This is a genomic window from Streptomyces sp. NPDC053750, from assembly GCF_044544295.1.
In the GTDB taxonomy this organism is placed as follows: domain Bacteria; phylum Actinomycetota; class Actinomycetes; order Streptomycetales; family Streptomycetaceae; genus Streptomyces.
Genome location: NZ_JBITXB010000001.1, coordinates 1 through 115,343, shown reverse-complemented (window position 1 = coordinate 115,343; position 115,343 = coordinate 1). Strand labels below are relative to the sequence as shown.

The window sequence follows — 115,343 nt, the reverse complement described above, 5'->3', positions numbered from 1 at the left end:
CAGGAGGGCGGCGGCTTCGGAGGGGAGGCGAGGGCGTGAGCACCGCTTCCGGCCGGCGGCCCGACGGCGACCACGGGGCCGGGCTCGCCCCCGACGACGAGGACGAGGCGGAGCAGGAGCTCGCCCCGCCCTCCCCGGCCGCGACCGGGCGGCGGGTCACCTGGCAGAAGCTGACCGTCCTGCCCGCGGTCCTGGTCGTCGTACTGCTGGCCACCTGGCTCTGGTTCGAGCAGGCCGAACTGGACGCGCTGAGCCAGAACGCCCTGTCCGACGGCCAGGTCACGAAGGCCCTGTGGCAGCACATCCAGCTGACGGTGATCTCCACCTTCTTCGTGCTGATCATCGCCATCCCGCTGGGCATCCTGCTCACCCGCCGGACGTTCCGGAAGGCCACGCCGGTGGCGATGGCGTTCGCCAACATGGGTCAGGCGACCCCGGCGATCGGTCTGCTGGCGCTGCTGGTGATCTGGCTGGGCATCGGCCGCCGGTCCGCGCTGATCGGCATCATCATCTACGCCATCCTGCCGGTGCTCTCCAACACCATCGCGGGCCTGAGGGCGAACGACCCGACGCTGCTGGAGGCGGCCCGCGGCATCGGCATGTCCCCGATGGGCGTCCTCACGCGCGTGGAGCTGCCGCTGGCCGTCCCGCTGATCCTGGCCGGCGTGCGCACGGCCCTGGTGCTGAACGTCGGTACGGCGACCCTGGCGACCTTCGGCGGGGGCGGCGGCCTGGGCGTACTGATCACCACCGGCATCACCAGCCAGCGCATGCCGGTGCTGGTGCTGGGCTCGATCCTCACCGTCGCCCTCGCGCTGCTGGTGGACTGGCTGGCCTCGCTCGCCGAGCTGCTGCTGCGCCCGCGCGGACTGGAGGCGGGGACATGAGACGGCGTACGCGTGTGCTGCTGGCCGCCTCCCTCCTGCTGGCCTCGGCCGGCTGCGGCCTCACCAGCGGCTCCCCCATGGTCGACGACGTCGAACCCGGCTCGATCGGGAAGGGCCGGCCGCTGGAGGGTGCCGATCTCACGGTCACCTCCAAGGAGTTCACCGAGCAGCTGGTCCTCGGCGCGATCATGGGCATCGCCTTCCAGGCGGCCGGCGCCGAGGTGCTCGACCGCACCGGCATCCAGGGCTCCGTCGGCACCCGCGCGGCGGTCGAGAACGGCGACGCGGACGCCACGTACGAGTACACGGGCACCGCCTGGATCACGTACCTGGGCAACAGCCGGCCGATTCCCGACCCGCAGCAGCAATGGGCGGCGGTGAAGGCGGCCGACGCGAAGAAGGGGCTGACCTGGCTGCCGCCGGCGCCGATGAACAACACGTACGCGCTGGCGATGAACCAGGCCAACTTCAAGAAGTACCGCACGAAGACGCTGTCGGAGGTCGCCGCGCTGTCGAAGTCGGATCCGGGCGCGGTGACGCTGTGCGTGGAGGGCGAGTTCGCCAACCGCGCGGACGGGCTGCCGGGGCTGGAGAAGGCGTACGGGATGGACATCCCCGCCCGGAACGTCACGCAGATGGACACCGGGATCATCTACACCCAGGCCGCGAAGGGCGCCTGCACGTACGGCGAGGTGTTCACCACCGACGGGCGGATCAAGTCGATGAACCTGGTGGTGATGGAGGACGACCGGGCGTTCTTCCCGAACTACAACGCGGCGCCCATGGTCAGGACCGCCACCCTCAAGGAGTGGCCGGCGATCGCGTCCGTCCTCGACCCGGTCACCAAGGCGCTGACCAACGACGTCGCACGGACGCTGAACGCCAAGGTCGACGTGGACGGGGAGGACCCGCACCAGGTGGCGCTGGACTGGATGGTGGAGAAGGGCTTCGTGAAGGAGAACTGAGCGCTGTGCGTGTGCTCAGCAGGCGGGGACGTCGCCCTTCCCGCTCTCCAACGCCTCGAGCGAGTCGACCGCGCCCTTGAGCGTGGTGACCGGGATCAGCCGGAGCCCCTTCGGCAGCTCGGCCTGCGCGTCCGAGCACTCCGCCTTCGGCACCAGGAAGACGGTGGCCCCGTCCCGCCGGGCGGCCTGCGTCTTCAGCGGCACACCGCCGACCGCGCCGACCTTGCCACCGGGGGTGATCGTGCCGGTCCCGGCGATGACCTTGCCGCCGGTGAGGTCGCCGGCGCCGAGCTTGTCGATGATGCCGAGGGAGAACAGCAGCCCGGCGCTGGGGCCGCCGACGTCCTCCAGCCGGAGCTGGACGTCGACGTCCTTCGCGTCGAGCCGCAGGTGGTTCAGGGCCGCCGCGGTCGCCGCGTCCTGGGACTCCTTCATCTGCTCCTCGTTGTACTCCTCGATCTCGCTCACGTCGTCGCCGCTCGGGTAGACGGCGTCGCGCGGCATCACGGCCCGGTCGGTGTCGAACCAGTTGCCGAGCACGTCACCGAGGTGGACGCTCGCCTCCGGGCCGGTCGCCTCGATCGTGGTCATCCGCAGCTGCCCGCTCGTGTCGTGCGTCGGTGCCCCCTCGATCGTGATCACCTGGGCGCCCTGCTTCTCCCCGAGCACGTCGGCCGTCAGACCGGGCCGCGCCACGGAGAACGGCAGCGGCGCGAACACGGCGGTGGCGAGCAGGCCCACGACGGGCAGGCCGCAGACGGCGAGGAACTGGGGACGCGTGAGACGAGAGAGCACGGAGCCAATCTAACGCGCGGTGGCGCTGGGCAGCATGATCCAGCGGGAGACCACGAAGGTCACCGGGATCGCCGCCGCGGAGGCGAGCAGGGGCGCGAACCGGCTCCCGGCCTGCAGCACGTCGACGATCACATACACACCGACCGTGGTGATCACGAAATTGGCGGCGTTCGTCAACGGGAACAGCAGGAATTTCCGCAGGGTCGGCCGGGTCCGGTAGGTGAAGCGCGCATTCAGGAAGAAGGACCCGACCATACTGAGCAGGAAGGCGAGAACATGCGCGAGAAGATAGGGCAGACGCATGAGGAACAACAGGTAAAGGCCGTAATACATGCCGGTGTTGACGACGCCGACCACGGCGAAGGTCGCCATCTGTCTCGTCATCGGACGGGTCATCGCGTCAAGCATCAGGGAATGAGATCTTTCGTCCGTTCCACGTTGGTCGCCTTCACCAGGAAGTGCGGGCGCCCCTTGACCTCGTAGTAGATCCGGCCGGTGTACTCCCCGATGACGCCCAGCATCACCATCTGCACCCCCGCGAGCGCGGTGACGACGGTGATGATGGTGACATACCCGGGTGTCTCCACGCCGTTGACGAGGGCGGCGCCCACGATCCACGCCGTGTAGAGCCCGGCACACGCCAGCAGGGCCACGCCGAGGTGGAGGGCGGCGCGCAGCGGCCTGTTGTTGAACGACAGCAGCCCGTCGAGCCCGTAGTTGAGCAGGGACTTCAGGGACCAGGAGCTGCTGCCGTGCTCGCGCACGGCGTTCTCGTACTCGAAGGTGGTGCTGGGGAAGCCGACCCAGGCGAACAGGCCCTTGGAGAAGCGGTTGTACTCGGTCAGGCCCAGCACCGCGTCCACCACGCGCCGCGACAGCAGCCGGAAGTCACCGACGCCGTCGACGAGTTCGACGTCGACGAGCCGGTTGACCAGCCGGTAGTACAGGCGGGCGGTGAGGGTGCGGGTGAACCGGTCGCCGCGCCGGCTGCGCCGGGCGAGGACCTGGTCGTATCCCTCGCCGCGCAGCTCGACCATGCGCGCGATCAGCTCCGGCGGGTGCTGGAGGTCGGCGTCCATGACCACCACCGAGTCGCCGGTGGCGTGGCGCAGACCGGCGAGGAGGGCGGCCTCCTTGCCGAAGTTGCGGCTGAAGGAGACGTAGCGGACGCGCGGGTCGCGCTCGGCGAGCTGTTCCAGGAGGGTGAGCGTCCGGTCGCGGCTGCCGTCGTCGACGTAGACGAACTCCATGTCGTGGCCGAGCGGCAGCAGGTCGTCGGCGACCTTCTGCACGGCGGCGTGGAAGCGTTCGATGACGTCTTCCTCGTTGTAGCAGGGGGCGACGATCGAGATGAGCATGGTTCCTCTCCGGGGTGCGGTCAGAGGGCGCTGGTGGCGCGCTCGCGCGGTCGTGTGGCGGTGCGGAGCGCGGGGCGGGGTGCGGCCCGCCGTCGGCGGACGGCGGTGAGGGTGCCGAGCAGGACGAGGGTCAGGAGCGAGCCGCCCCCGACGGCCGCGCCGAGGCGCAGGCCGGGCGGGTGAAATGTGCAGGTGACGGTGGTCGCGGAGCCGTCCAGGGGCACGGCGATCAGCCCGTAGTACGTCTCGGCGGGCTGGGCCTCGCCTCCGCCCGCGGCGCACCTCCAACCGGCGATCCGGGGGGCGGCGAGCACGGCGGTGCCCTTGCTGCCGGCCGGGAGCTCGGCCCGGACGGTGCCGTCGGAGACGGTCACCTCGGTGGCGCCGGTGGCCTTGAGCCCCTGGACGGCGGTGTGCAGACGGGCGGTGTCCAGACAGCCGACCGCGCCGTCCGGGACGGTGCCGGCCCGGGTGGGCGACAGCTCGATCCGGACCCGGCCGGACTGCGGGGCCGTGCCGAGCCGCTGCATCGCGGCGATCTTGGCGGCGTCGGAGGTGAACCGGCCGGTCAGCGGCTTGGCCGGGGTGTCGGTGAGGCGGGCGGTGCCCGAGTAGTGCGGGGCCCAGAGGTAGACCTCGCTGCCGGCCGGGCACTGGGCCGCGAGCGTCGGGCGTGCCTGGGTGGCCTTCGTGCGGGGGGCCTTCTTGCGGGGGACCTCGATCACCGCGCCCGCTCGGTCGCCGGACGCCCGGTCGGGCTCCCCGCCGTCGGCGGTGCGCACGGTCAGCGGGGGCACGGTGTAGACCCGGGAGCCCAGCAGCAGTTCCTGGTTGCGGTAGGGCGACGGCCCGAAGGCGGAGACGCCGGTGCGGTCGGTGGACGCGACGGACGGCCGGACGGTGACCAGGGACGGTACGTCCTGCCGGGACACGGTCACCGGGCTGCGGTCGCGGGGGTTCCACCTCTGGTGCTGGTCCGGCGGGGAGTGCACCCGGGCGCCCACGGAGAAGATCGCGTCGGTGACGGCGTTGTCCAGGCTCTGCACGTTCCGGCCGCGCGAGGTCCAGCCGTCGCCGAGGGCCGTGAGGGTACGGCTGAGGACGTCCGCGGTGAGGCTGCTGTAGTACTGGGCGCCCTGGCCGCCCACCATCATCGGGTCGTTGCCCACGGTCTGCTCCCGGCCGGGGTCGGTGCGGTACGCGGGCCAGCCGTCGGCCTCGGACACGGCCTCCGCCTGACGCTCCTGCCGGCTCCCCCAGGACGCGTAGTCGTCCAGGTGGTTCAGCCGCAGCCGGGTGGCCACGGCGGAGGTGGCGGCGGCCTCGCCGAGCTGGGCGCCGACCAGGAGAGCGGCGGCGAGCCCGACGAGCGCGGTACGGCGGCGCGCGCCCGCACCGCCGGGTGCGGCGCCCGCCTCGGCGGCGGTGGCACCTTCCCCTGCACCTTCCCCTGCGACGGTGCCGCTCTCGGCGTCGGCGGCCGGGGGCGCGGCGGGCCGGACGGCTTCCGCGCGGCGCAGCAGGAGCAGTCCCCCGAGCGCTACGGCGACGGCCGGGAGCAGCACCGGCCAGGCGTAGGAGTGCACCAGGCCGCTCCGGCTCGCGACGGCGGCGATGAGCGCGAGCAGCGCGGTGGCCGCGCCCAGCGCGCGCCGGGCGGGCACGCCGTAGGACAGCGTGTGCCAGGCCGCGATCACCAGCAGCGCGCACAGCACGAACGTCTGGCGGTACGGGCTGCCGTTGGGGGTGGCGAAGGCGTGCCAGGCCAGATGGGTGGGCGTCCACTGCATCGACAGCGTGACGGCGGCCACCAGCAGGCTCCACCCGGCGCGCACCCGTACGGGGGCCGCCCGGTGGAAGGGCAGGGCGAGCGCCAGCAGCAGCGCGGTGGTGCCGACGAAGAGCGCCGGGCTGCCGAATCCGTAGGTCGTCGGCAGCAGCCGGGCCAGCAGGTCCTCGGTGGCGACCGGGGAGAAGTGCATGACCCGCCCCGGGTAGGCGTGCGTGGTGCCGAAGTAGATGACCGTGACCAGCGGTGCGGCCAGGCCGACGCCCAGGGCGACGGTGACCGTGGCGCGGCCGGCCGCCGCCAGGGCCCGGCGGCGCGGGAGACCGGAGAGCCACAGCCGGAGCAGCAGGACGAGGCCGGCGCCGATGGTGGCCATGTACGCGGTGTAGAAGTTGGCGATCCAGGCGAGCGCCACGATCAGCACGCCGAGCAGCCGATGCCGTCCGGTGAGCGCCCATTCGCCGACCAGGCACAGCAGGGGCAGGGCGATGAGGCCGTCGACCCACATCGGGTTGTACGAGGCGTCGGCGAGCGACCAGCCGCACAGCGCGTAGGCGGCACCGAGCAGCCCCGCCGCCCACCAGCGGCCGGGGCGCAGTCTGAGCAGCAGCCATGCCATGGCGGCGGCGGCGCACGCCGTCTTCAGGACGGTCACCACATAGACGGCGAGGTCGATCTCGTCCCTCGGGAACAGGGCCACGAGCAGAGCGAACGGGCTGCTCAGATACGTCCCGAGGTCGGGCAGGAAGCTGGAGCCGAACCCGGACTGCCAGTTGACGAACAGGCCGCCGTCGGACCGGCCGTGCAGCAGGTCCCACAAGTGGGCGTGGAACGGCACGTACTGGTTGCCCAGGTCGTTGACCGCTCGGGTGCGCGGGCCGAAGGGATAGCTGCGGGCGACGGCGTCGGCCGCGCAGAACGCGGTGACGGTGATGGCCGCGGCGAGCAGCGCGGCAGCCTGCCGCGGTCTGCCGCGCAGGGTTGAGCGATCCATTCTCGGTCGGCCCCCAGCACATTCGTTGCGTCCAGCGCCTCTTGCGGGGGCGTCAGTCACTCCCAGCGCGCTTGTTCGATCGATTAGACCGGGGCTAATTCACCATGGTTGTGTCATGGCCGGTGAACGGTGAACGAATGGCGAGTGAAGAAATGCAATCGATGCACGCAGAAACAATTCGAGAAGCACTCCGCCGACCGAAAGGAAAACGGAATGCGTCCCCGGAATGATGCGGCGGTTAAATTTCGATCTTCCGTGCCGGCCCGCGCGCCCCCGAGATCACCGACGAACCGACGCGCCGCAGGGTGCAGCAGTGCGCGGTCCCGAGACGCGCCGAGGAGGCCAAACGGCCGCCCGGCAGGTCCAGTTCAGCACGGATCGTCCTGCCGGGCAGGGCGACGCCCTGCGAGACGCGGTCGATCACGTCCCAGCGGTCGGCGAGCACGTCGACCAGGAGCAGGCCCCGGCCGGTCTCGCCCAGCGGTGCCGGGCCCGGCGCTTCTCCGCGTGCGGGAGGCCCCAGGCGTGCAGCTGGGCGGCGGAGAGATGCCGGGCGAGACGGGCGCCGAGCGGAGTGGAACTGAACCGCTGCGTGAACACACGTACGGTGACCGACAATTGACAGGCCCAGGGTGGGGTCGTGGGGCCACGGTGGCGCCGGGCGGGGGTACTTCACCAGGTCAGCCACTCGCACGCACAGCCGGCGTACGAGTACGGAAAGTGGACAGCGTCCGTGGCTGACTCTAACCCTGGGTGAATTGGGGCTGCCCGTTGAGTCGTCGCTCAGTGCCCTCGCGTACGTAGCGTCCCAAGCTTCGCCCCATTACACCTGGAAGATGGGGATAAAACCGGGGGACCGCCCAAAGACCCGAGGAGCCGAGCCCTTGTACGCATACAGAGATCGCGACGCCAACGGCGCCCGAGCGCCGTTAGCACGTCCGCCCCGGACCACAGCCAGAGCCACCGCCGGCCCGTTCCTCTCCCTGTCGGACATGCAGAGTCAGGCGGGCAACGCCGCGACGGTGGCCTTCCTGTCCGGTGCTGCACCCGTACAGCGCGCGCACCTTCCCGTGCAGCGCGTCGACAGCGGCAGGAAGCGGGGCCGGTCGGACCTGACGGAGGACGAGCTGCACGAGCTGGCGCTTGCAAGGGAAGCCAGGGCGCACGCGCGAGCCAGGGCACGCCGGGAGCGGGAGGACCATGAGGACCTGCCCTTCGGTCCGATGGACGATCCGTTCGGCGGGCACACTCTCAAGAAGGGCTACAGGGGCGACAAGGGTCCGCTCGCCGTGACGAACAAAGACCAGCACCCCGGCAGCGACAAATTTGGCGACAGGTACTGGGAAGATCGCCCTGGCAAGCCCGCAGGCTTTATGTCCCACCTGACCAACGACGATCTCGGGGTCGCTCTGGACGTCCTGGAGAACAACCCGCCGGACCAGGACGCCATTGACAGCATGGGCCCCACCCGGCGCCGCGCCAGCTCCACACTCTACGGCGCCTCGTACTCGGAGGATAAGCGCCGCGAGGGTTCGAACAAGGCGTTGCGTTCCGCGCTGAGGCGCCAAAAAAGCGGCAAAACCCTCCGTAAGGATTTCAAGGATGATTTCCCCATGGCCGGGTCTGTCAAGCACGATGGGCCCCGCTACGGCGCGCAGGCCTACCCCAAGGCACAGTCCGGCAAGGTGAAGCTCTCCACGGGGGCACGGGACACCCTGCTGGAGATGTCGGAGTCCTCCGACGACGACCGGGGACGGCCCCCCTTGCGCGAGCCGGAGATCGTGGACGTCAGACCGCCGCGCCGCTCGACGTCGGTCGGACCCCGCTCGTACTCGGGTCGCGAGGAGCCGGCAGACCACGGTTCACGGCGCTACCCGCCGCTGTCGAACCAGGGGTACTACCCACCGCCGTCCTCGCGCTCGGGGCAGATTCCGGGCGGGTCGTCGCAGCCGTTCATCGTGGACGCCGAGCCACCGCGTGAGCCGCGCCGTTCGTCGTCCCGGCACCGTCGGTCCCGCTCGTCGTCGCGCCCGCCGGAGCGGCAGTCGCTTCCGCTGCGTCCGGCGCCCGTGCCGTACCCGCCCTCGTACGGAGGCGGCCCACCGGCGCCCATGCCATACCCACCCTCGTACGGAGGCCGCCCACCGGCGCCCATGCCGTACCCACCCTCGTACGGAGGCCGCCCACCGGCGCCCATGCCGTACCCACCCTCGTACGGAGGCGGCCCGCCGGCACCCATGCCGTACCCACCCTCATACGGAGGCGGCCCACCGGCGCCCATGCCGTACCCGCCCTCGCACCGCGAGGTCGAGCCGCCGCGTTCGGAGACCGTGTACATGGTCGACGGCCTACGCTGCGTCCGCCGCAACGGCCAGTACATCCCGATCGAGTGAAGCGCTCCCTCAGCAGCGCGCCTGACACCGCATCACGCCCGTAGCCTGCCGGGCGGCCCCGCACGGGACCGCCCGGCACAGCCCCACCAGCGCGGCCACGACCGAGCGTGGGGTCCTCGTACGCACAGTCGGACGGTCCCATGCAGTTGCTGGAGACGCCCGAGACTCGGTGGTTCGGCTACAACGAGGGGCAGCGTGGCGGCCTGTTCCCGTACAGCAGCGGCGGAGACGGTGACTGCGTCGAGGTTGCCGCGTGCCCCACCACGGTCCCCGTGCGGGATTCCAAGGACAAGCGCGGCCCGCAGCTCGCCCTCTCCCCCGGAGCGTGGCACGACTTCGTCTCGTACGCCGCGACGCCCCGCACCGCTTGAACGAACTCGGTGCGGGGCCTCCAGGTTCACCCGCGGAGCGTCACCGCAGCGCCTCCGCCACCTCCCGGGCCGCGTCCATCACCCGCTCCCCCACCCGCTCCGGCACCACGTCGGACAGCATCACCACACCGACGCTGCCCTCCACCCCCGTCACCCCGAGCAGCGGCGCGGCCGCCCCGCAGGCGCCGGCTTCCAGCTCGCCGTGGGTCAGGGTGTAGCCGGGGTCGTCCGCGGCCCTGCCATGGGGCCGGCCCTGCTGCGGCAACTGGCGGGCGGACAGGATCGCCTTGCCCGCGGCGCCCCGCTCCAGCGGGTGCCGGAATCCGGCCCGATAGGCCACGTGATAGTCCGTCCAGGTCGGCTCGACGACGGCCACGGCCAGGGCTTCCGCCCCGTCCACCAGCGTCAGGTGGGCCGTCGCCCCGATGTCCTCGGCCAGGGACCGCAGCGCGGGCATCGCCGCCTCGCGCACCAGGGGGTGCACCTGGCGGCCCAGTCCCAGCACCCCGAGTCCGACCCGGGCGCGTCCGCCCAGGTCACGGCGTACGAGTGCGTGCTGCTCCAGCGTGGCGAGCAACCGGTAGACGACAGTCCGGTTGACGCCCAGTTTGTGGGACAGCTCGGTGACGGTCAGCCCGTGGTCCGTATCGGCCAGCAGCTTGAGGACCCGCAGTCCCCGGTCGAGCGTCTGAGAGGTCTCCGCGGTCACGACGCCCACTCCTTAGTGGTGAGGTCGGCGGCCCCCTCGCGGCGGATGCGTCACCGAGTCCCGTCAGTGACGCGCTTCAGAGGCCGCCGATCGGCTGACGGCCCGGCCTTGTGCCCGGGGCCAGTCGCTTCACGGCTGCGCTCCGCGGCGGCGCTGCCACGGGGCGTGTGCGTAGCGGGACAGTAGCGACCAGGTTCGCTCAGCGGAAGGCTCCGTCCAGAATCCGGGCGGTGAGCGGTAAGGGCTATCTGTGTTTGTCCGGATACGTACAGCGCTCGCGCGGTGACCTCACGCCCCGCCGGTCACTTCATCCGCGTCGCCCACTCCTGCACCTTGGCGATGCGCTGGCGCAGTTGTCCACCGGTGGCCTCGGCGCTCGGCGGGCCGCCGCAGACCCGGCGCAGCTCGGTGTGGATCACGCCGTGCGGCTTGCCGCTCTGGTGGACGTAGGCGCCGACCATGGTGTTGAGCTGCTTGCGCAGCTCCATCAGCTCCTTGTGGGAGACGACCGGGCGGCGCTCGGCGGGGAGTTCGAGCAGGTCTGCCTCTTCGTCGGGCTTCTTGCGGCTGTGCGCGATCTGCCGGGCCTGCCGCTTCTGGAGCAGCAGCTGCACCTGGTCGGGCTCCAGCAGCCCCGGGATGCCGAGGTAGTCCTGCTCCTCCTCGCTGCCCGGGTGGGCCTGCATGCCGAACTCGGCGCCGTTGTACATGACCCGGTCGAAGACGGCGTCGGACTCCAGCGCCTCGAAGGGCAGCATGTCCTGCTCGCCGGTGTCCTCGTCCTGCTCCCGGTTCGCCTCGTCCATCTCCTTCTCGGACTCGGCGTACGGGTCCTCCTCGCCCTCCTTCTTGGGCTTGTCGAGGACGTGGTCGCGCTCGCGCTCCATCTCGTTGGCGAAGGTGAGCAGGTCGGGCACGGTGGGGAGGAAGACGGAGGCGGTCTCGCCCCGGCGCCGGGACCGTACGAAGCGGCCGACGGCCTGCGCGAAGAAGAGGGGGGTGGAGATGGTGGTCGCGTAGACGCCGACCGCGAGGCGGGGGACGTCGACGCCCTCGGACACCATGCGGACGGCGACCATCCACCGGTCGGTGCCTTGACTGAACGTGTCGATGTTCTTGGAGGCGCCGGTGTCGTCGGAGAGCACGACGGTGGCCTTGCTGCCGGTGATCTCGCGGATCAGCTTGGCGTAGGCGCGGGCGGAGTCCTGGTCGGCGGCGATGACGAGGGCGCCGGCGTCCGGGATGGCCTTGCGGACCTCGGTGAGCCGCTGGTCGGCGGCGCGCAGCACGGCCGGCATCCACTCGCCGCGCGGGTCGAGCGCGGTGCGCCAGGCCTGGCTGACGGCGTCCTTGGTCATGGGCTCGCCGAGCCGGGCCGCGATCTCGTCGCCCGCCTTCGTCCGCCAGCGCATGTTGCCGCTGTAGCTCATGAAGATGACGGGGCGGACGACGCCGTCGGCGAGCGCGGAGCCGTATCCGTACGTGTAGTCGGCGGCGGAGCGGCGGATGCCGTCGTTGCCCTCCTCGTACGTGACGAAGGGGATCGGGTTGGTGTCCGAGCGGAACGGCGTGCCGGTGAGCGCGAGGCGCCGCGTGGCCGGCTCGAAGGCCTCCAGGCAGGCCTCGCCCCAGGACTTGGAGTCACCGGCGTGGTGGATCTCGTCGAGGATGACGAGGGTCTTGCGCTGCTCGACGCGGTTGCGGTGCAGCATGGGGCGCACGCCGACACCGGCGTAGGTGATGGCGATGCCCTGGTACTCGCGGCTGAGCGGCCCGGCGCTGTACTCGGGGTCCAGCTTGATCCCTATCCGGGCCGCGGCCTCGGCCCACTGCTTCTTCAGGTGCTCGGTCGGCGCGACGACGGTCACCTGCTGGACGACGTGGTGGTGCAGCAACCAGGACGCCAGCGTCAGCGCGAAGGTGGTCTTTCCGGCGCCGGGGGTGGCGACCGCGAGGAAGTCCCGGGGCTGCTCCTGGAGGTACTTCTCCATGGCCCCCTGCTGCCAGGCCCGCAGCTTGCTGGCGGTGCCCCAGGGGGCGCGGCCGGGGAAGGCCGGGGAGAGATGGTGCGAGGTGCTGGAGCTGGCGGTGGTAGTCACGGTCTCCGAAGGGGGTAGAACGGCTCGGCCACGTATGACAACCGGGCCACCCTACCGGCGGGCCGGCACGATCAGCGCGCGCACGGGGGCGGGTCACCCCCGGGTGGGACGGACGTCACAGCCGCCCCGCCCGTCGCCCCGGCCGCCTCCCGGCTCACCGCTCCCGCACCCGCGTCGCCACCCACGCGCCCACCAGCGCCACCCCCGCCATCGGCAGGAACACCGCCGCGAAGGCGGCCGGGTGGGAACCGGTGGCTTCCGTGGCCGCGTGGCTGACCGTGCCGCCGCCGAGGGCGGCGAAGGCGGCTCCGCCGATCGACAGCAGGATGACATTGGAGAGGCCGTCGGAGATCTGGAGGGCGGCGGAGTTGGTGCCGGCCTCCGCGGGGGCGGAGAGCTTGAGCAGGAGGACGCTGGTGGAGGAGATCACCAGGCCCATGCCGAAGCAGCCGAAGCCCCAGGCGACGGCCACCGTCCAGGCGGGGACGGCGTCGATCAGCACGCTGGGTGCCGTGGCGATGGCCGCCGCCACCAGGGCCATCCCGAGGGTCATCAGGCGCTCGCGGTGGGGTTCCAGGCGCGGCCGGGACTGGATCCAGGAGCCCGCCGCCCAGGTCGCGCCGCCCGCCGCCAGCGAGAGACCGGCCAGCGTGGGGCTCAGCCCCCGCTGCGTGACCAGCATCAGCGGGACGAAGGACTCGGCGGCGATGAAGGACCCGGCGGCGACGCCGCGCAGCAGGACCACGGAGGGCAGGCCGCGCACCGCCCGGTAGGTGCCGCGCGGCAGCAGCCCGAGGACGGCCGGGACGAGCAGCGCCACGCCCACCGCGCCGGGCAGCAGGGAGGGCCAGCGCAGGTCCTGCGCGGCGTACTGGAGCAGTCCGGCGCCGAGCGAGATGGCGAGGGCGAGACGGATGCGGCGGCGGTCGAAGGAGCCCGGGGCGTCCGCACCGCCGCCCACGGGGCCGGAGGCGCGGCTGCGTATCTGCGGCAGCGCGAGCGCCAGCGGGAGGACGACCAGCACCGGGATGCCGACGAACACCCAGCGCCAGCCCAGGTGCTCGGTCACCGCGCCGGACGCGAGCGGCCCGACGATCGACGGGACGACCCAGCCCGCCGCGAACGCCGCCATGATCGCGGGCCGCAGCCGCTCCGGATAGGCCCGCCCCACGACGACGTACAGCGCGACGATCACCAGTCCGCCGCCGAGCCCTTGCACGGCCCGCCCGAGGATGAACAGCCACATCGCACCGGCCGTCCCGGACAGCACCAGCCCGGCCGCGAAGGCGGAGATACCGGTGGTCAGCGGCGCCAGCGGGCCCCGCCGGTCCGACCACTGCCCCGAGAGCACCATCCCGAACAGGCTCGTCGTGAAGTACCCCGAGAACGCGAACGCGTACAGCGACACCCCGTCCAGCTCCCGCGCCGCCACCGGCATCGCGGTCCCGACCGCCGTCGCCTCGAAGGCGATCAGTACGACGACGGAGACGATGCCGATGCTCAGCGCACGGTAGGTGCGGCTCAGCACGGTGTCGTCGGGAGGGGTGGGACCTGCGGCGGTCACGTCGGGGACGGCGACTTCGGTGTCGCGGGGCTCAGGGACGGTCATGCTCGCCAGCGTAAGGGCCGAAGCCCGCGTTGACCCCTGTCGGGAGGCGGGACGGAACCGGGACCTTGGTCGTACGACCGCCGCCCCCGCGCCCGTTCATGAACGGCGCATGGCAGTCGTGTTGCGGCCTCCCCGGATTCCTTGAGCCCCTCTCCCGCCCGCTCTACCGTCGAGTCACCGAGTCACAGACCCGGCCGTGTGCCCGAGTGGCCCAGGGGCTCGCCTGCAAAGCGAGTTACACGGGTTCGAATCCCGTCACGGCCTCCAGCGCGGCTGCGCGACGCAGCAGCCACAGTGTGAAGACGAGCGTCGAGACGTCCGGGGTGAGCGGGCGCAGGCTCGCACCGGACGGGTGCCAGGTCAGGACCGTGCCGGTCGGGCCGTCCACGACCACGTCGCTGCCGTCGGGCAGCCGGCCCAGCCGGACGAGGTGGCCGGCCGCCTCGCCGAGGACCCCGTCGCCGTAGTACTCCGCCAGGGTCGGCAGCGGTATCCCGTCGTCGTCCGTGCGGAGCGGGAACGCGTTCTCCGGCAGGCCCGTCTCGCTCAGGAAGCGGCGGGTGGGCTCGTGGGTGAGGGCCGGCGGGAAGTCGATGTCCTCGTAGCGGGCCACTCGGCCCCGGCCGAACTCGCCGACCAGCAGGCGGTAGGACAGGTCCAGGGCGAGACCGGACACCGTACGGCGGCCCGCGGACATGAACAGGCAGCCGATCAGCGCCGCCGACGTCCAGAACGGCGGCACCCGCACCGGTGTTCGCGTCGCCGCGTCCGTCGTGACTCCGTGCATCGTCTCCCCCGGGTGTGCGTGCGCGCGCTCCGTACGGGGGCGCCGGCCGTCCCCCACTGCTTCGCAGCCTAGGGGGCACCACTGACAATGCCCCGGCCCACCGGCCGCGTCCGTCCCTTGTACAGACGCGCCGCGCACCCCGCCCGTTGCCTCACGCGCGCGGGCGGCTCAGTTGCCGGTCGCCACCGCGGCCTGCGGGCGGATCGGGAGGCGGTTCACCGGGCGTCCCGTGGCCGCGCGTACGGCCGAGGCGACGGCCGCCGGGGAGGCCACCACCGGCACCGCGCTGACCGCCTTCGCGCCGAAGGGGGCGACCACGTCGCGTTCCTCGACGAGCTTGACGATCCGGATGTCGGGGGCGTCGAGGGCCGTCGGGAGGGCGTAGCCGGTCAGGTCCGGGTGGCGGACCAGGCCGCGCGGGGTGCGGAGGTTCTCCGTCAGCGCGATGCCCACGCCCTGGGTGACGCCCGCCTCGATCCGGGCGGCGAGCTGCGCCGGGTTCAGTACGCGGCCCACGTCCTGGGCGACGGCCAGCTCCACGACCCGTACCGAGCCGATCTCGATGTCGACGTCCACCACCGCGCGGATCGCGCAGAAGGCCATGCCGACGAACGCGTCGCCCTGCCCCGCCTCGTCCAGCGGCTCGGTCGGGTGCGGACGGCACTGGGCGGTGGCCCACAGTTCCTTGCCGTCCAGGGCCTCGGTGACCGTGGTCGACAGCACGCCGTCGTACGAGGTGATCTTGCCGTCGGCGATCTGGAGCAGCTCGGTCGACATCCCGAACTGGTGCGCCAAGGGCTGGAGGAGCTGGGTGCGGACCATCTTGGCGGCCCGTTCCACCGCGCCGCCCGACACCCAGGTGTGGCGGCCCCGGCAGCCCGCGCCGGCCGGCGGCTGGTCGGTGTCGACGGGCGCCACGTGGACCTCGTCGACGCCGAGCGTCTCCTGCACGATCTGCCGGGCGAGGGTGGTGAAGCCCTGGCCGGTCTCGACGGCCGCGCACAGCACCGTCGCCACGCCGTCCTGGACCTTCACGGTGGCCGTGGAGACCTCGTCCGCGCCCTCGGCGCCGAGCATGTGCACCATGCCGATGCCGTAGCCGACGCCCCGGCGCACCGCGCCCGGTTCGCCCGCGCCCTCGGGGCCGCCGGGCAGCAGCCACTCGTCCTCGGGCGTGTCCTTGGGCAGCGTGGGCAGCGGGAAGTCGCGCACCGCCTCGAGGAGTTCGGCGACCGGTGCCGGGCACGTGACCGTCTGGCCGGTGGGGAGCACGTCGCCGGTGGCCATCACGTTGCGCAGCCGCACCTCGGCCGGGTCCAGGCCGAGCTTCTTGGCGACCTTGTCCATCTGCGCCTCGTACGCGGCGCACACCTGCATGGCGCCCTCGCCGCGCACATGGCCGGAGGGCGGGTTGTTGGTGCGCACGGCCCAGCCCTCGATGAAGGCGTTGGGGACGACGTACGGGCCGCAGGCGAACGCCACCGCGGCGGCCAGGGCCTCGGAGGAGGTGTCGGCGTAGGCGCCCGCGTCGAGCAGGATCTGCGCCTCGACCTTCACCACCCGGCCCTCGGTGTCCGCGTGGTGGCGGTAGCGCAGCAGGGTGGGGTGGCGGTGGACGTGGCCGAGGAAGGACTCCTCGCGCGTGGCGGTCAGTTTCACCGGGCAGCCGGTCTTCAGCGCCAGCAGGCCGAGTGGCAGCTGGAAGCCCTGGTCCTCGCGGTCGGCGGTGGCGCCGGGCACCCCGGTGACGACGATCTTCACCTGTTCGGGTGGCAGGCCGTAGCAGGACGCGGCCGTGTCGCGGTCGCCGTGCGGGTCGGTGGAGGCCAGGTACAGCTCCACGCCGCCGTCCGGACGCGGTACGGCCAGGCCCGCCTCGGCCCCTATGGGCGCCGGGTCCTGGCGGCCGATGCGGTACAGGCCCTCGACGACGACCTCGCCGACCGCCTCCGGGTCGCCGTGCCGCAGCGGGATGTGCCGGATCAGGTTGCCGTCGGGGTGCAGCGGCTCGGCCTCGAAGGCCTGCTCGGGGTCGGTCACCGGGTCGAGCACCTCGTACTCGACGATGACGGCGGCGGCGGCCATCCGCGCGGTGTCCGGATGGTCGGCGGCGACGGCGGCGATGGGCTCGCCGTGGTGGCGTACGACCTCGGAGGCGAAGACGGGACGGTCGGCCCGGCCGCGTCCGTGCAGGGGCGCGCCGGGTACGTCCTCGTGGGTGACGACCGCGTGGACGCCGGGCATCCCACGCGCGTGGGTGGTGTCGATGGACACGATGCGCGCGTGCGGGTGCGGTGAGCGCAGGACGGCCGCCCACAGCAGGCCCTCGGCCCACAGGTCGGCGGCGTACGGGAAGGTGCCCTCCGTCTTGGCGCGGGCGTCGGCGGGCGGCAGGGACGCGCCGAGGCCGTGCGGGACCGGCTCGGGAACCGGGGGCGCCTCGACGGTGCCCGCGGCCTCCGCAGTCGCGGCGTCGTTGCTCACGCGTGGCCTCCGTCCTGGCCGTGGGGCTGGTCGCCGTGTGGCTGGTCACCATAGGGCCGGTCGGGCGGCCCCGGGGACTCGAAGGGGGTCTCGAACGCCGACGGGTTGACGCCGCCCGCGCCCGGGCCCGCCTGGTGCGGGATACGGAGCTCGTCGGCGTCCGCCTCGGGCGTGTCGGTGGCGGCGTGCGCCTCGCGCTCGGCGACGACCTCCTGGACCGCCTCCAGGACGCCCCGGTAGCCGGAGCAGCGGCAGAGGTTGCCGCACAGGGCCTGCCGCGCCTCCAGCTCGGTCGGCGCCGGGTTGCCCTCCAGCAGGTTGTGCACGGTCATCGCCATGCCGGGGACGCAGAAGCCGCACTGGACCGCGCCGCGCCGGGCGAGCGCCCGCTGCACGTCCGACGGCTGCCCGTCGGCGGCCAGGCCCTCGACCGTACGCACCTCGCTGCCGGCACTGGTCACGGCCGGGACCAGGCAGGAGGCAACCAGGCGTCCGTCGACCTGCACGTTGCAGGCGCCGCACTCGCCCTGCGAGCAGCCGTCCTTGGCGCCCGCGAGGCCGAGCCGTTCGCGCAGCACGTAGAGCAGCGACTCGCCGATCCAGGCGTCGGTGACGGGCCGGTCGGTGCCGTTGACGCGCAGCACGTACGAGGCGAGGGGGTGCTCCTCGTGGGGGCCGGCGGGGGGTTGCTCCTGCGCGTCGGCGGCCGGGGCGGCGGCGTCGGTCTCGGGGGCTGTCCCGGGGGCCGCCTCGGGAACTGCTTCGAGGTCGGTCCGGGGCTCGGCGTCCGGCTCCGGGTCCTGCGGTCCGGGCTCCTCCTCGACGACCGGTGCGGGGCCCGCCAGGGGCTCCTCCGGGGCCTGGGGGGCGGCTTCCGCCTCCACGTCCTCGGCGGCGTCCGCCGGAGCCTCTGCGGGGCCCTCAGGGGCCTCCTCGGCCCCCTGGAGCTCGCCGGTCACCGCGCCCTCGGCCGTCGGCGCGGCGGACCCGGCCTCCACGGCGGGTTCGGCGGGTTCCGCGGGCGCCTCCGGGTACGGACCGGCGTCCGGTACGGCATTCGGTCCGACGCCCGGGACGGACTCCGCCTCGCGGTCGCCCCACGGCTGTCCGGCCGACTGGGTCGCCCAGGGGGCGGGGGCGCCGCCCGGCAGGGTGGCCGGTGCGGTACCGCCCCACTGCTCGGCCAGCGACGACGTGGTGAACTCGCCCGACTCGTCGGGCAGATCACCGTCGGCGACGGGGATGGACCACTGCCCGGTGACGTCCTGGCCGGGCGCGCGGCCCGCGTCCTCCGCGCCTGCGGCTGCCTCGGAGAAGTCCCACTGTCCAGTGGCGCCGGGCCGGTAGGTGAACCGGTCGTCCTGCGCGGGATCGCCCTGGCCGGCGTGCGCGTCGTACGGCGCCGCCCCGCCGAAGGTGTCCTGCTGCGGGTACGCGGCGTACCCCTGGTGGGCGGCCTGCTCCTGGCCCGTCTCCGGAACGTGCCACTGGGTTCCGTCGACGGGTGCGGACGGCATCGCCCAGGTGCCGGTGGCCGCCGGGTCGGTGCCGGTGGCGGGCGCGACGGTGATCTGCGGCGGCACGTAGCCGTGTCCGGGCGCGGCGAGCGGGCTGTCCGCGGAGGCGAACAGCGCGTCCACTCCGCCCTCGGGCAGCTTGACGAAGGCGGTGGCGCCGTCGTCGTAGTCGCCCTGGGGCAACGGGTCCCAGCGGCCGCCGCTCGGGGGCGTGCCCTCTCCTTGCTGGTCGCCGTGCTGGTCGTCGGTCACGACAGCGCCCTCCCCAGTGCTCGTCGGGCCAGCGCGGCGACGGTGCGCCGCAGGTGCAGTACGGCCGGCGGGAGTTGCGGTACGGAACCGTCCTCGGCCGGGGCCTCCTCGGGGATGCAGGCGGCGGCGACGTACTCGCCGAAGGCGTGCAGGGCCTCCGGGACGATCGCGCGGCCGTTGTCCCAGTCGATGAGCCGGGCGACCCACTCCTCGGCCTCCAGGGGCCGCAGCGGCATCGGCGCGATGGCACCGACGGCGCACCGCACACCGCGCCGGGCGGGGTCGAGGACCAGCGCCACGGAGGCCGTCGCGCGGCCGGGGCCGGTCCGGCCGGTCGCTTTCAGGAAGACCTGGGGCGCGTGGAGCAGCGGCACGCGCACGTAGCCGATGAGCTCGCCCGCGCGGAGCATCTCCATGCCGGCCAGCAGGTGCGAGACCGGCACCTCCCGGCGGGCCCCGTCCGGGCCCGCGATGATCAGCGTCGCCTCCAGGGCGGCCAGCACCGGCAGCGCGTCCCCGGTGGGGGCGGCCGAGGCGATGTTGCCGCCCAGGGTGCCCGCGTTGCGGATCTGCGGCGGCCCGGCGGCACGCGCGGCGGCGGCGAGCGCCGGGATGAGGGCGGCGAAGTCGGGGCGGCCCATGCGGGCGTGTGTGAGTCCGGCGCCGAGCAGCGCGTGGCCGTCCTGGTACTGCCAGCCGCGGATCTCGCTGATCCGGCCGAGACCGACCAGCGCGGCCGGCCTGAGCTGCCCGGAGTTGACGGCGGCCATCAGGTCGGTGCCGCCCGCGACCGGCACGGCGGCGGGCATGGCGGCGAGTGCCGCCACCGCCTCGTCCAGTGTCGTGGGCAGCGTGACGGCCTGCCCCGCCTGCGGTGCGTGCGTGGTCAACCCGACTGCCCCTTCCCGCTGTCCCACCTGGTCCCGCCCGTGTGGCCGTACCGTACGGCCTGACAGGGCGGACGTGGCAACTCTGGCACATCTTCGCAGCACCCGAACGCGGGGGTCCGCTAGGAGGCATTCACCCACCTCACCGGTGACATGGGCCGTTTTCGCACGGGATATCCGATGACCGGTGGTAGGCGTGATGCACGCGAGTTGCCACGCTTCAGTGGCGTTTCGGGGCGTACTCCTTACTCGTTCGAAGGCGTTCCTTGCCCGGTACTTGTTCGGCGGCGTTACTTGTTCGGCGGCGGGCCGTCGATCGGCCGGCCGAGCACGCCGGGCCGTTGCTGCCAGGGCAGGGGGCCGCCGGGCGGGCGGTAGGCGACGCCCAGGGCGTCGAGCCGCCGGTAGTGGGCGGCCATCCGCCGCTCGAAACCGGCGAAGTCCCGCTCGGCCGGGGCGGGCAGGGCGCTCCAGGCGACCTCGGCGAAGGCGGCGAGCCTCGGGAACGTCTGGTAGTCCACGCGCGCCTGGTTCTCCATCACCTCGGTCCACACGTTCGCCTGGGTGCCGAGCACGTGTGCGGACTCCTCCGGCGTCAACTCCGCCGGAACCGGCTCGAACCGGTAGACGTCCTCCAGGGTGCGCACGAAGCCGATCGGCACGGGTTCGTCCTCGCCCCCGTGCTGCCGGTGGTCCAGGTACACCTGCTGCTCGGGGCACATGACGACGTCGTGTCCCGCGCGCGCGGCGGCGACCCCGCCCGCGTACCCGCGCCAGGAGGACACGGCCGCACCCTTGGCCAGTCCGCCCTCCAGGATCTCGTCCCAGCCGATGAGCCGGCGCCCGCGTGCGGCGAGCCAGGTGTCGAAGTGCTGGACGAACCAGGACTGGAGTTCGTCCTCGTCGGCGAGTGCGAGTTCCTTGATGCGCGCCTGCACGGTGGCCGAGCGCCGCCACTGCTCCTTGGGGCATTCGTCGCCGCCGATGTGGATGAACTCCGAGGGGAAAAGCCCGAGCAGTTCCTCGAACACGCCCTCGTAGAAGCGCAGGGTGTTGTCGGTCGGGGCGAGTACGTTCTCGGAGACGCCCCAGGTGTCCCAGACGGTGAGGGAGGCGGTGTCGACGACGTCGGTGTTGCCGAGTTCCGGATACGCGGCGATCGCGGCCTGCGAGTGTCCGGGTACGTCGATTTCGGGGACGACGGTGATGTGCCGCTCGGCGGCGTAGGCGACGATCTCCCGGATGTCGTCCTGGGTGTAGTAACCGCCGTGGGGTTTGTCCTCCCAGAGCGGCGAGGCACGGTGGCCGTATTTGGTGCGGGCCCGCCAGGAGCCTGTCTCGGTGAGCTTCGGATGCCGTTTGATCTCGACGCGCCAGCCCTGGTCGTCAGTCAGATGGAAGTGCAGGACGTTGAGTTTGTGGGCCGCCATCAGGTCCAGGTAGCGCAGGACGCCTTCCTTGGGCATGAAGTGCCGGGCGACGTCCAGCATCAGACCGCGCCAGCGGAAGCGGGGCGCGTCCTGCACCCGGCCGAGCGGCAGCCGCCACCGGGTACCGGGCAGCGGCGCGCGCCGGAAGGCCTCCGGCCCGAGCAGTTGCCGCAGCGTCTGAGCGCCCCAGAACAGACCGGCCGGACCGCCGCCCGCGAGGTGCACTCCGGTCGGGGTGACGTCGAGGCGGTAGCCCTCCGCGCCCAGTGCACCGTCGAGGGACAGACGGATGACGTCGTCGCCCCCCGCCCCGGGCGCGAGGGCGAGGCCGGTCGCCGCGCCCAGCGTGGCGCGCAGCCAGCGTTCGGTGCCCTCCGTGCCCGCGCCCGCCACCACCTTGGTGTCCGGGCCCAGCTCGAGGAAACCGTCCTCGTGGGCCGTCGCCCGCTGCGGCTGAGGAATCACATCGGTCACGTCCGTCATGTCAGTCCTTCACCGCTCCGCCGAGGCCGGAGACGAGTCGTCGTTGCACGAGTACGAAGAAGACCAGCACCGGAATCGTCATCACCGTGGACGCGGCCATCACGCCGCCCCAGTCGGGATCGTCCGGTTTGTAGAAGACCAGCAGCGCCATGGGCAGCGTCGACTGGGAAGTGTCGCTGATGATGAACGACTTGGCGAAGAGGAAGTCGTTCCAGGTCGAGATGAAGGAGAAGACGCTGGTGGCCACCAGCCCCGGGAAGACCAGCGGGAAAAGGATCTGCCACAGAAAGCGCGCCCGGCTCGCCCCGTCGATGTAGGCGGCCTCCTCCAGGGCCTCCGGCACGGCTTTCACAAAGCCCCGCAGCATCCAGATCGCGAACGGCAGCGAGAAGGCGATGTGGGGCAGGATCAGCGAGCCCAGCGTGTTCAGCTGGCCGAAGTCCCGCATGAGGAAGAACAGCGGGATCGTGAGCGCCTCCACGGGCACCATCTGGGCCACCAGGAACATGATCAGCAGGGTGGTCCGGAATCGGAACCGGAATCGCGTCACCGCGGTCGCCGCGAGGAACGCGATCAGCGCCGAGGCGATCACGACGGTGCCCGCCACGACCAGGCTGTTGACGAAATACCGGCCGAATTCCTGCTGCCCGAAGACCCGCCGGAACGAGTCCAGCGAGGGCGCCAGGGTCCAGGGTCGCGGCTCGGTCGACTCGATCTCCCCGGCCGGTTTGAAGGCGCTCAGCACCATCCAGTACAGCGGGAAGGCCACCACGACCGCGATCACCAGCGCCGAGGCCTCGGCCGCGAGCCGCCACGGACGGCGCACCCGCGCGCGCGGAAGACGCAGCGGAAGATTCACAGTTCCTCCCCCTGGCGGCGCAGCAGCCGCAGGTAGACCAGCGTCACGGCGAGCAGGATCAGCAGCATCACGACGCCGATCGCGGAGCCGAGGCTGTACTGCGAGGACGCAAACGCCTTCTGGTAGGCGTAGACGTTGAGGACGAGGTTCTGGCCGGCGATGCCGCCGCCGCCCGTCATGACGTAGATCTGGGTGAAGACCTTGAAGTCCCAGATGACCGACTGGATGGTGACGACGACCAGGATGGGCCGCAGCATGGGCGCCAGCACCGACCGCCAGATCCGCCACTGCGAGGCGCCGTCGAGCGCGGCGGCCTCCAGCACCTCGCCCGGCACGGCGCGGATACCGGCGTAGACGGTCACCATGACGAACGGGAAGGAGCACCAGACCACTTCGAGCAGGACGAGGGCGAACGCGCTGTACCGCCCGTACGTCCAGGAGTGGTCGCCGAGGCCCAGCATCCGGTTGACCGGCCCGAAGTCCGGGTCGAACAGCAGCAGCCAGACCGTCGACCCGGTGACCGCAGGGGTGGCCCAGGCACCGAGCGCGGCCAGCATCAACGCAAGCCGCGGCACGGCCCGCACCCGGGTGAGCAACACGGCGAGCGCACACCCGACGGCCAACGTGGACACGACACAGGCGGCAGCGAACACGACAGTGGCGAACAGCACCCGCCAGAACTCACTGTCCCCGAAGAGCTCGGCATAGTTCCCGAACCCCTGGAAGGTGGTCGGTTCGCCACCACTGACTTGCGCCTGCGTGTACTCCAGAAAGGAGATCAGCCCGAGCTGGTACACGGGGTAGACGAGCAGCCCACCGAGGACAACGAGAGCAGGCGCGAGATAGATCCAGGGGGTGCCGGCAACGCCCCGATAGGGGCGCGGGGAACTGCGCGACAAGCCACGACTCACCGTCACCCGCCCACGCACCGCACCCCCCGAGCTGGAAGGCGACACACTCATCCGGCGGAGCCAAACGCCTCGTCCATCTTCCGAGCCGCATCCCCAGCGGCAGCACTGACGCCCTTCTTGCCGCTCACCACCTCCTGGAACATCGTCGGCAGCACCAGCGACGAGTCGATCGTCGCCCACGCCGGCGAGGCCGGCACGAACTTCGTCCCCGCGGCGAGCGTGTCGACGAACGGCTTCACGAACGGCTCCTTCGCGGCGACCTGCTGCCGCACGTCCGTGAAGGTCGGCAGGAAGCCCATCGCGTCGAACAGCTCGCCCTGCGCCTCCTTCGACGCCAGCCGCTTCATCAGGTCGACGGCGAGCGTGCGGTGCGACGTGCTCTTCAGCACGCCGATGTTGTTGCCGCCCGCGAAGGCCGGTGCTGTCGAGCCGGGTTCCACGCCCGGCAGCGGCACGACCGCGTACTTGCCCTTCACCTGGCCGGCCTCCACGGCCTGGTGGCTGAAGTCGCCGCCGATCGCCATGGCCGCCTTGCCCGAGGCGAAGGCGGTGACGGTGTCGTTGCCGCCCATGCCCGCGCACTTGGCGGCGGGGCAGTTGTCGTCGCCGAAGAGGGACGTGTACGCCTTGATGCCCTTCTGCGCGGCGGCGCTGTCGATCGCCGAGGCGTACGAACCGCCCTTGCCGGTGGCGAGTTCGCCGCCGGCCGCCCAGATGAACGGCATGGCGCCGTAGGTGTAGGCGCCGCCGACGGCGATGCCGTAGAGGTCGGGCTTCGCGGCCCGGACCTGCTTCGCGGTGGCCGCCAGCTCGTCCATCGACTTGGGTGCCTTCAGGCCCAGTTCCTCGAAGACGTCGGTCCGGTAGTACAGGGCGCGGACGCCGACGAAGTAGGGCGCGCCGTAGACCTTGCCGTCCACGGTGACCGACTGCCGGGCGGTGGAGTCGGTGTCCTTGGCCTCGTCCCAGGCCCCGAAGTCCTGGGTGACGTCCTCGAGTCCGCCGTCCTTCACGTAGCCGGCGGTGTCGGTGTTGCCGTACTCGATGACGTCGGGGGCGCTCTTCGGGTCGTTGAAGGCGGCCTTGATGCGCTGGGCGCGGGTCTCGACGGGTATGTACTCGACGCTGACCTCCGTGCCCTCGTGCGCCTTCTCGAAGTCGGCGAGGACCGCGTCGACGACCCGTTCCTTCGGCTTGTTGTTGACCTCCTGGAAGAGCCAGACCCGCAGGGTGCCGCTCTTCTCGTCCTTGCCGGAGGAGGAGTTGTCGGACGTCTGGGGGGCACAGGCGGCGGTGGCGAGGGTGAGGACGGCCAGGGAGACGGCCAGTCGGGGGGAGAGCTTCATGGAGAGATCCTCCGGACGTGCGTTGCAACATATGCAATGACGGTTTCGCTCTGCACAACACCCAGGAGGTTATGGAGTACATGAACATGTCCACAAGAGGTCTCAACCACTTCGTGACAACACGAAGGCCCCCGGAGTGCGCGCGGGCACACTCCGGGGGCCTTCGGGAGGTCTGAGCGGGCGGGGCGGCTACTTCTTGCCGCCGTCCTTGCCCTCGTCCCCGCCGCCGCTCATGGACTCGTAGATCTCCTTGCACATGGGGCAGACCGGGTACTTCTTCGGGTCACGGCCCGGTACCCAGACCTTGCCGCACAGCGCCACGACGGGGGTGCCGTCGAGGGCGCTCGCCATGATCTTGTCCTTCTGGACGTAATGGGCGAAGCGCTCGTGGTCGCCGTCGCCGTGGGACACCTGTGGCGTCGGCTCTACGAGGGTCCCCGTACCAGTCCCGCGCTCGGGCTCGAGAGTGCTCATAACCGCCAAGGGTACTGAAGCTCACCCGCTTCAGTTGAGCGACGGGTCGTCCGGGTACGTCGCCACCATCGCCAGCTCGTTGCGCTGGCGGCGCAGGACCTCGCGCCACAGTCTCTCCGGGAACGGCGAGGACACGTCGCCGGGCTCCGACTCGACCACGTACCAGGCGCCCTCCGTCAGCTCGTCCTCCAGCTGGCCCGGGCCCCATCCGGCGTATCCGGCGAAGATCCGCAGGGCGCCCACCGCGGGGGCCAGCAGCTCCGGCGGCGCCTCCAGGTCCACCAGGCCGATCGCGCCGTGCACCCGGCGCCAGCCCAGCGGAGCCCGCTCACCGGCCGCCCCGCCGGGGACGACGGCGACGCCCAGGGCCGAGTCCAGCGACACGGGACCACCCTGGAAGACGACGCCGGGTTCGCCGGCCAGGTCCGCCCAGTCCTCCAGGATGTCGCCCACGTCGACCGGCGTGGGACGGTTGAGGACGACACCGAGGGAGCCCTCCTCGTCGTGGTCGAGAAGGAGCACCACCGCACGCTCGAAGTTCGGGTCCGCCAGGGCGGGCGTTGCCACGAGCAGCCGCCCTGTGAGCGAGGACACCTCGGTCATGCCAGACATGATCCCGCATGTTCCCCTCCCGTGGGGAGGCAATCGGGGGCACGAGGGTGAACACGCACCCCGCGCACGCCCCACCGCCGTGACCCCCCGTACGCGCCGGGGAACGCCTCGTGATGTGACGAATCCATGAGGTTGGCTCGATCGTGCACGGGCTTACGGAAGGGGGGTACAAGGCGACTACCCTTTCCCTCCTGGCCCCTGCCCAACCCCACGGAACGCGAGATTCATGACCGTCAACGGCGCTGATGACGTACTGCTTGTCCACGGCGGAACCCCGCTGGAGGGCGAGCTCCGGGTCCGCGGTGCGAAGAACCTCGTGCCGAAGGCCATGGTCGCGGCCCTGCTGGGCAGTGCTCCGAGCCGGCTGCGCAACGTGCCGGACATCCGCGACGTGCGCGTCGTACGCGGACTGCTGCAGCTGCACGGGGTGACGGTCCGTCCGGGCGAGGAGCCCGGCGAGCTGGTGCTCGACCCGACCCACGTGGAGAGCGCGAACGTCGCCGACATCGATGCCCACGCGGGCTCGTCGCGCATCCCCATCCTGTTCTGCGGTCCCCTGCTGCACCGCCTCGGGCACGCCTTCATCCCCGGCCTCGGCGGCTGCGACATCGGCGGCCGGCCGATCGACTTCCACTTCGACGTGCTGCGGCAGTTCGGCGCGAAGATCGAGAAGCGGGCGGACGGCCAGTACCTGGAGGCCCCGCAGCGGCTGCGCGGCACGAAGATCCGGCTGCCGTACCCGTCCGTCGGCGCGACCGAGCAGGTGCTGCTGACGGCCGTGCTCGCCGAGGGCGTCACGGAGCTGTCCAACGCGGCCGTGGAGCCGGAGATCGAGGACCTGATCTGCGTCCTGCAGAAAATGGGCGCGATCATCGCGATGGACACCGACCGCACCATCCGCATCACCGGCGTGGAGGAGCTCGGCGGCTACACCCACCGCGCCCTCTCGGACCGCCTGGAGGCCGCCTCCTGGGCGTCCGCGGCGCTGGCGACCGAGGGCAACGTCTACGTGCGCGGCGCCCAGCAGCGCTCGATGATGACGTTCCTGAACACCTTCCGGAAGGTGGGCGGCGCCTTCGAGATCGACGACGAGGGCATCCGCTTCTGGCACCCGGGCGGGCAGCTGAAGTCCATCGCCCTGGAGACGGACGTGCACCCCGGCTTCCAGACGGACTGGCAGCAGCCCCTGGTGGTCGCCCTGACGCAGGCCACGGGCCTGTCCATCGTCCACGAGACGGTCTACGAGTCCCGTCTCGGCTTCACCTCCGCGCTCAACCAGATGGGCGCCCACATACAGCTCTACCGCGAGTGCCTCGGCGGCTCGCACTGCCGCTTCGGCCAGCGCAACTTCCTGCACTCGGCCGTGGTCTCCGGCCCGACCAAGCTGGAGGGCGCCGACCTGGTCATCCCCGACCTGCGCGGCGGCTTCTCCTACCTCATCGCGGCCCTCGCCGCCCAGGGCACGTCCCGGGTCCACGGCATCGACCTGATCAACCGGGGCTACGAGAACTTCATGGAGAAGCTCGTGGAACTCGGCGCGAAGGTCGAACTGCCGGGCAAGGCGCTGGGCTAGCACCCCTCCACAGATACGCCGATGGGGCGGTCACCCGGACTCGGGTGACCGCCCCATCGGCGTGTGGAGAAGCGCCCCCCAAGGGGGCGCGGGGCTGTATCGACTTGCGGCTCCGCCGCGCGGGCGCGACCAGCCACAAGTGACCTGCAGGCCGCACGACGGCCCGCAGTCACCCGGCGCTCGAAGCGGAGCGCTTACTTGCCCTTGGCGGCTTCCTTGAGCTTGGAGCCCGCGGAGACCTTGACGCTGTAGCCGGCCGGGATCTGGATCGGCTCGCCGGTCTGCGGGTTGCGGGCGGTGCGAGCGGCACGGTGGGTGCGCTCGAAGGTCAGGAAGCCGGGGATGGTGACCTTCTCGTCGCCCTTGGAGACGATGTCGCCGACGACGTCGGCGAACGCGGCCAGCACGGCGTCGGCGTCCTTGCGGGTCACCTCGGCGCGGTCGGCCAGCGCGGCCACCAGCTCACTGCGGTTCATGTTGTTACTCCCGTGTTCTTCTTGCCGTTGAGGCGTGCCACGCGGCGGAGCCGCATGATGGGCACAGCGATGCCGATGCTGCCAGGGGCCTCGGACACTCCCCGGACCCGGGTCGGTCGTCAGACCCTCGCGCCCAGGGAGGCATCCTGCCTCCACCTGCGGCGGTAAAGCCAATCCGGCACCCCCAGGAGTCGTGAGAACACCCTTGGGAGTCACACGAAGGAGAGGGCCTGAGCCTTGCGCCACCCTAGAGGGCGATGCAAGGCCCGCCTTCCCGCGACGCGCCGGTACGGCGGCCCGCCGTGGCGATCCTCACAACCGCTCCACGGACCGCCACGGACGCCGTGTTCCGCCCCGGAGCCCGGGGCGGCCTGTCCTAGGACGCCGCCGCGGCGGACTTCGCCGCTTCCCGTACGGCGCCCGCGACGGCGCCGGCGACCTTGTCGTTGAAGACGCTGGGGATGATGTAGTTCGGGTTGATCTCGTCCTCGGTCACCACGTCCGCGAGGGCCTGCGCGGCGGCCAGCATCATCTCGGTGTTGACCGTGCGGGACTGCGCGTCCAGCAGACCGCGGAACACGCCCGGGAAGACCAGGACGTTGTTGATCTGGTTCGGGAAGTCGGAGCGGCCGGTGGCGACGACCGCCGCGGTCTCGCGGGCGACGGCCGGGTCCACCTCGGGGTCCGGGTTCGCGAGCGCGAACACGATCGCGCCGTCCGCCATGGCCGCCACGTCGTCCCCGTCCAGGACGTTGGGGGCCGAGACGCCGATGAAGACGTCCGCGCCGTGCACGGCCTCCTTGAGGGTGCCGGTGAGGCCCTCGGGGTTGGTGTTGTCGGCGATCCAGCGCAGCGCCGACTCGGGCGCGGCGTCGACCAGGTCGGCGCGGCCGGAGTGGACGACGCCGTGGATGTCGGCGACGACGGCGTTCTTCACGCCCGCGGCCAGCAGCAGCTTGAGGATGGCCGTACCGGCGGCGCCGGCCCCGGACATGACGACCCGTACGTTCTCGATCGGCTTGTCCACCACGCGCAGGGCGTTGGTCAGGGCGGCGAGGACGACGATGGCCGTGCCGTGCTGGTCGTCGTGGAAGACGGGGATGTCGAGGGCCTCGCGCAGCCGGGCCTCGATCTCGAAGCAGCGGGGCGCGGAGATGTCCTCGAGGTTGATGCCGGCGAAGCCCGGGGCGATGGCCTTGACGATCTCGACGATCGCGTCGGTGTCCTGGGTGTCCAGGCAGATCGGCCAGGCATCGATGCCGGCGAACCGCTTGAACAGGGCCGCCTTGCCCTCCATCACCGGCAGCGCGGCCTTCGGGCCGATGTTGCCGAGGCCCAGCACCGCGGAGCCGTCCGTCACGACCGCAACGGAATTGCGCTTGATGGTCAGGCGGCGGGCGTCCTCGGGGTTCTCGGCGATCGCCATGCAGACGCGGGCCACGCCGGGCGTGTAGACCATGGACAGGTCGTCACGGTTGCGGATGGGGTGCTTCGACGCCATCTCGATCTTGCCACCGAGGTGCATGAGGAAGGTTCGGTCGGAGACCTTGCCCAGGCTCACGCCCTCGATGCCGCGCAGCTTCTCGACGATCTCGTCGGCGTGCGAGGTCGAGCCGGCCGCGATGGTGACGTCGATCCGGAGCTTGTCGTGGCCGGAAGCCGTGACGTCGAGGCCCGTGACGGAGCCTCCGGCGGACTCCACCGCGGTGGTGAGCTGCGAGACGGCGGTTCCGCCCGCGGGCACCTCCAGTCGGACCGTCATCGAGTAGGAGACGCTGGGCGCCGTTGCCATGGCCGACTTCCTCTGCTTTCACCGTGTAGCTGTGTTGTGCCGTCCGATCGTCGCACCTACCACCGAGTACGTGGTAGCCGCCCCGGATTGCGAACCTTTTGTTCGCGTGCCGTCCAACCGAAGGAATGGCATTTTCGGAAAACGACTTCCACCATACGAGAAGTAGCGCGCCGACGGAAGGGGCGCGCCGGCCCGGAAACGAACCCCGGGTACGGGAATTGTCTTGCGGGAATCGTTTGTTACCGTGGACGTGGCACCGGCTCGATCCAAGCCCCCGGGCCCAACCATCGTCGCTACGAGCGACCACTTGCCGCGAGGCGAGCATGGCGGGTCGGTGCCACCTAAACGCATACGAGAGGCCCGCGCCGTCCCACGGCGCGGGCCTCTCGCACATGCGGGCGCCCCGGTCCGGCGCCTTTGGTGCCTCAGTCGCGGAGCAGGTCCGGCACCCCCGCGGCGTCCGGCTCGTCCCGCTCGCACGAGACGACCGTCAGCTGCTGGGTCGCCCGGGTCAGGGCGACGTACAGCACCCGCAGCCCGGCGGGCGACTCGTCGGCGATCTCGGCGGGCGAGACGACGACCGTGGCGTCGTACTCCAGACCCTTGGCCTCCAGGCTGCCGAGCGCCACCACCCGGTCACCGAGCCCGGTCAGCCAGCGCCGGGCCTCCTCGCGGCGGTTCATGGCGACGACGACGCCGACGGTGCCGTCGACCAGCTCCAGCAGCCGGGCCGCCTCCGCCCGGACCGTCTCGGCGAGGGAGTCCCGTAGCACCGCGAAGCGCGGCTCCACTCCCGTCGAGCGGACGGCCCTCGGGGAGGCGGAGCCCGGCATGGCGAGGGCGAGGACCTTGGCCGCCAGGTCGGCGATCTCGGCCGGGTTGCGGTAGTTCACGGTCAGCTCGAAACGGCGGCGCGGGCGGGTGCCCAGGGCCTCGTCGCGGGCCTCGGCCGCCTCGTCGGGGTCGGACCAGGAGGACTGGGCCGGGTCGCCGACGACGGTCCAGGTGGTGTGCCGGCCGCGGCGACCGACCATCCGCCACTGCATGGGGGTGAGGTCCTGGGCCTCGTCGACGATGACGTGGGCGTACTCGGTGCGCTCCTGGGCGAGGCGCTCGGCGCGCTCCCGCTGGGTCTCCTCGCGCTGCGGCATCAGCTCCTCGAGGCCGGTGAGCTGGTCCAGCGGGTCCAGCTCACGCCGCTTGCGGGGGCGGGCCGGGGTGCCGACGATCGCCTGGAGCTCGTCGAGCAGGGCGATGTCGTGCACGGAGTGCCCCTCGCGCCGCAGCGAACGGGCCACCTTGCGGACCTCGCCGGGGTTGAGGATGCGCCGGGCCCAGCGGCCCAGACGCCGCTCGTCCGCCATGGCCGCCAGCACGGCGCCCGGGGTGAGCTCCGGCCACCAGGCGTCGAGGAAGCCGGTGAAGGAGTCCTCGGAGCTGACGTCCTCGTCGAAGGAGGCCCGCAGCTCGGCGGCCAGCTCGGGGTCGGAGTGGCGGGTGCCGGCGCCGGACTTGGCCCACAGGGCGTCCAGGAGCAGCCTGCGGGCACGCGGGCGCAGCAGGTTCACCGGCGCCGTGCCTCCGAGGGCGTTGCGCCGGACGGCCGCCAGCTCCTGGCCCTCCAGTTCGAGGCGGCGGCCGAAGGCGACGACCCGCAGCAGCGTCGGCGAGTCCTGCGGCTCCAGGGCCCCGCGCGCGGCCTTGCGCAGCACCTTGAGCATGCGGGAGGAGCCCTTGGCGCGGGCGGTGGACGGGGAGTCGTACAGCGTGGCCTCGGCGCCGTCGACCAGCGAGCCGATGGCGCGGATGGCGACCTGGCCCTCCTCGCCGAGGGAGGGCAGCACGCCCTCGGTGTACGCCACCAGCAGCGGGGTCGGCGAGACGATGAGGATGCCGCCCGCGTACCGGCGCCGGTCCTGGTAGAGCAGGTACGCCGCCCGGTGGAGGGCGACCGCGGTCTTGCCGGTGCCGGGGCCGCCCTCGACGTACGTCACGGAGGCGGCGGGGGCGCGGATCACCAGGTCCTGCTCGGCCTGGATGGAGGCCACGATGTCCCGCATGGAGTGGGTACGGGCCTGGCCGAGGGCCGCCATCAGGGCGCCGTCGCCGACGACGGCCAGGTCGTCGCCGTTCAGCCGCGCCTTGATCTCGGGCCGCATGAGGTCGTCCTCGACGCCGAGGACGCGCCGCCCCTTGGAGCGGATCACCCGGCGCCGCACGACCCGGCCCGGGTCGACCGGCGTGGACCGGTAGAAGGGGGCCGCGGCGGGGGCCCGCCAGTCGATGACCAGCGGGGCGTAGTCCTCGTCCAGGACGCCGATGCGGCCGATGTGCAGGGTCTCGGCGATGTCGGCGGTGTGGTCGGGCCGCAGGGCGCCCTCGGCGGGCTCGACCGCCGTGTACGCGCCGTCCGGGCCCTTCTTGCCGTCCTTGCCGAGCAGCAGGTCGATCCGGCCGAAGAGGAAGTCCTCGAACTCGTTGTTCAGGCGGCTGAGGTGGATGCCGGCCCGGAAGACCTGCGCGTCGCGCTCGGCCAGGGCGCCGGGCGTGCCGACGTGGCCGCGCTGTGCGGCGTCGTGCATGAGGAACTCCGCCTCGTGGATCTTCTCCTCGAGGCGGCGGTACACCCGGTCCAGGTGTGCCTGTTCCACGCTGATCTCTCGGTCCCGTACGGAGTCCTCCCGTGCGGAGTCCTGCCGTACGGCGTCGTGCGCGTCCTGCGCCGAGTCGACCGCTGAATCCTGTTGCGCCTGTGCGGCCACCGGGCCCCCTTCTGACGTGCTGGGCAGCCGTCAAAGGTACGCGAAGGGGGCGCCGGAAGCTACGGCGCTCCTACGCGTCCACCTCCACCAGCCGCTCGCCGTCGAAGGTCATCACCTCGAAGTGATCGATCTGGTTGGGCTCGAAGGCGGCGCCGCCGAGCACGTAGAGCGGCTTCTTGGCCTTCTCGGTGGTGGCGTCCGGGATGCCGTACCCCCAGTCCGGGACCGTCCAGGAGCTGAGGGTCTCCCGCTCGCCGTTCTTGCCGACGGCGATCAGGGAGCACTTCTGGGGCCCCTTGACGTTCTTGAGCTCCAGGACCGCCTCGGTGCCCCAGGCCTTCTTCTCCAGGGCCACGGTCGCGCTGACCCGGGTGGCGGGGTCGGTCGCCGTGACCCGGTCGGGCATCCTGGCGAAGGCGGACTCCGCCGGGTTGGCGACCTGCTGGGACAAGTCGGTCTTCCGCCCGCCGCCGTCGTCGCCGCCGTCGCCGCTCGTGGTCGCCACGGCGGCGAACGGACCGCCGATGATCAGTGCGGCGGCGGTGCCCACCAGGTAGAAGTTGCGCCGGCGCTTGCTCGCGCGGCGCTCGGCGACCTCGTCGACGAGCTTCTCCGCCAGCCGCGGGCTCGGTTTGACGGTCAGCGACTCGGCGATCGCGGGCGTACCGGCACCGGGCAGGTCCGCGAGCGCGGCCATCATCGGTTCCATCCCGGCCAGCTCGTCGAGCTGTTGGGCGCACCACTCGCAGGTGGCGAGGTGCGCCTCGAAAGCGGTTGCTTCGGCGTCGTCGAGAATCCCGAGGGCGTAGGCGCCGACGGTCTCGTGCTCGTTCGGCGCCGGTGATCCCTGCATGGGGGCAGAACTACCCGAATCACCTGCGCCGAATCCCCCGCCGATCCCGCCGCCGACTCCCCCGCCGTATCCCTGAGATCCCCCGTACCCGCTCATCACGCCGTCACCCCCCGCTCCTCCAGTGCCAGCTTCATCGAACGCAGGGCGTAGAACACCCGGGAGCGAACGGTGCCGCTGGGTATGCCCAGTGTCTGCGCCGCCTCATTGACGGTACGCCCTTTGAAGTACGTCTCGACGAGGACCTCCCGGTGGGCCGGGGTCAGGTCGTCGAGCGCGTCCGACAGCGTCATCAGCCACAGCGCCTTGTCGATCTCGTCCTCCGCGGGGATGACCTCCAGCGGCGACGGATCGACCTCCTGCGGCCGGGCCTGCCGGCTGCGGTGGCCGTCGATGACGATGCGCCGGGCGACCGTCACCAGCCAGGGGCGTACCGATCCGGTCGCACGGTTGAGCTGACCGGCGTTCTTCCAGGCACGGATGAGCGTCTCCTGGACGACGTCCTCGGCGCGCTGCCGGTCCCCCGCGACCAGGCGCAGCACATAGGCCAGCAAGGGGCCGGCGTGCTCCCGGTACAGGGCGCGCATCAGCTCCTCGTCGGGTTCCGAGGACGACGGGGACATGCGATGTCGGGCCCTCGCACCACGTTCACCGGCCACGACGGAATCCTTGCGCACGCCCACCTCCGATGTCCGGGGGTCCCCCCAGTCGGTCGCTCGCCCATTCGGTACGGACGGGGAGGGCGGGGTGTTCAAAGGGAGGGGACAGTTTTCTCGCGGGGGCGTGACGAACGGGGGCACAGCCGGACCTACCGGGCGGCCGGACGTACCGGGCGGCCGGCTCTACCGGGCGAGCGCGGCGCGCCTGCGGTGCCGGGCGACGCGCTCGCGGTTGCCGCAGACCTCGCTGGAGCACCAGCGCCTGCGGTGCCCGCGGGAGGTGTCGACGTACACGATCGGGCAGTTGTCGCCCGCGCACTGGCGCAGGCTCGCCCGCGCGACCGGGTCGGTCAGCAGTTCCACGGCGTCCCGGGCGAGGGCGCCGAGCAGCGCCGCGCAGTCCGGGGGTCCGGTCAACTCCCGTACGAGCGTGCCGTCCTCGCCGTGCACCGCGCGCGGGGCCGGGGGCGCGGCACGCGCGAGGTCGTTGACGCGGGCGAGCGCGAGGTCGTACGGGCCGGTGCCGGGTGCGGGTCGGCCACGCACCAACCGCGCGGTCTCGCGGCGCAGTTCACGGAAGGCGGCCAGCCAGGAGGCGTCGGCGTGGGTCAGCGGGGTGCCGGGCGGGACGAGTCCGGCGCCGGTGATCCAGGCGCGCAGCACCTCGACGGAGCCGAGACGTTCCACGGGGTGGGTGGTGGCGATGAGGTCCAGACAGATCCGCCCGGTGTCGAACCGCAGCTCGTACGGGTCGGTGGCCGTACCCAATGCCATGTTCCTGTCACCGCCTAGGGATGGCCCGGTGGGGCGGGCTGAAAGGGGAGCAGGTGGACCGCTCCCTCTACAGTGCCTGCCCGCTCCCCCGCCCGGAACCCCTCGTGCCGCTGCCCCGTCCAGCAGCCCGTGACACGGCGCGGCGGTCACGCGCCGCCGATGGAGCACCGACCACGGCACCGCTCACCGCGGACCTGACCTCCGCGAGACACCAAACGCCCCGCCCCCTTCGGCCCACCACCGCCCCACGCCTCACGGCCCCTCCCCGTCACACGCGGCCCCACCCCGGACCGCACCACCGCCCTGCCCGCTCCACCGCCCTGCCCGGCTCCGGACCACGCCCCGTCCTCCCCGCGCGGCCACCGTGCCGTCAGGCGTCCGCGTACTTGGTGTCCGTGGCCGGGTCCAGGGCCAGGCGGTAGCCGCGTTTGACCACCGTCTGGATCAGCTTCGGGGCGCCCAGGGCCGTGCGGAGGCGGGCCATGGCCGTTTCGACGGCGTGTTCGTCGCGCCCGGCGCCCGGCAGGGCCCGCAGGAGGTCCGCGCGGGGCACGACCCAGCCGGGCCGCCGGGACAGCGCGCGCAGCAGGGCCATGCCCGCGGGCGGTACGGCCCTGAGCTCCCCGTCCACGAGCACCGCGTGCCCGCGGATCTCCAGCCGGTACCCGGCGACCGGCAGGGCACGGGCGCGGGCCGGGAGTTCCCGGCACAGGAGCTGGACGAGCGGTCCGAGCCGGAAGCGTTCGGGCTGGACCGTGTCGACGCCGTACGTTTGGAGCGGCACCGCCGTGACCGGGCCGACGCAGGCCGGCAGCACGTCGTGGCCGAGGGCGGCGAGCAGCTCGGGCAGCAGTCCGCGTTCCTCGGCGCGGGCGAGCAGCGACGCGGCGGCCGGCGCGCTGGTGAACGTCACCGCGTCCACGCCCCGGGAGACGGTGGCGTCCAGCAGCCGGTCGACGGGCCCGAGGTCCTCCGGCGGCAGCCACCGGTACACCGGCACGCCGACGACCTCGGCGCCGCCTTCCCGCAGCGCCTCCACGAACCCCGGCAGCGGCTCACCGTGCAGCTGTACGACGACCCGGCGGCCGTCGACGCCCTCCTCCAGGAGCCGGTCCAGCACCTCGGCCATGGACTCGGAGGCCGGCGACCACCGCTCCGTCAGCCCGGCGGCCCGGACCGCGCCCTTGACCTTGGGCCCGCGCGCGAGCAGCTCCACCTCGCGCAGCCGCGCCAGCAGGGCGTCGCCCAGCCCCCAGCCGTCGGCGGCCTCGACCCACCCTCGGAACCCGATGGCGGTGGTGGCCACGACGACGTCCGGCGCCTGGTCGATGAGCTGCTTGGTCGCGGCCAGCAGCTCGCTGTCGTCGGCGAGCGGCACGATCCGCAGCGCCGGGGCGTGCAGGACGGCGGCACCGCGCCGCTGGAGCAGCGCGCCCAGCTCGTCGGCCCGGCGGGCGGCGGTCACGCCCACGGTGAAACCGGCCAGGGGGCCGTGCTCAGGTCGCTGCAGTTCGTCGTCGTCCATGGCTCGCCGCGCTCCGATCGTTCACACCCACGTGTCTGGTCACGTGCCGACCGAGCCTGTCAACGCTGCGTGACAGGCTCGGTTCCGCTTCATGTCACCAGTGTTACGTCACACCTGGGCGTAGCTGAGCTGGGCCTTCGCCTCCGCCGGGCCCGCCGGACCACCGGGCGTGCGGACCGCGGGGCGGCGAAGGTATACCGCCCAGGTGACGGCGAAACAGACGGCGTAGTAGGCGAGGAAGGCGACGAAGGCGCCGGTGCCCGAGCCGACGGAGAGGAACGACTGCCGGAAGGCGAGGTTGATGGCGACACCGCCGAGCGCCCCCACCGCGCCGATGAGCCCCATGGAGGCGCCGGAGAGCCGCCGCCCGTACGCCACGGCGTCCTCCCCCGTCAGCCCCTTGCCCAGCGCCTTGTTCTGGAAGATGCCGGGGATCATCTTGAACGTCGACCCGTTGCCGAGCCCGCTGAGCACGAACAGCACCACGAACACGGCGACGAACAGCGCGAGCGACTTGGCCATGCTGGCCGCGACGAGGGCGGCGGTGGCGGCGGCCATGGCCACGAAGTTCCACAGCGTGATCTTCGCGCCGCCGTACCGGTCGGCGAGCCTGCCGCCCAGCGGCCGGATCAGCGAGCCGAGCAGCGGACCGATGAAGGTGAGGTACGCCGCCTGCAGCGGGGTCCGCCCGAACTGGGTCTGCAGCACCTGCCCGAAGGCGAAGCTGTAGCCGATGAACGACCCGAAGGTGCCGATGTACAGCACGGCCATGATCCAGGTGTGGGCGTCCCGGGCGGCGTCCTTGGCGGCGCCGGTGTCGTTCTTCACGGAGGCCAGGTTGTCCATGAAGCAGGCGGCGAGGACGGCGGCCACCAGGATCAGCGGGATGTAGATGCCGAGCAGCACCCGCGGCCCGCCGCTCGCCCCGATGATCGCGAGCGCGGCGAGCTGGATGACCGGCACGCCGATGTTCCCGCCCCCGGCGTTGAGGCCGAGCGCCCAGCCCTTCTTCCTGAGCGGGAAGAAGGCGTTGATGTTGGTCATGGAGGAGGCGAAGTTGCCACCACCGATGCCGGCCAGCATGCCGACCAGGAGGAAGGTCGAGAAGGACGTCCCCGGCTCCATGACCATGAAGGCCGCGACGGACGGGACGAGCAGCAGCCCGGCGGAGACGATGGTCCAGTTCCGCCCGCCGAAGATCGCGACCGCGAAGGTGTAGGGCACCCGCACGACGGCTCCGACGAGCGTGACAACGGACGTCAGCAGGAACTTGTCGGCCGGTGTCAGCCCGTACTCCGGCCCCATGAAGAGCACCAGCACGGACCACAGTGTCCAGATCGAGAACCCGATGTGCTCGGAGAGGACGGAGAAGTACAGGTTCCGCCGTGCGACCCTCTCCCCCGTCTCCTTCCAGAAGGTCTCGTCCTCGGGATCCCAGTGCTGGATCCAGCGGCCGCCAGGGACTGTCATGACGCCTCCACGATGCTCCACAGCTCGATCGCACCGAAGGTAGGCAGGACGCGTTTCGGCCCGGTGGGGCTGTGGATGACCGCGAGGGAACGTTGCTCTCACCCCACCGGAGGGCCGGGTGAGAGGTCGCTGTCAGCCCTGCGGGGGCCCGGGCTGCCAGTGGGGGTTCTGCTGCGGGTGCGCCTGGGGCGGGTACGACTGCCCGTACGCCTGCGGCTGGGGCTGCGGCTGTCCGTACGCCTGGGGCTGCCCGTACGGCTGCTGAGCCTGCGGCTGTCCGTACGCCTGGGGCTGCCCGTACGGCTGCTGAGCCTGCGGCTGTCCGTACGGCTGCTGGGGCTGGGGCTGCCCGTAGGCACCCTGGGCGGCGGCCGCGTAGGGCTGCGGCGGGGCGTACGGGCCGGGCGCGGGCTGTCCGTAACCCCCGGGCGCTGCGGGAGCACCCCCGAACGGGTTCCCGTGCCCGGGCAGTTGCGCCCCCGGCGCCAGGTACCGCACGCGCCCCGTCTCGTCGGTCACCGGCAGGAACCCGGCGGCCCGCAGCCGGGCCGCGAACTTGGCGTTGCGCTTGCGGGTGACGAGCAGGCCGACACCCAGGAGCGCCAGAACACCCACCCAGATGATCGCGGCCATGACGAAGTCGTCGGAGCTGCCGCCGGCCCGGAAGCCGAGGACCGCGCACGCGACGGTGACGCCGAGCGCGCCGTACCCCATCCGCTTCTCGGCGCTCTTGCCGGTGAGGTCGAAGTTGATGCGGGCCTTGAGCAGTTCGAAGGCGTCCGGCACGAGCGGCGGCACCGACACCCCGTCGCCGGCGTTCGGGTACTGCGCCCAGTTCTGCGCGGCCCGCGCCCGTGCCTGCGGGCTGGGATCGGGCACGATCAGCATCTTCAGCTGGCTGTTGTTCCCGCCGCCCTGTCGCACGTCGGCGTACTCGTACCCGAACTGCTGGGCGACGAAGGCGAGTCGGGCCAGCTTCTTCACGGACGCCATCGCACTGGTGAGCTCGACCGGCTCCCCGCTCGCCATCAGCCGCAGCATCTTCTGCATCTGCCGCTTGCTCATCCCACCTGTCCCCCTGCCCGGCTCACGCCACCCCGTTCACGTCCGCAACCGGGGCAGTCTCGCACGACCGTCCGACGCCCGTCAGCCCCGGTGGGCGGCCCTCGCCCCGGACCTCCGGCCGGCGGAGCGCTTCGTGCCGTTCGGCCACAGGCGGGGTTTCCGCTTCGCGGCCAGGTCCTCGACCCAGCCGACCGCCAGGACCATCAGGCCGATGAGGGGCCAGACCAGGGCGAACATCCAGATCGTGTACGCGCCGTCGAGGGCACCGACCGCGCGCTCGCTCTGCATGAACGGGAGCTTGTAGGCCAGGTCGACGATCGGGACCGTCGCCATGATCAGCAGGTTGTGCCACAGGTAGATGGTGACCGCGCGGTTGTTGGAGAGGGTGACCAGCTTGTCCCACTTGGCCAGTCGGCCCGGGAGTTCCTGCCAGGACGGGGAGTACTGGAGCAGGATCACGACGAAGCCGAACGACCAGGTGGCCTGGGCCAGCGGGATGTCGTTGAGGTCCCAGCCGTCCGGGCCCAGGTGGTTCGAGGCCCACCACAGGCCGAAGGCCATGATCAGGGACGCGGCGGAGACCGAGACGTACCGCGGGATCTTCTTCAGCAGCCCCTCGTGGTGGGCGAAGCCGAGGACCCAGCAGCCGCCGTAGACCGCGAAGTCGGTGACCGCGTTGCCCGTCTCGCCGGGGATCTTCACCAGGCCCGTGCCGACGATCGCCGTCAGGCCGAGCGGCGCGAGCAGCGTCGGCCAGGGGGCCTTGCGGAACAGCCACAGCAGCAGCGGGGAGGCGATGACGAACCACAGGTAGGCGCGCAGGTACCACAGGGGCCCCGCGGCCTGTACCGCCCAGGTGTCCTCCAGGAGGCCGGACTGGGAGCCGACGTGCCAGGGGTAGGGCGGGGCGCCGATCGGGACGATGTAGTTGAACAGCTCGATCAGGCCCCAGGTGCCGCCGCGGTCCGGGTCGTCGGCCGGGTTCCAGCCGTTCGCGAACATCATCGCGAGCACGACCACCGCGAACGCCCACATCGGCGGCAGGAGGCGTCGCACGCGCCCGCGGATCACGCTCAGCGCCGGACGCTTCAGCGAACGCGCCATCAGCGAGCCCGCCAGCGCGAACATCACGCCCATCGACGGGAACAGCACCGACAGCCAGGCCCAGCCGAAGAGGTGGTACACCACGACGCGGACCAGCGCGATGGAGCGCAGCAGGTCCAGATAGCGGTCGCGGCCCGGCTTCTTCGCGGCCGGGGCGGGGGGAACCGGAGCGGGATCGGGGTCCGTCGCACGCTGCTGCGGGACGGCGGCGTACGGCATTCCCGCGGCCCCGTTCGAACCCCCCGCGTACGGGGTGCCGTACGGGCCGGCCGGCTCCGGGCTCGTCCCCGTGCCGGTCGTGTATCCGTGGGTCATGCCACGGGCCTCCGATCATCGCTGCTCTGCGAGCGCTGGTGCGGCACGGAGCCGCCGGGCGCGCCGACGACACCGGTGCGCCGCAGCTTCTGCCAGCGCAGGCGGCCGCCGGTGAGCGCGGTGATCCAGGACTGGAGCAGCACGACGTACATGAGCTGGCGGTAGAGGATCTGCTGCAGCGGCAGCGAGATCAGATGGGTCATGCGTTCGCGGTCGAGGCGGAAGGCGTACGCCGCGCAGACGGCCTGGATGGCCAGGACGCCCAGCCACGCCACGATCGTCTTCTCGGTCGGGCCGAAGACGATGCCGTAGAGCAGGAAGACGTCGATCAGCGGGGCCAGCAGCGGGGCCAGGACCATGAACAGGGAGACGAAGGGCAGGCCCACGCGGCCGAAGCGGCCCGAGGGACCCTTCTCGATCACCGCGCGGCGGTGCTTCCAGATGGCCTGCATGGTGCCGTACGACCAGCGGTAGCGCTGGGACCACAGCTGCTGCACGGTCTCCGGCGCCTCGGTCCAGGCGCGGGCGTTCTCGGCGTAGACCACGCGCCAGCCGGCGCGGTGCAGCGCCATGGTGACGTCGGTGTCCTCGGCGAGGGTGTCGTCGCTCATGCCGCCGAAGGGTTCGAGGGCGGAGCGGCGGAAGGCACCCACGGCGCCGGGGATGGTCGGCATGCAGCGCAGCACGTCGTACATGCGGCGGTCCAGGTTGAAGCCCATCACGTACTCGATGTGCTGCCAGGCGCCGATGAGGCTGTCCTTGTTGCCGACCTTCGCGTTGCCGGCCACGGCGCCGACCTTCGGGTCGCCGAAGGGCTGGACGAGCTCGCGGACGGTGGACGGCTCGAAGACCGTGTCGCCGTCCATCATGACGACGATGTCGTGACTGGCGTTCGCCAGGCCCCGGTTGAGCGCCGCCGGCTTGCCCGCGTTGAGCTGGCGGATCACCCGGACGCCCGGCAGCCCCATCGCCTCGACGATGCGTGCCGTGCCGTCGCTGGAACCGTCGTCGATGACGATGACCTCGACCGGATGGTCACTGGCCATCAGGGACAGGACGGTGTTCTCGATGCACTTGGCCTCGTTGTACGCCGGGACCAGCACCGTGACCGGTTCGGTGACCGGCGGGCCCCAGCGGAAGTCCTTGCGCCGGACCCGGCGGGCGTGGATGCCGGACAGGAGCAGCATCAGCACGAACCGGCCGATGACCAGGGTGCCGATGACCGCCAGGCCGGCCACCAGGCCGTCGGTGATCTTCTCCGACGCCTGGACCAGGAAGACCCAGGCCTTGCCCTTCCAGAGTTCGGCACCGGTCACCGGGCTCATCGCGCTGGGCACGTCCAGGGCCTCGGTGAGGTTGTCGAACTCGTAGCCCTTCTTCTGCAGGTCGGGCAGGAACCTGTCCAGCGCCGCGACGGTCTGGCTGCGGTCGCCGCCGGAGTCGTGCATCAGGACGATGGCGCCCTTGCCGTCCTTGGGCGTGGCGCGGCGGATGATCTCGTCGACGCCGGGCCGCTGCCAGTCCTCACTGTCGGTGTTGTTGACGACGGTGATGTAGCCGCGGCTGCCGATGTACTCGGTGACGGGCCAGGACTTGTTGTCCATGGCGTCGGCGAAGGAGGAGTACGGCGGACGGAAGAGCGACGTGCGGATGCCGGCCGCACCGGTGATCGCCAGCTGGTTCTGCGACAGCTCCCAGTCGATGCGCTTCTTGGACTGGAAGGAGAGGTCGGGGTGGTTGAAGGTGTGCAGGCCGACCTCGTGGCCCTCGTCGACCATGCGCTTGACGAGGTCGGGGTAGCGGGAGGCCATGGTGCCGGTGACGAAGAAGACCCCGTGCGCGTTGTGCTTCTTCAGCACGTCCAGCACCCTCGGCGTCCAGGTCGGGTCCGGGCCGTCGTCGAAGGTGAGGACCAGGCGGTGGTCGGGCACGCTCAGGCTCTCGGTGCGGCCGCCGCGGACGTCGATGACCGGGCCGCCCTCGAGGATCTTCTCCGGCACCTGGTCGGTGGCGGCGGGCGGCTGGACGCGGTGGTCGGCGAGGATCTCGCTGTGCACGTATCCGCGCAGCATGAGCATCGCCGCCAGGGCGACCAGGACGAGCAGGGGAAGCAGCAGGCGCAAGGGCAGGCGGCGGCGGGAGCCCTCACGGGCGGTGCGCGCGCCCCCGGGACGGCGGGTGCGGGATGCCATCAGAGGGTGTTCTCCGGGGACAGGGAAGGGGACGTGAGGGTGGTGTCCGGGCCGGCGGCGACCACGGTTCCGTCGGCAGGTCCGTCGGCGGTTCCGGCGACCGGGGTGAGCGCGCCCGCGCCGTTGGCCGTCGTGTCGCCGCCGCCCGGGTCGGTGCCTGAGGTGGGGTCGACGGTGGGCTCGGTCGGGTCGACCGTGGGTTCACCGCCGCCCGCCGGGGTCGACGGTTCGGTGGTGACCGGCGGCGGCGCCTGCGTCGACGTCGTCGGGTCCGGGGCGGTCGCGCCGCCGTCGCCCGGTTTCGGGTCGGTCCCGGTGGTCCCGGACGGGTCGGGGTCGGCGCTCGTACCGGGCTGCCGCGCGCTGCCGGACGTGCCGGGTGCGGGGGCGTCGGTGCCCGGAGCCGTGGTCACGCCGGTGCCGGCCGAGGGGCTGGTCTGCGGGACGGCACTGCCGGTGCCGGACGGCTGTGCCGACTCGGAGGGCACCGGGGTGGTGTCGACCTGGCCGGCCGGCTTGCCCTCCTGCTGACCCGGTACGGGCAGCCAGGGCGCGTTGGAGTTGCCGGACAGCAGCGTGGAGACGATGACGACGGCGTAGACCGCGCAGGCGAGGCCGACCGCGATGCCGAGGCGGCGGTAGAGGCGGCTGCGGCGCCCGGAGGCGTCGACGAAGACGGGCCCGTCGGAGCCGTCGGGGGCGCCCTTGCCCGGCCCCGCGTCGACCCGGCGCAGCACGCCGTCGCCGAGCTGCACGGCGTCGAGCTGGACCGTCACCTCGTGCGGGTCGTGGGCGTGGTCCGCCGCACCGGCGTCCGGGGCCTCCTGCCAGGGGTCGCGGAGGACGGCCGTGGCGGGGTCGGGCGCGGACACGGGGAGGGCGCGGGTCGGGTCGGCCGAGTTCGGCGGGGTGGCCGAGGGGGTCGGAGGGAGGACGTCCGTCTTGTCGAGGTCCCGGTCGCGGTCGAGGCCCCGGTCGAGGCCTCGGTCGGCGCCGCCCCGGCCTGTTCCGGACGGGTTCGCCCCGGAGGGTGTCGCCCCGGTCCAGGTTATTCGTTGCTGACCGAACGGGTCCCGTCCACCATCGCGGTCCGTGCGGTCTCCGCCCATCGGGTTCCCGCCTGTTCGATCCCGGTCCCGGTCCCTTCCGGAACCGGCCGTCTCCGTCCCGTCGGCGCCGTGGCCCGCGTGCGCTTCGGGAGACCGGGGCTCGACCGCGTCCGGCGACGTCCGGTCGGCGTTCCCCCCGGCCCGTCCGTCGCGGCGCGAGACCTCGTCGGCGGTCCCGAACCACCCTGCGCCCGGCCCCGCGGACCCGCCGGGCCCGGTGGACCCCGCTCCGGTCATCGGGGACTCCTCGACGCCGGAGAAGCCCCGGGTCGCCGGGAACGCCTGCGTGGCGTCGCCATCCTGTTTCGCCTCCGGGAGGTCACGCGTCCCGGACGCGGCCTCGGGCCACGCCCGTCGGGCGTCTTTCTGCCATTTGTTCACGCGCACGCACTTCCCCCCGAGGGACGGATCCGGGTGCGCACACGACTCCGAGCACCCGTCGGCCGAACCGGCCCCCACCAGGTTCGAGCGCCCCCTGTATCACACCGTGCTCAGGCCAAGAATGTAGCGCACGCGGAGGATGCGTGGTTGCCCTGTGTCAGTTACCGGCGGACATCACGGCGGCGTCGGCAGCCGGAATCCACGCTCCGCTCGGGACACGCAGCCAGTCCTTCTCGGCCGCGATCTGGGCAACCGCCCGGCGGAGCGCGTCGAACGCCGGGTGCACCAGTGCTTTTCGCCACACCAGGGACACCGGCGACAGCGGCACGGGATCGACCAGCGGGCGCACCACGGTCGATCCGATGGCTGGAAAGGTCACCACGGCGAGGACCGGGGTGCCCGACTTGTCCATGAGCCGCTGGAACTCCTCGTTCCCGACGGCGAGCGGAGCGGGTGGCGCCACGTCGATGCCGCGTCCCTCGAACAGGCGGTGCGCGAGATCGGTCCACTCGGGCGTGCGCGGATTGCCGGCCCCGGCGTACACCGTCTCGCCGGCCAGCGCGGCCAGCGGCACCTCCGCCAGCCGGGCCAGCGGGTGGTCCCCGGGGAGCACCACGGCCATGGGCTCGTAGCGCACCGGCTGGTGCCCGAGACCCGCCCGCAGTGCGGGGGCGAGGCCGGCGAACCGGCCGAAAGAGGCGTCGAGGCGGCCGGCGAGCAGTTCGGTGACGGCACCCGTCAGCCCGCTCTCGTAGCGCGCCATCAGCTCGTGCTCCGGCGCCAGCGCGCGGGCTCGCTCCAGCACCAGGCGTCCGGTGAGCTGTCCCGGGGAGTTGACGTCCACCAGGAGCGGGCGGGCCTGTCCGAAGGCGGCCAGCAGCTCGTCCTGGGCCGCGAGGACACGCCGGGCGTACCGCAGCAGCCGCTCACCGTCGGCCGTCAGCGTCACCTGCCGGGTGGTCCGGACGAACAGCTCGGCACCCAACTCCCGCTCCAGGCGGCGTACGTCCCGGCTGAGGGCCTGCTGGGCGACGTACAGTCGAGCGGCGGCGCGGGTGAAGTGCAGCTCCTCGGCGACGGTGACGAAGGCCCGCAGGAGGCGCGGGTCCACAGAGGCGGGTGCGGGCATCCCGCGAATTTACAACAGGGCTGCGTGAATGGGCGCCGAGAAGGTGTTGGACCCCTTGATCGGCCCCGGGGGACCGTGAGGGCATGCCGCAACCGACCTTCGCACGCCCGTCCCGCCCGGCCGCCTTCCCGACCGTCACCGCCGACGCCCTGGTCGTCGCCGACTTCCACCCGCGCGCCCGGCGCCGGCCACCCGGCCCGTACCGGCGCCTTCTCTCCACACCCGGGGCCCGAGCGTTCACGATCGGGAACCTCCTGGCCCGGCTGCCCATGGGCATGTTCAGCGTGAGCGCGGTCGTGATGATCGCCGGCACCCGCGGCTCCTACGCCCTCGCCGGCGCCGTCACCGCGACCGGGCTGGCGGCGACGGCTCTGGTCGCCCCGTGGACCGCACGGCTCGTGGACCGGCACGGCCAGGCCGGAGTGGCCCTGCCCGCCACCCTGGTCGCCGCCCTCGGCTCGCTCGCGCTGGTGCTGTGCGTGCGCCACGACGCCCCCGACTGGACCCTGTTCGCCGCCTACGCCGCCACCGCCACGACCCCCAACACCGGCGGCATGGCCCGCGCCCGCTGGGCCCACCTGCTGAAGGGCGACGCCGACGCCCTGCACACCGCCAACTCCTTCGAACAGGCCGCGGACGAACTCTGCTTCATGCTCGGGCCGGTCCTCGCGGCGTCCCTGTGCACGGCACTGTTCCCGGAGGCGGGCACGCTCGTCGGCGTGGTGCTGCTGGTCGTGGGCATGCTGCTCTTCACCGCCCAGCGCTCGACCGAACCGCCGGCCCGGCCGCTCCCCCGCACCAAGGCTCCCATCCGTGCACCGGGCATACCTCCGCTGCTGGCGGTCTGCCTGGCGATGGGCGGGATCTTCGGCGCCATGGAGGTCGTCACGATCGCGTTCGCGGACGCACAGGGGCACCGTACGGCGGCCGGTGTGGTCCTCGCGCTGCAGGCGACCGGTTCCTGCGCGGCGGGCCTGCTGTACGGCGCACTGAGGCCCGCGGGGCCGGCCGAGGAGCGCCTGCCGTGGTGCGTGGCCGCCATGACGGCGCTGCTCACGCTGCCCCTGCTCGCGGCGTCCCTCACCGGCTCCCTGCCGCTGCTCGCCGTCACGCTGCTGATCGCCGGGATGGCGACCGCGCCGACGATGGTCACCACCATGACCCTGGTCCAGCACCGCACCCCCGAGGGCCGTCTCAACGAGGGCATGACCCTCGCGGTGACCGGCCTGCTCGGCGGCATCGCCTGCGGCAGCGCGGTGGGTGGCTGGATGGTGGAGCACACGTCCCCCACGGCCGCCTACGGCGTCCCGGTGACGGCCGCGGCGGCGGCCCTGCTCCTCACGCTGCTCCTCCTGCCCGGCCGGGCCCGCGGTCGAGCATGACGCCCGCGTCCGCGCATGACAAAGGCCCCGTCGCGCTGGAGCGACGGGGCCTCGGCCCACATGGGAATTGTGGAGATGGCGGGAATCGAACCCGCGTCCAACGGTGCGGAACCAGGGCTTCTCCGTGTGCAGTCCGCTGCGATTTTCTCAGCCCCGGAGATCACGCGGACAAGTCTCCGACGGGCTCAGTCACTGTTTGGTTTCCCTCTTCACCCCGTGACCGGGATCAAGGTTTAGTCCCCTAGCTGATGCCAGGATCCGGGTCGGGAACAGCCCCGGGCTGACACTCCCGTAGTAGGAGGCTCGCTCTGCTACCTGAGATCAGGCAGCGAGGGCGAAGGCCTGCTGGGAGGAATCGCGCTTGGTGTTGGCGATTATTTTTTTCGGCCTGTGGTTTACGAGATCATGGCCGCTTCCTCGACACGCTTCCCCTGCTTCGACAGCCGCTGTCGAAACCGATCATCCCCATGTTGATTTTTCAAAACACGCACCGTCGAGCGGTGCTGCTTGCCATCGTACGTGACCAACGCGCGAGGGTGCCAGCCTATTCCCCGGCTCAGGCCCGCTGCTTGCGCCGGATCGCCGAGATCGTGCGCTCCGCCTCCCGACGGTCCTGCTTCTCCCGCAGGGTCTGCCGCTTGTCGTACTCCTTCTTGCCGCGGGCCAGCGCGATCTCGACCTTGGCCCGGCCGTCCTTGAAGTACAGCGCCAGGGGCACGATCGTGTGACCGGTCTCCTGGGACTTGGCCTCCAGCTTGTCGATCTCCACGCGGTGCAGCAGCAGCTTCCGCTTGCGACGGGCGCTGTGGTTGGTCCAGGTGCCCTGGCTGTACTCCGGCACGTGCACGTTGTGCAGCCACGCCTCGTGCCCGTCCAGCTGCACGAAGCCGTCGACCAGCGACGCCCGCCCCTGACGCAGCGACTTCACCTCGGTCCCGGACAGGACCATTCCGGCCTCGTAGGTGTCGAGGATCTGGTAGTCGTGCCGCGCCTTCTTGTTCTGCGCGATCAGCTTGCGCCCTTTTTCCTTAGCCATAGTGCAGCCCATTTTGGCACTACGGAGGGGGCCCGCGGAAAGCGGATTACTACCGTCCCAGTCCGCTCAGCACCGTCCGCGCCCGCTCCAGGGCGGCCGGGTCGTCCGTCGGGTCGACCTCCAGGTCGGGCGTGATGCCCGTGCCGTCGACGCCGCGGCCCAAGGGGGTGCGGTAGTGCCCGACGGTGAGCTCGGCCACCGAGCCGCCGGGCAGCCGGCTCGGCATCTGCACCGAGCCCTTGCCGAAGGTGCGGGACCCCAGGACGACCGCGCGTCCGCGGTCCTGGAGGGCTCCGGTGAGGAGCTCGGCCGCGCTCATCGTGCCGCCGTCGACCAGCGCGACCAGGGGTCTGGTGGGGTCGCCGCCGGGTTCGGCGTGCAGGGCCCGCTGGTCGCCGTCGACGTCGTACGTGGCGACGAGACCGCCGTCGAGGAAGGCGGAGGCGGCGGTGACGGCCTCGGCGACCAGGCCGCCGGAGTTGCCGCGCAGGTCGAGGACGACGCCGGTGCCGGCCGGGACCCGCGCCACGGCGTCGCGCACCTGGTCACCGACGCCCTTGGTGAAGGTGACGACCTTGACCACGGTGACGCCGTCGGCGAGCGTGCGCACGGTCACGGGGTCCGTGGACAGCTCGGCCCGGCGCAGGGTCTCGGTCCACGCGCGCGTGCCGCGTTCCAGGCCGAGCCGGACGGCGGTGCCGGCGGGCTCCTCCTCGGCGTCGCCGCGCAGTATGGAGACGACCTCGGTGACGGGACGCCCGTCGACCCTCTGACCGTCGACGCTGCGCAGCCGGTCGCCCTCGCGGATCCCGGCGTCGGCGGCGGGCGAGCCGGAGCGCACCCTGGTCACCTCGATGCGCCCGTCGCGTTCGCGGCGCGCGGAGAGCCCGACGCCGGTGTACCGGCCGCCGAGGGACTCCTCCAACTCCTCGTACTCGCCCTGGGAGTAGACGGCGCCCCAGCGGTCCCCGCTGCGACTGACGGCGCGTTCGGCGGCCTCCACGGGGGACTTGCCGTCGGCCAGCGCCTCGGCCGCCGCCCGGGCCACTTCCTCGTGGCGTCCGGCGGGAGCGGACGAACGGGCCGTGTCGGACGGGGACTTCCGGTCGCCCTGGGGAAACGAGCCGGTGGCCGCGCCCGCGACGAGAACACTTGCGAACAGCAAGGTCAGGGCGGCCCCGTGGCGTGCGCGGCGGGGCTGACAGAACAGGTCACGACCTGACATGCCGGTGAGTCTAGGACAACGCAAGAGGGCCGAACGGTCGCTTCACCGTTCGACCCTCAGGGGATGTGTCACACCTTCAGGTACTTGCGCAGCGCGAAGAACGCGGCCAACGCGGGCATCAGCAGACTCGTGGCCAGGATGAGCGGCAGCTTGGCCAGCAGCGCGTCCCAGCCGATGAAGTCGATCAGGGCCAGCTTCTCGGACAGGGCGAGGCCGTGGTCGATGATGAAGTACCGCGCGGTGACCAGGAAGCCGCAGGCGACCGCGCCGCCGATGAGCCCGGCGACCGCCGCCTCCATGATGAACGGCGCCTGGATGTAGAAGCCCGAGGCGCCGACCAGCCGCATGATGCCGGTCTCGCGCCGCCGGCTGAACGCCGAGACGCGCACAGTGTTGACGATCAGCATCACCGCGACGACCAGCATGAGCGCCATCACCGCGCGCGCCGCCCAGTTCATGCCGTTGAGGAGCTCGAAGAGGTTGTCCAGGGTGGCGCGTTGGTCCGCCACCGACTGCACACCGTCCCGGCCGTCGAAGGCGGTCGCGATGACCTGGTACTTCTCCGGGTCCTTCAGCTTGATCCGGTACGACTCCTGCATCTGGTCCGGGGTGAGCGAGCTGGCCAGGGGCGAGTCGCCGAACTGGTCCTTGTAGTGCTTGTACGCCTCGTCCTGCGACTCGTACGTCACCTTCTCGACGACGTTCATCTCTTCGAGGTCGGCCAGGATCTGCTTCTTCTGGTCCTCGGTCACCGCGCCCTTGGCACAGGCGGGGTCGGACTTCGCGTCGCTCTTGTTGCAGAGGTAGACGGTGACGTTGACCTTGTCGTACCAGTAGCCCTTCATGGTGTTGACCTGGTCGCTCATCAGCAGCGAACCGCCGAACAGGGCCAGCGACAGGGCGACGGAGACGATGACCGCGAAGGTCATCGTCAGATTGCGGCGAAGACCGACACCGATCTCCGAGAGCACGAACTGGGCGCGCATGGCGTCTGGTTAAGCCTTTCCGTTCCTCGTCGTCAGTGCTGGTAGCCGTAGACGCCGCGTGCCTGGTCGCGGACGAGGCGGCCCTTCTCCAGCTCGATGACGCGCTTGCGCATCTGGTCCACGATGTTCTGGTCGTGGGTGGCCATGATCACGGTGGTGCCCGTCCGGTTGATGCGGTCGAGCAGCTTCATGATGCCGACGGAGGTCTGCGGGTCGAGGTTGCCCGTGGGCTCGTCGGCGATCAGCAGCTTGGGCCGGTTGACGAAGGCGCGGGCGATGGCGACGCGCTGCTGCTCACCGCCGGACAGCTCGCCGGGCCTGCGGTCCTCCTTGCCGCCGAGCCCGACGAGGTCGAGCACCTGCGGCACGGACTTGCGGATCTCGCCGCGGGACTTGCCGATGACCTCCTGGGCGAAGGCGACGTTCTCGCCGACCGTCTTGTTCGGCAGCAGGCGGAAGTCCTGGAACACCGTCCCCAGCTGGCGCCGCATCTGCGGCACCTTCCAGTTGGACAGGCGGGCGAGGTCCTTGCCCAGGACGTGCACCTGTCCGTGACTGCACCGCTCCTCGCGGAGGATCAGCCGCAGGAAGGTGGACTTTCCGGAGCCGGAGGACCCCACGAGGAAGACGAACTCGCCCTTCTCGACCTCGAGGGAGACGTCCCTGAGGGCTGGGTGGCTCTGTTTGGGGTAGACCTTGGAGACGTTGTCGAATCGGATCACGGATGCACCACGGGTCGCCGGGGGTAGATGAGCGTGACCATACGCGAAGCGGGGAGCGGCCCGCAGTCACCGGTCGCGGTTGCGTGACAGTTGTGTGTTTTGTCCCTACGGGGAAGGCGCGCGGCACCCCACGGAACCTGGCACAGTGGAAAGGGAACGTTCGCGTCGGTGCGGGCGTTGTTCCCAGGGAGCCGGTGGCAAGGAGGGCGAGCGCATGACGTACGACCGGTTGGTGTGCGCGAACTGCGCGGCGCCCGTGAGTGAGGGCCGGTGCCCGGTCTGCCGGGCGAACCGCGAGCGGCTGCAGCAGGGAAACTTCCTCGCGGGGCTGAATCCGACGACGCTGATCGCGCTGCTGGCGGTGCTGGTCGCGGCGGTGGCCCTGCTGGCCCACCAGACCGTCTGACGCCCGCAGAGGGCGCGTGGCGCCTCTTGGAGACGGACGCGGAAGGGGCCCGGAGCGATGTGCGCTCCGGGCCCCTTCGCATGCGTGCGCGGTGCGTACGCGGGTGGCTACCCTCAGGCAGCCGCGCCGCGGCCGTTCACCAGGCGCGGCAGCAGACGGAAGCCGATGCCACCGGCGATCATCGTGGCGGCGCCGACCAGCAGGAACGTGGTCTCCGCGGCGCCGGTCTCGGCGAGCTCGTCACCGCTGCCCTGGGCGGCGGTGTCGGAGGCCGGGGCCTCCTCGCCGGTGTCGGTCAGGGCCGAGGAACCCTGGTCCTGGGTGACGTTGTCGTTGCCACCGCCGTCGGGGGTGGTGCCACCGATGCTGTCGCCACCGCCGGTGGAGCCGCCGGTGCCACCGCCGTTGCCGGAGCCACCGTTGCCGCCGGTGCCGCCGCCGTTGCCGGAACCGCCATTGTTGCCGGAGCCACCGTTGTTACCGGAGCCACCGTTGTTACCGGAGCCACCGTTGTTACCGGAGCCACCGTTGTTACCGGAGCCACCGTTGTTACCGGAGCCACCGTTGTCGCCACCCTCGGACGTGCCCGTCGAGGTGCCCTCGGAGGTGCCCTCCGACGTGCCGGTCGACGTGCCCTCGGAGGTACCCGTGGAGGTCCCCTCGGACGTGCCCTCCGACGTACCGGTCGACGTGCCCTCCGACGTGCCGGTGGAGGTGCCCTCGGACGTACCGGTCGACGTGCCCGCAGAGGTGCCCTGCGAGGTGCCCTCGGTCACACCCACCGAGGCGCCCTCGGTCGTGCCCTCAGTGCCTCCCTCGGTACCGCCGGTGGTGTCGTCGTCGCCCGCGTTGACGTTCAGGCCGATGCCGACACCGTCACCGCCGACCTCGGCACTCACACCGAGGTCGAGCGCCGAGGCGGCGCCCGCGGCGGTCAGCGAGGCACCGGCGGCGATCACCGCGCCGGCTGCTATCCGCGCGACACGAATCCGCGTCTTCTTCGTCATGTAGTTGCTACCCCCAGTAGCCGAATAGTCAATGAGGCCGCACTCGGGGGCCGTGATCGACGGAGGTGGTAGCTGCGCTGAAGTCCCCCGGTTCACATGCGCCCCAGAAATACGCATGCCGCGCCTCACCCTTACGAATGTTCAAAGCAACGTCAAGGTCATTGCGTACGCGATGTCCAGGTACGGGACGTATGCCGGACACAAAGGGTGTGAGTGTGATGTAAAACCCAGACATCACCGGCAGACACCGGCCAGAAGAAGGGCAACCGCCGCCTCGGGGGCGGCAGTTGCCTTGTCGACAAAGCGGCGTCACCGCTTCGTGTTACTTCTCCTGCTGCTTGCGCCAGCGAATGCCGGCCTCCAGGAACCCGTCGATCTCGCCGTTGAACACAGCCTCGGGGTTGCCCACTTCGTGCTCGGTGCGCAGGTCCTTGACCATCTGGTAGGGGTGCAGCACGTACGAACGCATCTGGTTGCCCCAGGAGTTGCCCCCGTCGCCCTTGAGGGCGTCCATCTTGGCCTGCTCCTCCTGGCGGCGCCGCTCCAGGAGCTTGGCCTGGAGGACGTTCATCGCGGTGGCCTTGTTCTGGATCTGGGAGCGCTCGTTCTGGCAGGAGACCACGATGCCGGTGGGCAGGTGGGTGAGCCGCACCGCGGAGTCGGTGGTGTTCACGCCCTGGCCGCCGGGGCCGGACGAGCGGTACACGTCCACCCGCAGTTCGGACTCGTCGATCTCGATGTGGTCGGTCTGCTCGACCACGGGGAGGATCTCGACGCCCGCGAAGGAGGTCTGGCGGCGCCCCTGGTTGTCGAAGGGCGAGATGCGCACCAAGCGGTGCGTGCCCTGCTCGACGGAGAGGGTGCCGTACGCGTACGGCGACTGCACGGCGAAGGTGGTCGACTTGATGCCGGCCTCCTCCGCGTACGACGTCTCGTAGACCTCGGTCTTGTAGCCGTGCTGCTCGGCCCAGCGCAGGTACATGCGCTGGAGCTTCTCGGCGAAGTCGGCGGCGTCCACGCCACCCGCCTCGGCGCGGATGTTGACCAGCGCCTCACGGGAGTCGTACTCGCCCGAGAGGAGGGTGCGGACCTCCATCTCGTCCAACGCCTTCCGCACGGCCGTGAGCTCGGACTCGGCCTCGGCGCGGGTGTCCGGGTCGTCCTCCTCCTCGGCCATCTCGAAGAGCACGCCGAGATCGTCGATCCGGCCGCGCAGGGCCTCGGCCTTCCGCACCTCGGCCTGGAGGTGGGAGAGCTTGCTGGTGATTTTCTGCGCCGCCTCCGGGTCGTCCCACAGGGAGGGCGCTGCCGCCTGCTCCTCGAGCACGGCGATGTCTGCCCTCAGCCTGTCGAGGTCCAGGACGGCCTCGATCGACTCCATGGTCGAGGAGAGGGACTTCAGCTCTTCGGATACATCGACGACTGCCACGCATCCAGCGTAACGGCTCCGTCCACCGGTCTTCGCCGGGTCGTCACCGGCGGCGACGGCCGAGGCGGCGGCTGCGGCGCACCCGACCTCATGGAGAGGCCGGTGCCGAGTTCCGCGTGTCCTGGGGTCCGGCGTCGCCCTCGTCACCGCCCGTGGCGAGCCAGGTACCGACGCCGATCGCCGCCACCAGGGCGACCGCGCCCGCGCCCAGGGCGAGCCGGCGGCGCCGCGCGGTGGCACGGTTGCGGGCCGAGCCGGGGCGCGGGGCACCGGACGCGCGAGGCGCACGGGCGGTGCCGCGGGCGCCGCCGGCCAGCTCGTCGGGGGCGGGTACGCGCATGGAGGTGTGCGTGTCGCGGTTGGAGTCGGCCGGTTTCGCCCCCGGCACCAGCGGCACCGCTCCCCGGCGCCGTACGGGCTCCCCGGTGGACTCGGCGGACCCCGGGAGCGTCGCGGGCTCCTCGGGCGCGTCGTCGTCCTCCTCGGCGTCGGGCTCGTCGACGTCCAGCGGGCCCATCCCGGCCAGCAGCGGCAGCAGCTCGCGGAGCCGGGCACCCAGCTCGGAGGCGCGCAGCCGGGAGGCCGGTGCCTTGGCCAGGCACTGCACGAGCAGCTGCCACAGCTCGTCCGGGATGCCGGGGAGGGGGACGACCGTCTCGGTCACATGGCGGCGCAGCACGGCTCCGGGGTGGCCGCCGCCGAACGGCGTGAAGCCCGCGAGCAGCTCGTACAGGACCGTGGCCAGGGCGTAGATGTCCACCGACGCGCGCGGGGGCAGGCCCTCGACGATCTCCGGGGCCAGGTAGTCCGGCGTGCCGATGATCTTCGTGGCGCGGGTGCGCCGGGGGGTGTCGATGAGCTTGGCCACCCCGAAGTCCGTCAGCAGGGCCGGGTGCGAGCCGCCGGGTCCGAGCGGGCCCTGCATGTCCAGCAGCACGTTCTCGGGCTTGACGTCGCGGTGCACGACCCCGGCGGCATGCGCGGCGGCCAGGCCGTCGGCGACGTCGGCGACGATCGCCACCGCGGCCTCGGGCGCCAGACGTCGCTCCCGGTCGAGGCGGGTGCGCAGGTCCGTGCCGCGGACCAGGTCCATGACCAGCGCGAGGTCGTTGCCGTCGACGACGAGGTCGCGCACGGAGACGACGTGTGGGTGCTCCAGGCCGAGCAGGGCGGTGCGCTCCTGCACGAAGCGTGAGACGAGCTCCTGGTCGGACGCCAGGTCCTCGCGCAGCAGCTTGATCGCGACGGGTCCCTCGGGCCCCTCGCCCAGCCACACCGTGCCGGCGCTGCCCCGCCCGAGGATCTGGTGGGCGGTGTACCGGCTGCCGATCTTCCGTGCCAAGACTGCTCCTACCGACGCGTGTTGCGCCTAAAAGTACGCGTTGGAGGAGCCGACCTTCACCGGGGAGGCGGAAATCACCCGCCGGTTGTCGACAAATCCCCAGAGTCGGGGTCTCGGGGCGGGACGGGCGGCGGGCGCGCGGCTCAGTTGCCGCTCGAGCTCCCGCCGCCGGAACCGCCGTCGCCGCCGCCCAGGTCCCCGATCCATCCGGTCACGGTGCCGAACCAGTCGCTGAGCTGGTCCCAGTAGCCCTTGCCGGTGCCGATCCACTCCTGCAGCGGGCTCAGCTCCCAGATCAGCCAGCCGGCCACGAACAGGATGACGAGCGTGAACAGGCAGCCCTTGAGGCAGCCGAGCCCGGGGATCCTCATCGGGTTGGCGCTGCGCTGCCGCGGCGGACGGGGCTCGCGCCGGGGCGGCTGGGGCTCGGGCGCCGGCGGCGGGGCGTACCGCTGCGGCTGGGGCCGGGGCGGCTGCTGGGGCTGCGGAGTGGCGTAGCGCTGCGGCTGGGGCTGCTGCGGGTAGCCGTAGCCGGGCTGCTGGGGCGGCGGCCCCTGCGGGGCCTGTCGGGGCTGCTGCTGCTGTGGGCGGGCGACCTGCCGCTGGGGGCGGCGGCGCAGCGGGTCCTGGTTCGGGTCGAGGTACTGGACCTGCGTCTGCTCGTTGCGGTCGCGGGCCGCGCGCAGCTGGTTCTGCCAGGGGTGCGGGTCCTCGGGTCCGCCCTGTCCCGGTCCGCCCGGCTGCCCCGGCGGGACCGGCGGCATGACGGCGGTCGGGTCGGCCGCGCCGCGGTTCGGGAGGACGGCGGTGGGGTCGGCGGCGCCGGAGGGGTTGCCGGTGTGCGGCAGGACGCTGGTCGCGCCGTTCGGGTCGTAGGCGCCATTCGGGTTCTGCGGCAGGACCTGCGTCGGGTCGGCGGCGCCGGGGGTGCCCGGTACCTGGGCGGGCGCCGGGTCGGGGGCGAGGAGTGCGCCCACGTTCTCGGCGGCGCCGATCTGCGCGCTGTTGGCGTGCACACCGATGCCATCGGCGACGACGCGCAGGCCGCGGGCGAGGTTCTCGGCGCTGGGACGGTCGTCGGGGTTCTTGCGCAGGCAGCGTTCTATGACCGTCCACAGGGGGTCGGGGACGGTGGAGGGGCGGCGCGGCTCGGCGCTCAGGTGCTGGTGCAGCACCTCCAGGGCGGAGCCCCCGCCGAACGGCGGCCTGCCGGTGACCAGCTCGTACAGCAGGATGCCGGCGCCGTAGACGTCGACGGCGGAGGTCTGCGGGCGGCCCTCGGCGGACTCCGGCGCGACGTACGCGGGCGTGCCGACGAATTCGTGGGTGCGGGTGAGGCCGGGTGAGTCGGCGAGGCGGGCGATGCCGAAGTCGGTGAGCATCGGGTGCATCTCGCCGCCGTCCTGCTTCAGCAGGACGTTGGCCGGCTTGAGGTCGCGGTGGACGACGCCGTCGGCGTGGCTGGCGGCGAGCGCGTCGGCGATCTGGGCGGTGAGCAGGGCGGCGGCGACGGGGGTGAAGGGCCCGTTCTCCCGCAGGTAGCGGTGCAGGTCGGGGCCGTCGACGAGGTCCATGACCAGGGCCAGCAGCTCGCCCTCGACGACCAGGTCGCGGACCCGGACGATGTTGGGGTGGGTGAGCCGCAGCAGGACGGAGCGCTCCCGCAGGAAGCGCATCACGATGTCGGGGTCGCTCGCGAGCTCCTCCTTGAGGACCTTGATCGCGACGGTCTCGCCGGGCTGTCCCGCCACGGCCGCCTCGGCGCCCGCGGTCTCGCGCTGGCGGGCCCGCCAGACGGTGCCCGTGGCGCCGCGACCGAGGGGCTCCTCGAGGAGGTACTTGCTGCCTACCGGCCGCACGTCATGCGCTCCCTGTTGCTTGCTGGCTGTTCCGACCCACTGTAGTGCCGCAGTATGCGGCACCGGGCTGTCGTCGTTCTGTGGGTTCCGATTGGACGCGTTCTGGTTTCCGGGCCGGCTTCGAAAGAAAGACGCTCGACCCGGTCCCTTGGTTGCCGGGGCCGGACGTGACCGATCTCAAGCGGACGTCATTCGATCATCGGGACGGCACGTGTCAGGCACTTTTGCGGGCAGAGCCGACCATTCAAGATCATTTGGCGGTGGGGGGCGGGCGCGTTGTCAGTGGCAGGTGCGAGGATGCGTGCAGTACTGGCCGACGTGCTCGTGTGGCGGTGGGGGAAGTCCGCGGTGGGGGGACCGTGGTGAACGGCTTCTGTCCCGGCGCGCGGGCGCCCGCGCGAAGGGACCGCTGACGGCGATGCAGATCCGGCTGACCGTCGTAGACCCGCTGGGCCCGCATGCTCCGGTGGGCGGCCGAGACGCGTCGGTGGGGGGCCGCGCCGCGAGCTGCGACGTCCTGGTCACCGCTCCGGCCGGCACGGCCCTGGCCGCGGTCGCCTCCGCGCTGGCCGCGGCGCTCCCCGGCGGCGAGGGCCCGGGCTCCGGCCAGGTGGTGCTCTACGCCGGTGCGCAGCGGCTCGACACCCAGCGCAGCACCCTGGGCGAGCCGCCGCTGATCGACGGTGCCGTGCTCTGCCTGGGCGCCCCGGGCGAGCCCGACCCGCACACCGAGCCGGCCGAGGCCCCCGCCCAGCTCCACGTCGTCGCCGGTCCCGACGCGGGCGGCGTCCACCTGCTGCACGGCGGGCAGATCCGGCTCGGCCGCTCCGCCGACGCCGACGTCGCGCTCGACGACCCGGACGTCTCCCGGATGCACTGCGCCGTGACCGTCGCCGCCGACGGCCGCGTCTCCGTCGCCGACCTCGGCTCCACCAACGGCACCGTCCTGGACGGCACCCGGGTCGGCGACCGCCCGGTCCGCTTCGCGCCGGGCGCGCTGCTGAGGATCGGCGAGTCGGCCCTGCGGCTCCTGCCGGTGCCTCCCGCGGCGGAGGCGCGGGTGGCGACGACGCCGGACGGGGAGGGGTTCGTGCGGCTGTCCGCCGCGCAGACGCCCCCGCCGGGCGGCGGGCCCGAGGTGACTCACGCGCGCGTGGCGGACGGCGCGGCCGGCGGGGCGACGACGGTGTACGGCACGGGTACGACGCACGGCCCGGCACGGGCGGTAGCAGCCGCGCGTGAGTCCGGAACCGGGAGAGGGCCCGGCCCCGCCGGGGGGACGCACCACGCCTACGGCACGGGGGAGTACGACACCGGCGCAGCCCGCGCCGTACCGCTCCAGGTGCCCGACCAGGGCGGCGCACCCCACGTGGAGAGCCACGGCACCGCCCCCACGGCGGGCCTGCCCCGCCGGGCCCCTGCCGGGGGCGAGACGCATGGGGGCGCGCACGGGGTCGACGGGGCGGGCGCGCGCGGGTACGGCGCCGGTGGCTCGGACGCCTACGACACCGGCGGGCCGGGCGCAGGCGCGCCCGGAGCCGACGGACACCGGGCGTACCCCGCGGGCGCACACGGGGCCGACGGGGCGAACACGGACGGGTACGGCACCGGGGGGCCCGGGGCCTACGACACCGGCGGGCCGGGTACAGACGCGTCCGGAGGGGACCGGCGCGGCGCGTACCCCGCGGGCGCGTATGAGACCGGTGCCCGCGGTGCGGGCAGGTCCGGCGGCGGCGTGGGGGGCTCTTCCGGGGGCGGTCTCCTGGGCGGGGCGGGTGGTTCCGGGCAAGGGGCCGAGCGTTCCGACCGTGGTACCGGGCGCAAAGGGACACCGCTGCGCGGGACCGACGTGCCGCAGGGTGTGCGCCGGCGTGGTGGGCTCGGTGCTTGGGCGCGGCGGCTGGCCGGGGGGCGCGGGGGCGCGCAGGAGGCCGCCGGGGCCGGCACGTACGCGTACGACGAGGAAAACGCGGGACCGGCACCCACGGCCGCCCCGGGCGGCACCTCAGGCACCCCGGAGACCTGGCCGGACCCCGCCTCGCTGCTGCTGGCCGCGCTCGGCCCGGGGCCCCGGCTGTGGGAGCGCGGACCGGGCCACCCGGAGGCGCTCACCGTGCGGCTCGGTACGGCCGACCGGGTGGCGCCCGGCGGCGACGCGCCGTTGCCCGCGGTCCCGGTGACCGCCGGGCTGCGCGAGGTCGGGGCGCTCGGCCTGGCGGGCCCGCGCGCGCGGCTCGCCGGGCTGGCCCGCGCGGTGCTGGCCCAGCTCGCCGCGCTGCACTCCGCCGACGTCCTGGAGATGGTCCTGATCAGCGCGGACCGTTCCCGTCCACTGGCGGAGCGGACCGCCGAGTGGTCCTGGCTGGGCTGGCTGCCACAGCTGCGCCCGGGACACGGCCAGGACTGCCGTCTGCTGCTCGCCTACGACCGCGAGCAGGCCACGGCCCGCGCCCAGGAGCTCCTCCGCCGCCTGGAGGACCACCTGGCGGACACCCGGACGGGAGCACGCCCGCCGGCTCCCGTCGGCACGATCCCGGCCCAGCCGACGACCCCCGCACAGGACGCAGCGCAGGCCACCGCCCGGCAACAGCCCTCCTGGGCGCAGCCCGACGACGGGACCGCCCCGGTCGGCGGCTTCGCGGGGCCGTACACCGTGGTCGTCGTGGACGGCGACCCCGGGGGCGCCGACGTGCGCGAGACGGTGGCGCGGCTGGCCCAGGAGGGACCGCGGGCCGGCATCCACATCGTGTGCCTCGCCGAGACGGCCGCCGCCTCCCCCACGTCCCCGGTGACGGAGACGTACGAGGCGGCCTGCGCCGTGTCGCCGGTGTTCCGGGAGTGCGGTGCCGTGGCCCTGCTCAGCGGCGACGTGGCGACGGCGCTGCGGCTGCTGCGCATCGCCCGCGCGGGCGCCGTCCCGGGCGCCGCGGCCGCCCCCGCCGGCCCGGTCGGGCACGGCACCCTCGGCACGGCCGACGCCGTCTCCCTCGCCTGGGCCGAGCGGTTCGCGCGCGCCCTGGCGCCGCTGCGCACCGACGCTCCCGTCGGCGGCGAACGGCACGCGCGCGTGTCCGCGCCGCTGCCCCAAGCGGCCCGGCTCCTCGACGAGCTGGGCCTCGCCCGGGCGACCCCGGCCTCCCTGATGGCCCGGTGGGCGGACGCGGCCGACGACACGGACGCCCTCGGCGGACGCGCACACGCCGTGCTGGGCGCCGGACCGCGCGGCCCGGTCACGGCCGACCTCACGGCCGAGGGACCCCACCTGCTGATCGAGGGCCCGCCCGGCAGCGGCCGTACGGAACTGCTGCGGGCGCTCGTCGCCTCGCTCGCCTCCGCCGAGCGCCCCGACCGCCTCTGCATCGTCCTGATGGACGGCCGCGACAGCGTGGGCGCGGGCGGCGGGCACGGCGAGGGACTGCGCGTCTGTACGGACGTACCGCACGTCACGACCCACCTCACCGCCAACGACCCGGTCCGGATGCGGGAGTTCGCCCAGTCCCTGGGCGCCGAGCTGAAGCGGCGCGCCGAGCTGCTCGGCCGGTCGGACTTCGCCGAGTGGCACACCGGGCGCGAGGTGTCCGGCCGGCTGGTCGCCCAGCGCACGCCGGCGGGCGGCGGGCCCGGTGCGATACCGGACGCCGGGGACGTCGAGTCCCCGCCCAGCTCCACGCTGCGGCTGCGTCCGGGCGCCGCCCGACGCAGAGCGGCGGCCGTGCCGCCCCTGCCCCGCCTCGTCGTCGTCGTGGACGACCTCGACGCGCTCGTCACTCCTCCGCTGGGCTCGCCCGGGCGGCCCGCGGCGGGGTCGGTGATGCGGGCGCTGGAGGCGGTCGCGCGGGACGGCGAGCGGCTCGGCGTGCACCTGGTGGCCGCCACCGCGCCCGGGGGGCGTACGGCGCAGACGGAGCCGGCCCTCCGCGCCACCCTGCGGGTCACCCTGGACGCGCCCGCGCCGGGGCCGGACGAACCGATGCCGGGGCGCGGGCGGTTGGCGTACGCGGACGGGCGGGCCGTGGTGTTCCAGGGCGGCCGGGTCACGGGACGCATCCCGCGGACGGCGACCCTGCGGCCCACGGTGGTGCCGCTGGAGTGGCACCGCATGGGCGACCCGCCCACCCGGCGTCCCGTGCGGGAGTTGGGCAACGGTCCGACGGATCTGGCGTTGCTGGCCAGCGCGTTGGAGCGGGCGGCGCGGGAGGTGGCGGCGGCGGAGGTGCCGTCGCTGCTGTGACGCCGGGGAAATTCAGCCCGTCCTGGGGGTCCCCCCTCTGGGGGAGTTTGAGGACAAGGCCGTTCAGGCCGAAGCGGGGGTCCGGGGGCGGCGGTCCCCGACCGCGCCCGCACCAGCGCCGGGTGCCTGGTCACGACGCGGTCACGATCCCCCCGTTGACAGCGGAGGCGCTCTTGCCGCCCTCACCCCCCTGGCGTACACCAGAGCGCACGGGACAGCGCCGGACGTTCGACGAGGAACGAAGAACGGGGCAGTGATGCGCACGAGCAGCACCATGCGGATTCGCAGAACTCGCAAAAGCGGTACTCGCAGGACCCTCAAGACGACCACCCGGGCCGCCGCCGCCCTCGCCGCGGGAGCGCTCGCCCTCTCGCTCACCGCGTGCGGCGGTGACGACGACAACGGCAGCGGCGACAACGGCGGCAGGACGGGCGGGAACGAGGAGCCGGCCTCCACCGTCACCCTGCCGAAGCTGGACGGCGAGAGCCTGGAGGTCGCCGCCGTCTGGACCGGTACCGAGCAGAAGAATTTCAAGAAGGTCCTCGCCGAGTTCGAGAAGCTCACCGGCGCGAAGGTGACCTTCGTGCCCGCCCAGGACCCGATCATCAACTTCCTCGGTTCGAAGATCGCGGGCGGCGCCCCGCCGGACGTGGCCCTGCTCCCGCAGCCCGGCGCCATCAAGCAGGCCGTCGACAAGGGCTGGGCCAAGCCGCTGGGCGCCGAGGCCACCAAGGAGCTCGGCGAGAACTACTCGCAGGGCTGGCAGGACATCGGCAAGGTCGACGGCAAGCAGTACGGCGTCTACTACAAGGCCGCCAACAAGTCCCTGATCTGGTACAACACGCAGGTCTTCGAGAACGCGGGCGCGACCGAGCCCAAGACCTGGGACGAGCTCCTCACCACCGCCCAGACGGTCTACGACTCCGGCGTCACGCCGTTCTCCGTCGGCGGCGCGGAAGGCTGGACCCTCACCGACTGGTTCGAGAACGTCTACCTCTCCCAGGCCGGCCCGGAGAAGTACGACCAGCTCGCCCAGCACGAGATCAAGTGGACGGACCCGTCCGTGAAGGAGGCCCTGACCACCCTCGCCGAGATCTGGGGCAAGAAGGACTACCTGGCGGGTGGCCCGACCGGCGCGCTGCAGACCGAGTTCCCGGCCTCGGTGACGCAGACCTTCACCGGCGGCGACCAGCCGAAGGCCGGCATGGTCTACGAGGGCGACTTCGTGCAGGTCAACATCGGTGAGACGGAGGCGAAGGTCGGCACGGACGCGAAGGTGTTCCCGTTCCCGGCCGTCGGCGACACCGCGCCGGTGGTCTCCGGCGGCGACGCGGCCGTGATCCTCGAGGACTCGAAGGCGGCGCAGGCGCTGGCCACCTTCCTGGCCTCCCCGGACGCGGCGGCGATCCACGCGAAGCTGGGCGGTTTCCTCTCACCGAACAAGAGCATCGACACGTCGGTCTACCCGAACGAGGTGCAGAAGAAGATCGCCGAGGCCCTGGTCGCGGCCGGCGACGACTTCCGCTTCGACATGTCGGACCAGGCCCCGCAGGCCTTCGGCGGCACGCCCGGCAAGGGCGAGTGGAAGATACTGCAGGACTTCCTGAAGAACCCGAAGGACGTCGCCGGCGCCCAGGCGAAGCTGGAGGCGGCCGCGGCCGCCGCCTACGGAGGCTGACGCGATGGCGTCGGCCACGGCGGCGGGGGCCTCACCGGGCCCCGCCGCCCCCAAGTCGCGCAAGAGCGTGACCGGCACCCGCAGGACTGTGGCGGCGCTGTTCCTGCTGCCCGCCCTGGTGCTGCTCGGCGCGCTCGTGGTCTACCCGATCGGGTACTCGCTGATCCGCAGCTTCTACGACCAGTCCGGCGGCTCCTTCGCCGGATTCGACAACTACCAGGCGCTGTTCACCGACGACGGCATCCGCACCGCGCTGAAGAACAACGTCATCTGGGTGGTGTTCGCGCCGACGGTCGCCACCGCACTCGGCCTGATCTTCGCGGTGCTGACCGAACGGGTGCGCTGGGGCACGGCGTTCAAGCTGGTCGTCTTCATGCCGATGGCGATCTCGATGCTCGCGGCGGGCATCATCTTCCGCCTGGTGTACGACCAGGACCCGGAGAAGGGCGTCGCGAACGCGGTGTGGGTCGGGGTGCACGACACGTTCGCCGAGTCGTCGGCGTTCCCGAAGGCGCACCCGGGCCGCGAGTCGCCGCTGGAGCCGGCCGGCGGGGGTGCGTTCATCACCAAGCAGCCGGTGAGCGCGGGCGAGATCGTCGTCCTCCCCCTCGTCGGTGTCGCCCCCGACCTGATGCCGGACGACGCGAAGAAGGCCGTGCCCGCCGAGCCCGAGGACGGGAAGGTCACCGGCACCACCTGGCAGGACTTCACCCGCGGCAAGGGCGTCGGGAAGCTGGGCGGCGTCGACGCGGCCGAACTGGGCTACGCCGGCATGAAGATCGAGGCCGTCAAGGACGGCAAGGTCGTCGCGTCGACGAAGGCCGCCGGCGACGGCACCTTCACGCTGCCCGCCGCCGCCGACGGGGCGCAGCTCAGACTGCCCGCCGACAACTTCAAGGAGCCCTACAACGGCCTGAACTGGCTCGGCCCCTCGCTCGTCACCCCGGCCATCATCGGGTCGTACGTGTGGATGTGGGCGGGCTTCGCGATGGTGCTGATCGCGGCGGGACTGGCCGGGGTCCCCCGGGAGCTGCTCGAAGCGGCCCGGGTGGACGGCGCCAACGAGTGGCAGGTCTTCAGGCGGGTCACCGTGCCGCTCCTGGCTCCGGTTCTCGCTGTCGTGGTCGTCACCCTGATGATCAACGTGCTGAAGGTCTTCGACCTGGTGTTCATCATCGCGCCCGGCTCCTCCCAGGACGACGCGAACGTGCTCGCCCTGGAGCTGTACCGCAAGGGCTTCGCCTCCGACCAGCCGGGCATCGCCAGCGCCATCGCGGTGTTCCTGCTGCTCCTGGTCATCCCGGTGATGTGGTTCAACGTACGGCGACTGCGGCGGGAGGTGCGGCGATGAGGCGGCGTCCGCTGCGGGATGGCTGGGGGTCCGGGGGTTACCCCCCGGAAAGGCGCAGTAACGTACGGCGACTGCGGCGGGAGGTGCGGCGATGACGGCGAAGCGGTCGCTGGGGACGGCGAAGCGGTCGCTGGGGGCACGGCTGGCCGAGGGCGTCAGCGGCGGGCTGGTCCAGGTGTTCCTGATCGTCGTCGGCCTGTTCTGGCTGGTGCCCACGATCGGCCTGCTGCTGTCCTCGCTGCGCACCCCGCGGGACATGGCGGCGAGCGGCTGGTGGGAGGTCTTCACCGAGCCGTCCCAGCTGACCTTCCAGAGCTACGAGGAGCTGCTGAAGAACGGCGACATCACCTCGTCCCTCCTCAACACCGCACTGATCACGGTCCCGGCGACGGTGCTGGTCGTGGTCATCGGGGCCCTGGCCGGATACGCGTTCGCGTGGATGGAGTTCCCGGGCCGGGACTGGTGGTTCCTGGCCGTGGTCGGGCTGCTGGTCGTGCCCGTCCAGGTGGCGCTGATCCCGATCGCCGAACTCTTCGGCAAGATCGGTATCTTCGGCTCGATCGTCGGCGTGATCCTCTTCCACGTCGCCTTCGGCCTGCCCTTCGCGGTGTTCCTGCTGCGGAACTTCTTCGCGGAGATCCCGAGGGAGCTCCTGGAGGCGGCCCGGCTCGACGGCGCCGGCGAACTCCGGCTGTTCGCACGGGTCGTGATGCCGCTCGGCGGGCCCGCGATCGCGAGCCTCGGCATCTTCCAGTTCCTGTGGGTGTGGAACGACATGCTGGTCGCGCTGATCTTCTCGGACTCCGGGAGCCAGCCGATCACGGTCGCCCTGCAGACGCAGGTGCGGCAGTTCGGCAACAACATCGACGTACTGGCGCCGGGCGCCTTCATCTCGATGGTGATCCCGCTGGCCGTGTTCTTCGCGTTCCAGCGGCAGTTCGTCTCCGGCGTGATGGCGGGCGCCGTCAAGTAGCCGTCAGCGACACCACCCTTGGGGGGCGGGCCGGTCACCGGCCCGCCCCTCGTCCGTGTGTGCGCCGGTTCCCCCGAATGCCGCAGGGACCGTAACCAAGTCACTCCATTGGCCGTTCCCGGGCCGAACGCCCGCGCCGACCCCGCCGACCCATGGATGTCCCCGTGCCCAGGTTCAGTGTCATCGTCCCCGCGTACCAGGTGCAGGCGTATCTGCACGCGTGCCTGGAATCGGTGCTGTCCCAGTCGTATCCGGACCTCGAACTGATCGTGGTCGACGACTGCTCGCCGGACGCCTGCGGCGCGATCGCCGACGAGTTCGCGGCCCGCGATCCGCGCGTACGTCCCGTGCACCTGCCCCGGAACGAGGGCCTGGGCCCCGCCCGCAACGCGGGGATGGAGCGGGCGGGCGGCGACTACCTGGTCTTCCTGGACGGCGACGACACCCTCGCCCCGCACGCGCTGCGGGCCGTCGCCGACCGGATCAAGGAGACCGGGGAGCCGGACGTCCTGGTCTACGACTACGCGCGCACGTACGGGACCGGCGAGGCGGTCCGCAACCGGGCCGCCGCCCACCTGACCGAGCACGGCCCGGCGCCGTTCCGGCTGGCAGACCGGCCGGGGCTGCTGAAGCTGCTGATGGTGGCCTGGAACAAGACGGTCCGGCGGGAGTTCGCCGAACGCGAGGGCTTCGCGTTCCCGACCGGCTACTACGAGGACACGCCGTGGACCTACCCGGTCCTGATGGCGGCGGAGTCCATCGCCACCCTGGACCGGGTCTGCGTCCACTACCGGCAGGGCAGGCGGGGCAGCATCCTGGGCACGCCGAGCGAGCGGCACCTGGACGTCTTCACGCAGTACGACCGGGTCTTCGCGCATCTCGAGTCGCACCCGGAGCAGGCCCGCTGGCGGCCGGTGCTGTACCGCCGCATGGCCGACCACCTGACGACGGTGTTCACCCGCCCCGACCGCCTCCCGCGCTCCCTTCGCGCCGAGTTCCTGCGCCGGGCCCGCGTCCACTGCCGCCGCTACCGGGTCCCCGGCGCCCCCGCCCCGCTGCCCGTGCGGCTGCGCCACGGCCTGCTCCGGCTGGGCCTGCGCCGCACCTACGAGGCGCTGCGGCTGGCGTCGGCCGTGCGCCGCCGGACGCTGAAGGGCGCCGCCAAGCTGCTGCGCACCGCCCGGACCGTCGCTCTCCGCCTGCACTACCGCGTCCAGCGCCGCCTCCCCCTGCGCGCCGACCGGGCCGTCTTCGCCGCCGACGGGGACCGGGGCCACGGCTGCAACCCGGGCGCGCTGGAGGAGGCGTTCCGTACCTTCGCCCCGCATGTACGCACGGCGTGGGCCGCCGCCCCCGCGCACCAGCACACGGTGCCGCCCGGTACGCGCCGCCTGACGCCCGGCACGGCCGCGTACTGGACGGCGCTGGCCCGCTCCCGGTACCTGGTGCACAACGCCGCCTTCGACACCGGCCTGGTCAGGCGGCGGGGGCAGATCCTGGTCCAGACGCAGGCCGGAACCCCGCTGGCGCACACGGGCCTGGACCTGCAGGAGCGCCCGGCCGCCGCCCGCGGCACGGACTTCGCCCGGCTGCTGCGCGACGCCGGCACCTGGGACTACGTGGTCTCCGCCAACCGCCACTCCACCCTGGTCTGCGAACGCGTCCACCCCGGCGGCTACACCACCCTGGAGTACGGCCGGCCCCGCACCGACGTCTTCCAGCGGGCGACGGCCGCGGACGTGGCCCGGCTGCGCGAGAGCCTCGGCATCCCCGAGGGCACGGTCGCGCTTCTGTACGCGCCCGCGCACCGCGCCTACCGCCGTACCCAGCGGGTCGCGCTGGACCTGGAGCGCGTCGTCACCCGCCTCGGCCCGCGGTTCATGGTGCTGTTCCGCCCCGACCACCGGCACGACCACCGGCACGACGACCCGCTCCCCGCGTCCGGGGGCCGGATCGTCGACGTCCGCGACCACCCGAGCGTGCCGTCGCTGTGCCTGGCCTCGGACGCCCTTGTCACCGACTACTCGGAACTGATGTTCGACTACGCGGGCCTGGACCGCCCGATCGTGCTCCACGCGGACGAGCCGGAGGCGTACGAGGCGGTCCACGGCACCTACGTCGACCTGCGCGCCTTCCCGCCGGGCGCCGTCGCGCGGGACGAGGACGAGCTGATCGACATCTTCGCCGGGGGCCACTGGCGCGGCTCGCGGTCCACCCAGCTCAGGGCGGCTTTCCGGGAGCGGTTCTGCCCGTACGACGACGGTCGCGCCGCCGAGCGCGTCGTACGCCGGGTGGTGCTGGGCGAGACGGACCTGCCGCCCGTCGTGCCGCTCGCCGGGCGCCGCCCCGCGCCCTCGGCCGCCGCGGCCCTCGCCCGCACCCCGCTGGCCACCGTGCCGCAACCCGCCGGGCCGCGCACCGTCACCGACAGCCTCTGACCGCCGTTTGCCCACTGGGAGTTCGCATGCCCCGCAGCTCGTCGCGGCCCACTCCGACCCGGCCGCCCACCTGGCGGCCGACGGGACGGCCGGGCCGCCGGACGGCCGGAGCGACGGAGGGCTCCCGTCGGACCAGGAGAACGAGAGAAAGAGCAGTATGCCCCGCTTCAGCATCATCGTCCCGTCCCATGGGGTCGCGGGGCGGCTGTCACAGGCGCTGGACTCGGTCCTCGCCCAGTCCTTCGGCGACTTCGAGCTGATCCCGGTCCGCGACGCCCCGGACCGCACCGCGGCGGAGGTCGTCGAGACCCGCGCCGAGCGGGACTCCCGGGTGGCGCCCGTCGACGCGCCGCCGTCGGCCGGGCTGGCCGGCGCGCGCAACGCGGGAATGCGGGCGGCGACCGGCGCGTACCTGCTCTTCCTCGACGGCGACGACGTCCTGGCCCCCGGCGCGCTGGCGGCGCTGGACGCGCGGCTGACGGACACCGGCGGCGGCCCCTGCGGCCCCTGCGTCGATGTCCTGTACTTCGAGCACGAGCGCGTCCCCTGGTGGGAGGGCGACCCGGCCAACCCGGCCGCCCCGCTGCTGGCGAAGGCCCCGGACGGCGCCTTCACCCCCGACCGGGCCCCGCACCTCACCGGCGTGACCCTGCCCGCGTGGAGCGCGGTCCACCGCCGTACGTTCCTCACCGAACGGAAACTGGCCTTCCCCGACGGGCACTTCACGGACGTCGGCTTCGGCGCGATGGTCGCGGCGCGCGCCGAGCGGGTGGCGGTACTGCGCTCCGTCGTCGTACGGCATCTGGTGCGGCGGCAGGGCAACCGGCTGAACCTGCCCGGCGAGCACCACGCGGACCTCCTCGACCAGGCCGAACTGGCGCTGGCGTACGCCGCCGAGCACGGATTGCCGGCCGAGCGGCTCGGGCCGCTGTTCGAGCAGCTCTTCGCCGCGATCCTGAAGACGGCCACCCACCCCCGGCGGCTGGCGCCCCGGGAGCGCCGCGCCTTCTTCCGCCGGGCGAGCCGCCTCTACCGGCGCCACCGCCCCGCGGGTTTCCGGCCCCCGGGCGGCCGGCTCGGCGTGCAGCACCGGATGCTGGCCTCCGGCTCGTACGCGGGCTTCCGTGCCCTGCGCGCCGCCAACCGCACCGCGACCGCGCTGCTGCGGCGCCTGCCGCGCCCGCACGGCCTGCGCACCCGCCTGCTGTACCGTCGCCACCTGCGCCGCCCGCTCGACCCCCACCTCGTCGTGTACTGCGCGTACTGGGGCCGCGGCTACGCCTGCAACCCGGCCGCGATCCACGCCAAGGCCCGGGAACTCGCCCCACACCTGCGGTCGGTGTTCCTGGTCGAGCCGGACCAGGCGCACACCGTGCCGGGGGACGTCGACCACGCCGTCATCGGCAGCCGGCGCTACTGGGAGGTGCTGGCCCGCGCCAAGTACCTGGTGAACAACGCCAACTTCGCCGAGGGCGTCGTCAAACGCCCCGGCAGCGTGCACCTCCAGACGCAGCACGGCACACCGCTGAAGACGATGGGCGTCGACCAGTCGACGTACCCGGTGGTGGCGGCGGTGAGCGGCAGCTTCACCAAGCTGCTGGGCCGCGTGGACCGCTGGGACTACAACCTCTCCGCCAACCGTCACTCCACCCAGATGTGGGAGCGCGCCTTCCCGGGCTCCTACGAGCACCTGGAGTACGGCTATCCGCGCAACGACGTCTACTGCACGGCGACCGCCGACGACGTCGCCCGCGTCCGGCGCGAACTCGGCGTCCCCGAAGGAAGGACGGCCGTACTGTACGCGCCCACGCACCGGGACTGGGCGACCGGTTTCGACGCGGGCGGCCTGGACCTGGAGGCGTTCTGCGAGGCGGCCGGCGAGGACGTGGTGGTGCTGCTGCGCGCCCACTACTTCTACGACCGGGGCGGCCGACGGGCGGGCAGCGGCCGGATCATCGACGTCACCGCGCACCGCTCCTCCGAGGACGTGTGCCTGGCGGCCGACGCGCTGGTCACCGACTACTCGTCGATCATGTTCGACTACGCCAACCTCGACCGGCCGATCGTCGTGTACGCCGACGACTGGGACGTCTACCGGGAGACCCGGGGCGTCTACTTCGACCTGATGGCGGCGCCGCCCGGCCCGGTGACGCGGACGCCTCAGGAGCTGGCCGGTGTCTTCCGCGACGGTTCGTGGGCGGGGGACGAGTCGGCGGCGCTGCGGGCCGTCTTCCGGAAGCGGTTCTGCACGTTCGACGACGGACGGGCCGCCGAGCGCGTGGTGCGCCGGGTGCTGCTCGGCGAGCCGCCCGAGTCCCTGCCGCCCGTGATCCCGCTCGCGGAGCGTGTCCCGGCCCCCGCCGCCCCCCTCGTAAGGAGCTGAACCCGCCGTGCCCCGCTTCAGCGTCATCGTCCCCTGCTTCAAGGTGCAGGGTTACCTGCGCGAGTGCCTCGACTCGGTGCTGGACCAGTCCTACCGGGACATCGAGGTCATCGCCGTCGACGACTGCTCCCCGGACGGCTGCGGCGCGATCCTCGACGAGTACGCCGCCCGCGACGAGCGGGTGCGGGTGCTGCACCTGGAGGAGAACGTCGGCCTCGGCCGGGCCCGCAACGCCGGACTGCCGCACGCCACCGGCGACTACCTCTTCTTCCTCGACAGCGACGACACCCTGACCCCGGGCGCGCTGCGCGCGACGGCCGACCGGCTCGCGGAGACGGACGACCCGGACGTCCTGGTGTTCGACTACGCGCGCACCTACTGGTGGGGCGGCACCCGCCGCAACGTCCTGGCCCACGTCCTCGCGGAGGCCGGCGACGGCACCTTCACGGCCGCCGAACGCCCCGAGATCCTCGACCTGCTGATGGTGGTGTGGAACAAGGTCTACCGGCGCGACTTCGTCGAGCGGGAGGGCTTCACCTTCCCGCCGGGCTACTACGAGGACACGCCCTGGACGTTCCCGGTCATGTTCAGTGCCGGGCGGATCGCCGCGCTGGACCGCATCTGCCTGAACTACCGGCAGCGCCGCCAGGGCAACATCCTGTCCACCACCAGCCGCAAGCACTTCGACGTCCACGCGCAGTACGAGCGGGTCTTCGCGTTCCTCGACGCGCGCCCGCAGCTCGCGCGGTGGCGTCCGTTCCTGCACGCCAAGATGGGCGAGCACTGTCTGGACATCCTGTCCAAGCCGGACCGGCTGCCGCCGTCCGACAGGGCCGAGTTCTTCCGCCGTACCGTCGAGATGTTCCGCGCGCACCGGCCCGCGGGCGCCGAGGTCCCGGCCGAGCTGCGGGTGCTGGAGGGCGGGGCGCTCGGCTATGCGGCCTACCGGCTGCGGCGGCAGTCCGGGCGGGCGGGCCGGGAGCTGGAACGGCGGGCGCGGCAGGCACGGGGGGCGGTCGGCGGGCGCCTGGGGCGGGTGCGGACCGCGGTGAACGCCCGGCGTCCGCTGGACCCCGGCCTGGTCGTGTACTCGGCGTTCTCCCACCGCGGTGTGCTCGGCGACCCGGCGGCGATCCATCGCAAGGCCCGTGAGATCGCCCCGCAGCTGCGGGGGGTGTGGGTGGTGCGCGACGAGGAGGGCGCCGCCGCGCTGCCGCCGGACACGGAGCACGTGGTCCTCGGCAGCGCGGCCTACCGCCGGGTGACCGAGCGGGCCGCGTTCCTCGTCAACAACGTCAACTGGCCCGGCGCCGTGGCCAAGCGTCCCGGCAGCGTCCACATCCACACCCATCAGGGCACCCCGCTGAAGTACATGGGCGTCGATCTGCTGGGCAAGCCCGGGGCCCGGCACGGTCTCGACGTACCGCAGATGCTGCGGCGGGCGGACCGCTGGGACTACAGCCTGGTCGCCAACCGGCACTCTGAGCGGGTGTGGGAGCGGGCGTACCCCTGCCACTTCACGTCCGTTCCCACCGGCAGCCCGCGCAACGACGTGCTGGTGGGCGCGGGTCCCGAGGACGGCCGCCGGGTCCGCGAGCGGCTCGGCGTCCCCGACGGCCACACCGTCGTGCTGTACGCGCCGACCCGCCGCGACTACCGGCGCGGCGGGCACGTCGACCGCATCGACCTGGCCCGGCTCGCCGCCGACCTCGGCGAGGACCGCACCCTGGTGGTCCGCCTGCACCCGTCGCTCGCCACCGGGCCGGCGCGCGGCATGGGTCTGTCGGAGCTGCACCGGCGGGGCGTGCTGATCGACGCGACGGACGAACCGCACGTCGAGGACGTGCTGCTCGCCTCCGACGTGCTGATCACCGACTACTCGGCCCTGATGTTCGACTACGCGCTCCTGGACCGGCCGATCCTGATCCACGCCGACGACTGGGGCGCCTTCGCGGCGAGCCGGGGCGCCTACTTCGACATCACCGCCGAGGCACCGGGCCACGTGTCGCGCTCCTACCGGGAACTGGCATGGCTGCTGGCCTCCGGGGCGTGGCGGGACGAGGAGGCGGCGCGGCTGCGCGCGGCGTTCCGGGCGCGGTTCTGCGAGTACGACGACGGGCGGGCCGCCGAGCGGGTGGTGCGGACGCTGATGCTGGGCGAGACGATGCCCGACCCGGAGCCCGTGGCCGTGCCCGGTGCCCGTCCCGTCCCGGCCGGCGACGACGTGCTGACCTCGTCGTGAGGCCGCGCTCCTGGGTGCTGGTCCTGGCCGTGGTGTTCGCGGCGCTCCAGCTCGCGAACATCACCGGCCGGGTCACTCCCGACACCAAGAACTACCTGTCGTACGCGCTGAGTCTCAGCGGCGGGAGCGAGCGCGAGGTGGCGGCCGCCACCATCGACCACGCGTGCGCCAGTGAGGCGGCGGTGGCCCGGCGCGAGCAGGGCGTGCACGTGGTCCGCTTCCACCGCGTCGACCCCACGGACCGGGTCATGGCCGAGTGCCGGGAGCGCGAGTGGCGAGCGGTGGAGCCGCGGCTGGCGGCCGGGCAGAGCGGCGGGCACACCACGCCGTTCATGCCGGAGCGCTTCATGCGGATCTTCGAGGCACGGCCCGGCTATCCGGTGTTCCTGGTGCCGTTCCTCCTGGCCTTCGGGGTGACGTGGGGGCTGTGGGCGGCGAGCGTCGTCATCGCCTGCGCGGGCGGCGTCCTCGCCTTCCTGATCCTGCGCACCCTGTCCCTGCCGGTGCCGCTCGCGCTGACCGGGCAGGCGCTGTACTACGTGCTGCCGTGCGGGGCGACCGCGATGCGCCCGATGACCGAGGGGCTGCTGATGGCGCTGACCCTGGCGGCGGTCTGGGGCTGTGCGCTGGTGCTGCGGGCGGGGCGGGAGCGGGCCGGGCTCGCCCTGGTCGCCGGGGCGCTGCTCGCGCTGTTCGCCGTCAAGCACTCCCAGGCGCTGTTCCTGGGGCTGTGCCTGGCGGCGGCGGGCGCGCTGATCGCCCTGCGGCGCCGGCGGCGGGGCCGGTCGCCGGGCCGGGGCGTGCTGTCGCTGGCGGCGGTGGGCCTGACCGGTGCCGTCGGCACGGTGGTCCTGGCGTGGCTGCTGGACCACCCGTCCATGACCGACAGCGCGCAGGACCTGCTCACCGACCACTTCGCCCGGCCCGACCGGGAGGATCCGTGGGGGGAGTTCTGGCAGTTGCAGGGCAACTTCTGGGTGGAGTGGCTGCGCCGGCAGGCGTGGGAGCCGCTGTTCGTCGCGGCCCTGGGCGCGGGGGCGTGGGGCGCGCTGCGGCGTGGGGGTGCGACCGGCGGCTTCCTGGTCGCGGCGGCGTTCACCGGGCTCCTCACCCAGGCCGGGCATCCGGACATCAACATCTGGGGCGAGCGGCTGATCGTGCTGGCGTGGCTGCTGCCGGTGGTGGGGGTGCCGCTGCTGCTGGAGCCGGTGCTGCGGGAGCAGGTGGCACTCCCGGCACAGGGGCAGGCGGACCGGGCCCGCGCGGCCAACTGACCGTCACCCGATGAGGTGACGTGAGGTCATGTCATCGACCTCGCCGGGAACATACGGCAAATGCCCAGAATGTCCCATCCATCGCCTCTTCCGTGAGCGCCGGCGCCGTCGTCCGGCGGACCGTGCGCGGTGCGACGGCGCTGCGCGGCGGCCGCACCTGGCGTCCCACTCCGTACCAGGCCGTCGGCTTCCTGTTCCTCCTGCTGGTGTCGCTGGCGTACTGGGCGGTGCCGCTGTGCTGTGACGCCGGCCAGCACGCGGCCGTCGTCGAGCGCCTGAAGACCGGCCTCCTCCGTCCCCGCCATCCGATGGCCGACCTGCCGGGCGCGGGCAGCGCCTACTACTCGCCGTACGCGGTGGCGCAGGGCCTGTTCGCCCGGCTGACGGGGCTGGGCGGCTGGGAGGTGGTGCGGCTCACCGGGCCGGTGAACCTGCTGGTGCTGCTGACGGGCCTGGGCCGTTTCGTGCGGGTGCTGACCCCGCGGCCGTGGGCGCCGGTGCTGGCACTGGGCGCGATGACGCTGCTGTGGGGGACCGAGCGGGCCTGGTGGAGCGGCTACCTCGGGCTGATGTCGATGACGGGCAACCTCGGCTACCCGTCGGCGTTCGCGGTCGGGCTCACCTTCTGGGCGTGGGCGCTGACCGGGGCGCGGGCGCGGGACGCGCGCCGGGTGCGGTACGTGGGGCCGGGCGGGCTGCGCGGCCTGCCCGGGTACGTGGTACTGGGCGCCCTGTACGGCCTGGTCCTGCTGGTCCACCCGATCACGTCGGTGGCGGCCGCGCTGGGCGCGGTGGCGCTGGTGGCCGGGTGGCAGCGCGGGTGGCGCGGGGCGGTCGTCGCGCGGTGGACGCTGACGGGTGCCGCGGCGGCGGGGTCGGCGGCGGTGTGGCCGTACTTCGACGTGTTCGCGCTGGCCGGGGACGACAGCGTGGACGGGATGCACCGCGTCCTGTACCTGAACCTGCCCGGGGAGTTCTGGCTGGCGCTGCTCGGACTGCCCGCGCTGTGGCTGCGCGGACGCCGCTCGGCGCGGGATCCGCTGGTGCTGATGTTCGCGCTGGACTGCTCGGTGGTGGCGTACGGCTGGTTCAGCGGCCACTACACCTACGGCCGCATCCTCGGGCTCACTCTGGTGCCGCTGCAGTTCGCCCTGGCGGTGGAGCTGGCGGCGCCCCGGCCGTGGGGCCGGTGGCGGCGGGCGCTGGGCCGGGTGACGGCCGCGGGTGCCCTGCTCGGCTTCCTCACGGTGCACGCCGGGGCGGTGGTGCCGCGCCCGCTGGACCCGGTCGGCTTCGAGCAGCCGCCCGACTGGCCCGCGTACGACTGGGCGGCCCGGCACATCGGCCCCGGCGAGGTCGTGATCACCGACGGCTACTACGCCGTGCACGCCATCGCCGGGTACGGGCCGAACCTCGCGGCGCCCGCCTGGCCGGACCCGTCGCTGGACGAGCGGGAGCGCAGGCGCCGGGTGGCCGACGTCGAGGCGTACCTCGCCCCCGGTTCGACGCGCGCGGAGCGCGCCACCGTCGTCCGCCGCTACCACGTCCGCTGGCTGCTGCTGACCCGCTGGCAGCCGGTGCCCGAGGAGGCGGTGGTGGTGACGTGGAGCGAACGGACGGGGGAGGTGCTGGCGCGGGTGGGGTGAGTATCCGCGGGGCCCCCGGGCCGCCTACTCGACGACGAGCTCGACCGGGATGTTGCCGCGGGTGGCGTTGGAGTACGGGCAGACCTGGTGGGCCTGCTCGACCAGCTTGCGGCCGGTCTCCTCGTCCACGCCCTCGGGCAGCTCGACCCGGAGGGTGACGGCGAGCCCGAAGCCCTCGCCCTGCTTGCCGATGCCGACCTCGGCGGTCACGGCGGCGTCGCTGACGTCGACCTTCGCCTGCCGGCCGACGAGACCGAGGGCGCTGCCGAAGCAGGCGGCGTACCCGGCGGCGAAGAGCTGCTCGGGGTTGGTGCCCTGCCCGTTGCCGCCCAGCTCGACGGGGGTGCCGAGCGCGAGGTCCAGCGTGCCGTCGGAGCTGACGGCACGGCCGTCGCGGCCGTGGGTGGCGGTGGCGGCGGCGGTGTAGAGCGCGTCCATGGGAACCGTCCTCTGGAGAGATCTGAAGGGGGCGTGCCGGCGTCTGCTGCACCGACCACTCAAGAAAAGCACACAACTGAGTTGTGCACAACTAAATGACGGGCAAGGGCTGCCCGGCTACCCTGAGGGCATGACCACGCCCGCAACGGACTGGCTCCGCCTCGACCAGCAGATCTGCTTCTCGCTCAACGCCGCCTCGCGCGCCTTCGGCGGTGTCTACCGCGTGATCCTCAAGGACCTCGGTCTCACCTACCCGCAGTACCTGGTGATGCTGGTGCTGTGGGAGCACGGCGCACTGCCGGTCAAGAAGCTCGGCGAGCACCTGCGCCTCGACTCCGGCACGCTGTCGCCCCTGCTCAAGCGGCTGGAGGCGGCCGGTCTGGTCCGGCGGGAGCGCAGCGCGCGCGACGAGCGGTCGGTGGAGGTGCGGCTGACCGAGCAGGGCGCGGCGCTGCGCGGGCGGGCCGTCGAGGTGCCGCGCCGGATCGCCGCGGCGACCGGCTTCGACCTCGCGGAGATCGAGGACCTGCGCACCCGCCTGGACCGGCTCACGTCCGCCCTGGACGCGTACGACCCGGAGGCCGCTTCCGCCCCCTCCTGAGGCCCCGCCGGCCGGGAGAAGTGGTCCCGGAGGAACCCAAGGGCGGATCATGACCGTTGAGTCCATCGAGGGACCGCAACGCATACCGAGGTCCACTGACAAGGGGACGACCGCACATGACCTGGCTGATCACCGGCGGCGCCGGATACATCGGGGCGCACGTCGTACGGGCGATGACCGAGGCGGGCGAGAAGGCGGTGGTCTACGACGACCTGTCCACCGGCATCGCCGACCGCGTGCCCGACGGCGTGCCCCTGGTGGTGGGCTCGGTCCTGGACGGCGAGCGGGTCGCGCGCGCCCTGGCCGACCACTCCGTCACCGGCGTCGTCCACCTGGCCGCCAAGAAGCAGGTCGGCGAGTCGGTGGACCTGCCGCTGCACTACTACCGGGAGAACGTCGAGGGACTGCGCGTCCTGCTGGAGGCGGTCACCGCCGCCGACGTCCCGTCCTTCGTCTTCTCCTCCTCCGCGGCCGTGTACGGCATGCCCGACGTCGAGCTGGTGACGGAGGAGACGCCGTGCCTGCCGATGTCGCCGTACGGCGAGACCAAGCTGGCCGGCGAGTGGCTGGTCCGGGCGACCGGCCGGGCCACGGGCCTGTCCACGGCCTCCCTGCGCTACTTCAACGTGGCGGGCGCGGCAAGCCCGGAGCTGGCCGACACCGGCGTCTACAACCTCGTCCCGATGGTCTTCGAGAAGCTCACGGAGGACGCCGCCCCGCGCGTCTTCGGCGACGACTACGCGACGCCGGACGGCACCTGCGTCCGGGACTACATCCACGTCGTCGACCTGGCCGAGGCCCACGTCGCCGCGGCCCGCGCCCTCCAGGCCTCCCCCGGCAGCGCCCTCACCCTCAACATCGGCCGGGGCGAGGGCGTCTCCGTCCGCGAGATGATCGACCACATCAACGCCCTCACCGGCTACGACCACCCCCCGACGGTCACTCCCCGCCGCCCCGGCGACCCGGCCCGCGTGGTCGCCTCGGCCGAACGCGCCGCGGTCGAACTGGGCTGGAGGGCCAAGTACGGCGTCGAGGACATGATCACGTCGGCATGGGCGGGCTGGGTACGCCTGCACCCGGGGGCGGCGCGGGACTAGACCCGCCTCGTCACCACCGCCCGCGACCGCTGCCCGCATTCCCTCAACGGAAGAGCCGCCTCAGACATGGCCGTCATTCACCACACCACGCTCAAGCCGACCAAGCTGGAACTGCTCACCTCCTGGCTCCCGACCCGCCCGTGGTACCGCGGCGGGGCGGGCGAGGTGGAGTTGGACAAGGCCGGTGGCTTCCGGCTGGACGACCCGGAAGGCGAGGTGGGCATCGAGTTCATCGTCGTCACCGACACGTCCGGCCCGCATCCGACCGCCTACCTGACGCCGCTCACCTATCGCGGTGCCCCGCTCGACGGGGCGGAGCACGCCCTGGTCGGCACCATGGAGCACGGGGTGCTGGGGCGCCGCTGGGTCTACGACGGCTGCCACGACCCGGTGCTGGCCGCCCAGCTGCTCGCCCTGGTCGAGGGACGGGTCCAGGCCCAGGACCAGAGCGTCAGCGACACCCCCGACCGGGACGTCACCCGCTCCTGCACGGGCGAAGACCCGACCTCCGCGGCGTTCACGCCCACGGCCACGGACGACCACGAGGGCACCGCACTGACCACCCCGCACGGCACGACCCTCCGCCTGCACCGGGCCCTGCGTCCCGCCCACGACGACGCCCCGCTCCTCCCGCAGGGAGCGACCGGCCACGTCGCCGGTTCCTGGCGCATGCCGGACGGCACCCGTGCCCGAGGACTGTTCGCCGTCCTGCACCGCGCATGAGCCACCCGTCCCGCACCGAACGCGCCCTGGGCGCCGTCGTCGGGTCGGCCGTCGGGGACGCCCTGGGGGCGCCGTTCGAGTTCGGCCCGGAGGGCGCCTTCTCCGACCGCTTCCCCGACCCCGGGAAGGGCGGCGAGATGTGCGGAGGCGGTGGCTGGGACCCGGGCGAGGCCACGGACGACACCCAGACGGCGGTGCTGGTCGCCGAGTCCCTGCTGGACCGCGGCGGGCTCGACCTGCCGGACGTCTTCCGGCGCTTCCAGCGCTGGGCCGCCGCCGACCCGAAGGACATCGGCCTCCAGACCGAGGCCGTACTGAGCTCCGGCGACCCCTGGGACACGGCCGCCGCCCTCCACTTCCGGGCCGGCGGGCGGGCCGCGGGCAACGGCGCGCTGATGCGGGCCACCCCGTCCGCCGTCCATTTCGCGCCCCGGGGCCGGGACGCCACCATGGACGCCGCCCGCCACCTCGCCGCGCTCACCCACGGTGACCGTGCGGCGTGGGAGGGCACGGCGGTCTTCCACGCGTTGATACGGGTCGCCCTGACCGGGGGCGACCCGCTCGCCGCCCTGCCGGCGACCCTGGACGCGGTCCACCCCGACCACCGCGCGCGCTACGCCACCGTCCTCGCCCCGGGCTGGCACCCCGACCTGGCGACCGAGTTCAACGGCGCCGTCTGGCCCTGCCTCGGCTCCGCGGTCTGGGCGCTGCGGACGACCTCGTCGTACGAGGACGCCGTGCGCGCCGCGATCGACCTCGGCGGCGACACCGACACCGTGGCCGCCGTCACCGGCGGGCTGGCCGGGGCGGTGTACGGCATCGCGGCCGTGCCGTCCCGCTGGACCGAGCCGCTGCACGTACCACTGCCGGGATTCGGCGGGCGGGTGCTGCGCACGGCGGAACTGGCCGACCTCACCCGGCGGTTGTGCGGCTGAGCGTCCGCAGCCGGGACCGGCACCGCCCCGGTGCCCGCCTCACAGTGACTTCAGGCCCTCCGCCGTGGCCCGCGCCAGGGCCGCCAGGTACCCCTTCGGCAGCTTCGGGCTGCGGATCACCACCGAGCGCCAGTACAGCGGCCCCGAGATCAGGTCGAGGGCAAGGTCGGGGTCGAGGCCGGGGCCGAGCTCGCCGCGTTCCGTCGCCGCCGCGAGGATCTTGCTGGCGACGCCGTCCTGGCCCTCCCGCAGGGTCTTCTGCAGGGCCTCGGCGATGTCGGGATTGCGGGCCGCCTCCGCCTGGAGGTCGGGGATGACCTGCGAGGCCACCGGGTGGCGCAGGGCGCGGGACGTCACCTCGTAGAGCAGCCGCAGGTCGCTCTCCAGGGAGCCGGTGTCGGGCGCGGGCAGGCCCTGGACGGCGAGCGCGGAGACGATGTCGAGCACCAGGTGCAGCTTGGAGCGCCAGCGCCGGTAGACGGCGGTCTTGCCGACGCCCGCGCGGCGCGCGATGCCCTCGATGGACATCCGCGCGTAGCCGACCGCCGCGAGCTCCTCGAAGACGGCCGCCCGGATCGCCTCCGTCACGTCCTCGCGGAGCACGGCCGCCCCGGCGGGGGCCCGGCGGCGGCGCGGGTGCGGCTGCGGCTCGTCGGCGGCGTTGGTCGTCATGCGAGCCAAGCATAGGGCGTGACGACGAAACGGTTGCGTTCCGACGCTCACTCGGCCTACTCTCACGTCACGACGATACGGTCCCGTCCCGACGTAAATGAACGCGCTGCGGCTCTCAGGTGAACGCCCGGCGCCGCCACCCCCTCCCCCCGAGCGAAAGCAGCGGATGTGAGCCAGGTCCTCCACACACCGCCTCCGACACCGGCCCCGGCCGCTCCCGCCGACGACCACGACCTCGCGGCCCTCGCCGCCCGCCACGGCCTGTCGGTCAGCGGCGCCCGCCCCTCCCTGCCGGAGTACGTCCGTCAGCTGTGGGCGCGGCGGCACTTCATCGGCGCCTTCGCCACCGCCAAGCTCACGGCCCAGTACAGCCAGGCCAAGCTGGGCCAGGTCTGGCAGGTGATGACGCCCCTGCTCAACGCGGCGGTGTACTACTTCATCTTCGGCATGCTGATGAACACCAGCCGCGGCGTGGACGACTTCGTCCCGTTCCTGGTCACCGGCGTGTTCGTGTGGACGTTCACACAAAGCTCGATCATGGCGGGCACCCGCGCCATCTCCGGCAACCTCGGCCTCGTCCGGGCCCTGCACTTCCCGCGGGCCGCGCTGCCGGTCTCGTTCTGCCTCCAGCAGCTCCAGCAGCTGCTGTTCTCGATGGCCGCCCTGGTCGTCATCCTGCTCGCCTTCGGCGTGCCGCCCGCCCCGTCCTGGGTGCTGGCCGTCCCGGCGCTGGTGCTGCAGTTCCTGTTCAACGCGGGCGTGGCGATGGTCATGGCCCGGGTGGGCTCGAAGATCCCCGACATGGCCCAGCTGATGCCGTTCCTGCTGCGCACCTGGATGTACGCCTCCGGCGTCATGTTCAGCATCGAGCACATGACCGGCCCGGACAGCGGCCTGCCGTCCTGGGTGGGCACCGTGCTCCAGCTCAACCCCGCCGTCGTCTACATCGACCTGATGCGCTTCGCCCTGATCGACACCTTCCACGCGAGCCACCTGCCGCCCCACGTGTGGGCGCTGGCGCTGGGCTGGGCGCTGGTCGCCGGCATCGGCGGTTTCATCTACTTCTGGAAGGCCGAGGAGACGTACGGTCGTGGCTGACACCCCCGCTGACAACACCCCCGCCGAGCGCGTCCCCACCGTCGTCGCCGACGGCGTCGACATCGTCTACCGGGTCAACGGCACCGGCGCCGGCCGGGGCTCGGCGACCGCCGCCCTCAACCGCATCGTGCGCCGCAAGAAGGCCGAGAAGGCGGCGGGCGTACGCCGGGTGCACGCCGTGAAGAACGTGTCCTTCGTGGCGTACCGGGGCGAGGCCATCGGCCTGATCGGCACCAACGGCTCCGGCAAGTCGACCCTGCTCAAGGCGGTCGCCGGCCTGCTCCCGGTGGAGAACGGCCGGATCTACACGGACGGGCAGCCCTCCCTGCTCGGTGTCAACGCCGCCCTGATGAACGACCTCACCGGCGAGCGCAACGTGCACCTCGGCGGCCTGGCGATGGGCATGTCCCGCGCGCAGATCAAGGAGCGGTACCAGGAGATCGTCGACTTCTCGGGGATCAACGACAAGGGCGACTTCATCACCCTGCCGATGCGCACGTACTCCTCCGGCATGGCGGCCCGGCTGCGCTTCTCCATCGCCGCCGCCAAGGACCACGACGTCCTCCTCGTCGACGAGGCGCTGGCCACCGGCGACCGCTCCTTCCAGAAGCGCTCCGAGGAACGCATCCGGGAGCTGCGCAAGCACGCCGGCACGGTGTTCCTGGTCAGCCACAGCAACAAGTCCATCCGCGACACCTGCGACCGGGTGCTGTGGCTGGAGCGCGGCGAGCTGCGCATGGACGGGCCGACGGAGGAGGTCCTGAAGGAGTACGAGAAGTTCACCGGCGGGCCGGACCGGGCGACCAAGCCCGCCCCGAAGGCGAAGACGGCCGCCTGACCTCTTCCTTGAGCGCGCCCCTCCCCCGGGAGGCGTACGCACGGTTAACCCTTTTGCCCGATTAGTGCCACTATGGCCGAACGAACGAACAGGAGTGTGCCGGAAGCGACGACGGCGAAGCGACGACGGCGAAGGAGTCCCCGCGATGTCCGAGATACCGGAGATGTCCGAGCCCCCCGACCTCAGCGTCATCGTCCACGGTCCCAACCTCCAGGACCACCTCCCCGCCCTCCTCGACTCCCTGGCCGCCCACCCCCTCGCCGGCGTCGAGGTGATCGTCGCCGCCGTCGGGGACTGGGCGCGGGAGGCGGCCGAGCGGTACGTCCCGGCGTTCACCGTGCTGCCCCTGCCGGACGGGGCCCGCGACAGTGCCGCCCGCGCGGCGGGGGCGGCACGGGCGTCGGGCCGGTGGCTGCACTTCGTCCACGCCAAGGACGGACTGCCGCCCGGCGCCCCGCACACGATCGCCGAGCACGCCGTGGACCTCCCCGACACGGTGGACGTCCTGCTGTTCGACCACGTCCGCAGCACCTGGCGGGCCTCCGCCCTGCCCTCCCCGGACGGCCCCCGCCTCGCCCGCGCCGGCCAGGCCGGCCTCGCCCTCGACGACCACGCGGCGCTGCTCGGGCTGACCCCGCTGCTCGGCAACCGCGCCGTGCGCGCCGGCTTCTGGCACACGCACGCACGCCTCCTCACCACCGACGACGAGCCCTTCGCCGCGTACGCCGCCCTGCTCCTCGCCGACCAGGTCGCCTGCCTGCCCCACCCGGCGTACGAGGACCGCCGCCTGCGCCCCGAGAGCCTGCCGCCCCGCACGCCGGAGCAGCGCTACGCCCAGGTCGAGCGCTACGAGACCCTCCTCGACCTGGCCGCCGACCGCCCGGCCGCCCACGCCGCCCTGTACGACCTGATGGTCCGCGACTGCCTGCGCACCTTCGCCCTCGCCGGGATGCCGGACGACGTCGCGCGGGAGTTCTTCCGCCGCGCCTCCCTGGCCGCCCGGCGCCGCCGCCCCGAGGGCCACCGTCGCCCGGCCGGCCCGGGCGGCCTGCGCCGCGCGCTGCTGGAGGAGGACGCCCACACCCGGTACCGCGCCTTCCAGACCGCCAACCGCACACGCCGCCGGGTCCGCTCGGCGGTGCGCACCGGCAGGCACCGGGCCGGGAAGCACCTGCGCGCCCTCCAGTACCGCAGGGCGCTCGCGGCGCCGGTCGACCCGCACCTCGCCGTCTTCTCGGCGTACTGGGCCCGCGGCGTGGCCTGCAACCCGGCCGCGATCGCCGCCAAGCTCGCGGAACTCGCCCCGAGCGTCCACCCGGTGTGGGTGGTCACCGCGGCGAACGCGGCCCTGCTGCCGCCCGGCACCGACCACGTCGTCCCCGGCACCCGCCGCTACTGGGAGGTGCTGGCCCGCGCCAAGTACCTCGTCAACAACGTCAACTTCCCCGACGCGGTGGTCAAACGCCCCGGCACCGTCCACCTCCAGACCCACCACGGCACCCCGCTCAAGCGCATGGGCCTGGACCAGATGCCGTACCCCGCCGCCGCCCGCGGCCTGGACTTCCAGGCCCTGCTGGAGCGCGTCGACCGGTGGGACTACAGCGTCTCCGCGAACAGCCACTCCACCCGCATGTGGCAGCGGGCGTACCCCTCCCGCCACATCTCGCTCGACCACGGCTACCCGCGCAACGACGTCTACTACACCGCGGGCGCCGCCGACGTCCGCGCGGTCCGCGAGCGCCTCGGCATCCCGCCCGGCCGGCGGGCGATCCTCTACGCCCCCACCCACCGCGACTACGAGGCCGGCTGGACCCCGCGCCTGGACCTCGCCGCCCTCGCCGACCGGCTCGGCGAGGAAACGGTCCTGCTGGTGCGCGCCCACTACTTCTACGAGACGGCGGCCTCCCCCCACTCCTCCCCACTGACCGCCCTGCGCCGCACCGGTCGCATCATCGACGTCTCGTCCTACGACCCCGTCGAGGAGCTGTGCCTGGCCGCCGACGCCCTGGTCACGGACTACTCGTCGATCATGTTCGACTACGCCAACCTCGACCGGCCGATCGTGATCCACGCCGACGACTGGGAGACGTACCGCACCACCCGCGGCGTCTACTTCGACCTGATGGCCGAAGCCCCCGGCCCGGTCGCCCGCGACCAGGCGCAACTGACCGAGATCCTCACCACGGACGCCTGGCGCGACGAACGCGCGGCGAAGGCGCGGGCCGCCTTCCGGCGCCGGTTCTGCGAGTACGACGACGGCCGCGCCGCCGAACGCGTCGTACGCCGGGTCTTCCTCGGCGAGGACGAGCGGACCCTGCCGCCCGTGCTGCCGCTCGACGAACGCACCCCGGCCCCGAGCCCCGAGGAGGCGACCGCGTCATGAGCACCACTCGGGCGACGGACACTCCCGACGTCTCCGTCACGGTCATCGTCCACAACGACGCCGAACGCCTCCCCCGCGCGGTCGCGTCCGTGCTGCGCCAGACCCACGCGAACCTCGAGGTCGTCATCAGCGACGACCACTCCACGGACGCGACCGAGAAGGTGGCCCGCGAGCTGGCCGCCCGCGACCCCCGCGTCGTGTACCTCCGCCTGCCCGAGAACAGCGGCGGCTGCAGCGCCCCGCGCAACCGCGCCCTGGAGATCGCCCGGGCGCCGTACCTGATGTTCCTGGACAGCGACGACGAACTCCCCGAGCGCGCCGTCGAGGTCCTCCTCGCCGCCCACCGCGCACGCGACCTCGACTTCGCCATGGGCGCGGTGCACCGCATACGCGTGGACGGCGGACGCCGCACCACCTGGATGCCGCACCTGGTCGCCGAGCACCGCACCCTCGAGGGCATCGAGGCCGACCCGCGCCTGTTCTTCGAGCACCTGGCGACCAGCAAGATGTACGCCCGCGCCTTCCTCGACCGCCACGACCTGCGCTTCCCCGAGGGCATCCACTACGAGGACCAGCTCTTCTCCGCGCAGGCGTACTGCCTGGCCAACACGTTCACCGTCGTCCCCGAGCCGGTCTACCGCTGGTACGTCGCCCCGTACGCCGCCTCCGCGACGGCCTCCATCTCCAACCAGCGGCACCTGCTGACCAACGTCCGCGACCGCGTCCACGTCCAGCGCCTCATCGACACGTTCCTGGCCGAGAGCGGGCACGAGTCGCTGCGCGAGGACAAGGACTTCAAGTTCCTCAAGCACGACTTCCGGATGTACGCCGGGGACCTCCCGTACCGGGACGACGCGTGGCTCTCGTCCTTCGCGGACATCATGACCCCGTACCTCGACACACTGGCCCCGGGCGCCTACGCCCGCCTGCCCCGCGCCGAGCGGGTCGTACTCCAACTGGTCCGCGACCGCCGTCTGTCCGACGTACGCCTCGCGGCCCGGGGCCTCGGTCACGACGTGGCCCCGCGCCGGATCACCCCGGACGCGACGGACGGCCGTACCTACTGGGGCGAGGGCGTCCCCGACTCGGCACCGGCCCGCCGCGAACTGGACCTGACGGACCTGGGCCTGGACACCCGCCCGTTCTTCAGCGCCCGGCTCCGCCACGAGATCACGGAGATCACGCGCGGCCCCGGCGCCTCGATCGACCTCACCCTCCGCACCTACGACCCCGCCCTGCGCCTCCCGGTCGGCCCCCAGCGCGCCAGCCTCCTCCTCTCCCCCGGCCGGCGCCGCCTCACGGTCGCCTTCCGCCTCTGCCCCGTCCGCCCCGGCGTCTTCGAGGGCCACGTCCGCCTGGACCTGGCGGCGGCCCGCCTCCCTCTCCACGGCTTCGAGGGCGTCCGCCACCCCGTACTCCGCCTCCGCCACCAGGCCCAGACCCACACCGGCCTCCTGCTGGCCCCCCTGTCCTTCCCACCCCTCACCGCCCGCGTCCCCTACCGCGCCGGCACGACCCCCCACCGGGTCAGGGTGGAACCGGAGGGCCACAACCCGGGCCGCCTCCAAATCCGCTGGCACCCCGTGGGCACCACAGCAGCAGTCCTCCGCCCAGCAGCCCACCACCTGGCCACCCCCCGCATAAAACGAGCAGCCCACCTGGCCGCAGCCATCCTCCGCGCATAGCCGCGCACAGCACAGCCGGGCGCACCGGCACAGCACCGCCCAGCAGCGGACGCGCGCATAGCCGCGGGCAGTCGCGCCGCGCAGCCGCGGGCAATCATGCCGCCCCAGCTGCCGGCAGTCGCGCCGCGTAGCTGCGGGCAGTCGTGCCGCTGGGGCGGCACGGGTGGGCGCAGCGGCACCCCGCCAGCGCCGGGCAGCGCGCCCCACCCCCGCCCGACCCCCACGCCGCGCACCGGCACACCCCGGCCCACCGGAACAGCACCCCGCGCGGCAACCCCCCGCTCACACCACCGCATACAACACCTCCCCACCCGGCCCCCAAGCCACCACCCTCAACCCCTCCACCCCCCACAGCCCCACCCCCCGATCCACCACCCACCGCACCCCGTACTCCCGCACGATCCCACCCCGCTCACCCCCACCCACCCCCGCCGAGAAATACCTCCGCACCGCCGCCGCCCGATCCCCCTCGTCCCGCAGAAAGAAGTCGGGATACCCAGGAGCCACCGTGTACGCCCCATACGCCGGAATCTGCCGTGAGGCAACCTCCCTCGCCATGACCACGTCCCCGTACCCCACCCACGGCGTGATCCACCGGTACCCCTCCCAAGGCTCCCGGTACTTCTCCTCGACCACCCTCGGCAACACCCCCCGCCCCACCACGTAACCGAGCACCCCCACCTGCCCCCAAGCCCCCACCACCAACGCCGCCCCCAACACGCACCCCCACCCCACGGGCACCACCCGCCGCCCCACCTCAGCCCCAGTCCCAGCCACCTCCACCGCCACCGCCACCTGTGCCGGAATCAGCGCGGCAGGCAGCACCCGCCCCCACGACCAGTGCCCGCTCACCCCACCCGCCACGAACACCACCGCCCCCAGCACGAAGAACAGGACCAGCACATCCCGCCGGTCGCGCCACCACCGCACCCCCAGCGCCGCTACCCCCACCAGCACCAGCCAGTACCGCCCGACCAGGTCCCGGTACAACGACCGGTGCACCGCGTCCATCCCGTCCCCGGACCAGAGCAGCGCGAAGAAGTCGTAGTACGGCCAGACCCACAGCACCACCACCCCCACCGCGCCCCCGACCCCCAGCCACCCCCACACCCCCCACCCGGCCCGCGCCGCGAGCACGACGGCGAGCACGCCCAACGACGCGACGACCCCGGAGAACTGATGGACGAGCAGAATCACCGCCCACAACACCCCGCACCCGATCCAGACACCCCACCGGTTCCAGACCCCCCACCCGCCATCCCCGCGCACCACCCGCGCCAGCCACGCCCACAGATGAAACGCGAGCCCGAGCGCGAACACGCTCGGATACGCCACCGTCAGCGCAAGCGAGTGCAGCCCGAGAAAGCCGCTCCAGCTGAACTCCGCCGTCCCCCACAACAGCACCAGGCACAGCAACGCCAGCGCAGCCGCCGCCGGACGCGCACTCAGCAGCCGCACATACCGCCACACGCCCGTCACCAGCACACCGAGCGCCACCAGCCCCCCGATCCGCAGCACGACGAAGACGGAGGCCCCGGTCACCTTGGCCAGGCACCCGAGCAGCACCGTCCACGGCGAGTAGTACGGGCTCGGAGTGTCCGCGTCGACGAGCGGATTGCCTGGGTCGGTGAGGCTGTGCCGCAGGCGTTCGACAGTGGCCGCGTGCATGCCGAGGTCACCGACCCAGGGCAGCCGGACAAGCACCAGGAGCAGCAGAAGCAGAACGAGCAGCAGGAGCAGAACGAGCACCGCGGCCGTGCGCGGCAGCGCGGTGCGCATCACGACGGAACGCCCGGTCACCCGGCCACCCTATCCACACATAACGCCTCAGCCAGACATAAAGGGCGCCCCGGGTCAGCCGACCCGGGGCGCCTCACACGGCTGCGCCGTTACGCATCCGCCGTCACGCATGCACCGTCACGCATGCGTACGCAACAGCGTCCTCATCGTCCGCATCGCCACCGACAGGTTGGACAGGTCGAAGGAGTCCGAACCGTGGATCTCCTCCAGCGTGGTGCGGGCCCGCCCGAGGATCGCCGCGTTCTTCTGCTCCCACGCCTTGAACCGCTGCTCCGGCGTCGACGTGCCGTTGCCCACCGCCAGCACGTCGGCGGTGAGCGACGCGTGCGCCGCGTACAGGTCCTCGCGGATCGCGGCGCGGGCCATGGACTGCCAGCGGTCGGTGCGGGGCAGGTCGCTGATCCGGTCCATCAGCTGGGTGACGCTGAGCCGGTCGGCGAGGTCGTAGTACACCTCGGCGACGTCCAGCGGCTCCTTGCCCATGCGGTCGGCCACCGACACGATGTCCAGCGTCGGGAAGGCCGAGGAGAATCCGGCGACCCTCGTGGCCGGCTCGTCCGGGACGCCGGCGGCGGTCAGCTCGTCGTAGATGTGCTGGTACCACTCCGCGTCCGCACCGCGCAGCAGCTTCGGCAGCTGCGACCAGACCTGCTCGACGCGCTCGGCGAAGAAGTCGACCGTCTCGGCGAGCTCCAGGGGCTGCGGCCGGTTGTTCAGCAGCCAGCGCGTGCCGCGCTCGACCAGGCGCCGCGAGTGCAGCCTGATGCGGGTCTGCACGGCGGCGTCGACCTTGTTGTCCAGGGCCTCCACCGCGTCCCACACCGGGGAGGCGCGGAAGATCGCCCGCGCCGCGGTCTGCGCCCGCACGATCTCCTCCAGCGACGCGCCGGTCTCCTCGCGCATCCGGTGGAGATACGTCGTACCGCCCGTGTTGACCGTGTCGTTGACCAGGACGGTCGTCGTGATCTCGCGGCGCAGCGGGTGGTTGTCGACCTGCTCCAGGAACTGCTCGCGCAACGCCGTCGGGAAGTAGGCGTGCAGCAGGCCCTTGAGGTACGGGTCGTCGGGCAGCGAGGTGTGCAGCAGCTCCTCGGCGACCGTGATCTTCGTGTACGCCAGCAGCACGGCCGTCTCCGGACCGGTCAGACCGTGTCCGGCGCTGAGCCGTTCGCGGATCTGGCGGTCGGTCGGCAGGAACTCCAGGGCCCGGTTGAGGTGACCCTCCCTGACCAGGTGGCGCATGAAGCGCTGCTGGGCGTGGAGCATGTCCTTGGACTGGGCCAGCGCGTTGGCGATCGCCGTGTTCTGCGCGTAGTTGTTGCGCAGGACCAGCGCGCCGACCTCGTCGGTCATTTCGGCGAGCAGCTTGTTGCGCTGCTTGACGGTCATGTCGCCGTCCTTGACGAGACCGTTGAGCAGGATCTTGATGTTCACCTCGTGGTCGGAGGTGTCCACGCCCGCGCTGTTGTCGATGGCGTCCGTGTTGATCTTGCCGCCGTTGCGGGCGAACTCGATCCGGCCCAGCTGGGTCAGGCCCAGGTTGCCGCCCTCGCCGACGACCTGGACCCGCAGGTCCTTGCCGTCGACGCGGATCGCGTCGTTGGCCTTGTCGCCGACGTCGCCGTTGGACTCGGTGGACGCCTTGACGTACGTACCGATGCCGCCGTTCCACAGCAGGTCCACCGGCGCCGAGAGGATCGCCTTCATCAGGTCGGCCGGGGTCATCTTGGTGACCCGGCCCTCGATGCCGAGCGCCTCGCGGATGTGCGCGTTGACCGGGATCGACTTGGCCGTACGCGGGAACACGCCGCCGCCCGCCGAGAGCAGCTCGGTGTTGTAGTCGGCCCACGAGGAGCGCGGCAGCTCGAACAGCCGGCGGCGCTCGGCGTACGAGGTGGCCGCGTCCGGCGTCGGGTCGATGACGATGTGCCGGTGGTCGAAGGCGGCGACCAGGCGGATGTGCTCGCTGAGCAGCATGCCGTTGCCGAACACGTCACCGGACATGTCGCCGATGCCGACGACGGTGAAGTCCTGGGTCTGGGTGTCCACGCCCAGCTCCCGGAAGTGCCGCTTGACGGACTCCCAGGCGCCGCGGGCGGTGATGCCCATGCCCTTGTGGTCGTAGCCCGCCGAGCCGCCGGAGGCGAAGGCGTCACCGAGCCAGAAGTTGTAGGACTCGGCGACCTCGTTGGCGATGTCCGAGAACTTCGCGGTGCCCTTGTCGGCGGCGACGACGAGGTAGGTGTCGTCCTCGTCGTGCCGGACGACGTCGTACGGCGGCACGACCTCGCCCGCGACCATGTTGTCGGTGATGTCGAGCAGCGCCGAGATGAACGTCCGGTAGCTGGCGATGCCCTCGGCCATCCAGGCGTCACGGTCGACGTTCGGGTCGGGGAGCTGCTTGGCGACGAAGCCGCCCTTGGCGCCGACCGGCACGATGACGGTGTTCTTCACCATCTGCGCCTTGACCAGGCCGAGGATCTCGGTGCGGAAGTCCTCCCGGCGGTCCGACCAGCGCAGACCACCGCGCGCGACCTTTCCGAAGCGCAGGTGCACGCCCTCGACGCGCGGCGAGTACACCCAGATCTCGAACGCCGGGCGCGGCGCGGGCAGGTCGGGGATGGCCTGAGGGTCGAACTTCATCGAGACGTAGTCGTGCGGCTTGCCGCCGCTCGCCTCCTGGAAGAAGTTCGTCCGCAGCGTCGCCTTGATGACGGTGAGGAAGGAACGCAGGATCCGGTCCTCGTCGAGGCTCGCGACCTGGTCGAGGGCGAGGTCGAGCTCCTCGAGGAGGGCGTCGACGATCTCGCGCCCGGCACGCTGCCGCTCGGGGTCCATGCGCGCCTCGAACAGGGAGATGAGCAGGCGCGTGGTGTGGACGTTGTTGCGGAGGGTGTCCTCCATGTAGTCCTGGCTGAACGTCGAGCCCGCCTGACGCAGGTACTTGGCGTACGCGCGCAGCACCATCGCCTGCCGCCAGGTCAGCCCGGCGCTCAGCACGAGGGCGTTGAAGCCGTCGTTCTCCGCCTGACCGTTCCAGGTGGCGGCGAAGGCGTCCTGGAAGCGCTCGCGGGCGTCGTCGCCGAGGTACTCGGCGCCACCGGCCACCGACGAAGGCATGCGCAGGCCGAAGTCGTAGATCCAGGCCGTCGTACGGTCCGCGCAGCGCAGGTCGTACGGCCGCTCGTCGGTGACCTCCACGCCGAGCCGGCTGAGCACCGGGAGTACGGCGGACAGGGAGACGGAGCCGCCCTTCTGGTAGATCTTGAAGCGGCGCTCCCCGGGCGCGGCGCCCACCGGCTCGTACAGGCTCAGCTCGAAGGTCTGCTTGTCGTCGAGCCGCTCGAGGTGGCCGAGGTCGGCCACCGCGGAGCGCGGGCCGTGGTCGGCCTTGTAGCCCTCCGGGAAGGCGCTTCCGTAGCGGCGCAGCAACTCGGCGGAGCGCTCCTCGCCGAACTCGGCGTTCAGCGCCTCGGCGAACCCGTCGGCCCAGGAGCGGGCGGCCTCGACGAGCCGCGCCTCGATGCGCTCCTTGTCGGCGTCGGACAGCTGCGGCAGCTCGGTGCCCTGCGGGACGCGGACCACGAAGTGCAGCCGGGACAGGATCGACTCGGTGTTCCAGGCCGTGAAGTCGACGCTGGTGCCGCCGAGCTCCTCCTTGAGGATGTCGATGATCCGCAGCCGGACACCGGTGGTGTAGCGGTCGCGGGGGAGGTAGACGAGGGCCGAGTAGTAGCGCCCGTACTCGTCCTGACGCAGGTAGAGCCGCAGGCGGCGCCGCTCCTGGAGGTAGAGCACGGAGGTGACGATCGGCTCCAGCTCCTCGACCGGCATCTGGAACATCTCGTCGCGCGGGTAGGTCTCCAGGATCTGGAGCAGGTCCCGGCCGTCGTGGCTGTTGGGCGAGAAGCCGGCCCGGTCCAGCACCTCCTCCACCTTGCGCCGGATCACCGGCACCCGGCGGACGGACTCGGTGTAGGCGGCGGAGGAGAACAGACCGAGGAAGCGCCGCTCACCGACGACGTTGCCGTTCCCGTCGAACTTCTTGACGCCGATGTAGTCCAGGTACGACGGCCGGTGCACGGTGGCGCGGCTGTTGGCCTTGGTCAGCACCAGCAGCCGGTGCTCGCGGGCCTTGGCCCGGGCGTCGGCGGGCAACCGCTCGAAGGAGGGGCTGACGGGGTGGCTCTCGTCGGTCGCGTGGTGCGGGTCGGAGCGCAGGATGCCCAGGCCGGTGCCGGCGACGGCGGCCAGGGAGTCGTCGCCGCGCAACTCGTACTCGCGGTAGCCGAGGAAGGTGAAGTGGTCGTCGGCCAGCCAGCGCAGCAGCTCGCGGGCCTCCTCCAGCTCCCGCGGGGGCAGGTCGTCGGGGGTGGGCTCGTCCGGCAGCTGCTCCGCGATGCGGACGGCCGCGTCCCGCATCTTGCCCCAGTCCTCGACGGACTCGCGGACGTCGTTGAGGACGCGCAGCAGGTCGGCCGTGATCTGCTTCAGGTCGCCGCGGTCGGTCTCGCGGTCGATCTCGACGTGGATCCAGGACTCGATGTGCGCGTCGTGCGGCAGGTCGCCGGAGGGTCCGCCGGGGAGCACCTCGACGAGCTTGCCGGTGACATCGCGCCGCACCACGATCAGCGGGTGGACGACGACGTGGATGCCGCGGCCCTGCCGGGTCAGTTCGTTGGTGACGGAGTCGACGAGGAAGGGCATGTCGTCCGTGACCACCTCGACGACGGAGTGGCTGCACGTCCAGCCGTTCTCCTCGACCGTCGGGGTGTGCACCCGCACGTTCGCCGTGCCCTGGGGCCGGTTCTCGGCCAGCCGGTAGTGCGAGACGGCGGCTCCGAAGACGTCGACCGGGTCGCGGTCGGCCAGGTCCTCCGGGGCGGTGTGCCGGTAGTAGCGCCGGAGGAACGCGAACACGGATGCCTGGTCGAGGGCACCCGGGGACCCCTCGCCCGTCGTCCCGGTCGGTAGGCGCCCCCCGACCGGGCTGTTCTCAGCTACCCGCGCAGCCCTTTCGAGCAGCTCGGCCTTGGCTTCGTCCAGCTTGGTCTGCATTGTCCTCTGGCTCCTGTCGCGCGCCGTTGCGTGACGTAGAAGGAAGTACGGTCTCCTGCCTTCCGGCATGACGTCGGGACACGGGGTGTCCGGTCTGATCCGACGCTATGCCGCAAGGTGAGAGGAGCGGGGGCATATCGGCCAATGTCACCGCGCCCGCCGGGTGTGACGTCGCTCTCGCTGTCACCGTCCGGGGGATGCGCGGCGGCGTACCGGGGGCCTGCGGCGCCCCGTCCCGCCCGCGAAGACCAGCGACCGCCGCCCGGACACGGATGTCGTCCGTGCGTACCGGGCGCAGGGCAGGGGCGCCAATGCCCCCGCGAGCTATCGCGCTGATCACGCCACAAGGCTATCGCCCCCCGAGGACCCCCCGTCACGAGCCGCATGTGTACAAAACCCAGCCCAGAACTTGGACACTCTGCACAGAACCAGAGCCCACGCACCTGCCTGCCGTAGCACCGCGCAGCTGCCGGCCGTAGCACCGCGCAGCCGCGGGCAGTCGTGCCGCCCGAGCTGCGGGCAGTCGTGCCGCTGGGGCGGCACGGGTGGGCGCAGCGGCACCCCGCCGGCGCCGGGCAGCGCGCCCCACCCCCGCCCAACCCCCACGCCGCGCACCACACACAGCCGACCTCACACAACCGACGTCACCTACCGGCTCACGCCGCCAACCGCTCCGCCTCCGCCACGGCTTCCCCCAACGTGTCCACCACCGGCACCCCAACCCCCTCAAGACTCCCCCGACTGTGCGACCCCCCGGTGTAGAGCACCGCCCGCGCCCCCACGTACCGCGCAGCCACCGCATCGTCGGCGGCATCCCCGATCACCACCGTGCGAGCCGGCTCCACACCGGCCAGCGCCAGCTCCCCCAGGTGCCGCACCATGTGCTCGGTCTTGCTGCCCCCGGAGGGCCCGGTCCGCCCGTCGACGCGTATGAAGTGCGCCTCGATCCCGAAGCCCTTCACCAGCGGGACCAGCTCGTCGTGGTGGTACATGCTGAGAATCGACTGGCTGCGCCCCGCCGACCGCCAGCCCGCGAGCAGCTCGGTCACGCCCTCGGTGAGCCCGCACCGCACCCGGTGCTCGGCGTAGTGGCGGTGGAAGGCCCCGTCCATGGCCTCCCACTCGACATCCGTGGGCAGCCGCCCCAGCAGCCGCTCGTAGAACTTCGGCACCGGCACGCAGTACAGCGCCCGGTACTGCTCCAGCGTGATCGGCGTGAGTCCCAGCTCGGCGAAGGCCGCGTTGGTCGCCTCGATGATCGCGTCGTTGTCGTGGAACAGCGTCCCGTTCCAGTCCCAGACGATGTGCGCCCCGGTGTGCATCCCCATGCCAGAAAACGTACCCGCCGCCACTGACAGTCAAGACCGGGCCCGCGTCGGCGGGACGTCAGGCACCGGCCCCCACCAGGTTCGGGATCTCCTGCGTCGCGTACCAGAGCAGCTCGTGGTCCTCCGCCCCGTCCACGACGAACCGGGCGTCGTCGTCCCCACCGTCCGCCGCGGCGAGCGCCTCGGCCGCTGCGGCCACGTCCTTCTCGGCGTCCGCGGAGTCGACGTGCACTGCCGCCGTCTTGGCCAGGGGCAGTGGTCCGGCGACCCGCACCTCGCCCGGCGCCACCGGCTCCGCCCCCCGGTCCGGGTCGGCCTGGACGGTGCCGTCAGGGACGTCGGCGGCGACCACGACCCGGCGCCGCGGCGCGCCGTCATCGGCCGCCAGCAGCCGCAGCGAGGCCAGCGCGGCCCGGTTCAGGGCGGCGTACTCCAGCTCCTCGATGTCGTCCGAGACGTACCACTCGCGCAGCGCCGGCGTCACGGCGTAGGCGGCGAGCGGTCCGGTCCCCAGCGTGCCCGTCCTGTGTGCCTCGGCGAGGCCGGAAAGGGTCAGGGGGACGTAGACGCGCATGAGACTGCCGCTTTCGTGGTCGGGGACTCCGGGGAGTCTGAAGGGCCTTCAGGATACGTGCGGTGTCCCCTTTCGGGTCCCCACCCACGGTGCCGAACACGTCCACCCACGGCCCCGGAATTCACCCGGGTCACCCGCTCCGCGCCGGGCTTTTCGACCACCCCGGCCACTCTGATAGGTGAACCTCCACGCCCTCCCGACCCGGCCGCCCTCCTCCTTGCCCTCCCGGCCCACCGCCCCGTACAAGATCCCCGACCATGAAGTTACTGCCCGGTATCACCCGGGCCGCCGAACGGGGACCCCTCCATGCGCAAGGTCATGACCCGGACCCAGCTCCGCCCGATCCCCCACACCCCAGCCACCCCCGCCGCACTCACCCCGACGGACGCCACGTCACACCCGGGCGGCACACCCCTGCACACCTCCGCCGGCGTCCACCGCAAGGACCGTACGGACGGACCGGCACCGCTCGCCACGGCACCGCCCGCCGGCACCGGCTCCCCCACGTCCCGCCCGCCGGGCCTCACCGCGCTGCGCACCCCCGCCGACGGCCCGTCCCGCACCCCCGGCGGCGTGCCGCCACGCAGGCCCGGGGGAAGCGGCGTCGCGCGAGCCGGTGCGCCCGGTGGCCGTCCGCCGGGCTCGCCGGGACGGTCCCCGCGGACCCGTACGAGGCCGGCGGACACTCGCCCGCCCACGGCCGGTCCGGGCCGCGCCACCGCGACGGGCTCGCGTCGCGCGGCACCCGGCGCCTCCGCGGCGGGCCCGGACACACCGGCTGCCGTGACGGGTTTCCGCGCGGCGGCAGACGTCCGCGTCCCGGCCCCGAACGCACCGGCCACCCACCGGCGGTCCGTCCCGGCCCCCGCAGCGCCTCTCGTCCCCACCCAGGCCCCCCGCCGCCCCGTTCCGCAACTGCGCCCCACCGACCGTTTCGCCGAGCTCCTCCTCGGCGTGCTCAGCGGCCGGCGCCCCGTCCACTCGATGCTCCGGCACACCGCCGGCCGGGCCTACGACGAGCTGGCCCACCTCGCCGAACGCGGCCCCCTGCGTACCCGCGGCACCCACCCCGTCGTCCGCGACATCGGCTACTTCGAGCCCCGCCCGGGCGCGCTGGAGGTATTCGCCCGCATCGGCGCGGGTGACCAGCTGCGCGCCATGGCCTTCCGCCTGGAGCAGGGCCGGGACCTGCGCTGGCGCTGCACGGCGGTGGAACTGGGCGGGCCCCGCAGGCCGCACACCGCCGACGACTGAGACAGACGGAAGGGCCGGTCGCCCCCTGGGGCGACCGGCCCTTCCCACCACTGCGGCGCCCGCAGGCACCGCACCGTCACTACTTCTTGCGGCGTCGACCGCCCTTGGCCTGCTTGCGGCGCTCCGCGCGGGTGAGCCCGTCGGACTGGGCCTGTGCGGGCTCCCCGTCGGTGGTGAAGTCGCCCTCGACGACACCGCCCTCACCGTCCACGGTCGGCGCGGAGAAGTGCAGGTCCCGGCGCTGCGGGGCGTCGAGTCCCTTGGCCCGGATCTCCGGGCGGGCGGCACTCGCCTGGGCCGGCACCGCGTCCTGGGGGCCCTTCTCCAGCGACGGCGCGGCGGCCTCGACCGGCACCTCCTCGACCTGCTGCTCGACCTGGACCTCCAGGTTGAACAGATAGCCGACGGACTCCTCCTTGATGCCCTCCATCATGGCCTGGAACATGTCGAAGCCCTCGCGCTGGTACTCCACCAGGGGGTCCTTCTGCGCCATCGCGCGCAGGCCGATGCCCTCCTGGAGGTAGTCCATCTCGTACAGGTGCTCGCGCCACTTGCGGTCCAGGACCGAGAGCACGACCCGGCGCTCCAGCTCACGCATGATCTCGGAGCCGAGCTGCGTCTCACGCGCCTCGTACTGCTCCTGGATGTCGTCCTTGATGGACTCACCGATGTACTCGGCGGTCAGCCCGGCCCGGTCGCCGGCCGCCTCCTCCAGCTCCTCGACGGTGACCTTCACCGGGTAGAGCTGCTTGAAGGCGCCCCACAGACGGTCGAGGTCCCAGTCCTCCGGGAAGCCCTCGGCGGTCTCTGCCTGCACGTACGCGTCGATCGTGTCGTTCATGAAGTGCTGGATCTGCTCCTGCAGGTCCTCGCCCTCCAGAACGCGGCGACGCTCGCCGTAGATGACCTCGCGCTGCCGGTTGAGGACCTCGTCGTACTTCAGGACGTTCTTACGGGTCTCGAAGTTCTGCGTCTCGACCTGCGACTGGGCGGACGCGATCGCGCGCGTGACCATCTTGTTCTCGATCGGCACGTCGTCGGGGACGTTCGCCATCGACATCACGCGCTCGACCATCTGGGCCTTGAACAACCGCATCAGGTCGTCGCCCAGGGAGAGGTAGAAACGGGACTCACCGGGGTCGCCCTGGCGACCGGAACGACCGCGCAGCTGGTTGTCGATCCGGCGCGACTCGTGCCGCTCGGTGCCCAGCACGTAGAGGCCGCCGAGCTTCTCGACCTCTTCCTTCTCGGCCTTGACCGCCTGCTCGGCCCGTTCCAGCGCGGCGGGCAGGGCCGCGGCCCACTCCTCGATGTGCTCCTCCGGGTCGAGGCCGCGCTGGCGCAGCTCCGCCTCGGCGAGGTCCTCGGGGTTTCCGCCGAGCTTGATGTCCGTACCACGGCCGGCCATGTTGGTGGCCACCGTGACCGAGCCCTTGCGGCCGGCCTGGGCGACGATCGTCGCCTCCCGGTCGTGCTGCTTCGCGTTGAGCACCTCGTGCTGGACGCCGCGCTTGCTGAGCTGCTGCGAGAGGTACTCGGACTTCTCGACCGAGGTGGTGCCGACGAGGATCGGCTGCCCCTTGCCGTGCTTCTCCTCGATGTCGTCGACGACCGCCTCGAACTTCGCGACCTCGGTGCGGTAGATCAGGTCCGACTGGTCCTTGCGGATCATCGGCCGGTTGGTCGGGATGGGCACCACGCCGAGCTTGTAGATCTGGTGGAACTCGGCGGCCTCGGTCATCGCCGTACCGGTCATGCCGGACAGTCCGGGCTGTTCCTTGCCGCTGTGGTCGTGGCGCTTGTAGAGGCGGAAGAAGTTCTGCAGGGTGATCGTGGCGAGCGTCTGGTTCTCGTCCTTGATGTCCACCCCTTCCTTCGCCTCGATCGCCTGGTGCATGCCCTCGTTGTAGCGGCGGCCGGCGAGGATACGGCCGGTGTGTTCGTCGACGATCATGACTTCGCCGTCGATGACGACGTAGTCCTTGTCCTTCTTGAAGAGTTCCTTGGCCTTGATGGCGTTGTTCAGGTAGCCGACCAGCGGGGTGTTCACCGACTCGTAGAGGTTGTCGATGCCCAGCCAGTCCTCGACCTTGGCGACGCCGGACTCGTGGATGGCGACGGTGCGCTTCTTCTCGTCGACCTCGTAGTCGCCGGTCTCCTCGATGCCCTTGAGGGTGTTGCCCGCCTCGCCCTTCTTCAGGCGGGTGACCAGCTTGGCGAAGTCGCCGTACCACTTGGTGGCCTGGTCGGCCGGGCCGGAGATGATCAGCGGCGTACGGGCCTCGTCGACCAGGATGGAGTCGACCTCGTCGACGATGGCGAAGTTGTGGCCGCGCTGGACGAGCTCGTCCTTGGACCAGGCCATGTTGTCGCGCAGGTAGTCGAAGCCGAACTCGTTGTTCGTGCCGTAGGTGATGTCGCAGCCGTACATCTCTCGGCGCTGGGCCGGCGTCTGGTTGGCCAGGATGCAACCGACGGTCAGACCGAGGAACTTGTGGACGCGGCCCATCATCTCGGAGTCGCGCTCGGCCAGGTAGTCGTTGACCGTGACGATGTGCACGCCCTCGCCGGACAGGGCGTTGAGGTAGGCGGGAAGGGTGCCGACGAGGGTCTTGCCCTCACCGGTCTTCATCTCGGCGACGTAGCCCATGTGCAGGGCCGCGCCGCCCATGATCTGCACGTCGTAGTGCCGCTGGCCCAGGACGCGCTTGGCGGCCTCGCGGACCGTGGCGAAGGCTTCGGGCAGCAGGTCGTCCAGGCTCTCACCGTCGGCGTACCGCTGCTTGTACTCATCGGTGAGGGCCCTCAGCTCGGCGTCGGAGAGGTCGACGAAGTCCTCTTCGATGGAGTTGACCTGGTCCGCGATGCGGTGCAGCTTGCGCAGGATCTTGCCTTCGCCTGCACGCATGATCTTCGAGAGGACGGACACGGGGGTTGGTCTCCTTGCCGGTCGGGCCTGGGACGGTCGGTTTCCTGTGACTGACTGAGCAACGGCCATCGTATGCGAGGACCCCGCCGCCCCGGGAGGCCTGCCGTACGGGGACCGTGTGCGCCGTCATCCTGCTTTTGTTCTGCTGTCATCCGGTTCAACGTCCGGGCGCGGCGGATGGTGCCGCCCCTGCCGAAGAATTGCGCGAAAAGTGACCGCCCGTTCACGCACTGCTCCGGCGCGGCACCCCGCACGGCAAAAGAATGGCGGCCGCCTCGGACCGCCGCGCAGAATCGGCCGATGGAACCCATCACGCTGACCACCGACCGCCTCGTCCTGCGCCCGGTCGGCGCCCAGGACACCGAGGCCGTGTACGCCGCCGCGCAGGATCCCGACATCCAGCGCTGGACGACGATCCCCTCGCCCTACCTGCCGGAGCACGCGCGGAGCTTCACGGAGCAGATGGTTCCCGACGGCTGGGCGAACGACTCGACGTTCAACTTCGGCATCTTCCTTCCCACCGGAGAACTGGCAGGCATGCTCGGCGTCACGATGATCTCGCCGGGCGTCGGCGAGATCGGCTTCTGGGGCACCAAGGAGCACCGCGGCCACGGCTACGTCACCGAGGCCGCCGTCGCCGTCTCCCACTGGGCCTTCACCCATCGGGCGGTCGACCGCATGGAGTGGCGTGCCGAGGTCGGCAACACGGCCTCCCGCGCGGTGGCCCAACGCGCCGGCTTCACCATGGAGGGCACCTTGCGCTCCGCGATCAACAACAAGGGCACACGCCGCGACTGCTGGATCGCCTCCCTCCTCCCCTCAGACCTCTCCCTCCCCCCGACGTCCCCATACCTGCCGGCCCCTTGACGACGGGCAGTCGCGCCGCCCGAGCTGCGGGCAGTCGTGCCGCGTAGCTGCGGGCAGTCGTGCCGCGTAGCTGCGGGCAGTCGTGCCGCTGGGGCGGCACGGGTGGGCGCAGCGGCACCCCGCCGGCGCCGGGCAGCGCGCCCCGCCCCCGCCCAACCCCCACGCCGCGCACCGGCACACCCCGGCCCACCGGCCCTACCCCGCACCCGCACCCGCACCCGCTGTCAGACCCACCCCCTATCGTGCAAACGCATGACGACCCTCCCGCCCCCCTCCACGGACCTGTCCGCAGACGAGGCCCGCCGCCTCACCCTCCGCGCCCAGGGCTTCCTCGGCGCCCCCGACCGCCGCGCAGGCGTCCGCGGCGTCCTCCGTCACCTGGGCGCGGTGCAGCTCGACACCATCTCCGTCCTCGCCCGCTCCCACGAACTCATCCCGTACGCCCGCCTGGGCGCGGTGGGCCGAAAGACGGTCGAGAACGCCTACTGGCAGGACACGCACGCCTTCGAGTACTGGTCCCACGCCGCCTGCATCCTCCCCATCGAGGAGTGGCCCCACTTCGCCTTCCGCCGCCGCGCCTACCGCAACCGCCCGCACTGGAACCACCACCTCCCCGACGGCACCTACGACCAGGTCGTCAAGCAGCTCCGCACCGAGGGCCCCCTCACCGCCACCGACCTCGGCGGCGCGAAGAGGACCAGCGAGTGGTGGGACTGGTCGGGCACGAAGGTCGCCGTCGAGCGGGCACTCATGTACGGCGAGGTGGTCTGCGTCGAGCGCCGCGGCTGGAAGCGGGTGTACGACCTGGCCGAGCGCGCGGTCCCGGCCGCGCTGCTGCACGACGAGCTGGACGACACCGAGTGCCTGCGCCGCCTGGTCCGCCTGGCGGGTCAGTCCCTGGGCGTCGGCACACGCGCGGACATCGCGGACTACCACCGCCTCAAGGGCGAGCAGGTCGACGCCGTGATCGCCGACTCGGGTCTGGTCCCGGTCACGGTGGAGGGCTGGGGCCGGCCGGCCTGGGCGGACCCCGCGGCCCTGGAGACACCCCCGCGCGGCCGTCACCGCACGACGCTGCTGTCGCCCTTCGACTCCCTGATCTGGGAGCGTGCGCGCACGGAACGGATCTTCGGCTTCACCCACCGCCTGGAGGCCTACGTGCCCAGACAGAAGCGGGTGCACGGCTACTTCGCGATGCCGGTCCTCGCCGGCGGCCGTCTCGTCGGCCGTGTGGACCCGGCCCGTGAGGGGCGCACCCTGGTCGCCAAACAGGTCACCCTGGACGGACCCAAGGCGGCCCCGGCGGTGGCCCAGGCCCTGGTCGAGGCGGCGGGCTGGGTGGACTGCACGGACGTGCGCGTCGAGCGGGTCGACGCACCGGACCTGCGCGAGCCCCTCACCAACGAGCTGGCCCGCCTGCTCGCCTGAACCGCGCCGACTGTCGCGCGTCCGCCGTCAGCGGATCTCGAGAATCTTCTCCCGCATCGCGTACACCACGGCCTCCATCCTGGAGTGCAGCTGCAGTTTCTCCAGGATGTTGCGCACGTGGTTCTTCACGGTGTTCTCGGAAATGAACAGTTCCTTGGCGATGTCCCGGTTGTTCATTCCCGTGGCAACGAGCTTGAGGACCTCCAGCTCGCGATCCGTCAGCCGCGGCGCGGGCACCAGGCGGCGTTCGTCGGTCCGCTGGATCATCGACTTGAACTCGGTGAGCAGTTTCGACGCCATCGACGGACTGATCTGCGACTGCCCGTCGGCCACCGCGCGAATGGCGGTGGCCACCTCGTCCGTCGAGATCTCCTTGAGGAGATAACCGGTCGCGCCCGCCTTGATCGCGTCGTAGAGGTCGGCCTCCTCGTCGCTGATCGTCAACATGATGATCTTCGCGCTGGGTGCCACCTCCTTGATGGAGGTGCAGGCCTCGATCCCGCCCCGCTTGGGCATCCGCACGTCCATCAGCACGATGTCCGGCAGCAGGTCTGCGGCCTTCTCCACGGCCTCGGCGCCGTCACCGGCCTCCCCGACGACCTGGATGTCCTCCTCGGCCGCGAGCACGATCTCCAGACCGCGGCGGAACAGGGCGTGATCATCCACGACCAGGACCCTGATCGGCTCCTCGCGTGCCGACCCGGCGTCCGGGCCCATGCCGGCGACACCGTCGTCGATCCCGTCGCCGACGTGTCCGCCCCGCATCGGTCCGAAACTGTCCGCCATCGTTCCTCCCCCTGAAGGCTGTGGCCCGAGGTCCTGAGCCATCGCCAACCCAGAGCAACGACCCACCGGTTGGGCCGTTGCGGCCATGATTCCATGCCCGGCCGACACCGGGGTGACCAGCGGGCCACGAAGGGGTCGCACACCCTCGCGCACCGTCGCACGCCGGTGCCCCTGGGGGCGCACACGCGCTCCAGGGGCACCGGTTCCGCTGTCACCCGGCTCGGTCAGCCGCCGAGCGCATCGCCCGCCTCGGGAGCGTGCGCCTGGGTGACCATCGTGTCCGTGGTGAGGTGGATCACGCCGTAGTCGTAGGCGTGCCGCCGGTAGACGACGCTGGGCTCCTTGGTCTCGGAGTCGACGAACAGATAGAAGTCGTGCCCGACCAGCTCCATCTCGTAGAGCGCCTGGTCGAGGGACATGGGTGCGGCCACGTGGGTCTTCTCCCGGACGACGAGCGGGCCGTCGCCCTGGACCTCCAGCGAGCCGATCTTCTTGGTGGGTACGCCGTCCTGCTTCTCCTGCGGGACGACCTCGCCGTTCCCGTTGAGCGTCGCCGCGCCGGGGACGTGGTCGGCGACCTCGGCGGCCGTGATCCGGCGCGCACCACGGCGCGAGAAGCGCTTGTCGTGCTGCTTGCGCAGCCGGGCACCGAGCTTCTCCGCTGCCAGGTCGAGCGCCGCATACGGGTCGCTCGCCGCCGCCTCCGCCCGGATCACCGGACCGCGGGAGCGGAGCGTGATCTCCACTCGGTCACAGCGGTCGGCCTGCCGGGGGTTCGGCTCCTTGGACACCTCGACGTCGAGGCTGATCACCTTGCCATCGAGCTTCTGGATCTTCTCCAGCTTCAGCTTCTCGGCCACGTGCTTCCGGAACCGCTCGGGCACCTCGGTCTTGCGGCCCTTGACGACGATGTCCACGCAGAACTCCGTTCCCGGATCGCTCCGCTTCGTCGGCGGAGCATCTCCCTTTGCACCAGGTTCCGGTCTCTCCCGGAACCGCGGACTCGGTGACTTCCACCTCCTCCCCCGCGAACGAGATCTCCACTCCACCAGTGCGGGTGATGACGGTGAAACCCGCAGCACAGCATTCGGATTAGAGAGGTGTGGCCTGCGGCTTTGCCTCACAACCGAACATATCTCGCCCGGACGGATGTCGTCACCCTCTACCGCCGCGTACCTCCGTTCCGGTGAATTGACTCTCTCATTACCTGCAACGATGCGCGTTCTCAGTCAGTTCCGGTTTATTTCGAAGGAATCCGGTGTGGACGCCACCACCGCCGCGCAGATCACTTCACGGATCACGTCACCGCCTCCGCTCGGGCCCGCCATTCGGGGCCCGGCCCTCCGTTCCTCTCTGCCTTCCCCCGACGCCGACGGATACACAGCCGATTTCGCCGTCCCATACGTGGCCGCTCCCGCCCACCGCTCATCCGCGCCGGCCCGAACCGCACGCGCGGCCTCTGTCAGCGAAGCCCCCGTCGTCATGAGGTCGTCGACGAGGACGACCGGCCCACCACGGCACAGCAGCCGCCCACCACCGGGGACCACCGTCAGGGCGCCGTCGAGATTGTCCAGCCGCTCCCGGGCGCCCAGCCCCGACTGGTCGGCCACGGTGTGCCGCTGCCGCAGCACGGCCAGCACCCGGGCGGGCGTCCCGGTCCGCCGCAGCTCACCCGCGGCCGCGAGGGCGATCCGCCGTGCCGGGTCGTGCCCCCGCATGCGCACCGCCCTGCGCGCGGAGGGCACGGGCACGAGCAGCACCGGGCCCCGCACCCGCACGGCCCCCGCGTCACCGGTGCCCGTGCGCACCCCCCGCAGCCCTGTCCGCACCGCCCCCGCCAGCGCCACGCCGAGCGGTGCCGTGAGGGCCAGTACGCCCCGCTCCTTGTGGGCCAGCAGTACGGCCCGCACCTCGTCCGCGTACCGGGCGGCCGCGTGCACCACCGGCAGCCCGGACGGCTCCGGCACCGGCCGCACCCGGCCCGGCGCCGCCCCGCTCAGCGCCGTACGGCACCGAGGGCACAGCACCGTGCGTGCCCTGCCGCAGCCTCCGCACTCGCCCGGCATCACCAGGTCGCTCAGGTCCCGCCACCATCCCCGCATGGCCACCACTGTGCCGACCCCGGCCCGGCTCGACCAGCCCTGTGGAAAACCTTGGGAACAGCTCCGTCGGCTCCCTGTGGAAAACGCCGAGAAACGAACACCGCGCATCCCCCACACGAGTGAACGCCCCGTACGGGAACAGCCGCACGCACCGGAGTTCGGACATGCCGGGCCGGCCGCCTCACCCCGGATAGACCGGCGCCGTCCCCTCCGTCACCTTCTGCCACTGCAGCCCGGACGGCAGCCGGACGATCAGGTTCTCCGAGTACGCCACCAGCGGCAGCCGCTCGTCCTCGGTCGCGGCGATCTCCTTCACCCCGGTCAGGGCAGCGGGCACCGACGCCTCCGGCGTGGAGCCGTCGACCTGGACGTACCCGATCTGCTGGACGCCCCCGCGCTCGCGCCCGACCACCACGAGCCGGCTGTCACCGGCCCAGGACATGGCCGTGACCTCCTCCAGCTCGGGGGTCGCGGAACGCAACTCGAGGACGGTGACGGCGGGGGTCTCGCCGGCCCGGTCGGCCCGGTCGACCCTCTGGATCCGTCCGATGAGCAGCGAGCGTTTGCCGTCCTTCTCCACGATGAGCGCGATCCGCACCCCGTCGGCGGCCACCCGCACGGCCTGGACCCGCCCGTCCAGCCCCGGGGTCCGCACCTCCACCGGCTCTCCCGCGCCCCCCTTCAGCAGCAGCAACCGGGGATCGTCCGGGTCACGGTCGGCGATCCACAGGTCGCCCTGCGCGTCCCAGCTGGGCGCTGTCAGCCGGTTGGCCTCCGTCTTGCCCTTGCTCACCAGCACGGGGTCGCCCAGCGACCCGCCCGAGACCAGCGAACCGACGTACAGCGACTTGCTGTCGAGACCGATCCCGGCCGCGCTGTGCTCGTCCCGCGACACCGCCACCGACCGCAGGGCCGTCGCGCCCTCACCGAGCGCTCCGGGGACCGGCTCCGGCCGGGTGCCGTTGCTGCCCGACGCGATCCGCACCACGCGGTGCCTGTCGTCGACGAAGTACAGGTAGTCGGGCCGCTGAGCCGAGCCGCGCGTCGCCACCGTATCGGCCCGGTCCTCGGTGAGCGAGCACAGTCGCTCACCGCCCGAGCGCAGCTCGACCTCCTCCACCGCCTGCGTGAGGTTCTGCAGCGTGAACAGAAGCTGCGCCGCCATCTCGTCGCACTGGTCCTCGCCGGCCCCGGCCGCCTTGTCGTTCAACGGCACGGTCAGCTTGTTGTGGTCGTCGGGCGTCAGCGCGCCGGCGTTCTTCGCCAGCGCCGTACCGGCCGGGAAGCTCGACGTCACCACGGGACGGAGCAGGCTCGTCGGCCCGCTGATCAGGGAACGCACCACCTGGGTCATGGGATCCACGCGCCGGCGCACGTACACCGGATCGGCGACGGCCGCAGGCTGCGGGCTCGTGCCGGCCTCGGCCTGCACCGCGGCGTCCGAGGCGAAGTAGTACCGGTTGACCGACATGTAGTTGCGCTGGAAGTCCGACTTGCCCATCACGACACCCTGCGGCAGCACGTCGATGCGCCACTGTCCGCTCTTGTCGTCGCGGGTGAGGTGCACCGACTCGCGGTACGGACCGTCGGCGGGCGAGTAGGACTGCTGCGCGTCCACCGTGGCCACTTTCGTACCGGTCAGGGTGACCGAGTAGTCGTTGGCCTCCTCGCGGCTTCCGGAGTGGTCGGTCTCGGTTCCCGCCCCGCCCGCGAGCACCGTCGTGGACTCCCCCGGCCGCCAGTTCTTCGCGGCCTCACCGGTCAGATACTTGCGCGCCGTCTCGTAGTGGGGCTCGTCGCTGGTCAGCGCCTCGAGAAAGCCCTGCACGATGTCGGTGGGCGGGTCGTCCTCCTGCGGCGGCATCGCGAACACCCGCACCTGCGGGTCCTGCCGCGGCGTGGATTCCACACCCCGCAGGTCCCCGCTGTCAGGCATGGACGCACACCCCGCCAGCAGTACGACGCCGCAGACGGCGTACGCCCCCACGCGTGCCGGCCCGCGCCGACCGCTCCCCTCGCGGTCAGCGCCCACGAGATGCCTCCCCTTGCCTGCTCGAGTCGTCCGGCCCGGCGTCCGGGCGGCTCGCCGCCTCCGACGCGGGGCTGCCGTCCTGTCTCCGGGCGCCCGACACCGGACGCGGCACCACGCGAGCGCCGTTGCCGGGCAGTGCCGTCGGGTCGGCCGTGGGAGCCACATGGGCCGACCGCGGGGGTATCGGACCACGGCCGGACGCCGGGGGCGCCTGACCGACCGTCGCCTGCGCCGGGACGGTGACGGCCTTGCCCGCACCGTGTGGCACACCGGCGTCGTTGCTGCCCGCCTCGGTCCTGCCCGGGTCGCCGAGACCCGCGTCGCCCAGCCCGCGGTTGCGCCGCGAGTCCGCCGGCTCCAGCGGTATCGGCGAGCCCCGCAGCGGCTCGTCCGCGGTCCTGGGCAGGGTCAGCCGGAACTGCGAGCCGCCTCCCGGCTCACCCCAGGCCTGCAGCCAGCCCCCGTGCAGCCGCGCGTCCTCCAGGGCGATCGACAGCCCCAGCCCCGTACCACCGGTGGTACGCGCGCGTGCCGGGTCGGCCCGCCAGAAGCGGCTGAAGACCCGGGTCGCCTCACCCGGCTTCAGCCCCACACCGTAGTCGCGCACCGCGACGGCGACCGCGCCGCCGGCCGCGGCGAGCTTGACGACCACGTCCCGGCCCTCGCCGTGCTCGACGGCGTTGACGACGAGGTTGCGCAGCACCCGCTCCACGCGCCGGGTGTCCGCCTCGGCGACGACGGGCTGCTGGTCGCCCGTGACACGAATCTGCGTGCCCTTGCGCTCGGCGAGCGGCTCGGCCCCGCTGACGACCCGCCGTACGACCTCCCTGAGGTCTATCGGCTCCGCCTCCAGCGCCGCGGCGCCCGCGTCGAAGCGGCTGATCTCCAGCAGGTCCGCGAGCAGCGTCTCGAACCGGTCCAGCTGGTCGGCGAGCAGCTCGGCCGACCGCGCGGTCACGGGATCGAACTCCACGCGCGCGTCATGGATGACGTCGGCGGCCATCCGCACGGTCGTCAGCGGCGTCCGCAGTTCGTGCGACACGTCGGAGACGAACCGCCGCTGCATCCGCGACAGGTCCTCCAACTGGCTGATCTTCAGCTGGAGGTTCTGCGCCATCTTGTTGAAGGCCTCGCCGAGCCGCGCGATGTCGTCCTCCCCGGTGACCTTCATGCGCTCCTGCAGCCGTCCGGCGGACAGCCGCTCCGCGATGCTCGCCGCCATCCGCACCGGTGTGACGACCTGGCGCACCACGAGCCACGCGATGGCCCCGAGAAGGACGACGACGAAGAGCCCGGCCGTCGCCAGCGTGCCCCTGACCAGGCTGAGGGACTTCTCCTCCTGCGTGAGCGGGAAGAGGTAGTACAGCTGGTACGGCTCGCCGTTCGGGTCGTTGACCTGCTTGCCGATCACCAGCCCGGGCTGGGAGGCCTGATCGGAGTTGTAGACGATGCGGGTGTAGCTCTGGGCCGCGGCCGTGTCGCCGTCGATGCGCTCACGCAGGTTCTCGGGGACGCTGACCGACCAGTCGACCAGGCCGGAGGCGCGCGGGCCACGCCCACTGCCGCTGTCCCCGCCCATGGGGAGCGTGACCACGTCGAAGGCGCCCTGGCCGCCGCTGGAGAGCGACTTGACCAGTTCACTCATCCACTGGATGACGTTCTGCGAGGTACGGCCGTCCGCCGGAGTGCTGTCGTCACCGGCGGCGCTCGCCGCCTCCTCGGCCTTCTGCTTGGCCGCCGCGAACCCGCCGGTGGCCTGACTCTGCGACGCCTTCACCTTGGCGTCCAGCAGCCCGTTGCGAACCTGCCCGATCACCACGAAGCCGAGCAGCAGGACCACGCCCAGCGACATCAGCAGCGTGGTGACGACGACCTTGAGCTGGATGTTGCGCCGCCACAGCCGCATCACCGGCAGCAGCGGACGACGCACCCAGCGCATGAACAGACGGAGCACCGGGCTGCCCTGCACACCGCCGTGCAGCAGCCCGCCCTCCAGCAGGCGACTGAAACGCGAACCCGCGGGCGTGTGGCCGACAGGCCGTCCGGCGCGGGCCCCGGACCGGCCGGGCGCCGAAGCGGCACTGTCCCTGCTCATGTCAGCTCGGCCCGGCCTTGTAACCGACGCCGCGGACGGTCACCACGATCTCCGGCTTCTCCGGGTCCTTCTCCACCTTGGAACGCAGCCGCTGCACATGCACGTTGACCAGCCGGGTGTCGGCCGCGTGCCGGTAGCCCCAGACCTGCTCCAGGAGCACCTCACGCGTGAACACCTGCCACGGCTTGCGGGCCAGCGCCACCAGCAGGTCGAACTCCAGCGGCGTCAGTGCGATCGACTGCCCCTCCCGCTTCACGGAGTGACCGGCCACGTCGATGACCAGGTCGCCTATGGCGAGCTGCTCCGGCGCCGGCTCCTCCGACCTCCGGAGCCGCGCCCGGATGCGGGCCACCAGCTCCTTCGGCTTGAACGGCTTCACGATGTAGTCGTCGGCACCCGACTCCAGACCGACCACGACGTCGACGGTGTCACTCTTCGCCGTCAGCATCACGATCGGCACACCCGACTCCGCCCTGATCAGGCGGCACACCTCGATGCCGTCCCGGCCGGGCAGCATCAGGTCGAGCAGTACAAGATCGGGCTTGGTCTCCCGGAAGGCGGCCAGCGCCTTGTCGCCGTCGGCTACGAAAGATGGCTCAAAACCCTCACCACGCAGCACAATGCCGAGCATCTCGGCCAGTGCGGTGTCGTCGTCGACGACAAGGACTCGTCCCTTCATAAACGACATCATCCCATTAGCTAATCGTTACCTGGCGTGACCTGGCACACAGCTCCGCGAGAGCCTCGGCGGTCACGGGCGAAACCGCGCCCTCCTCGGTGACGATCGCCGTCACCAGCTCGGGCGGGGTCACGTCGAACGCCGGGTTGTACGCCTGGGTCCCCAGGGGTGCCACCGGAATCCCGCCTCCCGCTCCCGTCACCGGCACCTGAGGTGCTGTGACCTCGGTCACTTCATATCCGGGGCGCTGTTCGATCTCGATGGACTCCCCGTCCGGCGTGTCCGGATCCAGCGTCGAAACCGGCGCCACCACGATGAACGGCACATGGTGGTACCGCGCGAGCACCGCGAGCGGATAGCTCCCCACCTTGTTCGCCACCGAACCGTCGGCCGCGATGCGGTCCGCCCCGATCAGCACCGCGTCCACCTCACCCGCCGCGAACAGCGAACCGGCCGCGTTGTCGGTGAGCAGGGTGTACGCCATGTCGTTACGGGCCGCCTCGTATGCCGTCAGGCGAGCACCTTGCAGCAAAGGACGCGTTTCGTCCACCCACAGGCGGCGCAGCCGACCCTCCCGGTGCGCCGCGAGCGCCACTGCAAAGGCGGTGCCCTCACCGCCCGACACCAGCGAACCGGTGTTGCAGTGCGTGAGCACGCGGTGCCCGCCGCCGGGCAGCAGCTCGTCCAGCAGCGCCAGCCCGTGCGCCGCCATCCGGGCGCTGGCCTCGGCGTCCTCCCGGTGCAGCGCCCGCGCCGCGGCCAGCGCGGCCGCGGCGGCCTGCCGGGTGTCGCCGGTCCTGGCGAGCGCCTCCTGGTGAGCGGCCTGCGCCCGGCGCACCCCGACGGCGAGGTTCACCGCGGTGGGGCGGGCGCCCGCCAGCGCGGCCGCGGCCTCCGCCACCTCGAAGCCCCGGACGGCGGCGAGCGCGACGCCGTAGGCGCCCGCGATGCCGAGCAGAGGCGCCCCGCGCACGGCGAGCGAACGGATCGCCTCCACGAGCACGGACGCGTCCGTGCAGACCAGCTCGACCTCCTCGGCCGGCAGCCGGGTCTGATCCAGCAGGACCAGCACCGGACCCTCCGGCGGTTCCTCCCAGCGAAGGGCCGGGATCTCGGTCGGCCGCTTGTCCTCGCCGCTTTGCGCGTACTGATCAGCCATGCGGTCAGTCTGCCCCCTGCCCGACGGACAATTGAAGGTGCACAGCCCATACCGCGCCCGGTCCGCACCCGACCACCCCATGGCACGATGGCTGCCAACCTGCCGCCGCGACCGCGGACGGGCACCGTGAAGGAGCGACGATGAACGACACTCCGGGCTGGGCCTCGCCCGGATCCGCCCCGTCCGACGGGCGGGAGCCCGGCGCGTCCGGCCCCGCCGAGCCCGCCGACCGCCCCGGCCCCGACCAGCCCGCGGACCAGCCGGGCGCGGAACCGACGAGCCCCGGCACGAAGTGGTCCAAGGAGCAGCCGCCCCCCGGCCAGTGGTCCGCCCCCACCGGCCCCGGCCAGGCCCCGCCTCCCCCACCGCCCCACCAGGGCTGGGGCACCCCGCCCCCCGGCCACCCCGGCGGCGGCTACGGCGGTCCCGGCGGCCCGGGTGGCTACGGCGGCCAGGGCGGAGGCCCCGGCGGCTACGGCGCCCCCGGTGGCCCCAGCGGCTGGGGAGGCGGCTGGGGAGGCCCGCCGCCCGCGGCCAAGCCCGGCGTGATCCCGCTCCGCCCGCTCGGCGTCGGCGAGATCCTCGACGGCGCGGTCTCCACCATGCGCACCTACTGGCGCACGGTCCTCAGCATCTGCCTCACCGTCGCGATCGTCACGGAGATCGTCGTCGTACTGCTCCAGGGCCTGGTCCTGGACAACACCAGCACCGAGGCCCTCGACGACCCCGACGCCACCCTCAGCGAACTCGGCGACGCCCTGACCGACACCACGATCAACTCGGGCGTCATCTTCCTGATCTCCCTGATCGGCACCGTCCTGGCCACCGCCCTGCTGACGACCGTCACCAGCCGCGCCGTCCTCGGCAGGCCGGTGACCACCGGCGAGGCCTGGCGCGACGCCCGCCCTCAGGTGGCGAAGCTGTTCGGCCTGATCGTCCTGCTGCTGCTCATCGTCACCGGCATCCTCCTGGCCGGCATGGTGCCCGGTCTCCTCGTCACGGCCACAGCGGGCGGCGAGGCGGGCGTCGCCCTGACCGTCCTCGGCTTCATGGCGGCCGCCGTCGTCGCGATCTGGCTCATGGTCCGCTTCTCGCTGGCGTCCCCCGCTCTGATGCTGGAGAAGCAGGGCATCAAGAAGGCGATGGGCCGCTCCATCAAGCTGGTCCGCGGTTCCTGGTGGCGGGTCTTCGGCATCCAGCTGCTCGCGGCGGTCATCGCGAACGTCGTGGCGTCGATCATCGTCCTCCCCTTCGCCTTCCTCGCCGCGGCCCTCGACGGCAACGGCGTCAGCGGCCTCCTCGAGGGCGGCGACCTCGGCTGGACGTTCCTCGTGATCAGCGGCATCGGTTCGGTGATCGGCTCCATGATCACCTTCCCGATCACGGCCGGCGTCACCGTGCTCCTGTACATCGACCGGCGCATCCGCCGCGAGGCCCTCGACCTCGAACTGGCCCGTGCCGCCGGCCTCCACGACTCCGGCGCCCCCGGCACCACCCCGGGGAGCTGATGCGGTGAGCCCGGCGGGGGGAGTTCTCACGGAGGCGCTGTCACGCACCGCATCACGCGCCGGCGACACCTCCGTACTGGCGCTGTCGCGCTCCGGCGACGAACCACCGGTGACGATCCCACGCGACCCCGCGCGGGAGGCCGCGCGGCGCGAGCTGTCCAAGCGCATGTACCACGAGAACGACCCCAGCTGGTTCCAGCAAGCCCTGAACGCCTTCTGGGACTGGGTCGAGGACCTCTTCAGCACCGCGTCCACCGTGACCCCGGGAGGGACGCTGGGCCTGATCGTCGTCATCGTGGCCGTCCTGGCCGCACTGGGCGCCCTCTGGTGGCGCCTGGGCACCCCGCGCCGCCAGGCGGTCTCGGCCCCCGCCCTGTTCGACGACCGCCCCCGCAGCGCCGCCGACCACCGTGCCGCCGCCCAGGCACACGCCGCCCAAGGCCACTGGAACCAGGCCGTCCAGGAACGCATGCGAGCCGTCGTCCGCGCCCTGGAGGAACGCGCCCTCCTCGACATCCGCCCCGGCCGCACCGCCGACGAGGCGGCAGCCGAAGCCGGCCGCGCCCTGCCCGCCCACGGTGACCGCCTGCGCGCCGCGGCCCGGGACTTCGACGACGTCACGTACGGCGGCCGCCCCGGCACCGAGCAGTCGTACCGCCGCCTCACCGAACTCGACCACGACCTGGAACGCAGCAAACCGCAACTGGCGGCCGGCACCGCCGCCGGCGGGGACCGGAACATCGACCGGGGAGCCACCGGATGACCACCGAGGCCACGCTCCCCACCACCTCGGTCTCGCCCACCGCCCGCCAGGTGTGGACACGCACACGGGGCATCACGCTCGCGCTCGTCCTGCTGCTCGTCGGCGCCGTCGCGATCGCCGTCGTACGCTCCGACGCCCGCCACGGCGAACTCGACCCGCGCTCCGCCGACCCCTACGGCAGCCGGGCCGTCGCCGAACTCCTCGCCGACCGGGGCGTGTCCACCCGCGTGGTCACCACCCTGGACGAAGCACGCGCCGCGACCGGTCCGGACACCACCCTGCTGGTCGCCGTCCCCGACCGACTGACCGAACGCCAACAGACACAACTGCGCTCCGCGACCACCGGCTCCGGTGGCCGCACGGTCCTCGTGGCACCCGGCGGCCCCGCGGTCGAACGACTCGTACCCGGCGTCACCGCGGACCCCGCACTCAGCTTCGACTCGACACTGGCCCCGGAATGCGACCTGCCCGCCGCCCGACGCGCCGGCACCGCAGACACCGGCGGCATCCGCTACAGCAGCGGCCACACCGAAGCCGACGCCTGCTACCCCAGTCAGCGCCTGGCCACCCTGCTGCGCGTCCCGGAACCGCCCGGGGACACGACCCAGGAGACCGCCCCCGGAGACACCGTCGTCCTCGGCGCGCCCGACATCCTCTACAACAACCACCTCGCCGAGCACGGCAACGCCTCGCTCGCCCTGCAACTCCTCGGCTCCCGCACCCATCTCGTCTGGTACCTCCCCTCCCTGTCCGACACCACCGCCCCGGACGACGAACGCAGCTTCTTCGACCTGCTCCCCTCCGGCTGGCTCTGGGGCACCCTGCAGCTCTTCGTCGCCGCAGCCCTCGCAGCCCTGTGGCGGGCACGCCGACTCGGCCCCCTGGTACACGAAAGACTCCCCGTGGCGATCCGCGCCTCCGAAACCGTCGAAGGCCGCGCCCGCCTCTACCGAAAGGCGAACGCCCGCGACCGCGCGGCCACCGCTCTTCGCTCCGCCACCCGCACCCGCCTCGCCCCCCTCGTAGGCATCCCCGTCACCCGGGCACACACGCCCGAGTCCCTGCTCCCCGCCCTGTCCGCCCACCTCCACGGCGCACACGGCGTCGGACAGTCCCTGCACCCCCTCCTCTACGGCCCGCCACCCAGCGACGACGCGGCACTCATCGCCCTCGCCGACCAACTCGACGCCCTCGAAAGAGAGGTACGCCGTCCATGATGGACCCGACCACTGACAACGCCGGGCGGACCGGGGCCCCGGGCAACGCCCGCGCCGCCCTGGAGGCCCTGCGCGCCGAGATCGCCAAGGCCGTGGTCGGCCAGGACGCCGCCGTGACCGGTCTCGTCGTAGCACTCCTCTGCCGCGGCCACGTCCTCCTCGAAGGCGTCCCCGGAGTCGCCAAGACCCTCCTCGTCCGCGCCCTCGCCGCCGCCACGGAGCTCGACACCAAGCGCGTCCAGTTCACCCCCGACCTGATGCCGAGCGACGTCACCGGCTCCTTGGTCTACGACGCCCGCACCGCCGAGTTCTCCTTCCAGCCCGGCCCGGCCTTCACCAACCTGCTGCTCGCCGACGAGATCAACCGCACGCCCCCGAAGACCCAGTCGTCCCTCCTCGAAGCCATGGAGGAACGCCAGGTCACGGTCGACGGCACCCCCCGACCGCTCCCCGAGCCCTTCCTGGTCGCAGCCACCCAGAACCCGGTCGAGTACGAGGGCACCTACCCCCTCCCGGAAGCCCAGCTGGACCGCTTCCTCCTCAAACTCACCGTCCCCCTCCCCACCCGCAAGGACGAGATCGACGTCCTCACCCGCCACGCCGCCGGCTTCAATCCGCGCGACCTGCGCGCCGCCGGCGTACGCCCCGTGGCGAACGCCGCCGACCTGGAGGCGGCCCGCGCCGAAGTGGCCAAGACGACCATCTCCCCCGAAATCACCGCCTACGTCGTCGACATCTGCCGGGCGACCCGCGAGTCGCCGTCCCTCACCCTCGGCGTCTCCCCACGCGGAGCCACGGCACTGCTCTCGGCCTCTCGCGCATGGGCCTGGCTCACGGGCCGCGACTACGTCACCCCCGACGACGTGAAGGCCCTGGCCCTCCCCACCCTGCGCCACCGTGTCCAGCTCCGCCCGGAGGCCGAGATGGAGGGCGTCACCACGGACTCAGTGATCAACGCGGTCCTCGCCCACGTCCCCGTCCCCCGCTGATGGCCTTCACCGGACGCGCCGCACTCCTCGCGGCCCTGGGATCGGTACCCATCGGCATCTGGGACCCCAGCTGGACAGGCATCCTCGCGGTCAACGCCCCGTTGGCCGCCGCCTGCGCCTGCGACTTCGCCCTGGCCGCCCCGGTACGACGTCTGCGCCTGACCCGCTCCGGCGACACCTCCACACGCCTGGGCGACGCCGCCGACGTCACGCTGACGATCAGCAACCCGTCGAATCGCCCGCTCCGCGCCCAACTCCGCGACGCCTGGACGCCCAGCAGCTGGCAGCCCGGAACCGAGACGGCGGCCTCCCGCCACCGCACGACCGTGCCCGCCGGCGAACGCCGACGCGTGACCACCCGCCTACGGCCCACCCGCCGGGGCGACCGCCAGGCGGACCGCGTCACGATCCGCTCGTACGGCCCCCTGGGCCTCTTCACCCGCCAGGGCTCCCACAAGGTTCCCTGGACGGTACGCGTCCTGCCCCCGTTCACCAGCCGCAAGCACCTGCCCTCCAAGCTGTCCCGCCTCCGCGAACTCGACGGCCGCACCAGCGTCCTCACCCGCGGGGAGGGTACGGAGTTCGACAGCCTGCGGGAGTACGTGCCCGGCGACGACACCCGGTCCATCGACTGGCGCGCGACAGCCCGCCAGTCCACCGTCGCCGTACGCACCTGGCGTCCCGAACGCGACCGGCACCTCCTGCTCGTCCTGGACACGGGCCGCACCTCGGCCGGCCGCGTGGGAGACGCCCCTCGCCTCGACGCCTCCATGGACGCCGCCCTGCTCCTGGCGGCGCTGGCTTCCCGCGCCGGCGACCGCGTCGACCTTCTCGCCTACGACCGCCGGGTGCGCGCCCTGGTACAGGGCCGCACGGCCGGCGACGTGCTCCCGTCCCTGGTCAACGCGATGGCCACCCTGGAACCGGAACTCGTGGAGACCGACGCACGCGGCCTCACCGCCACCACCCTGCGGTCGGCCCCTCGCCGCTCCCTGCTCGTGCTGTTCACGACACTCGACGCGGCCCCCATCGAGGAAGGCCTGCTTCCCGTACTGCCACAGCTGACTCAGCGCCACACGGTTCTGCTGGCATCCGTGGCCGACCCGCACGTTGCCCGGATGGCCAAGGCCCGCGGTAACACCGAGAGCGTCTACAAGGCCGCATCCGCCGCACAGGCCCAGACGGAGCGCCAACGCACCGCGGACCAACTCCGTCGGCATGGCGTGACGATCGTCGACGCAACCCCTGACGAACTGGCCCCGGCGCTGGCCGACGCATACCTCGAGCTGAAGGCGGCAGGGCGCCTGTAAAAAGGAAGCGGACCGGGTCAGTAACGACCCCGCCCTCACGGAAGACCCCCGACAACGCAGAAAACCCCGCACCGTGACGGTGCGGGGTTTTCTCGCAATATTTGTTCGGCGGCGTCCTACTCTCCCACAGGGTCCCCCCTGCAGTACCATCGGCGCTGAAAGGCTTAGCTTCCGGGTTCGGAATGTAACCGGGCGTTT

At 72.4% G+C, this 115,343-nt stretch carries 86 protein-coding genes, 1 tRNA gene, 1 rRNA gene and 1 other RNA gene (1 of these 89 running past the window's edge); 34 read left to right on the top strand and 55 right to left on the bottom strand.

What is annotated here, in order from left to right; translation table 11 throughout:
- The 3 genes in view from ACIGO6_RS00445 to ACIGO6_RS00435 are tightly spaced (each overlapping or abutting the next) and all read left to right on the top strand, a layout consistent with a single transcriptional unit that may run on beyond the window.
- Positions 1-39 carry the 3' end of a betaine/proline/choline family ABC transporter ATP-binding protein gene (locus ACIGO6_RS00445; RefSeq protein ID WP_399869528.1) on the top strand. It extends 1,215 nt beyond the left edge of the window, so 39 of the gene's 1,254 nt are visible here — the last part of the coding sequence; its start codon lies off the left edge, out of view; it ends in the stop codon at positions 37-39.
- The gene (locus ACIGO6_RS00440; RefSeq protein ID WP_399869526.1) at positions 36-887 is read left to right on the top strand and encodes an ABC transporter permease; all 852 of its coding nucleotides are present in this window, start codon (positions 36-38) and stop codon (positions 885-887) included. The genes ACIGO6_RS00445 and ACIGO6_RS00440 overlap by 4 nt, the downstream gene beginning before the upstream one ends.
- On the top strand, positions 884-1,852 hold the full coding sequence (locus tag ACIGO6_RS00435) for a glycine betaine ABC transporter substrate-binding protein (RefSeq protein WP_399869524.1): 969 nt from the start codon (positions 884-886) through the stop codon (positions 1,850-1,852). Before ACIGO6_RS00440 ends, ACIGO6_RS00435 begins: the two co-directional genes overlap by 4 nt.
- A 15-nt stretch (positions 1,853-1,867) precedes the next feature.
- Here ACIGO6_RS00435 and ACIGO6_RS00430 read toward each other — a convergent pair whose 3' ends face one another.
- The 5 genes from ACIGO6_RS00430 to ACIGO6_RS00410 form a co-directional block, all read right to left on the bottom strand.
- A complete protein-coding gene (locus ACIGO6_RS00430; protein ID WP_399869522.1) occupies positions 1,868-2,647 on the bottom strand; it encodes a S16 family serine protease in 780 nt (259 codons plus the stop codon).
- A 9-nt stretch (positions 2,648-2,656) separates the two neighbouring features.
- Positions 2,657-3,055 carry a GtrA family protein gene (locus tag ACIGO6_RS00425; protein WP_399869520.1) on the bottom strand — a complete coding sequence of 133 codons (399 nt, stop codon included), beginning with the start codon at positions 3,053-3,055 and terminating at the stop codon, positions 2,657-2,659.
- Positions 3,055-4,005: a glycosyltransferase family 2 protein gene (locus ACIGO6_RS00420; RefSeq protein WP_399869518.1), complete on the bottom strand. Its 951-nt coding sequence runs from the start codon at positions 4,003-4,005 to the stop codon at positions 3,055-3,057. The genes ACIGO6_RS00425 and ACIGO6_RS00420 overlap by 1 nt, the downstream gene beginning before the upstream one ends.
- Before the next feature lie 20 nt (positions 4,006-4,025).
- Positions 4,026-6,788: a YfhO family protein gene (locus ACIGO6_RS00415; protein WP_399869516.1), complete on the bottom strand. Its 2,763-nt coding sequence runs from the start codon at positions 6,786-6,788 to the stop codon at positions 4,026-4,028.
- A 238-nt stretch (positions 6,789-7,026) separates the two neighbouring features.
- The gene (locus ACIGO6_RS00410) at positions 7,027-7,233 is read right to left on the bottom strand and encodes a hypothetical protein (RefSeq protein WP_399869514.1); all 207 of its coding nucleotides are present in this window, start codon (positions 7,231-7,233) and stop codon (positions 7,027-7,029) included.
- Positions 7,234-7,780: 547 nt separating this feature from the next.
- On the opposite strand from ACIGO6_RS00410, the gene ACIGO6_RS00405 reads away from it, so the two are divergent.
- Together ACIGO6_RS00405 and ACIGO6_RS00400 are read left to right on the top strand one after the other, a co-directional pair.
- Positions 7,781-9,181, top strand: coding sequence for a hypothetical protein (locus ACIGO6_RS00405; RefSeq protein WP_399869512.1), 1,401 nt, complete (start codon positions 7,781-7,783; stop codon positions 9,179-9,181).
- Positions 9,182-9,330: 149 nt separating this feature from the next.
- Complete coding sequence (locus ACIGO6_RS00400) at positions 9,331-9,552, top strand: DUF397 domain-containing protein (protein ID WP_399871536.1); 222 nt, start codon at positions 9,331-9,333, stop codon at positions 9,550-9,552.
- Positions 9,553-9,592: 40 nt separating this feature from the next.
- Here ACIGO6_RS00400 and ACIGO6_RS00395 read toward each other — a convergent pair whose 3' ends face one another.
- The 3 genes from ACIGO6_RS00395 to ACIGO6_RS00385 form a co-directional block, all read right to left on the bottom strand.
- Positions 9,593-10,261, bottom strand: coding sequence for an IclR family transcriptional regulator (locus tag ACIGO6_RS00395; RefSeq protein WP_399869510.1), 669 nt, complete (start codon positions 10,259-10,261; stop codon positions 9,593-9,595).
- Positions 10,262-10,563: 302 nt separating this feature from the next.
- Entirely contained in the window at positions 10,564-12,360 is a 1,797-nt protein-coding gene (locus ACIGO6_RS00390; RefSeq protein WP_399869508.1) for a DEAD/DEAH box helicase, read from the bottom strand.
- Between the two features lie 154 nt (positions 12,361-12,514).
- Positions 12,515-13,969 (bottom strand): MFS transporter, encoded by a 1,455-nt coding sequence (locus tag ACIGO6_RS00385; RefSeq protein ID WP_399869506.1) that lies wholly within the window; start codon positions 13,967-13,969, stop codon positions 12,515-12,517.
- Positions 13,970-14,161: 192 nt separating this feature from the next.
- Between ACIGO6_RS00385 and ACIGO6_RS00380 the strand changes: the two genes are divergently transcribed.
- Positions 14,162-14,236 (top strand) — tRNA-Cys (locus ACIGO6_RS00380).
- Here ACIGO6_RS00380 and ACIGO6_RS00375 read toward each other — a convergent pair.
- The 10 genes from ACIGO6_RS00375 to ACIGO6_RS00330 all read right to left on the bottom strand — a co-directional run bounded on the left by ACIGO6_RS00375 (position 14,205) and on the right by ACIGO6_RS00330 (position 26,002).
- Positions 14,205-14,756, bottom strand: a complete 552-nt coding sequence (locus tag ACIGO6_RS00375) for an SUKH-4 family immunity protein (protein ID WP_399869504.1) — start codon at positions 14,754-14,756, stop codon at positions 14,205-14,207. The genes ACIGO6_RS00380 and ACIGO6_RS00375 overlap by 32 nt on opposite strands.
- A gap of 168 nt (positions 14,757-14,924) precedes the next feature.
- On the bottom strand, positions 14,925-17,240 hold the full coding sequence (locus tag ACIGO6_RS00370) for a xanthine dehydrogenase family protein molybdopterin-binding subunit (protein ID WP_399869502.1): 2,316 nt from the start codon (positions 17,238-17,240) through the stop codon (positions 14,925-14,927).
- Positions 17,237-19,009 carry a 2Fe-2S iron-sulfur cluster-binding protein gene (locus tag ACIGO6_RS00365; protein ID WP_399869500.1) on the bottom strand — a complete coding sequence of 591 codons (1,773 nt, stop codon included), beginning with the start codon at positions 19,007-19,009 and terminating at the stop codon, positions 17,237-17,239. Before ACIGO6_RS00365 ends, ACIGO6_RS00370 begins: the two co-directional genes overlap by 4 nt.
- A complete protein-coding gene (locus tag ACIGO6_RS00360) occupies positions 19,006-19,899 on the bottom strand; it encodes an FAD binding domain-containing protein (RefSeq protein WP_399869498.1) in 894 nt (297 codons plus the stop codon). Before ACIGO6_RS00360 ends, ACIGO6_RS00365 begins: the two co-directional genes overlap by 4 nt.
- 287 nt (positions 19,900-20,186) lie before the next feature.
- The gene (locus tag ACIGO6_RS00355) at positions 20,187-21,809 is read right to left on the bottom strand and encodes a beta-N-acetylhexosaminidase (protein ID WP_399869497.1); all 1,623 of its coding nucleotides are present in this window, start codon (positions 21,807-21,809) and stop codon (positions 20,187-20,189) included.
- 1 nt (position 21,810) lies between these two features.
- The gene (locus ACIGO6_RS00350; protein WP_399869495.1) at positions 21,811-22,668 is read right to left on the bottom strand and encodes a carbohydrate ABC transporter permease; all 858 of its coding nucleotides are present in this window, start codon (positions 22,666-22,668) and stop codon (positions 21,811-21,813) included.
- Positions 22,665-23,630, bottom strand: a complete 966-nt coding sequence (locus ACIGO6_RS00345; protein WP_399869493.1) for a carbohydrate ABC transporter permease — start codon at positions 23,628-23,630, stop codon at positions 22,665-22,667. Before ACIGO6_RS00345 ends, ACIGO6_RS00350 begins: the two co-directional genes overlap by 4 nt.
- Complete coding sequence (locus tag ACIGO6_RS00340; protein ID WP_399869491.1) at positions 23,627-24,925, bottom strand: extracellular solute-binding protein; 1,299 nt, start codon at positions 24,923-24,925, stop codon at positions 23,627-23,629. Before ACIGO6_RS00340 ends, ACIGO6_RS00345 begins: the two co-directional genes overlap by 4 nt.
- Positions 24,926-25,114: 189 nt before the next feature.
- Positions 25,115-25,399 carry a DUF3039 domain-containing protein gene (locus ACIGO6_RS00335; RefSeq protein ID WP_071528725.1) on the bottom strand — a complete coding sequence of 95 codons (285 nt, stop codon included), beginning with the start codon at positions 25,397-25,399 and terminating at the stop codon, positions 25,115-25,117.
- A gap of 30 nt (positions 25,400-25,429) precedes the next feature.
- Complete coding sequence (locus ACIGO6_RS00330) at positions 25,430-26,002, bottom strand: YqgE/AlgH family protein (protein ID WP_399869488.1); 573 nt, start codon at positions 26,000-26,002, stop codon at positions 25,430-25,432.
- 235 nt (positions 26,003-26,237) lie between these two features.
- Here ACIGO6_RS00330 and murA point away from each other — a divergent pair, with 235 nt between their 5' ends.
- The gene (gene murA, locus ACIGO6_RS00325; protein WP_399869486.1) at positions 26,238-27,584 is read left to right on the top strand and encodes a UDP-N-acetylglucosamine 1-carboxyvinyltransferase; all 1,347 of its coding nucleotides are present in this window, start codon (positions 26,238-26,240) and stop codon (positions 27,582-27,584) included.
- Positions 27,585-27,778: 194 nt separating this feature from the next.
- On the opposite strand, the gene ACIGO6_RS00320 is transcribed toward murA, so the two are convergent.
- The 13 genes from ACIGO6_RS00320 to ACIGO6_RS00260 all read right to left on the bottom strand — a co-directional run bounded on the left by ACIGO6_RS00320 (position 27,779) and on the right by ACIGO6_RS00260 (position 45,187).
- Positions 27,779-28,060 carry an HU family DNA-binding protein gene (locus ACIGO6_RS00320; RefSeq protein WP_003990598.1) on the bottom strand — a complete coding sequence of 94 codons (282 nt, stop codon included), beginning with the start codon at positions 28,058-28,060 and terminating at the stop codon, positions 27,779-27,781.
- Between the two features lie 376 nt (positions 28,061-28,436).
- Positions 28,437-29,852, bottom strand: a complete 1,416-nt coding sequence (locus tag ACIGO6_RS00315; RefSeq protein ID WP_399869485.1) for an NAD-dependent malic enzyme — start codon at positions 29,850-29,852, stop codon at positions 28,437-28,439.
- A gap of 425 nt (positions 29,853-30,277) precedes the next feature.
- Positions 30,278-32,614 carry a HelD family protein gene (locus ACIGO6_RS00310; protein ID WP_399869483.1) on the bottom strand — a complete coding sequence of 779 codons (2,337 nt, stop codon included), beginning with the start codon at positions 32,612-32,614 and terminating at the stop codon, positions 30,278-30,280.
- 70 nt (positions 32,615-32,684) lie between these two features.
- The gene (locus tag ACIGO6_RS00305; protein ID WP_399869481.1) at positions 32,685-33,467 is read right to left on the bottom strand and encodes a zf-HC2 domain-containing protein; all 783 of its coding nucleotides are present in this window, start codon (positions 33,465-33,467) and stop codon (positions 32,685-32,687) included.
- A 95-nt stretch (positions 33,468-33,562) separates the two neighbouring features.
- Positions 33,563-34,087 (bottom strand): sigma-70 family RNA polymerase sigma factor, encoded by a 525-nt coding sequence (locus tag ACIGO6_RS00300; RefSeq protein WP_369181718.1) that lies wholly within the window; start codon positions 34,085-34,087, stop codon positions 33,563-33,565.
- A 219-nt stretch (positions 34,088-34,306) separates the two neighbouring features.
- On the bottom strand, positions 34,307-34,897 hold the full coding sequence (locus tag ACIGO6_RS00295) for a CGNR zinc finger domain-containing protein (RefSeq protein WP_399869479.1): 591 nt from the start codon (positions 34,895-34,897) through the stop codon (positions 34,307-34,309).
- A gap of 370 nt (positions 34,898-35,267) precedes the next feature.
- Positions 35,268-36,422, bottom strand: a complete 1,155-nt coding sequence (locus ACIGO6_RS00290; RefSeq protein ID WP_399869478.1) for a uroporphyrinogen-III synthase — start codon at positions 36,420-36,422, stop codon at positions 35,268-35,270.
- A 108-nt stretch (positions 36,423-36,530) separates the two neighbouring features.
- Complete coding sequence (locus ACIGO6_RS00285; RefSeq protein WP_399869476.1) at positions 36,531-37,892, bottom strand: nitrate/nitrite transporter; 1,362 nt, start codon at positions 37,890-37,892, stop codon at positions 36,531-36,533.
- 132 nt (positions 37,893-38,024) lie between these two features.
- A complete protein-coding gene (locus tag ACIGO6_RS00280) occupies positions 38,025-38,957 on the bottom strand; it encodes a hypothetical protein (RefSeq protein ID WP_399869475.1) in 933 nt (310 codons plus the stop codon).
- A gap of 81 nt (positions 38,958-39,038) precedes the next feature.
- Positions 39,039-40,376, bottom strand: a complete 1,338-nt coding sequence (locus ACIGO6_RS00275; RefSeq protein ID WP_399869473.1) for an acyltransferase — start codon at positions 40,374-40,376, stop codon at positions 39,039-39,041.
- Entirely contained in the window at positions 40,373-42,568 is a 2,196-nt protein-coding gene (locus ACIGO6_RS00270; RefSeq protein ID WP_399869471.1) for a glycosyltransferase, read from the bottom strand. The genes ACIGO6_RS00275 and ACIGO6_RS00270 overlap by 4 nt, the downstream gene beginning before the upstream one ends.
- The gene (locus ACIGO6_RS00265) at positions 42,568-43,914 is read right to left on the bottom strand and encodes a hypothetical protein (RefSeq protein WP_399869469.1); all 1,347 of its coding nucleotides are present in this window, start codon (positions 43,912-43,914) and stop codon (positions 42,568-42,570) included. The genes ACIGO6_RS00270 and ACIGO6_RS00265 overlap by 1 nt, the downstream gene beginning before the upstream one ends.
- A gap of 301 nt (positions 43,915-44,215) precedes the next feature.
- Positions 44,216-45,187 carry a LysR family transcriptional regulator gene (locus ACIGO6_RS00260; protein ID WP_399869467.1) on the bottom strand — a complete coding sequence of 324 codons (972 nt, stop codon included), beginning with the start codon at positions 45,185-45,187 and terminating at the stop codon, positions 44,216-44,218.
- An 83-nt stretch (positions 45,188-45,270) separates the two neighbouring features.
- On the opposite strand from ACIGO6_RS00260, the gene ACIGO6_RS00255 reads away from it, so the two are divergent.
- Entirely contained in the window at positions 45,271-46,569 is a 1,299-nt protein-coding gene (locus ACIGO6_RS00255; protein WP_399869465.1) for an MFS transporter, read from the top strand.
- Positions 46,570-46,636: 67 nt separating this feature from the next.
- Here the strand turns inward: ACIGO6_RS00255 and ssrA are convergent.
- The 5 genes from ssrA to ftsE form a co-directional block, all read right to left on the bottom strand.
- Positions 46,637-47,036: a transfer-messenger RNA gene (gene ssrA, locus ACIGO6_RS00250) on the bottom strand.
- Between the two features lie 89 nt (positions 47,037-47,125).
- Positions 47,126-47,605 (bottom strand): SsrA-binding protein SmpB, encoded by a 480-nt coding sequence (gene smpB, locus ACIGO6_RS00245; protein WP_399869463.1) that lies wholly within the window; start codon positions 47,603-47,605, stop codon positions 47,126-47,128.
- Positions 47,606-47,654: 49 nt separating this feature from the next.
- The gene (locus ACIGO6_RS00240; RefSeq protein WP_399869462.1) at positions 47,655-48,830 is read right to left on the bottom strand and encodes a S41 family peptidase; all 1,176 of its coding nucleotides are present in this window, start codon (positions 48,828-48,830) and stop codon (positions 47,655-47,657) included.
- A gap of 68 nt (positions 48,831-48,898) precedes the next feature.
- Positions 48,899-49,816, bottom strand: a complete 918-nt coding sequence (ftsX, locus tag ACIGO6_RS00235) for a permease-like cell division protein FtsX (RefSeq protein ID WP_399869460.1) — start codon at positions 49,814-49,816, stop codon at positions 48,899-48,901.
- A 32-nt stretch (positions 49,817-49,848) separates the two neighbouring features.
- Complete coding sequence (gene ftsE / locus ACIGO6_RS00230) at positions 49,849-50,538, bottom strand: cell division ATP-binding protein FtsE (protein WP_043372426.1); 690 nt, start codon at positions 50,536-50,538, stop codon at positions 49,849-49,851.
- Between the two features lie 214 nt (positions 50,539-50,752).
- Here ftsE and ACIGO6_RS00225 point away from each other — a divergent pair, with 214 nt between their 5' ends.
- Complete coding sequence (locus ACIGO6_RS00225; RefSeq protein ID WP_399869458.1) at positions 50,753-50,944, top strand: hypothetical protein; 192 nt, start codon at positions 50,753-50,755, stop codon at positions 50,942-50,944.
- A gap of 113 nt (positions 50,945-51,057) precedes the next feature.
- Here the strand turns inward: ACIGO6_RS00225 and ACIGO6_RS00220 are convergent, their stop codons facing one another.
- The 4 genes from ACIGO6_RS00220 to ACIGO6_RS00205 all read right to left on the bottom strand — a co-directional run bounded on the left by ACIGO6_RS00220 (position 51,058) and on the right by ACIGO6_RS00205 (position 56,581).
- Positions 51,058-51,951 carry a hypothetical protein gene (locus ACIGO6_RS00220; RefSeq protein WP_399869456.1) on the bottom strand — a complete coding sequence of 298 codons (894 nt, stop codon included), beginning with the start codon at positions 51,949-51,951 and terminating at the stop codon, positions 51,058-51,060.
- 322 nt (positions 51,952-52,273) lie between these two features.
- Positions 52,274-53,380 (bottom strand): peptide chain release factor 2, encoded by a 1,107-nt coding sequence (gene prfB / locus ACIGO6_RS00215; protein ID WP_399869455.1) that lies wholly within the window; start codon positions 53,378-53,380, stop codon positions 52,274-52,276.
- 88 nt (positions 53,381-53,468) lie between these two features.
- Positions 53,469-54,722 carry a serine/threonine-protein kinase gene (locus tag ACIGO6_RS00210; RefSeq protein WP_399869453.1) on the bottom strand — a complete coding sequence of 418 codons (1,254 nt, stop codon included), beginning with the start codon at positions 54,720-54,722 and terminating at the stop codon, positions 53,469-53,471.
- 143 nt (positions 54,723-54,865) lie between these two features.
- Positions 54,866-56,581 carry a protein kinase gene (locus tag ACIGO6_RS00205; RefSeq protein WP_399869451.1) on the bottom strand — a complete coding sequence of 572 codons (1,716 nt, stop codon included), beginning with the start codon at positions 56,579-56,581 and terminating at the stop codon, positions 54,866-54,868.
- Positions 56,582-56,999: 418 nt separating this feature from the next.
- Between ACIGO6_RS00205 and ACIGO6_RS00200 the strand changes: the two genes are divergently transcribed.
- The 9 genes from ACIGO6_RS00200 (at position 57,000) to ACIGO6_RS00160 (ending at position 74,797) form a co-directional block, all read left to right on the top strand.
- Entirely contained in the window at positions 57,000-60,812 is a 3,813-nt protein-coding gene (locus ACIGO6_RS00200; RefSeq protein ID WP_399869450.1) for an FHA domain-containing protein, read from the top strand.
- Between the two features lie 256 nt (positions 60,813-61,068).
- Complete coding sequence (locus ACIGO6_RS00195) at positions 61,069-62,490, top strand: ABC transporter substrate-binding protein (protein WP_399869449.1); 1,422 nt, start codon at positions 61,069-61,071, stop codon at positions 62,488-62,490.
- Between the two features lie 67 nt (positions 62,491-62,557).
- Positions 62,558-63,841: a carbohydrate ABC transporter permease gene (locus ACIGO6_RS00190; RefSeq protein ID WP_399871534.1), complete on the top strand. Its 1,284-nt coding sequence runs from the start codon at positions 62,558-62,560 to the stop codon at positions 63,839-63,841.
- A gap of 91 nt (positions 63,842-63,932) precedes the next feature.
- Positions 63,933-64,814, top strand: a complete 882-nt coding sequence (locus tag ACIGO6_RS00185; RefSeq protein WP_399869447.1) for a carbohydrate ABC transporter permease — start codon at positions 63,933-63,935, stop codon at positions 64,812-64,814.
- 164 nt (positions 64,815-64,978) lie between these two features.
- Positions 64,979-67,252 (top strand): CDP-glycerol glycerophosphotransferase family protein, encoded by a 2,274-nt coding sequence (locus ACIGO6_RS00180; protein ID WP_399869445.1) that lies wholly within the window; start codon positions 64,979-64,981, stop codon positions 67,250-67,252.
- Positions 67,253-67,409: 157 nt separating this feature from the next.
- Positions 67,410-69,635, top strand: coding sequence for a CDP-glycerol glycerophosphotransferase family protein (locus tag ACIGO6_RS00175; RefSeq protein ID WP_399869443.1), 2,226 nt, complete (start codon positions 67,410-67,412; stop codon positions 69,633-69,635).
- 7 nt (positions 69,636-69,642) lie between these two features.
- Positions 69,643-71,877, top strand: coding sequence for a CDP-glycerol glycerophosphotransferase family protein (locus ACIGO6_RS00170; protein WP_399869441.1), 2,235 nt, complete (start codon positions 69,643-69,645; stop codon positions 71,875-71,877).
- The gene (locus tag ACIGO6_RS00165) at positions 71,874-73,151 is read left to right on the top strand and encodes a hypothetical protein (RefSeq protein WP_399869440.1); all 1,278 of its coding nucleotides are present in this window, start codon (positions 71,874-71,876) and stop codon (positions 73,149-73,151) included. Before ACIGO6_RS00170 ends, ACIGO6_RS00165 begins: the two co-directional genes overlap by 4 nt.
- Before the next feature lie 92 nt (positions 73,152-73,243).
- A complete protein-coding gene (locus ACIGO6_RS00160) occupies positions 73,244-74,797 on the top strand; it encodes a hypothetical protein (RefSeq protein WP_399869438.1) in 1,554 nt (517 codons plus the stop codon).
- A 24-nt stretch (positions 74,798-74,821) separates the two neighbouring features.
- Here the strand turns inward: ACIGO6_RS00160 and ACIGO6_RS00155 are convergent, their stop codons facing one another.
- A complete protein-coding gene (locus tag ACIGO6_RS00155) occupies positions 74,822-75,235 on the bottom strand; it encodes an organic hydroperoxide resistance protein (protein WP_399869436.1) in 414 nt (137 codons plus the stop codon).
- A gap of 130 nt (positions 75,236-75,365) precedes the next feature.
- Here ACIGO6_RS00155 and ACIGO6_RS00150 point away from each other — a divergent pair, with 130 nt between their 5' ends.
- The 4 genes from ACIGO6_RS00150 (at position 75,366) to ACIGO6_RS00135 (ending at position 78,591) form a co-directional block, all read left to right on the top strand.
- Positions 75,366-75,836 carry a MarR family winged helix-turn-helix transcriptional regulator gene (locus ACIGO6_RS00150; RefSeq protein WP_399869435.1) on the top strand — a complete coding sequence of 157 codons (471 nt, stop codon included), beginning with the start codon at positions 75,366-75,368 and terminating at the stop codon, positions 75,834-75,836.
- 116 nt (positions 75,837-75,952) lie between these two features.
- Complete coding sequence (gene galE / locus ACIGO6_RS00145; protein WP_399869433.1) at positions 75,953-76,933, top strand: UDP-glucose 4-epimerase GalE; 981 nt, start codon at positions 75,953-75,955, stop codon at positions 76,931-76,933.
- 66 nt (positions 76,934-76,999) lie between these two features.
- Positions 77,000-77,656 (top strand): 1,4-alpha-glucan branching protein, encoded by a 657-nt coding sequence (locus ACIGO6_RS00140; RefSeq protein ID WP_399869432.1) that lies wholly within the window; start codon positions 77,000-77,002, stop codon positions 77,654-77,656.
- On the top strand, positions 77,653-78,591 hold the full coding sequence (locus tag ACIGO6_RS00135; RefSeq protein WP_399869431.1) for an ADP-ribosylglycohydrolase family protein: 939 nt from the start codon (positions 77,653-77,655) through the stop codon (positions 78,589-78,591). Before ACIGO6_RS00140 ends, ACIGO6_RS00135 begins: the two co-directional genes overlap by 4 nt.
- 39 nt (positions 78,592-78,630) lie before the next feature.
- Here ACIGO6_RS00135 and ACIGO6_RS00130 read toward each other — a convergent pair whose 3' ends face one another.
- Entirely contained in the window at positions 78,631-79,263 is a 633-nt protein-coding gene (locus tag ACIGO6_RS00130; RefSeq protein WP_399869429.1) for a TetR/AcrR family transcriptional regulator, read from the bottom strand.
- 168 nt (positions 79,264-79,431) lie between these two features.
- On the opposite strand from ACIGO6_RS00130, the gene ACIGO6_RS00125 reads away from it, so the two are divergent.
- The 4 genes from ACIGO6_RS00125 to ACIGO6_RS00110 all read left to right on the top strand — a co-directional run bounded on the left by ACIGO6_RS00125 (position 79,432) and on the right by ACIGO6_RS00110 (position 85,267).
- On the top strand, positions 79,432-80,361 hold the full coding sequence (locus ACIGO6_RS00125) for an ABC transporter permease (RefSeq protein ID WP_399869427.1): 930 nt from the start codon (positions 79,432-79,434) through the stop codon (positions 80,359-80,361).
- Positions 80,354-81,199 (top strand): ABC transporter ATP-binding protein, encoded by an 846-nt coding sequence (locus ACIGO6_RS00120; protein WP_399869425.1) that lies wholly within the window; start codon positions 80,354-80,356, stop codon positions 81,197-81,199. Before ACIGO6_RS00125 ends, ACIGO6_RS00120 begins: the two co-directional genes overlap by 8 nt.
- A 145-nt stretch (positions 81,200-81,344) precedes the next feature.
- Positions 81,345-83,582, top strand: coding sequence for a CDP-glycerol glycerophosphotransferase family protein (locus ACIGO6_RS00115; protein ID WP_399869424.1), 2,238 nt, complete (start codon positions 81,345-81,347; stop codon positions 83,580-83,582).
- Positions 83,579-85,267, top strand: a complete 1,689-nt coding sequence (locus ACIGO6_RS00110; protein WP_399869422.1) for a glycosyltransferase — start codon at positions 83,579-83,581, stop codon at positions 85,265-85,267. The genes ACIGO6_RS00115 and ACIGO6_RS00110 overlap by 4 nt, the downstream gene beginning before the upstream one ends.
- Positions 85,268-85,549: 282 nt before the next feature.
- Here ACIGO6_RS00110 and ACIGO6_RS00105 read toward each other — a convergent pair whose 3' ends face one another.
- The 4 genes from ACIGO6_RS00105 to ACIGO6_RS00090 all read right to left on the bottom strand — a co-directional run bounded on the left by ACIGO6_RS00105 (position 85,550) and on the right by ACIGO6_RS00090 (position 94,027).
- The gene (locus ACIGO6_RS00105) at positions 85,550-87,046 is read right to left on the bottom strand and encodes a hypothetical protein (RefSeq protein WP_399871532.1); all 1,497 of its coding nucleotides are present in this window, start codon (positions 87,044-87,046) and stop codon (positions 85,550-85,552) included.
- A gap of 138 nt (positions 87,047-87,184) precedes the next feature.
- Entirely contained in the window at positions 87,185-92,125 is a 4,941-nt protein-coding gene (locus tag ACIGO6_RS00100) for an NAD-glutamate dehydrogenase (RefSeq protein WP_399869420.1), read from the bottom strand.
- 656 nt (positions 92,126-92,781) lie between these two features.
- The gene (locus tag ACIGO6_RS00095) at positions 92,782-93,453 is read right to left on the bottom strand and encodes an HAD family hydrolase (RefSeq protein WP_399869419.1); all 672 of its coding nucleotides are present in this window, start codon (positions 93,451-93,453) and stop codon (positions 92,782-92,784) included.
- A gap of 58 nt (positions 93,454-93,511) precedes the next feature.
- Positions 93,512-94,027 carry a DUF6912 family protein gene (locus ACIGO6_RS00090; protein WP_399869417.1) on the bottom strand — a complete coding sequence of 172 codons (516 nt, stop codon included), beginning with the start codon at positions 94,025-94,027 and terminating at the stop codon, positions 93,512-93,514.
- A gap of 306 nt (positions 94,028-94,333) precedes the next feature.
- Here ACIGO6_RS00090 and ACIGO6_RS00085 point away from each other — a divergent pair, with 306 nt between their 5' ends.
- A complete protein-coding gene (locus tag ACIGO6_RS00085) occupies positions 94,334-95,281 on the top strand; it encodes an Rv3235 family protein (protein WP_399869416.1) in 948 nt (315 codons plus the stop codon).
- A gap of 79 nt (positions 95,282-95,360) precedes the next feature.
- Here the strand turns inward: ACIGO6_RS00085 and secA are convergent, their stop codons facing one another.
- The gene (gene secA / locus ACIGO6_RS00080; protein ID WP_399869414.1) at positions 95,361-98,210 is read right to left on the bottom strand and encodes a preprotein translocase subunit SecA; all 2,850 of its coding nucleotides are present in this window, start codon (positions 98,208-98,210) and stop codon (positions 95,361-95,363) included.
- 300 nt (positions 98,211-98,510) lie between these two features.
- On the opposite strand from secA, the gene ACIGO6_RS00075 reads away from it, so the two are divergent.
- Complete coding sequence (locus tag ACIGO6_RS00075) at positions 98,511-99,077, top strand: GNAT family N-acetyltransferase (RefSeq protein WP_399869411.1); 567 nt, start codon at positions 98,511-98,513, stop codon at positions 99,075-99,077.
- A gap of 252 nt (positions 99,078-99,329) precedes the next feature.
- Positions 99,330-100,505 (top strand): winged helix-turn-helix domain-containing protein, encoded by a 1,176-nt coding sequence (locus ACIGO6_RS00070; RefSeq protein ID WP_399869409.1) that lies wholly within the window; start codon positions 99,330-99,332, stop codon positions 100,503-100,505.
- A 27-nt stretch (positions 100,506-100,532) separates the two neighbouring features.
- On the opposite strand, the gene ACIGO6_RS00065 is transcribed toward ACIGO6_RS00070, so the two are convergent.
- The 7 genes from ACIGO6_RS00065 to mtnA all read right to left on the bottom strand — a co-directional run bounded on the left by ACIGO6_RS00065 (position 100,533) and on the right by mtnA (position 109,358).
- Positions 100,533-101,291 carry a response regulator gene (locus tag ACIGO6_RS00065; protein WP_399869407.1) on the bottom strand — a complete coding sequence of 253 codons (759 nt, stop codon included), beginning with the start codon at positions 101,289-101,291 and terminating at the stop codon, positions 100,533-100,535.
- Positions 101,292-101,515: 224 nt separating this feature from the next.
- Positions 101,516-102,208 (bottom strand): ribosome hibernation-promoting factor, HPF/YfiA family, encoded by a 693-nt coding sequence (hpf, locus tag ACIGO6_RS00060; protein WP_399869406.1) that lies wholly within the window; start codon positions 102,206-102,208, stop codon positions 101,516-101,518.
- Positions 102,209-102,520: 312 nt separating this feature from the next.
- Positions 102,521-103,393: a ComF family protein gene (locus ACIGO6_RS00055; protein ID WP_399869404.1), complete on the bottom strand. Its 873-nt coding sequence runs from the start codon at positions 103,391-103,393 to the stop codon at positions 102,521-102,523.
- Positions 103,394-103,574: 181 nt separating this feature from the next.
- The gene (locus tag ACIGO6_RS00050; protein ID WP_399869402.1) at positions 103,575-105,425 is read right to left on the bottom strand and encodes an LpqB family beta-propeller domain-containing protein; all 1,851 of its coding nucleotides are present in this window, start codon (positions 105,423-105,425) and stop codon (positions 103,575-103,577) included.
- Positions 105,415-107,520, bottom strand: a complete 2,106-nt coding sequence (gene mtrB, locus ACIGO6_RS00045; RefSeq protein ID WP_399869400.1) for an MtrAB system histidine kinase MtrB — start codon at positions 107,518-107,520, stop codon at positions 105,415-105,417. Before mtrB ends, ACIGO6_RS00050 begins: the two co-directional genes overlap by 11 nt.
- Position 107,521: 1 nt before the next feature.
- On the bottom strand, positions 107,522-108,211 hold the full coding sequence (mtrA, locus tag ACIGO6_RS00040; RefSeq protein ID WP_193776289.1) for a two-component system response regulator MtrA: 690 nt from the start codon (positions 108,209-108,211) through the stop codon (positions 107,522-107,524).
- 4 nt (positions 108,212-108,215) lie between these two features.
- The gene (gene mtnA, locus ACIGO6_RS00035) at positions 108,216-109,358 is read right to left on the bottom strand and encodes an S-methyl-5-thioribose-1-phosphate isomerase (RefSeq protein WP_399869398.1); all 1,143 of its coding nucleotides are present in this window, start codon (positions 109,356-109,358) and stop codon (positions 108,216-108,218) included.
- Positions 109,359-109,498: 140 nt separating this feature from the next.
- On the opposite strand from mtnA, the gene ACIGO6_RS00030 reads away from it, so the two are divergent.
- From ACIGO6_RS00030 to ACIGO6_RS00010, 5 genes are read left to right on the top strand one after another with little or no spacing between them, the layout of a single operon-like run.
- Entirely contained in the window at positions 109,499-110,866 is a 1,368-nt protein-coding gene (locus ACIGO6_RS00030) for a glycerophosphoryl diester phosphodiesterase membrane domain-containing protein (protein ID WP_399869397.1), read from the top strand.
- A 4-nt stretch (positions 110,867-110,870) separates the two neighbouring features.
- Positions 110,871-111,629 carry a DUF4129 domain-containing protein gene (locus tag ACIGO6_RS00025; RefSeq protein WP_399869395.1) on the top strand — a complete coding sequence of 253 codons (759 nt, stop codon included), beginning with the start codon at positions 110,871-110,873 and terminating at the stop codon, positions 111,627-111,629.
- Positions 111,626-112,846 carry a DUF4350 domain-containing protein gene (locus tag ACIGO6_RS00020; protein WP_399869393.1) on the top strand — a complete coding sequence of 407 codons (1,221 nt, stop codon included), beginning with the start codon at positions 111,626-111,628 and terminating at the stop codon, positions 112,844-112,846. Before ACIGO6_RS00025 ends, ACIGO6_RS00020 begins: the two co-directional genes overlap by 4 nt.
- Positions 112,846-113,835 carry an AAA family ATPase gene (locus tag ACIGO6_RS00015; RefSeq protein ID WP_399869391.1) on the top strand — a complete coding sequence of 330 codons (990 nt, stop codon included), beginning with the start codon at positions 112,846-112,848 and terminating at the stop codon, positions 113,833-113,835. The genes ACIGO6_RS00020 and ACIGO6_RS00015 overlap by 1 nt, the downstream gene beginning before the upstream one ends.
- Complete coding sequence (locus tag ACIGO6_RS00010) at positions 113,835-115,145, top strand: DUF58 domain-containing protein (RefSeq protein ID WP_399869389.1); 1,311 nt, start codon at positions 113,835-113,837, stop codon at positions 115,143-115,145. Before ACIGO6_RS00015 ends, ACIGO6_RS00010 begins: the two co-directional genes overlap by 1 nt.
- Positions 115,146-115,248: 103 nt before the next feature.
- Here ACIGO6_RS00010 and rrf read toward each other — a convergent pair.
- A 5S ribosomal RNA gene (gene rrf, locus ACIGO6_RS00005) occupies positions 115,249-115,343 on the bottom strand; the annotation flags it as partial.

Excerpts from the sequence above, each read along its gene's own strand:
- ACIGO6_RS00435 (WP_399869524.1), top strand. The coding sequence starts at position 884 with ATGAGACGGCGTACGCGTGTGCTGCTGGCCGCCTCCCTCCTGCTGGCC.
- ACIGO6_RS00425 (WP_399869520.1), bottom strand. The coding sequence starts at position 3,055 with ATGCTTGACGCGATGACCCGTCCGATGACGAGACAGATGGCGACCTTC.
- ACIGO6_RS00420 (WP_399869518.1), bottom strand. The coding sequence starts at position 4,005 with ATGCTCATCTCGATCGTCGCCCCCTGCTACAACGAGGAAGACGTCATC.
- ACIGO6_RS00415 (WP_399869516.1), bottom strand. The coding sequence starts at position 6,788 with ATGGATCGCTCAACCCTGCGCGGCAGACCGCGGCAGGCTGCCGCGCTG.
- ACIGO6_RS00405 (WP_399869512.1), top strand. The coding sequence starts at position 7,781 with ATGCAGAGTCAGGCGGGCAACGCCGCGACGGTGGCCTTCCTGTCCGGT.
- ACIGO6_RS00385 (WP_399869506.1), bottom strand. The coding sequence starts at position 13,969 with ATGACCGTCCCTGAGCCCCGCGACACCGAAGTCGCCGTCCCCGACGTG.
- ACIGO6_RS00375 (WP_399869504.1), bottom strand. The coding sequence starts at position 14,756 with ATGCACGGAGTCACGACGGACGCGGCGACGCGAACACCGGTGCGGGTG.
- ACIGO6_RS00355 (WP_399869497.1), bottom strand. The coding sequence starts at position 21,809 with ATGACGGACGTGACCGATGTGATTCCTCAGCCGCAGCGGGCGACGGCC.
- ACIGO6_RS00345 (WP_399869493.1), bottom strand. The coding sequence starts at position 23,630 with ATGAGTGTGTCGCCTTCCAGCTCGGGGGGTGCGGTGCGTGGGCGGGTG.
- ACIGO6_RS00340 (WP_399869491.1), bottom strand. The coding sequence starts at position 24,925 with ATGAAGCTCTCCCCCCGACTGGCCGTCTCCCTGGCCGTCCTCACCCTC.
- ACIGO6_RS00335 (WP_071528725.1), bottom strand. The coding sequence starts at position 25,399 with ATGAGCACTCTCGAGCCCGAGCGCGGGACTGGTACGGGGACCCTCGTA.
- ACIGO6_RS00330 (WP_399869488.1), bottom strand. The coding sequence starts at position 26,002 with ATGACCGAGGTGTCCTCGCTCACAGGGCGGCTGCTCGTGGCAACGCCC.
- murA (WP_399869486.1), top strand. The coding sequence starts at position 26,238 with ATGACCGTCAACGGCGCTGATGACGTACTGCTTGTCCACGGCGGAACC.
- ACIGO6_RS00320 (WP_003990598.1), bottom strand. The coding sequence starts at position 28,060 with ATGAACCGCAGTGAGCTGGTGGCCGCGCTGGCCGACCGCGCCGAGGTG.
- ACIGO6_RS00315 (WP_399869485.1), bottom strand. The coding sequence starts at position 29,852 with ATGGCAACGGCGCCCAGCGTCTCCTACTCGATGACGGTCCGACTGGAG.
- ACIGO6_RS00305 (WP_399869481.1), bottom strand. The coding sequence starts at position 33,467 with ATGCAGGGATCACCGGCGCCGAACGAGCACGAGACCGTCGGCGCCTAC.
- ACIGO6_RS00300 (WP_369181718.1), bottom strand. The coding sequence starts at position 34,087 with ATGTCCCCGTCGTCCTCGGAACCCGACGAGGAGCTGATGCGCGCCCTG.
- ACIGO6_RS00295 (WP_399869479.1), bottom strand. The coding sequence starts at position 34,897 with ATGGCATTGGGTACGGCCACCGACCCGTACGAGCTGCGGTTCGACACC.
- ACIGO6_RS00290 (WP_399869478.1), bottom strand. The coding sequence starts at position 36,422 with ATGGACGACGACGAACTGCAGCGACCTGAGCACGGCCCCCTGGCCGGT.
- ACIGO6_RS00285 (WP_399869476.1), bottom strand. The coding sequence starts at position 37,892 with ATGACAGTCCCTGGCGGCCGCTGGATCCAGCACTGGGATCCCGAGGAC.
- ACIGO6_RS00280 (WP_399869475.1), bottom strand. The coding sequence starts at position 38,957 with ATGAGCAAGCGGCAGATGCAGAAGATGCTGCGGCTGATGGCGAGCGGG.
- ACIGO6_RS00275 (WP_399869473.1), bottom strand. The coding sequence starts at position 40,376 with ATGACCCACGGATACACGACCGGCACGGGGACGAGCCCGGAGCCGGCC.
- ACIGO6_RS00270 (WP_399869471.1), bottom strand. The coding sequence starts at position 42,568 with ATGGCATCCCGCACCCGCCGTCCCGGGGGCGCGCGCACCGCCCGTGAG.
- ACIGO6_RS00265 (WP_399869469.1), bottom strand. The coding sequence starts at position 43,914 with ATGACCGGAGCGGGGTCCACCGGGCCCGGCGGGTCCGCGGGGCCGGGC.
- ACIGO6_RS00260 (WP_399869467.1), bottom strand. The coding sequence starts at position 45,187 with ATGCCCGCACCCGCCTCTGTGGACCCGCGCCTCCTGCGGGCCTTCGTC.
- ACIGO6_RS00255 (WP_399869465.1), top strand. The coding sequence starts at position 45,271 with ATGCCGCAACCGACCTTCGCACGCCCGTCCCGCCCGGCCGCCTTCCCG.
- smpB (WP_399869463.1), bottom strand. The coding sequence starts at position 47,605 with ATGGCTAAGGAAAAAGGGCGCAAGCTGATCGCGCAGAACAAGAAGGCG.
- ACIGO6_RS00240 (WP_399869462.1), bottom strand. The coding sequence starts at position 48,830 with ATGTCAGGTCGTGACCTGTTCTGTCAGCCCCGCCGCGCACGCCACGGG.
- ftsX (WP_399869460.1), bottom strand. The coding sequence starts at position 49,816 with ATGCGCGCCCAGTTCGTGCTCTCGGAGATCGGTGTCGGTCTTCGCCGC.
- ACIGO6_RS00225 (WP_399869458.1), top strand. The coding sequence starts at position 50,753 with ATGACGTACGACCGGTTGGTGTGCGCGAACTGCGCGGCGCCCGTGAGT.
- ACIGO6_RS00220 (WP_399869456.1), bottom strand. The coding sequence starts at position 51,951 with ATGACGAAGAAGACGCGGATTCGTGTCGCGCGGATAGCAGCCGGCGCG.
- ACIGO6_RS00200 (WP_399869450.1), top strand. The coding sequence starts at position 57,000 with ATGCAGATCCGGCTGACCGTCGTAGACCCGCTGGGCCCGCATGCTCCG.
- ACIGO6_RS00195 (WP_399869449.1), top strand. The coding sequence starts at position 61,069 with ATGCGCACGAGCAGCACCATGCGGATTCGCAGAACTCGCAAAAGCGGT.
- ACIGO6_RS00185 (WP_399869447.1), top strand. The coding sequence starts at position 63,933 with ATGACGGCGAAGCGGTCGCTGGGGACGGCGAAGCGGTCGCTGGGGGCA.
- ACIGO6_RS00175 (WP_399869443.1), top strand. The coding sequence starts at position 67,410 with ATGCCCCGCTTCAGCATCATCGTCCCGTCCCATGGGGTCGCGGGGCGG.
- ACIGO6_RS00155 (WP_399869436.1), bottom strand. The coding sequence starts at position 75,235 with ATGGACGCGCTCTACACCGCCGCCGCCACCGCCACCCACGGCCGCGAC.
- ACIGO6_RS00150 (WP_399869435.1), top strand. The coding sequence starts at position 75,366 with ATGACCACGCCCGCAACGGACTGGCTCCGCCTCGACCAGCAGATCTGC.
- galE (WP_399869433.1), top strand. The coding sequence starts at position 75,953 with ATGACCTGGCTGATCACCGGCGGCGCCGGATACATCGGGGCGCACGTC.
- ACIGO6_RS00140 (WP_399869432.1), top strand. The coding sequence starts at position 77,000 with ATGGCCGTCATTCACCACACCACGCTCAAGCCGACCAAGCTGGAACTG.
- ACIGO6_RS00135 (WP_399869431.1), top strand. The coding sequence starts at position 77,653 with ATGAGCCACCCGTCCCGCACCGAACGCGCCCTGGGCGCCGTCGTCGGG.
- ACIGO6_RS00130 (WP_399869429.1), bottom strand. The coding sequence starts at position 79,263 with ATGACGACCAACGCCGCCGACGAGCCGCAGCCGCACCCGCGCCGCCGC.
- ACIGO6_RS00115 (WP_399869424.1), top strand. The coding sequence starts at position 81,345 with ATGTCCGAGATACCGGAGATGTCCGAGCCCCCCGACCTCAGCGTCATC.
- ACIGO6_RS00110 (WP_399869422.1), top strand. The coding sequence starts at position 83,579 with ATGAGCACCACTCGGGCGACGGACACTCCCGACGTCTCCGTCACGGTC.
- ACIGO6_RS00105 (WP_399871532.1), bottom strand. The coding sequence starts at position 87,046 with ATGCGCACCGCGCTGCCGCGCACGGCCGCGGTGCTCGTTCTGCTCCTG.
- ACIGO6_RS00100 (WP_399869420.1), bottom strand. The coding sequence starts at position 92,125 with ATGCAGACCAAGCTGGACGAAGCCAAGGCCGAGCTGCTCGAAAGGGCT.
- ACIGO6_RS00095 (WP_399869419.1), bottom strand. The coding sequence starts at position 93,453 with ATGGGGATGCACACCGGGGCGCACATCGTCTGGGACTGGAACGGGACG.
- ACIGO6_RS00090 (WP_399869417.1), bottom strand. The coding sequence starts at position 94,027 with ATGCGCGTCTACGTCCCCCTGACCCTTTCCGGCCTCGCCGAGGCACAC.
- ACIGO6_RS00085 (WP_399869416.1), top strand. The coding sequence starts at position 94,334 with ATGCGCAAGGTCATGACCCGGACCCAGCTCCGCCCGATCCCCCACACC.
- ACIGO6_RS00075 (WP_399869411.1), top strand. The coding sequence starts at position 98,511 with ATGGAACCCATCACGCTGACCACCGACCGCCTCGTCCTGCGCCCGGTC.
- ACIGO6_RS00070 (WP_399869409.1), top strand. The coding sequence starts at position 99,330 with ATGACGACCCTCCCGCCCCCCTCCACGGACCTGTCCGCAGACGAGGCC.
- ACIGO6_RS00065 (WP_399869407.1), bottom strand. The coding sequence starts at position 101,291 with ATGGCGGACAGTTTCGGACCGATGCGGGGCGGACACGTCGGCGACGGG.
- ACIGO6_RS00055 (WP_399869404.1), bottom strand. The coding sequence starts at position 103,393 with ATGCGGGGATGGTGGCGGGACCTGAGCGACCTGGTGATGCCGGGCGAG.
- mtrB (WP_399869400.1), bottom strand. The coding sequence starts at position 107,520 with ATGAGCAGGGACAGTGCCGCTTCGGCGCCCGGCCGGTCCGGGGCCCGC.
- mtrA (WP_193776289.1), bottom strand. The coding sequence starts at position 108,211 with ATGATGTCGTTTATGAAGGGACGAGTCCTTGTCGTCGACGACGACACC.
- mtnA (WP_399869398.1), bottom strand. The coding sequence starts at position 109,358 with ATGGCTGATCAGTACGCGCAAAGCGGCGAGGACAAGCGGCCGACCGAG.
- ACIGO6_RS00030 (WP_399869397.1), top strand. The coding sequence starts at position 109,499 with ATGAACGACACTCCGGGCTGGGCCTCGCCCGGATCCGCCCCGTCCGAC.
- ACIGO6_RS00020 (WP_399869393.1), top strand. The coding sequence starts at position 111,626 with ATGACCACCGAGGCCACGCTCCCCACCACCTCGGTCTCGCCCACCGCC.
- ACIGO6_RS00015 (WP_399869391.1), top strand. The coding sequence starts at position 112,846 with ATGGACCCGACCACTGACAACGCCGGGCGGACCGGGGCCCCGGGCAAC.
- ACIGO6_RS00010 (WP_399869389.1), top strand. The coding sequence starts at position 113,835 with ATGGCCTTCACCGGACGCGCCGCACTCCTCGCGGCCCTGGGATCGGTA.